General features: G+C 62.9%; 108 protein-coding genes and 6 tRNA genes (2 of these 114 cut by a window edge). 78 read left to right on the plus strand and 36 right to left on the minus strand.

Translation table 11 applies throughout. The annotated features are described in order from the left end of the window. A protein-coding gene (locus MU856_RS05950) for an MFS transporter (RefSeq protein WP_062902386.1) crosses the window boundary here: on the minus strand, positions 1–1,035 show its 5' portion. The gene continues 255 nt to the left of window position 1, outside the view; 1,035 of the gene's 1,290 nt are visible here — the first part of the coding sequence; the start codon lies at positions 1,033–1,035; its stop codon lies off the left edge, out of view. A gap of 128 nt (positions 1,036–1,163) precedes the next feature. On the opposite strand from MU856_RS05950, the gene MU856_RS05955 reads away from it, so the two are divergent. Beyond that, on the plus strand, positions 1,164–2,882 hold the full coding sequence (locus tag MU856_RS05955) for a DUF885 domain-containing protein (protein WP_263588567.1): 1,719 nt from the start codon (positions 1,164–1,166) through the stop codon (positions 2,880–2,882). A 183-nt stretch (positions 2,883–3,065) separates the two neighbouring features. Then, a complete protein-coding gene (locus tag MU856_RS05960) occupies positions 3,066–4,061 on the plus strand; it encodes a glycosyltransferase family 2 protein (protein ID WP_062902387.1) in 996 nt (331 codons plus the stop codon). A 6-nt stretch (positions 4,062–4,067) separates the two neighbouring features. On the opposite strand, the gene MU856_RS05965 is transcribed toward MU856_RS05960, so the two are convergent. Then, a complete protein-coding gene (locus MU856_RS05965) occupies positions 4,068–5,363 on the minus strand; it encodes an RsmB/NOP family class I SAM-dependent RNA methyltransferase (protein WP_263588568.1) in 1,296 nt (431 codons plus the stop codon). 55 nt (positions 5,364–5,418) lie between these two features. Between MU856_RS05965 and MU856_RS05970 the strand changes: the two genes are divergently transcribed. Then, a complete protein-coding gene (locus tag MU856_RS05970; RefSeq protein ID WP_062903200.1) occupies positions 5,419–5,628 on the plus strand; it encodes a DUF1674 domain-containing protein in 210 nt (69 codons plus the stop codon). Positions 5,629–5,646: 18 nt separating this feature from the next. Here the strand turns inward: MU856_RS05970 and MU856_RS05975 are convergent, their stop codons facing one another. The 3 genes from MU856_RS05975 to MU856_RS05985 all read right to left on the minus strand — a co-directional run bounded on the left by MU856_RS05975 (position 5,647) and on the right by MU856_RS05985 (position 8,524). Next, a complete protein-coding gene (locus tag MU856_RS05975) occupies positions 5,647–6,201 on the minus strand; it encodes a cytochrome b (protein WP_217373413.1) in 555 nt (184 codons plus the stop codon). Between the two features lie 11 nt (positions 6,202–6,212). After that, the gene (locus MU856_RS05980) at positions 6,213–6,989 is read right to left on the minus strand and encodes a SapC family protein (RefSeq protein ID WP_003051455.1); all 777 of its coding nucleotides are present in this window, start codon (positions 6,987–6,989) and stop codon (positions 6,213–6,215) included. A 92-nt stretch (positions 6,990–7,081) separates the two neighbouring features. Further along, on the minus strand, positions 7,082–8,524 hold the full coding sequence (locus MU856_RS05985) for an FAD-binding oxidoreductase (protein ID WP_263588569.1): 1,443 nt from the start codon (positions 8,522–8,524) through the stop codon (positions 7,082–7,084). 177 nt (positions 8,525–8,701) lie between these two features. Between MU856_RS05985 and MU856_RS05990 the strand changes: the two genes are divergently transcribed. Then, a complete protein-coding gene (locus MU856_RS05990; protein WP_062902390.1) occupies positions 8,702–9,232 on the plus strand; it encodes a hypothetical protein in 531 nt (176 codons plus the stop codon). A 135-nt stretch (positions 9,233–9,367) separates the two neighbouring features. Beyond that, positions 9,368–10,729: a DEAD/DEAH box helicase gene (locus MU856_RS05995; RefSeq protein ID WP_263588570.1), complete on the plus strand. Its 1,362-nt coding sequence runs from the start codon at positions 9,368–9,370 to the stop codon at positions 10,727–10,729. 30 nt (positions 10,730–10,759) lie between these two features. Here MU856_RS05995 and MU856_RS06000 read toward each other — a convergent pair whose 3' ends face one another. Beyond that, positions 10,760–11,776 (minus strand): NADP-dependent oxidoreductase, encoded by a 1,017-nt coding sequence (locus MU856_RS06000; RefSeq protein ID WP_082819950.1) that lies wholly within the window; start codon positions 11,774–11,776, stop codon positions 10,760–10,762. A gap of 91 nt (positions 11,777–11,867) precedes the next feature. Between MU856_RS06000 and MU856_RS06005 the strand changes: the two genes are divergently transcribed. Continuing rightward, positions 11,868–11,943, plus strand: a tRNA-Ala gene (locus tag MU856_RS06005). Positions 11,944–11,966: 23 nt separating this feature from the next. Here MU856_RS06005 and MU856_RS06010 read toward each other — a convergent pair. The 5 genes from MU856_RS06010 to cpdR form a co-directional block, all read right to left on the minus strand. Then, positions 11,967–13,019, minus strand: a complete 1,053-nt coding sequence (locus tag MU856_RS06010) for an aspartyl/asparaginyl beta-hydroxylase domain-containing protein (protein WP_263588571.1) — start codon at positions 13,017–13,019, stop codon at positions 11,967–11,969. Continuing rightward, positions 13,016–15,325, minus strand: a complete 2,310-nt coding sequence (locus MU856_RS06015; RefSeq protein WP_263588572.1) for an ATP-dependent helicase — start codon at positions 15,323–15,325, stop codon at positions 13,016–13,018. The genes MU856_RS06010 and MU856_RS06015 overlap by 4 nt, the downstream gene beginning before the upstream one ends. Before the next feature lie 13 nt (positions 15,326–15,338). After that, a complete protein-coding gene (locus tag MU856_RS06020) occupies positions 15,339–16,229 on the minus strand; it encodes a Rossmann-like and DUF2520 domain-containing protein (RefSeq protein ID WP_263588573.1) in 891 nt (296 codons plus the stop codon). 75 nt (positions 16,230–16,304) lie between these two features. Next, a tRNA-Val gene (locus MU856_RS06025) sits at positions 16,305–16,379 on the minus strand. Between the two features lie 73 nt (positions 16,380–16,452). Then, positions 16,453–16,830, minus strand: a complete 378-nt coding sequence (gene cpdR, locus MU856_RS06030; RefSeq protein ID WP_062764864.1) for a cell cycle two-component system response regulator CpdR — start codon at positions 16,828–16,830, stop codon at positions 16,453–16,455. A gap of 151 nt (positions 16,831–16,981) precedes the next feature. Between cpdR and MU856_RS06035 the strand changes: the two genes are divergently transcribed. From MU856_RS06035 to MU856_RS06070, 8 genes are all read left to right on the plus strand, one after another. Continuing rightward, complete coding sequence (locus tag MU856_RS06035) at positions 16,982–17,857, plus strand: N-formylglutamate amidohydrolase (protein ID WP_234179024.1); 876 nt, start codon at positions 16,982–16,984, stop codon at positions 17,855–17,857. Positions 17,858–18,345: 488 nt separating this feature from the next. After that, complete coding sequence (locus MU856_RS06040; protein ID WP_263588574.1) at positions 18,346–20,130, plus strand: hypothetical protein; 1,785 nt, start codon at positions 18,346–18,348, stop codon at positions 20,128–20,130. After that, the gene (locus MU856_RS06045; protein ID WP_263588575.1) at positions 20,127–21,119 is read left to right on the plus strand and encodes a hypothetical protein; all 993 of its coding nucleotides are present in this window, start codon (positions 20,127–20,129) and stop codon (positions 21,117–21,119) included. The genes MU856_RS06040 and MU856_RS06045 overlap by 4 nt, the downstream gene beginning before the upstream one ends. Next, positions 21,112–21,264, plus strand: a complete 153-nt coding sequence (locus MU856_RS06050) for a hypothetical protein (protein WP_263588576.1) — start codon at positions 21,112–21,114, stop codon at positions 21,262–21,264. The genes MU856_RS06045 and MU856_RS06050 overlap by 8 nt, the downstream gene beginning before the upstream one ends. Then, a complete protein-coding gene (locus MU856_RS06055; RefSeq protein WP_263588577.1) occupies positions 21,261–23,162 on the plus strand; it encodes a hypothetical protein in 1,902 nt (633 codons plus the stop codon). The genes MU856_RS06050 and MU856_RS06055 overlap by 4 nt, the downstream gene beginning before the upstream one ends. A 117-nt stretch (positions 23,163–23,279) precedes the next feature. Beyond that, a complete protein-coding gene (locus MU856_RS06060) occupies positions 23,280–24,158 on the plus strand; it encodes a 3'-5' exonuclease (protein ID WP_263588578.1) in 879 nt (292 codons plus the stop codon). A gap of 87 nt (positions 24,159–24,245) precedes the next feature. Then, positions 24,246–24,755: a hypothetical protein gene (locus tag MU856_RS06065; RefSeq protein ID WP_067106716.1), complete on the plus strand. Its 510-nt coding sequence runs from the start codon at positions 24,246–24,248 to the stop codon at positions 24,753–24,755. Positions 24,756–24,842: 87 nt separating this feature from the next. Next, positions 24,843–25,607 (plus strand): hypothetical protein, encoded by a 765-nt coding sequence (locus tag MU856_RS06070; protein ID WP_263588579.1) that lies wholly within the window; start codon positions 24,843–24,845, stop codon positions 25,605–25,607. Positions 25,608–25,636: 29 nt separating this feature from the next. Here MU856_RS06070 and MU856_RS06075 read toward each other — a convergent pair whose 3' ends face one another. Then, positions 25,637–25,930, minus strand: coding sequence for a hypothetical protein (locus MU856_RS06075; protein WP_263588580.1), 294 nt, complete (start codon positions 25,928–25,930; stop codon positions 25,637–25,639). A 69-nt stretch (positions 25,931–25,999) separates the two neighbouring features. Continuing rightward, a protein-coding gene (locus MU856_RS06080) for an IS3-like element ISSpma3 family transposase (RefSeq protein ID WP_263588581.1) occupies positions 26,000–27,171 on the minus strand; the annotation gives its coding sequence in 2 pieces (ribosomal slippage) (positions 26,000–26,919 and positions 26,919–27,171; 1,173 coding nt in all). 372 nt (positions 27,172–27,543) lie between these two features. Here MU856_RS06080 and MU856_RS06085 point away from each other — a divergent pair. The 14 genes from MU856_RS06085 (at position 27,544) to MU856_RS06150 (ending at position 42,978) form a co-directional block, all read left to right on the plus strand. Further along, positions 27,544–28,218, plus strand: coding sequence for a hypothetical protein (locus tag MU856_RS06085; RefSeq protein WP_263588582.1), 675 nt, complete (start codon positions 27,544–27,546; stop codon positions 28,216–28,218). 11 nt (positions 28,219–28,229) lie between these two features. Continuing rightward, positions 28,230–28,655, plus strand: a complete 426-nt coding sequence (locus tag MU856_RS06090; protein WP_263588583.1) for a hypothetical protein — start codon at positions 28,230–28,232, stop codon at positions 28,653–28,655. Positions 28,656–28,780: 125 nt separating this feature from the next. Next, positions 28,781–31,591 carry a class I SAM-dependent DNA methyltransferase gene (locus MU856_RS06095; RefSeq protein ID WP_263588584.1) on the plus strand — a complete coding sequence of 937 codons (2,811 nt, stop codon included), beginning with the start codon at positions 28,781–28,783 and terminating at the stop codon, positions 31,589–31,591. Then, positions 31,588–32,643, plus strand: coding sequence for an endonuclease NucS domain-containing protein (locus MU856_RS06100; RefSeq protein ID WP_263588585.1), 1,056 nt, complete (start codon positions 31,588–31,590; stop codon positions 32,641–32,643). Before MU856_RS06095 ends, MU856_RS06100 begins: the two co-directional genes overlap by 4 nt. Continuing rightward, the gene (locus MU856_RS06105; RefSeq protein ID WP_263588586.1) at positions 32,640–34,712 is read left to right on the plus strand and encodes a DEAD/DEAH box helicase; all 2,073 of its coding nucleotides are present in this window, start codon (positions 32,640–32,642) and stop codon (positions 34,710–34,712) included. Before MU856_RS06100 ends, MU856_RS06105 begins: the two co-directional genes overlap by 4 nt. Next, complete coding sequence (locus tag MU856_RS06110; RefSeq protein WP_263588587.1) at positions 34,705–35,904, plus strand: GIY-YIG nuclease family protein; 1,200 nt, start codon at positions 34,705–34,707, stop codon at positions 35,902–35,904. The genes MU856_RS06105 and MU856_RS06110 overlap by 8 nt, the downstream gene beginning before the upstream one ends. Before the next feature lie 61 nt (positions 35,905–35,965). Further along, positions 35,966–36,256, plus strand: coding sequence for a hypothetical protein (locus MU856_RS06115; protein ID WP_263588588.1), 291 nt, complete (start codon positions 35,966–35,968; stop codon positions 36,254–36,256). Beyond that, on the plus strand, positions 36,249–38,753 hold the full coding sequence (locus tag MU856_RS06120; protein ID WP_263588589.1) for an AAA family ATPase: 2,505 nt from the start codon (positions 36,249–36,251) through the stop codon (positions 38,751–38,753). The genes MU856_RS06115 and MU856_RS06120 overlap by 8 nt, the downstream gene beginning before the upstream one ends. 123 nt (positions 38,754–38,876) lie before the next feature. After that, positions 38,877–39,128, plus strand: coding sequence for a hypothetical protein (locus MU856_RS06125; protein ID WP_263588590.1), 252 nt, complete (start codon positions 38,877–38,879; stop codon positions 39,126–39,128). Between the two features lie 38 nt (positions 39,129–39,166). Further along, positions 39,167–39,706, plus strand: coding sequence for a hypothetical protein (locus MU856_RS06130; RefSeq protein ID WP_263588591.1), 540 nt, complete (start codon positions 39,167–39,169; stop codon positions 39,704–39,706). Next, a complete protein-coding gene (locus tag MU856_RS06135; RefSeq protein WP_263588592.1) occupies positions 39,703–40,119 on the plus strand; it encodes a hypothetical protein in 417 nt (138 codons plus the stop codon). The genes MU856_RS06130 and MU856_RS06135 overlap by 4 nt, the downstream gene beginning before the upstream one ends. 321 nt (positions 40,120–40,440) lie before the next feature. Continuing rightward, complete coding sequence (locus tag MU856_RS06140; RefSeq protein WP_263588593.1) at positions 40,441–41,067, plus strand: hypothetical protein; 627 nt, start codon at positions 40,441–40,443, stop codon at positions 41,065–41,067. 164 nt (positions 41,068–41,231) lie between these two features. Beyond that, complete coding sequence (locus tag MU856_RS06145; protein ID WP_263588594.1) at positions 41,232–42,377, plus strand: hypothetical protein; 1,146 nt, start codon at positions 41,232–41,234, stop codon at positions 42,375–42,377. Further along, complete coding sequence (locus MU856_RS06150) at positions 42,358–42,978, plus strand: thermonuclease family protein (RefSeq protein WP_263588595.1); 621 nt, start codon at positions 42,358–42,360, stop codon at positions 42,976–42,978. The genes MU856_RS06145 and MU856_RS06150 overlap by 20 nt, the downstream gene beginning before the upstream one ends. 145 nt (positions 42,979–43,123) lie before the next feature. Here the strand turns inward: MU856_RS06150 and MU856_RS06155 are convergent. Both MU856_RS06155 and MU856_RS06160 read right to left on the minus strand, forming a co-directional pair. After that, positions 43,124–43,200: transfer RNA gene (locus MU856_RS06155), tRNA-Pro, on the minus strand. A gap of 106 nt (positions 43,201–43,306) precedes the next feature. Next, positions 43,307–43,735, minus strand: coding sequence for a JAB domain-containing protein (locus tag MU856_RS06160; RefSeq protein WP_062764867.1), 429 nt, complete (start codon positions 43,733–43,735; stop codon positions 43,307–43,309). Between the two features lie 131 nt (positions 43,736–43,866). On the opposite strand from MU856_RS06160, the gene thyA reads away from it, so the two are divergent. The 4 genes from thyA (at position 43,867) to MU856_RS06180 (ending at position 48,539) form a co-directional block, all read left to right on the plus strand. After that, on the plus strand, positions 43,867–44,802 hold the full coding sequence (thyA, locus tag MU856_RS06165; protein WP_003051489.1) for a thymidylate synthase: 936 nt from the start codon (positions 43,867–43,869) through the stop codon (positions 44,800–44,802). Between the two features lie 94 nt (positions 44,803–44,896). Further along, positions 44,897–46,192, plus strand: a complete 1,296-nt coding sequence (locus tag MU856_RS06170) for a 3-methyl-2-oxobutanoate dehydrogenase (2-methylpropanoyl-transferring) subunit alpha (RefSeq protein WP_263588596.1) — start codon at positions 44,897–44,899, stop codon at positions 46,190–46,192. Positions 46,193–46,218: 26 nt separating this feature from the next. Further along, a complete protein-coding gene (locus tag MU856_RS06175; RefSeq protein ID WP_003051495.1) occupies positions 46,219–47,223 on the plus strand; it encodes an alpha-ketoacid dehydrogenase subunit beta in 1,005 nt (334 codons plus the stop codon). Between the two features lie 5 nt (positions 47,224–47,228). Then, positions 47,229–48,539, plus strand: coding sequence for a dihydrolipoamide acetyltransferase family protein (locus MU856_RS06180; protein ID WP_263588597.1), 1,311 nt, complete (start codon positions 47,229–47,231; stop codon positions 48,537–48,539). Between the two features lie 60 nt (positions 48,540–48,599). Here the strand turns inward: MU856_RS06180 and MU856_RS06185 are convergent, their stop codons facing one another. From MU856_RS06185 to MU856_RS06200, 4 genes are all read right to left on the minus strand, one after another. Then, entirely contained in the window at positions 48,600–53,729 is a 5,130-nt protein-coding gene (locus MU856_RS06185; protein ID WP_263588598.1) for a hypothetical protein, read from the minus strand. 61 nt (positions 53,730–53,790) lie between these two features. After that, a complete protein-coding gene (locus MU856_RS06190; RefSeq protein ID WP_263588599.1) occupies positions 53,791–54,855 on the minus strand; it encodes a hypothetical protein in 1,065 nt (354 codons plus the stop codon). A 73-nt stretch (positions 54,856–54,928) separates the two neighbouring features. After that, positions 54,929–55,393, minus strand: a complete 465-nt coding sequence (locus tag MU856_RS06195; protein ID WP_263588600.1) for a hypothetical protein — start codon at positions 55,391–55,393, stop codon at positions 54,929–54,931. Between the two features lie 11 nt (positions 55,394–55,404). Continuing rightward, a complete protein-coding gene (locus MU856_RS06200) occupies positions 55,405–56,406 on the minus strand; it encodes a hypothetical protein (RefSeq protein WP_263588601.1) in 1,002 nt (333 codons plus the stop codon). Between the two features lie 209 nt (positions 56,407–56,615). Between MU856_RS06200 and MU856_RS06205 the strand changes: the two genes are divergently transcribed. Together MU856_RS06205 and MU856_RS06210 are read left to right on the plus strand one after the other, a co-directional pair. Then, positions 56,616–57,812, plus strand: coding sequence for an AI-2E family transporter (locus tag MU856_RS06205; protein WP_058811659.1), 1,197 nt, complete (start codon positions 56,616–56,618; stop codon positions 57,810–57,812). 43 nt (positions 57,813–57,855) lie between these two features. Then, positions 57,856–57,932, plus strand: a tRNA-Asp gene (locus tag MU856_RS06210). Positions 57,933–57,964: 32 nt separating this feature from the next. Here MU856_RS06210 and MU856_RS06215 read toward each other — a convergent pair. From MU856_RS06215 to MU856_RS06240, 6 genes are all read right to left on the minus strand, one after another. Next, positions 57,965–58,984 carry a hypothetical protein gene (locus tag MU856_RS06215; RefSeq protein ID WP_062902400.1) on the minus strand — a complete coding sequence of 340 codons (1,020 nt, stop codon included), beginning with the start codon at positions 58,982–58,984 and terminating at the stop codon, positions 57,965–57,967. 58 nt (positions 58,985–59,042) lie between these two features. Continuing rightward, a complete protein-coding gene (locus MU856_RS06220) occupies positions 59,043–59,237 on the minus strand; it encodes a hypothetical protein (protein ID WP_202988280.1) in 195 nt (64 codons plus the stop codon). Between the two features lie 58 nt (positions 59,238–59,295). Further along, on the minus strand, positions 59,296–59,538 hold the full coding sequence (locus MU856_RS06225) for a DUF2842 domain-containing protein (protein ID WP_003051523.1): 243 nt from the start codon (positions 59,536–59,538) through the stop codon (positions 59,296–59,298). Then, positions 59,535–60,113, minus strand: coding sequence for a 5-formyltetrahydrofolate cyclo-ligase (locus MU856_RS06230; protein WP_263588602.1), 579 nt, complete (start codon positions 60,111–60,113; stop codon positions 59,535–59,537). The genes MU856_RS06225 and MU856_RS06230 overlap by 4 nt, the downstream gene beginning before the upstream one ends. 224 nt (positions 60,114–60,337) lie before the next feature. Continuing rightward, entirely contained in the window at positions 60,338–60,766 is a 429-nt protein-coding gene (locus tag MU856_RS06235) for a cell division protein ZapA (protein WP_003051532.1), read from the minus strand. Then, on the minus strand, positions 60,759–60,959 hold the full coding sequence (locus MU856_RS06240) for a hypothetical protein (protein WP_003051535.1): 201 nt from the start codon (positions 60,957–60,959) through the stop codon (positions 60,759–60,761). The genes MU856_RS06235 and MU856_RS06240 overlap by 8 nt, the downstream gene beginning before the upstream one ends. Positions 60,960–61,106: 147 nt before the next feature. Between MU856_RS06240 and tkt the strand changes: the two genes are divergently transcribed. The 5 genes from tkt (at position 61,107) to MU856_RS06265 (ending at position 67,077) form a co-directional block, all read left to right on the plus strand. Further along, positions 61,107–63,074: a transketolase gene (tkt, locus tag MU856_RS06245; protein WP_263588603.1), complete on the plus strand. Its 1,968-nt coding sequence runs from the start codon at positions 61,107–61,109 to the stop codon at positions 63,072–63,074. 37 nt (positions 63,075–63,111) lie between these two features. Beyond that, on the plus strand, positions 63,112–64,119 hold the full coding sequence (gene gap, locus MU856_RS06250; protein ID WP_003051541.1) for a type I glyceraldehyde-3-phosphate dehydrogenase: 1,008 nt from the start codon (positions 63,112–63,114) through the stop codon (positions 64,117–64,119). 137 nt (positions 64,120–64,256) lie between these two features. Next, the gene (locus tag MU856_RS06255) at positions 64,257–65,453 is read left to right on the plus strand and encodes a phosphoglycerate kinase (protein ID WP_062902404.1); all 1,197 of its coding nucleotides are present in this window, start codon (positions 64,257–64,259) and stop codon (positions 65,451–65,453) included. Between the two features lie 77 nt (positions 65,454–65,530). Beyond that, a complete protein-coding gene (locus tag MU856_RS06260; protein WP_062902405.1) occupies positions 65,531–66,421 on the plus strand; it encodes a fructose bisphosphate aldolase in 891 nt (296 codons plus the stop codon). Next, positions 66,421–67,077, plus strand: coding sequence for an O-methyltransferase (locus MU856_RS06265; RefSeq protein ID WP_062902406.1), 657 nt, complete (start codon positions 66,421–66,423; stop codon positions 67,075–67,077). The genes MU856_RS06260 and MU856_RS06265 overlap by 1 nt, the downstream gene beginning before the upstream one ends. Here the strand turns inward: MU856_RS06265 and MU856_RS06270 are convergent. Further along, complete coding sequence (locus tag MU856_RS06270; protein WP_234179002.1) at positions 67,074–67,475, minus strand: hypothetical protein; 402 nt, start codon at positions 67,473–67,475, stop codon at positions 67,074–67,076. The genes MU856_RS06265 and MU856_RS06270 overlap by 4 nt on opposite strands. A gap of 35 nt (positions 67,476–67,510) precedes the next feature. Here MU856_RS06270 and thiE point away from each other — a divergent pair, with 35 nt between their 5' ends. Continuing rightward, complete coding sequence (gene thiE, locus MU856_RS06275) at positions 67,511–68,140, plus strand: thiamine phosphate synthase (protein ID WP_234179000.1); 630 nt, start codon at positions 67,511–67,513, stop codon at positions 68,138–68,140. 10 nt (positions 68,141–68,150) lie between these two features. Here thiE and MU856_RS06280 read toward each other — a convergent pair whose 3' ends face one another. After that, the gene (locus MU856_RS06280) at positions 68,151–68,297 is read right to left on the minus strand and encodes a hypothetical protein (protein ID WP_202988281.1); all 147 of its coding nucleotides are present in this window, start codon (positions 68,295–68,297) and stop codon (positions 68,151–68,153) included. Positions 68,298–68,434: 137 nt separating this feature from the next. Between MU856_RS06280 and MU856_RS06285 the strand changes: the two genes are divergently transcribed. The 3 genes from MU856_RS06285 (at position 68,435) to MU856_RS06295 (ending at position 71,982) form a co-directional block, all read left to right on the plus strand. Continuing rightward, the gene (locus tag MU856_RS06285; RefSeq protein ID WP_263588604.1) at positions 68,435–70,396 is read left to right on the plus strand and encodes an OPT family oligopeptide transporter; all 1,962 of its coding nucleotides are present in this window, start codon (positions 68,435–68,437) and stop codon (positions 70,394–70,396) included. Between the two features lie 104 nt (positions 70,397–70,500). Beyond that, the gene (gene efp, locus MU856_RS06290; protein ID WP_003051563.1) at positions 70,501–71,064 is read left to right on the plus strand and encodes an elongation factor P; all 564 of its coding nucleotides are present in this window, start codon (positions 70,501–70,503) and stop codon (positions 71,062–71,064) included. 99 nt (positions 71,065–71,163) lie between these two features. After that, positions 71,164–71,982, plus strand: a complete 819-nt coding sequence (locus MU856_RS06295; protein WP_263588605.1) for an inositol monophosphatase family protein — start codon at positions 71,164–71,166, stop codon at positions 71,980–71,982. A gap of 75 nt (positions 71,983–72,057) precedes the next feature. Here MU856_RS06295 and MU856_RS06300 read toward each other — a convergent pair whose 3' ends face one another. Beyond that, positions 72,058–72,543: a YbjN domain-containing protein gene (locus tag MU856_RS06300; RefSeq protein ID WP_062902412.1), complete on the minus strand. Its 486-nt coding sequence runs from the start codon at positions 72,541–72,543 to the stop codon at positions 72,058–72,060. A 215-nt stretch (positions 72,544–72,758) separates the two neighbouring features. Between MU856_RS06300 and MU856_RS06305 the strand changes: the two genes are divergently transcribed. The 20 genes from MU856_RS06305 to MU856_RS06400 all read left to right on the plus strand — a co-directional run bounded on the left by MU856_RS06305 (position 72,759) and on the right by MU856_RS06400 (position 91,325). Further along, a complete protein-coding gene (locus MU856_RS06305; protein ID WP_003051572.1) occupies positions 72,759–73,133 on the plus strand; it encodes an NADH-quinone oxidoreductase subunit A in 375 nt (124 codons plus the stop codon). Then, positions 73,130–73,684 (plus strand): NuoB/complex I 20 kDa subunit family protein, encoded by a 555-nt coding sequence (locus tag MU856_RS06310; protein WP_086455609.1) that lies wholly within the window; start codon positions 73,130–73,132, stop codon positions 73,682–73,684. Before MU856_RS06305 ends, MU856_RS06310 begins: the two co-directional genes overlap by 4 nt. Then, a complete protein-coding gene (locus MU856_RS06315) occupies positions 73,684–74,601 on the plus strand; it encodes an NADH-quinone oxidoreductase subunit C (protein ID WP_234178996.1) in 918 nt (305 codons plus the stop codon). The genes MU856_RS06310 and MU856_RS06315 overlap by 1 nt, the downstream gene beginning before the upstream one ends. A 35-nt stretch (positions 74,602–74,636) precedes the next feature. Beyond that, a complete protein-coding gene (locus tag MU856_RS06320; protein ID WP_040590797.1) occupies positions 74,637–75,854 on the plus strand; it encodes an NADH-quinone oxidoreductase subunit D in 1,218 nt (405 codons plus the stop codon). Further along, on the plus strand, positions 75,854–76,522 hold the full coding sequence (locus MU856_RS06325; protein WP_062902414.1) for a complex I 24 kDa subunit family protein: 669 nt from the start codon (positions 75,854–75,856) through the stop codon (positions 76,520–76,522). The genes MU856_RS06320 and MU856_RS06325 overlap by 1 nt, the downstream gene beginning before the upstream one ends. Beyond that, positions 76,522–76,683, plus strand: coding sequence for a hypothetical protein (locus MU856_RS06330; protein ID WP_202988282.1), 162 nt, complete (start codon positions 76,522–76,524; stop codon positions 76,681–76,683). Before MU856_RS06325 ends, MU856_RS06330 begins: the two co-directional genes overlap by 1 nt. Then, entirely contained in the window at positions 76,683–77,972 is a 1,290-nt protein-coding gene (gene nuoF / locus MU856_RS06335; RefSeq protein ID WP_234178991.1) for an NADH-quinone oxidoreductase subunit NuoF, read from the plus strand. The genes MU856_RS06330 and nuoF overlap by 1 nt, the downstream gene beginning before the upstream one ends. Beyond that, positions 77,972–79,984 carry an NADH-quinone oxidoreductase subunit NuoG gene (nuoG, locus tag MU856_RS06340; protein ID WP_263588606.1) on the plus strand — a complete coding sequence of 671 codons (2,013 nt, stop codon included), beginning with the start codon at positions 77,972–77,974 and terminating at the stop codon, positions 79,982–79,984. The genes nuoF and nuoG overlap by 1 nt, the downstream gene beginning before the upstream one ends. Beyond that, positions 79,981–81,024 carry an NADH-quinone oxidoreductase subunit NuoH gene (nuoH, locus tag MU856_RS06345; RefSeq protein ID WP_062902417.1) on the plus strand — a complete coding sequence of 348 codons (1,044 nt, stop codon included), beginning with the start codon at positions 79,981–79,983 and terminating at the stop codon, positions 81,022–81,024. The genes nuoG and nuoH overlap by 4 nt, the downstream gene beginning before the upstream one ends. Next, positions 81,021–81,509 carry an NADH-quinone oxidoreductase subunit NuoI gene (gene nuoI / locus MU856_RS06350; protein WP_062902418.1) on the plus strand — a complete coding sequence of 163 codons (489 nt, stop codon included), beginning with the start codon at positions 81,021–81,023 and terminating at the stop codon, positions 81,507–81,509. The genes nuoH and nuoI overlap by 4 nt, the downstream gene beginning before the upstream one ends. A gap of 12 nt (positions 81,510–81,521) precedes the next feature. Further along, positions 81,522–82,133 (plus strand): NADH-quinone oxidoreductase subunit J, encoded by a 612-nt coding sequence (locus MU856_RS06355; protein WP_003051606.1) that lies wholly within the window; start codon positions 81,522–81,524, stop codon positions 82,131–82,133. Next, positions 82,130–82,435, plus strand: coding sequence for an NADH-quinone oxidoreductase subunit NuoK (nuoK, locus tag MU856_RS06360; protein WP_003051614.1), 306 nt, complete (start codon positions 82,130–82,132; stop codon positions 82,433–82,435). Before MU856_RS06355 ends, nuoK begins: the two co-directional genes overlap by 4 nt. Before the next feature lie 4 nt (positions 82,436–82,439). Further along, complete coding sequence (gene nuoL, locus MU856_RS06365) at positions 82,440–84,473, plus strand: NADH-quinone oxidoreductase subunit L (RefSeq protein ID WP_263588607.1); 2,034 nt, start codon at positions 82,440–82,442, stop codon at positions 84,471–84,473. Further along, positions 84,470–86,035, plus strand: coding sequence for an NADH-quinone oxidoreductase subunit M (locus MU856_RS06370; protein ID WP_263588608.1), 1,566 nt, complete (start codon positions 84,470–84,472; stop codon positions 86,033–86,035). Before nuoL ends, MU856_RS06370 begins: the two co-directional genes overlap by 4 nt. Beyond that, positions 86,032–87,462: an NADH-quinone oxidoreductase subunit NuoN gene (nuoN, locus tag MU856_RS06375; protein ID WP_263588609.1), complete on the plus strand. Its 1,431-nt coding sequence runs from the start codon at positions 86,032–86,034 to the stop codon at positions 87,460–87,462. Before MU856_RS06370 ends, nuoN begins: the two co-directional genes overlap by 4 nt. Next, positions 87,384–88,187: a biotin--[acetyl-CoA-carboxylase] ligase gene (locus MU856_RS06380; protein ID WP_082819952.1), complete on the plus strand. Its 804-nt coding sequence runs from the start codon at positions 87,384–87,386 to the stop codon at positions 88,185–88,187. The genes nuoN and MU856_RS06380 overlap by 79 nt, the downstream gene beginning before the upstream one ends. Before the next feature lie 2 nt (positions 88,188–88,189). Beyond that, positions 88,190–88,975, plus strand: a complete 786-nt coding sequence (locus MU856_RS06385; protein WP_003051630.1) for a type III pantothenate kinase — start codon at positions 88,190–88,192, stop codon at positions 88,973–88,975. After that, positions 88,972–90,606, plus strand: a complete 1,635-nt coding sequence (locus MU856_RS06390) for a ribonuclease J (protein WP_263588610.1) — start codon at positions 88,972–88,974, stop codon at positions 90,604–90,606. The genes MU856_RS06385 and MU856_RS06390 overlap by 4 nt, the downstream gene beginning before the upstream one ends. 3 nt (positions 90,607–90,609) lie before the next feature. Continuing rightward, positions 90,610–90,870, plus strand: coding sequence for a DUF1467 family protein (locus MU856_RS06395; RefSeq protein ID WP_003051636.1), 261 nt, complete (start codon positions 90,610–90,612; stop codon positions 90,868–90,870). 140 nt (positions 90,871–91,010) lie between these two features. Next, positions 91,011–91,325, plus strand: coding sequence for a hypothetical protein (locus MU856_RS06400; protein ID WP_062902423.1), 315 nt, complete (start codon positions 91,011–91,013; stop codon positions 91,323–91,325). Positions 91,326–91,415: 90 nt separating this feature from the next. Here the strand turns inward: MU856_RS06400 and MU856_RS06405 are convergent, their stop codons facing one another. Further along, a complete protein-coding gene (locus MU856_RS06405; RefSeq protein WP_263588611.1) occupies positions 91,416–93,773 on the minus strand; it encodes a hypothetical protein in 2,358 nt (785 codons plus the stop codon). 68 nt (positions 93,774–93,841) lie between these two features. Between MU856_RS06405 and MU856_RS06410 the strand changes: the two genes are divergently transcribed. Beyond that, on the plus strand, positions 93,842–94,138 hold the full coding sequence (locus MU856_RS06410) for a hypothetical protein (protein ID WP_062902425.1): 297 nt from the start codon (positions 93,842–93,844) through the stop codon (positions 94,136–94,138). 160 nt (positions 94,139–94,298) lie between these two features. Beyond that, a complete protein-coding gene (locus MU856_RS06415) occupies positions 94,299–95,591 on the plus strand; it encodes a tetratricopeptide repeat protein (protein WP_263588612.1) in 1,293 nt (430 codons plus the stop codon). Positions 95,592–95,652: 61 nt separating this feature from the next. Here MU856_RS06415 and MU856_RS06420 read toward each other — a convergent pair whose 3' ends face one another. After that, positions 95,653–96,126 carry an Lrp/AsnC family transcriptional regulator gene (locus tag MU856_RS06420; RefSeq protein ID WP_003051752.1) on the minus strand — a complete coding sequence of 158 codons (474 nt, stop codon included), beginning with the start codon at positions 96,124–96,126 and terminating at the stop codon, positions 95,653–95,655. 182 nt (positions 96,127–96,308) lie between these two features. Between MU856_RS06420 and MU856_RS06425 the strand changes: the two genes are divergently transcribed. The 6 genes from MU856_RS06425 (at position 96,309) to MU856_RS06450 (ending at position 102,674) form a co-directional block, all read left to right on the plus strand. Next, positions 96,309–97,913 carry a sensor histidine kinase gene (locus MU856_RS06425; protein ID WP_263588613.1) on the plus strand — a complete coding sequence of 535 codons (1,605 nt, stop codon included), beginning with the start codon at positions 96,309–96,311 and terminating at the stop codon, positions 97,911–97,913. A gap of 35 nt (positions 97,914–97,948) precedes the next feature. Next, positions 97,949–98,974 carry a polysaccharide deacetylase family protein gene (locus MU856_RS06430; RefSeq protein ID WP_263588614.1) on the plus strand — a complete coding sequence of 342 codons (1,026 nt, stop codon included), beginning with the start codon at positions 97,949–97,951 and terminating at the stop codon, positions 98,972–98,974. Between the two features lie 10 nt (positions 98,975–98,984). Next, a tRNA-Ile gene (locus tag MU856_RS06435) sits at positions 98,985–99,060 on the plus strand. Positions 99,061–99,120: 60 nt separating this feature from the next. Then, the gene (locus MU856_RS06440) at positions 99,121–100,596 is read left to right on the plus strand and encodes a M20 family peptidase (RefSeq protein ID WP_263588615.1); all 1,476 of its coding nucleotides are present in this window, start codon (positions 99,121–99,123) and stop codon (positions 100,594–100,596) included. Between the two features lie 38 nt (positions 100,597–100,634). Further along, positions 100,635–100,711 (plus strand) — tRNA-Pro (locus MU856_RS06445). A 103-nt stretch (positions 100,712–100,814) separates the two neighbouring features. Then, a complete protein-coding gene (locus tag MU856_RS06450) occupies positions 100,815–102,674 on the plus strand; it encodes a CshA/CshB family fibrillar adhesin-related protein (RefSeq protein ID WP_263588616.1) in 1,860 nt (619 codons plus the stop codon). A 114-nt stretch (positions 102,675–102,788) separates the two neighbouring features. Here MU856_RS06450 and MU856_RS06455 read toward each other — a convergent pair whose 3' ends face one another. Further along, positions 102,789–103,040, minus strand: a complete 252-nt coding sequence (locus MU856_RS06455) for a hypothetical protein (RefSeq protein ID WP_003051737.1) — start codon at positions 103,038–103,040, stop codon at positions 102,789–102,791. Between the two features lie 146 nt (positions 103,041–103,186). Further along, positions 103,187–104,548: a M28 family peptidase gene (locus MU856_RS06460; RefSeq protein ID WP_263588617.1), complete on the minus strand. Its 1,362-nt coding sequence runs from the start codon at positions 104,546–104,548 to the stop codon at positions 103,187–103,189. Between the two features lie 134 nt (positions 104,549–104,682). On the opposite strand from MU856_RS06460, the gene ettA reads away from it, so the two are divergent. The 3 genes from ettA (at position 104,683) to MU856_RS06475 (ending at position 107,384) form a co-directional block, all read left to right on the plus strand. Next, positions 104,683–106,362, plus strand: coding sequence for an energy-dependent translational throttle protein EttA (gene ettA, locus MU856_RS06465; RefSeq protein WP_003051732.1), 1,680 nt, complete (start codon positions 104,683–104,685; stop codon positions 106,360–106,362). 5 nt (positions 106,363–106,367) lie between these two features. Then, positions 106,368–106,811, plus strand: coding sequence for a PaaI family thioesterase (locus tag MU856_RS06470; protein ID WP_263588618.1), 444 nt, complete (start codon positions 106,368–106,370; stop codon positions 106,809–106,811). A 129-nt stretch (positions 106,812–106,940) separates the two neighbouring features. After that, positions 106,941–107,384 carry a hypothetical protein gene (locus tag MU856_RS06475; RefSeq protein ID WP_263588619.1) on the plus strand — a complete coding sequence of 148 codons (444 nt, stop codon included), beginning with the start codon at positions 106,941–106,943 and terminating at the stop codon, positions 107,382–107,384. 57 nt (positions 107,385–107,441) lie between these two features. On the opposite strand, the gene MU856_RS06480 is transcribed toward MU856_RS06475, so the two are convergent. Next, positions 107,442–108,785: a chloride channel protein gene (locus MU856_RS06480; RefSeq protein ID WP_003051722.1), complete on the minus strand. Its 1,344-nt coding sequence runs from the start codon at positions 108,783–108,785 to the stop codon at positions 107,442–107,444. Positions 108,786–108,833: 48 nt separating this feature from the next. Continuing rightward, entirely contained in the window at positions 108,834–109,472 is a 639-nt protein-coding gene (locus MU856_RS06485; protein ID WP_003051719.1) for a carbonic anhydrase, read from the minus strand. A 36-nt stretch (positions 109,473–109,508) separates the two neighbouring features. Here MU856_RS06485 and lipA point away from each other — a divergent pair, with 36 nt between their 5' ends. Together lipA and MU856_RS06495 are read left to right on the plus strand one after the other, a co-directional pair. Beyond that, the gene (gene lipA / locus MU856_RS06490; protein WP_003051716.1) at positions 109,509–110,462 is read left to right on the plus strand and encodes a lipoyl synthase; all 954 of its coding nucleotides are present in this window, start codon (positions 109,509–109,511) and stop codon (positions 110,460–110,462) included. Between the two features lie 7 nt (positions 110,463–110,469). Further along, positions 110,470–110,949 carry a type II toxin-antitoxin system RatA family toxin gene (locus MU856_RS06495; RefSeq protein ID WP_003051712.1) on the plus strand — a complete coding sequence of 160 codons (480 nt, stop codon included), beginning with the start codon at positions 110,470–110,472 and terminating at the stop codon, positions 110,947–110,949. On the opposite strand, the gene MU856_RS06500 is transcribed toward MU856_RS06495, so the two are convergent. After that, positions 110,892–111,449: a CinA family protein gene (locus MU856_RS06500; RefSeq protein WP_040590758.1), complete on the minus strand. Its 558-nt coding sequence runs from the start codon at positions 111,447–111,449 to the stop codon at positions 110,892–110,894. The two genes, MU856_RS06495 and MU856_RS06500, sit on opposite strands and share 58 nt — an antisense overlap. 3 nt (positions 111,450–111,452) lie before the next feature. After that, positions 111,453–112,637, minus strand: a complete 1,185-nt coding sequence (gene ispF, locus MU856_RS06505; protein ID WP_263588620.1) for a 2-C-methyl-D-erythritol 2,4-cyclodiphosphate synthase — start codon at positions 112,635–112,637, stop codon at positions 111,453–111,455. A 96-nt stretch (positions 112,638–112,733) separates the two neighbouring features. On the opposite strand from ispF, the gene dusB reads away from it, so the two are divergent. Then, the gene (gene dusB / locus MU856_RS06510) at positions 112,734–113,732 is read left to right on the plus strand and encodes a tRNA dihydrouridine synthase DusB (RefSeq protein WP_263588621.1); all 999 of its coding nucleotides are present in this window, start codon (positions 112,734–112,736) and stop codon (positions 113,730–113,732) included. Then, on the plus strand, positions 113,729–114,146 hold the 5' end (the start) of the coding sequence (locus MU856_RS06515) for a two-component system sensor histidine kinase NtrB (protein ID WP_003051703.1). Its footprint extends 686 nt past the window's final position; only the first 418 of its 1,104 coding nucleotides appear in the window; the start codon lies at positions 113,729–113,731; its stop codon lies off the right edge, out of view. Before dusB ends, MU856_RS06515 begins: the two co-directional genes overlap by 4 nt.

The following is a 114,146-nucleotide window of genomic DNA, read 5'->3' on the forward strand; positions in this document are numbered from 1 at the left end:
GCGCACGAAGACCGAGAACATGTCCGCGGCGCCCATGACCACGAGCAGCGCGAGCGACAGCAGGAAGTTGGTCGACAAGCCGAAAGCGACCGTCCCGGCGCCGAATGCCGCGACAGCCCACAGCATCTTGACCCCGACATTGCGCTCGATCGGCCGCCACGCGAGGCCCAATGCGATGATCGCGGCGCCGACCGCGGGGGCCGCGCGCAGAAAACCCAACCCTTCGGACCCCGTGTGCAATATGTCGCGGGCATAGACGGGCAGCATCGCCGTCGCGCCCGACAGGATCACCGCGAACAGGTCGAGCGTGATGGTGCCCAGCAGAAAGCGCTCGGTCCAGACGAACTGCAGCCCGTCGACCATCTCGCGCAGCGGGTGCCGGCGCACTTCAGCGGGCGGCGGTAGCACCGGGCGGACCCTGCTGACCGTGAAGGCCGAAAGGACGAGCAAGGCGGCTGCGAAGATATACACCGATGTGGGATGGACGGCATAGATCAGGCCGCCCGCCGCCGGTCCGACGACCGACGCCGATTGCCAGGCGATGCTGCTCATCGCGATCGCGCGCGGCAGCACTGCCGGCGGCACGATATTCGGCGCGATCGCGCTCATCGCCGGTCCCGAAAAAACGCGGGCGACGCCGTGCAGCGCCGCGAGGGTGAAAAGCAGCGGAAGCGTCAGCCCGTCGGTCCAGGTGAACCAGCCGAGCGACGCGGCGATCGTCAGGTCGATCATGTTGGAAAAGATCGCGACGCGGCGCCGTTCGAACCGGTCGGCGGCCCAACCTGCGACGGGGGTCAGCACGGCAAGCGGAATGAACTGGACGAGGCCGAGCAAGCCGAGCTGGAACGACGCTTCCTTGATCGACATGCCATAGCTGGAGCGCGCCGTATCATAGAGCTGATAGCCGATGACGACGACCATCGCGATCGTCGCCATGACCGCGGTGAAGCGCGCGAACCAGTAATAGCGATAATCGGCGAAGCTGAGCGGGGAGGGGGGCTTCGACGGGCCGTCGATGGAGGAGGAGGAGGCCATTGCGATTTGCCCTAACCGTCTTTTGGCGCCTGTCCAGCATGCTTTGTCGCCGCCGTTCGTCGATTATCGGGTGCAGCCCGTTGGACGCGGTGGCAGACAGTCGCCATAGATCAAGGGAGACGCATCGAATGACACGTAAATTTGCCCGCTTCGGCGGCGCGGCGATGGCCGGCGCGCTGCTCGTGCTTGCCGCATGCAGCGCCGAAAAGACGCCGCAGTCCGCCGGATCTGCCGCCAATTGGACCGAATTTCGCGACCAGTTTCTTGCTGGCTATTTCCCGTTGAATCCCAATTTCGCGGTCTATCAGGGCAAGCATGAGTTCGACGGTCAGCTTCCCGACTGGTCGGCAGCGGGATTGCAGAAGCAGATCGCTTTCCTCGAAAAGACGATTGCCGATGCCCAGGCATTCGATGGCAAGATGAGCGATGCCGAGAAATTCGAGCGCGACTATCTCGTCCATGTTGCCCAGGGGCAGCTCTTCTTTTTGAAGGACGCCGATTTCCCGCATAAAAACCCGGCCTTCTACGTCGGGCAGCTCGACCCCAACGTCTATATCTCGCGCCCCTATGCCGATCCGGCGACGCGCATGAAGGCGTTCATTTCCTACGCCGAAAAGGTTCCGGCCGCCGCTGCCCAAATCAAGGCCAATCTAAAACTGCCGATGCCCGCAACCTTCGTCAAATATGGCAGCGCCGGCTTCGGTGGCTTTGCCGACTATTACACCGGGGATGCCAAGGCCGCCTTTGCCGATGTGAAGGACCCGGCGCTGCAAAAGCAGTTCGACGAAGTTGCGGCCAAGGCGGCCGCGGCGATGAAGGATCTTGCCGCCTATGTGGCGTCGCAGCCGGGCAGCGCCGACGGCTGGGCGCTCGGCGCCGACAAATTTTCGAAGATGCTGCTCACGAACGAAGCGGTGGACACGCCGCTCGACGAACTCGAGCGGATCGGCCAGGCCGACCTCAAGCGCAATCAGGATGCGTTGAAGGCCGCGTGCGCGACCTATGCCGCGGGCATGACGATCGCCGATTGCATGAAGAAGATGGGGTCCGACAAGCCCGCCGATGGTCCGGTGGCCGAGGCGCGGCGCCAGCTTCCGATGCTGCGCGCCTTCCTCGTCGAAAAGGATCTGGTATCGATCCCGGGCACCGAACAGGCGCAGGTGGAGGAATCGCCGCCCTACAACCGGCAGAACAGCGCCTATATCGACATCCCCGGACCCTATGAGAAGGGCCTGCCGTCGGTCTATTACATCTCGCCGCCCGACCCGAGCTGGGACAAGCAGACGCAGCTCGACTTCGTGCCGGGCAAGAAGGATCTGCTCTTCACCTCAGTCCATGAAGTCTGGCCGGGTCACTTCCTCAATTTCCTGCACTCGAACCGCGCGGAGAGCATCTTCGGCAAGCTGTTCGTCGGCTATGCCTTCGCCGAGGGCTGGGCGCATTATACCGAGGAAATGATGTGGGACGCAGGGCTCGGCGATGGCGACCCCGAAACGCACATCGGCCAGCTGTCGAACGCGCTTTTGCGTAACTGCCGCTACCTGTCGGCGATCGGTCTCCACACCAAGGGGATGACGGTCGCGGATTCGGAAAAGCTGTTCAAGGAGCAATGCTATCAGGACGAGGGCAACGCGCGGCAGCAAGCGGCGCGCGGTACTTATGATCCGCTCTATCTCAACTACACGATGGGCAAGCTCATGATCCGCAAGCTGCGCGAGGATTGGACCAAGGGGGACAAGGCGAAGTGGAAGGCCTTCCACGACGAATTTCTTTCCTACGGCGGTCCGCCGATCCCGATGGTGCGCGCAGCGATGATGAAGGAAGCAAGCCCGAAGGCGGTTTTCTGATCGCATTCAGCGCGCAAGGTGCCGGCCGACCGTTGGTTGGCCGGCACCGACCTGCCCCAATTTGGGGCTGCCGGGACATGGTTAAGCCAAATTGACGGCCCTGCCGGGCGCGGATAATGGCGAATCGATATCGTCCCAGCAGTTGCCCCAATCAGCTGACTGGCTTTTTGAAAGTCGGTCCACATGTCTGCATCGCGGCTCAGCGTCGTCATGCCCATGTATAATGCGGCACGCTTCGTCGAAGCGGCGATCGACAGCATTTTGGCCCAGACGATGGGCGATTTTATCTTTTACATCGTCGATGACGGTTCGACCGACGCGTCGGGGGACATCGCCGCGCGCAAGGCGGCGACCGATCGGCGGATCAGACTGATTCGCCAGTCCAATCAGGGCATCGTTGCGAGCATGAACCGGATGCTTGGGCTGGTCGAAACGCCCTTCGTCGCGCGTATGGATGCCGACGACATCTCGCTGCCCGACCGTTTCGCGCTGCAGCTGGCGCATTTCGATCGCACGCCGACACTCGGTGCGCTCGGTGGGCAATATGTCGAGATCGACAATGGCGGGCGCCGACGGAGCGGTCATTTCCGGCAACCGGTGGGCTGCGATGACGTGCGCGCCGAACTCGAACTGCGGCCTGCGGTCGCCAATCCGACCGTGATGTTCCGCACCGATGCGCTGCGAAAGGCCGGGCTCTATCGCCCGGCGTTCGGCTATTGCGAGGATTACGACCTCTTTCTGCGGCTCTCCGAGATCGCTGATATCGACAATCTGCCGGACACGCTGCTGCTCTATCGCCGGTCGCCCGAACAGATGAGCGTCGCCAACAACGCGCAGCAGACCGAACAGGCCGCCTATGCCCGGCTCGCGCATCTGGTGCGCAAGACGGGCGCCCCCGATCCCTTCCGCGACATGGCGCGGCTGCCGGCGCTCGCCGATCTCGATGCGCTGCTCAAAAAGCCCGGCATCGGACGGATGGTGGAGACCGATATCATCGCCGCGCGCCGCTATGCTGTCGCCAGCATGGCCGACAGTGAGTTCGTCGACTATTGCAAGCGGCTGGCGAGCGGCGTGCGGCTGGAGGCCGCGACGCGTACGGTGGTGCGCTGCCTCGTCAATCGGCGCGTCGATCGGGCGTTCCGGCTGGCGAGTTCGCTCGTCGCCGGGGTTTTCGTCTGACGCGCGTCAAGCCTGCGGAGCGCGCAGCCGCGCCACGAAAAAGCCGTCGAGCCCGCCCACATCGGCCAGCATCCCCGGCAAGGTTCTGACGCAGCCCATTGCATCCGGCGTTACGCCCTGCGGCAGTTCGTCAGGCCGTACGGGGTCGATCTGCCATTGCGAATTGTTGCCCAGAAACGCCTTGATCTGCTCCTCCCCCTCGGCGCGCTCCAGCGAGCAGGTCGCATAGACGAGCGACCCGCCCGGCTTGACCCAACCGGCGGCGCGGGCGAGCAACTCGCCTTGCAGCGCCGCAAGCTCGTCGATCTGCCGGTCTTCGACGCGGTGCAGCACATCGGGATGGCGCCGGAAAATGCCGGTTGCCGAACAGGGGGCGTCGAGCAGCACGGCATCGGCCTGTGCGTCCGGCTCCCAGCGCCGGATGTCAGCCTGAATGATCTCCGCGGTCTGCTGCGTCCGGCGCAAATTGTCGGTCAGTCGTTCGAGCCGGCGCGCGCTGGTGTCGACAGCCGTCACCGCCCAGCCCGCCGCCGCGAGCTGCATCGTCTTTCCGCCCGGCGCGGCGCACAGGTCGAACACCGATCGGCCATTGCCCTGACCAAGCAGGCGGGCCGGGATGCTGGCGGCAAGATCCTGCACCCACCAGCCGCCATCGCGGAAGCCGGGCAGGTCTTCGACCGCGCTGCCCCGCGGCAGGCGATAGTGCCGCGGTGCGAGCGATCGGGCTTCGGCCCATCCCGCGGCGTCGGGCTCGGCTGCAAAGCTCAGGTCGATCGGCGGCGGTGCGCTCCAGCCATGTTCGGCCGCGGCAACCGTCTCGGCGCCCCAGGCATCGTGCCAGCGCGCCGCCGTCGCGGGCGGCAGGCTCGCGCGCTCGGGTAGTTTCCACGCGTCTTGTTGTGCGCGCGACAGAAGCGCGTGAACCAGTCGCCGCGGCCCACCCGCTACGAGCGGCAGCGCGGTGGCAACCACCGCATGCGGCGGACTGCCGAGCGCGAGCAATTGGGCGAGCGCGAGCCGCAGCACGGCGCGCGACTTCACGTCCTCGGGTAGCGGCTGGGGCGTTGCGCTATCGATCAGCGCATCGAGGTCGACCATCCAGCGCAGCGTTTCCGACGCGATGGCAATGGCAAAGGCCCGATCGGACGGCGGGAGGCCCTGCGTGGCGGCATGCGCCGCAACGTCGAGCGCCTCGCCGCGGCGCAGCACTGCGTCGAGCAGGCGGAGGGCGGCGCGGCGCGGCGCGGTGCCGGCGGGCTCACTTTCGCCGCCTCGTGGCCGGCGTCCGCGGCGCTCGGGCATTTTCGGTCGGCTATCATTGGCGTTCTTCATCATAACGTCCTATATCGGATCCATCATGGCGCACGATCCTCAATCCGACCACATCGGCGGCACACCCCGAGCGACCAAGCGTCCCGGCGATGTCAGACCGCCCGCAAACTGGACCAACGAACCGCTGCCCAAGCCGCAGCCGATTATCGAAGACGCCGCGGAGGCGCAGCCCGGCGGCCGCAACCCGGTACGCTATGGCGACTGGGAATTGAAGGGTCTGGCGATCGACTTCTGATCGGCCGCCGTGCGCAGGTCAGAAGGGGGTCATCCGGCCCATCAGGCGCGTACGGTCGACATATTGATGCTTCAGCACCGCCAATATGTGGATGACGACGAGCACGAGCATGGTGATGCCCAAAAGTTCGTGCCGTTCGTGCAGCGTGTCGGCGAGCGCTTTTGACGGCGCGGCGATCGACGGCACGGTGAACAATCCGAAGAAGTCGATCGGCCGATCGGCGGCGGACATCCAGACCCAGCCCGACAGCGGCAGCAGGATCAGCAGCAGATAGAACAGGAAATGCAGGATCTTGCTGACCGGACGCTGCCATGCGGGCGTTCCGGCGGGCAGCGGCGGGGGCTTGTGGCCGAGGCGCCACAATATGCGCAGCGCGGTCAGCACGAGGATCGTTATCCCCAGCGCCTTGTGGACGTTCATCGCTTCGCGGTGCGCTTCGCGCGGCAGACCTTCGGTCAGCATCGCAAGGCCGATATTGACGATGACCGAAAGGCCGATCAGCCAATGCAGCCATATGGCCACCTTCGTATAGCGCGGGTCGGCGGTCGATCCGGCATCGGCGAGGGTGGCCATATCGGTTCTCCTTAGGCGACGGGGGCGTCCGTCATTGCCGGCACCTTGCCAGCTTTTACCTGTTCGGCAAAGATGTCGCGCATCAGCTGGAGCGAAAGCAGGTGCGCATAGATGAGCGGCAACGTGCCGTTCTGCATCAGCTTGCGCAGCACATCGCCCCGCAGTTCGCGCAGCTTGTTTTCGTCGACCATTTGGAAACCGCGATAGACGAAGGGCTTGTCCGAACCGTCGGGCTGGATGGCGACTTCGCCGTCCATCAGCAGGTCGGCCTTCTTGAGTTCGTCGACCAACATGCCGGTGCGCTGCCCGGCTTCTTCGAAGTTGCGGCAGAAATCGAGCACGGCTTTGGTCTGCTCGCTCGGCTGGCCGTCAACGAACAGGGCGTCGCCCTCGTCGAACTTGCCGACCGCGCCAGAGGTCGGGTCGAAGCAGAGCGACAATTCTTCGCTGCCCGGGTTGAGGCGCGCGAGAAGGAAGGGGTAGCGGCGAATATAGGCCGGAACATAAACCGGATTCTTCAGCTTGCCTTCGTCGTCAACGAAGACGTTGACGCCTTCGTTGAGGCCCATGAGCGCCAGCGGAACCGGATTGTCGCCAGCCGAAAAGATGATCGGAAAGAAGCGGCAAGCCGAGGTGAATTCGTCGGCGGTCAGCGGAATCGCATGCTGGCCGACGAGAAACTTCGCTTCGGCGAGCGGACGGGCGTGGAAATCGACGTGATCGACGCTCGAAAGCGGAACGAGGTCGCCATAGAAAAGCGGGAGGTTGTTGGCGGGCGCTGTGGCCATGATGAAACTCCGGATTGGCGCCCCCAAAGGGATCGAGGGCGAAAGGAATAATCGCGCGCCTTATTGGCAGGCGCGGCGCGGCGCAAGGGGCGTTAGGCCAAGGGCGCCTTCTGGGCGACCAACTTGCCGGGATTGAATAGCCCCCGCGGATCGAGTCCGTCTTTCACCGCACGCAGCGCGGCGAGGCGGGCGGGGCTGTCGAGTTCGGCGAGCATGTCGCGCTTCATCTGCCCGATACCATGTTCGGCCGAGATCGAGCCGCCGAGTTCGAGTACGTGGGTGTAGACGATCCGGCTTGCGTCCTCACCATGCGCCGCGAGCCATGCACGACCGTCGACGCCCATTGGTGGCTGGACATGATGGTGGACGTTTCCGTCGCCAAGATGGCCGAAGGACAGCGCCCGGGTACCCGGAAATGCGGCATCGAGGCGCGCGGGGTTTTCCTCAATGAACTGCGGCATCCGGTCGACTGGAACGCTGACGTCATGCTGGAGGGCCGGACCTTCGGCGCGCTCGGCCTCCGAGATCGAATCGCGCAGGCGCCAGAATTGCTCGCTTTCGCTTTCGCTCTTGGCAATCGCGACGTCACGGATCAGCCCGTCCTCGAGTGCCTTTGCCAGCGATGATTCCAGCGCTTCGGTCAACGCATCACCATCGTCACCGGCCAGCTCGACGAGCGCATACCAGGGATCGGAGGCAGCGAGCGGCGCGCGGGTCTGCGGAATATGGCGCAGCACGGCCTGCAGGCAGGCGTCGGGGATGAGTTCGAAGCCTTCGAGCGTGCGACCGAGCGCGGCGTCGAGCCGGCGCAGGAGGCGCAGCGCATCGTCGGGCGAAGCAAGGCCGATCCACGCCGTGCAGCGCGCGGCGGCAGCGAGGACGAGGCGCAGCGTCGCGGCGGTGACGACGCCGATCGTGCCCTCGGCGCCGCAGAACAAATGCCGCAGGTCATAGCCGCGATTATCCTTCTTGAGCGGGGCCATCGCGTCGAGAATCTCGCCGTCGGGCAGAACCGCCTCAACGCCTTCGACCAGCGCCCGCATCGTTCCGAACCGTAACACCTGCGTTCCGCCGGCATTGGTCGAAACCAGCCCGCCGACCGTCGCTGACCCCTTGCCACCGAGGGTCAAGGGAAAGCGCAGTCCGTGCGCAAGGGCTGCACCATGCAGATGTTCGAGCACGACCCCCGCTTCGACTATCGCCAATCCGGCGGCGACGTCGATATCACGGATCCGGTTCATGCGCCGCAGGCTGAGCAGAAGCTGGTTGCCCGTCGCGTCGGGTGTTGCGCCGCCGACCATGCCGCTGTTTCCGCCTTGCGGGACGATGGCAACCTGCTCCGCGGCGCAGAGCCTGACGACTGCGGCGACTTCGTCACGATTGACCGGGGAAAGCATGGCGGCCGCTTGGCCTCGATAACGGCCGCGCCAATCCGTGAGCCAGGGTGCCATATCATCGGGATCGCGGGTGAACCCCTTGGGGCCCAGCAGATCGACGAGGTGGTTGAGCAGGTCGGCGGAGGGCGGTTGGGTCATGCAGTGCGTCTCGTTGGGGCGCGGGCGCGCAATAGGGGTCGACATCAATTCATTTGCTGTTCAATCATGGTCGTTAGAGGGTTGGCAGATGAATTGCCACCTTGTGGGGCTTTGCAGCGAACGGGAGTATCGGGTGAACGCCATGGCCTGGCACAGTGATGCGGAGCGGGCGCATCCATGGTGACGGCGCTGGCCCTACTGGTCGCGGCGGCTGCGCCCGCGTCGGACGTGCCCATTGCGGCAACGCTGCCGCCGGTGGAGGCGTCCATGCCCGCCATTGTTCCCCCTGATGTCGGCTTTTTCCAGGTCGTGATCGAGCAGCAGATCATCATCCGTGTTCCGGCACAGCGTAGTCCGATCAATAATTTCTCAGCCCCCGCGCCGCCGCCACCGCCCGTTCGTCCGCGCGAAGCGCAGGTGGTCTGGAAGGAAAAGAAGGGGCCGCGCTGCGTCGCGATGAAGAACATCGTGCGGATGGAGGCGGTGCAGCGCGACAGCATCGACCTCATCACCCGCCAGAAGCAGTTGCTGCGTGCCCAGTTGAACCGTGGCTGCCGGGCGCTCGACTTCTATGCCGGCTTCTACATGAAGGGAAACAAGGACGGGCAGCTGTGCAAAGGCCGTGACGAAATTCATGCGCGGACCGGCGCAAAGTGCGAGGTAGACGAGTTTCGCTTGCTCGTCCCGGTGGCGCGCGACGACGACTGAGCGGGGCGGCGCGCGATTTTTCGGCCAGATCGGTCGGCTTTTCTTGACTTTTCACCGCCACTTCCCCTAGGGGCGCGGCAGCAACGGCTGGCGTGGGAAGCCGTGCTACAACATTTTTCCGGACATGATGACCTTATGAAATTTGCCGACATCGGCCTTTCCGACGAACTTTTGCGCGCTGTGACCGAAGCGGGCTATGACGAACCGACACCGATCCAAGCGGGCGCCATCCCTTCGGTTCTGATGATGCGCGACATTATCGGCATCGCGCAAACGGGCACCGGCAAGACAGCATCCTTTGTGCTGCCGATGATCGACATTCTGGCGCATGGCCGCGCCCGCGCGCTGATGCCGCGCTCGCTGATCCTCGAACCGACGCGCGAACTTGCGGCGCAGGTGGCCGAGAATTTCGAAAAATACGGCAAATATCACAAGCTTTCGATGGCGTTGCTCATCGGCGGCGTCCAGATGGGCGATCAGATCAAGGCGCTCGAAAGGGGCGTCGATGTGCTGATCGCGACGCCCGGCCGCCTGATGGACCTGTTCGAGCGCGGCAAAATATTGCTCACCGGCTGCGAACTCCTCGTCATCGACGAGGCGGACCGGATGCTCGACATGGGGTTCATTCCGGACATCGAGAATATCTGCACCAAGCTGCCGGCGAATCGCCAGACCTTGCTCTTTTCGGCGACGATGCCGCCGCCGATCAAGAAGCTCGCCGACAAATTCCTGTCGAATCCCAAGACGATCGAAGTCGCGCGGCCAGCGAGCACCAACGTCAATATTACCGAGTTCCTGGTCAAGACCAGCGAGCGCGGCAAGCGCGAAACGCTGCGCGGGCTGCTCGAGGAAGAGGATATCAGCACCGCGATCATCTTCTGCAATCGCAAGACGACCGTGCGTGAGCTCGCCAAATCGCTCCAACGCTACCGCTATCGCGCGGGCGAGATCCATGGCGACATGGATCAGTCGAGCCGCATTGCCGAACTCGATCGCTTCAAAAAGGGCGATATCAACATCCTCGTCGCGTCCGACGTCGCGGCCCGGGGTCTCGATGTGAAGGGCGTCAGCCACGTCTTCAACTTCGACGCGCCTTGGCATCCCGACGACTATGTCCACCGCATCGGACGTACCGGGCGGGCAGGGGCGAAGGGCCGGGCCTTCACGCTCGTCAGCCCGTCCGATGCGGAGGCGGTTGACAACATCCAGAAGCTGACCGGCCACAAGATCGATATCTTTGCGGGCGGCGAGCGTCAGGAACCCACCGAAGAGATTGAGGAAAAGCAACCGCCGCAAGCGAAGAAGAGCCGGCGCGGCGGTGCGAAACCGAAATCGAAGGACGATGCACCCCGCGCGGAATCCAAAAGCAGCGTATCCAGGCGCCCCGAACGCAAGACACCTGATGCGCCGCGCCAGAAGCCGGTTCGCGACGACGAACCCGACGACGGCTGGAACGGCCCGATGCCGGGCTTCCTTTCGGTCGGTTTCGGTAGCTAAAACCGGGCCCGGATCGGCGGTGCGTTCGCGTCAGACGCGGACGAGCATCTTTCCGATATTCGCGCCGGAAAACAAACCAAGGAACGCGTCGGGCGCCGCTTCGACCCCGTCGCGCACGGTTTCACGCATCGTCACCGCACCGCTCGCGATCAGCCCTGCCATGTCGGCGTAGAATTCTTCCATGCAGTCGAAGAACTGGTCGGTATAGATAAAGCCCTCCATGCGGATACGCGCCGGGATCGTCCGGATCAGGTTGCGCATTTCCTGGGGCTTTCCGTCATTATAGACGTCGATCATGCCGCAGATGGCAAAGCGGGCGAAATCATTGGCGAGTGCGAAGGCCGCGTCGAGATGATCTCCCCCGACATTGTCGAAATAGACGTCGATGCCACTTTTGCCGAGGCCGTCCAGCGCTTCGGTGAGCGCGGGGACCAGCGGGCCCGCCTTGTAATCCACAACGGCATCGGCTCCCAGATCCTTGACCCAGCCGCATTTTTCTGCGCCGCCGGCGGAGCCGATAACCGTCATCTCGCGCGCTTTGGCGATCTGGACCACCGCCGAGCCAACGGCGCCTGCGGCGGCGGACACGAAAACCGTGTCGCCGGGCTTTGCCGCTGCAATGCGGAGAAGGCCGATCCACGCGGTGCCCCCGGTCAGCCCCATATTGTGGAGAAAGGTCTGGGGCGGCATGCCAGCGGCGAGCAGATCGGCAGGCAGCTTGGTGGGCGTCATCTCCAGCCCGATGGTTCCGCCGTCGCGCCAGCCGCCCATGTGCAGGATGATGTCGCCCGGCGCAAAGCCGTCCATTGCGCTTTCGACGACTTCGCCGATCGCTCCGCCGGTCATCGGCTGGTCTAGCTGGAAGGAGGCGGCGTAGCTTTTGGCATCGTTCATCCGGCCGCGCATATAGGGGTCGACCGACAGCCAGTGATTGCGCACGCGAAGCTGATCGGTTTCGAGCGGCAGATCGGGAAGCGCGTGCAGCGCAAAATCGTCGATCGTCGGCAATCCTTGCGGACGACGCACCAGATGCCATGCCTTCGCCATCGATCGTTCCCCCCAATTATCCGAAGATATTTCCTATCGTCAGAAAAGCCGTTGCCAGTGTCAACCAGTCCCGTTAAGAGCGCCCCGTCGCGGGGCCGTAGCTCAGATGGGAGAGCGCTGCAATCGCACTGCAGAGGTCAGGGGTTCGATTCCCCTCGGCTCCACCAGCGACATTCCTCGAATTTTTTGATCAGTGACCGTCATCATAGGCGTCGATGGCAGAAAACAGCATCGTGAGCTGCTCGCGTTCGTCGGTGTCGATGTCGGGACGCCATATCTCGAATAACAGCACTGTGCGGTCGCTGGTGCCGCGATTCCACGCTTCATGTTCAAAGCTGTCGTCGAAGATCATCAATTCACCTTCGCGCCATGCGCGCGTTTCGGCGCCGACGCGGATGCCGCAGCCATCGGGCACTACGAGTGGCAGATGGCAAATAAGCCGAGTATTAAGCAGCCCGTGATGTGGCGCAATGTGGGTTCCGGGTTTGAGACGGGAAAACAACGCTATGGGTGCACGTCCCGGGATCACTGGCTGCGGGGCGAGCGCCAGCGTTGCGAGAGTTTGCGGGCACAAGCGATCCATGCCGCTTGCAATCTCGCCACTTTGCCACAGCCAAGCCGCTCCCCAGTCCGGCTTGTCCAGCAATGGATTGTTGGGCGGAGGTCGATCGGGGTTGGCCGCGACATAGGGCGAAAAATGTTCGCCCGGATCGTTCAACAAGGCTTGCAGTTCGTCGCGGATGGCGGCGGTGGACGCCTCCACTTCGGGAACCCAATCAAATTCCGACCGATCAAAAAATGCCCGCTGCGCAAGGCCGGGGAAGTAGAACATGTTGGGCTGCTGTTGATACAGCGGTTGTTCGCCCGATAATAGCCGCAGAGCCTCGGCTACACGCGGGGTCGCGGTGCGTTGGTCGAGTCCGGCTGCGTGAAGGCGGTTGAACAGGTGGTCGGCCAGAACATTGTCGACATCGGACAAATATTGCTCCGCTCTTTGCAACGAAGGGTGCAGCGCAGGATGCACGTCCCGAGCCTGGGCCGCGGTTGCCAGCGCCAAGCGGTAGAAGCTGCTGGCGGCACGCTCGTCATTGAGCCGACGCTTGAGTTCCGCCATCGCGATCAGCGCCGCGATGTTGCTCCGATCCGCTCGAATGAGCGCGTCGAGCGCCGCTGCTTCGGCGGCTGAATCGCCCCTGCCATGGGCTTCGTGTGCTTTGCGCAGCCATTCATCCTTGGTTGTCATGCCGCCCTCACAAAGCCGTCGAGCACCCGCTTTGCGCCCGCCTGCTCGAATTCGACCTCCAGCTTGTTGCCGTCGATGTCGATGATTTCGCCATAGCCGAATTTTTCGTGGAACACGCGCATACCGATGGCGAGGTCGGCGCGCGGCTTGGCTCCCACCGATGCGGCGGGCGCTCGCTCGGATGGCGCGGGCGCGCGGGTGACGGTCGATGATTGGGCGACCGCGCGCTGCCATGCCGGGCCGCGCGTCATGGTGCGGGCGGGCTGGCGTTCGGCAACATGCGCAAAAGGATCGCCCTGCGCCGCCCAGTTGGCCCGCCAAAGGCTCTGGCCACCGCCGAAGCTGTTCTCGCTCGCCACATGCTCGGGCGGGATTTCGCCGATGAAGCGGCTCGGGATGCTGCTCATCCACTGGCCGTAGATACGCCGGTTCGCGGCATGATAGATGCTGGCGCGCCGACGAGCGCGGGTGATCGCGACATAGGCCAGCCGGCGTTCCTCTTCCAGGCTCGCCGTCCCGCCCTCATCCATCGCGCGTTGCGACGGAAAGACCCCGTCTTCCCAGCCGGCGAGGAAGACATGATCGAACTCGAGGCCCTTGGCGGCGTGGATCGTCATGATCGTCACCGTTTCGGTCTGGTCGTCATTGTCGCGGTCCATCACCAGGCTGACATGCTCGAGAAAGGCTTCGAGCGAGTCATACTCTTCCATCGCGCGAACGAGTTCGGAGAGGTTTTCAAGCCGGCCCGCCGCCTCGGCGCTGCGATCGGCCTGCAGCATTGCGGTATAGCCCGATTCGTCGAGGATGAGCTGCGTCAGCTCGGGGTGCGATAGCTGGCCCGCCTTCGATTGCCAGCCGCGCATCATCGCAACGAAATTGGCGAGCTGGCGCCGCGCCTGCGGAGTCAGCTCGTCGGTTTCGGTAATCCGTGACGCCGCATGGAACAGCGGGGTCCGGTCGATCCGTGCGAACTGGTGGATACGCGCCACCGCCTTGTCGCCCAGCCCGCGCTTCGGGACATTGACGATCCGCTCGAACGCCAGATCGTCGGCTGGCGACTGGACGAGGCGCAAATAGGCGAGCGCATCGCGAATTTCGGCGCGCTCATAGAAGCGGAAGCCGCCCACGATGCGATAGGGCATGCCGATCGCGATGAAGCGATCCTCGAATTCGCGGGTCTGGAACTGCGCGCGGACGAGGATGGCGGCACGGTCAAGTGAAACCCGCCGGCGTTGCAAATCTTCCAGTTCCTCGCCGATCCGCCGCGCTTCCTCGGGGCCGTCCCACACGCCGACGACGCGCACCTTGTCGCCCGCATCGAGTTCGGTCCACAGCGTCTTGCCGAGGCGGTCGCTGTTCTGCGCAATCAGCGCCGACGCGGCCGCCAATATCTGCGGGGTCGATCGGTAATTCTGCTCGAGCCGGATTACCGTCGCGCCGGGAAAGTCCTTTTCGAAGCGCAGGATGTTCGCGACCTCGGCGCCGCGCCACGAATAGATCGACTGGTCGTCGTCGCCGACGCAGCAGATATTCTTGCGCGCCTGCGCCAGCAGCCGCAGCCAGAGATACTGGCTGGCGTTGGTATCCTGATATTCATCGACGAGGATATATTTGAAGCGCTGCTGATAATGTTCGAGCACATCGCGGTGATTTTTCAGGATCACCAGCATGTGCAGCAGTAGGTCGCCGAAATCGCAGGCGTTGAGCGTCTTCAGCCGCGCCTGATACAGCGCATAGAAATGGCCGCCCTTGCCGTCGGCATAGGCTTCCTTGTCACCCGCATCGAGGTCGGGCGGCGTCAGGCCGCGGTTCTTCCACTTGTCGATCAGCGCCGCGAGCTGGCGCGCCGGCCAGCGCTTTTCATCGAGTCCCTCGGTCTGGATGATCTGCTTGAGCACGCGAAGCTGGTCGTCGGTGTCGAGGATGGTGAAATTGCTTTGCAGGCCGACGAGTTCGGCGTGACGGCGCAGCATTTTTGCGCAGATGCTGTGAAAAGTGCCCAGCCAGGGCATGCCCTCGACCGCGTCGCCGATCATCCGTCCGATGCGTTCGCGCATCTCGCGCGCTGCCCTGTTGGTGAAGGTGACGGCCAGGATTTCCGACGGCCAGGCGCGCCGCGTCGCGATGATATGCGCCAGCCGTGCCGTCAGTGCGGCGGTCTTGCCCGTGCCGGCCCCGGCGAGCATCAGCACTGGACCTTCGGTGGTGAGAACGGCCTGCCGCTGCGGGCCGTTCAGGCCCTGCAGATAGGGCGGATCTGACGGCGAGGGCGGCGGCAATTCGGGGAGGGATGAGGGGGTATCCATTATGCGCGAACGATTAGGGAACAGCGCCGCTGCTGTCCAGTGCGCGGCGCAGCGCTGCGTCGGGCCGGGCGCCCTCGTGTTCGAGCCGGTCTATCGTGGCAACCGCCATCGCCCGATATGCGGCGACAAGGTCGGGATCATGCGCGGCAAGCGCCGCAACATGATCACGGATCGTCTGAACGTCGCCACGCAGCAACGGTCCCGAAAGGGCACCGAACCCGCGGTCGAGGCTGTTGTCCAGAGCAGCCTGCACCAGCGGCGCGAGCAGCGCGCGCGGCGCGGCGACTCCCGCGCGTTCAAGAGCCTGCGCGGCATCGGCAATCAGCGTCACGAGATGGTTCGACGCGTGGCAGAGCGCCGCGTGATAAAGCGCGCGGCGCTCTTCGGGAATTTCGACCGCAACACCGCCAAGCAGGCCGACGACCCGCCTGGCTTGCACGGCTGCGTCGACGCTTGAGCCGGTGATCGCAAAGCGCGCGCCCGCCATCCGCGCGACTTCACCCGGCGGGTTGCCCGTGAAGGTCATCGCCGGATGGATAGCGGCCGTCAGCCAGCCCGCATCGCGCAGCGGCGCCAGAGGCGCGGCTCCGCTACGGCCGCTGACGTGGAAAACGAAAGGCGAGGACGGCGTCTTGGATGCTTCGGCCGCCAACGTGGCCACGATGCCGGAAAGGGCGTCATCGGCAAAGGCGATCGCAATCGCATCGCATGTTTGGACGAGTGCCCCAAGGTTGGGGGTGGTTTCGATGCCATCGACTTGCCGCTCCGCTTCGGCCAGTTGTTCGGGCGAACGTCCCCATAGCAAGGGCGGTTTGTGCGACGCGGGCTTCAGTCCGAGCGCCAAGGCGCGCGCTACGCGGCCCGATCCTACGATTCCGATCCGCCGAAATATGTCGATGTTCATGATGTCTGCGATACGGCAGATCATGGTCTGCCGCCACCCGGCGACGGGATCAGGGCCAATCGAAAGGGAGGAAAATGGTGGGCGTGGCAAGGATTGAACTTGCGACCCCTGCGATGTCAACACAGTGCTCTACCACTGAGCTACACGCCCACACGTTTTGGGGTGACGCGCCCCTTAAAGGCCTCGGCGCAGGCTGGCAAGCCCTTCGCGCGCAAAGTTGAAATTATTGTTGGTTGCTGCGATCGGCGCGGCCGAAAAGCATATCGACCTCGCGCACCAGATCCTTGAGGTGAAAGGGCTTGGACAGCAGCTTGGCTTGCGGGACATTCTCTTCGGCGCGCAGCGATACCGCCGCGAATCCGGTGATGAACATCACCTGCGTTTGCGGCGCCGCCTTTGCGGTGTGCTGCGCCAGCTCGATACCATCCATTTCGGGCATCACGATGTCGGAGAGGAGCAGGTCGAATGTGCCCGAATCGATATAGGGGACCGCTTCGGTCCCGCGGTCGACCGCGGTCACATGATAACCCGCGCTGGTCAGCGCCCGCGCCAGATATTCGCGCATCACATCATCATCTTCGGCGAGCAAGATGCGGATCATCGTAAAATTCTGCCTCTGTCTTCCGGCTGCGCCCGACCGTGTAATCGCGCGTACCGCACCCCTCGAATGAAACTGTGTCATAGCGGGAGAGATTTAACAAATTCCCGCGCCGCTGGATTCGTCGGCGCTTTTTTGCCACCCTCTTATATCGATGCCCCACCGCACCCTTCCGCCCGCCGCAATCGCGGTCCAACGTCCCGACGCGCCAGGCTCCGTCGTCGTGTCGATCCCGCATGCCGGGCGCCTCTATCCGCCTGAAATACTTGCAGCGGCGCGCGTGCCGATCGCCGATCTCGAGCGGCTGGAGGATCGCTGGTGCGATGTCATCGCGGCGGGTGCGGTCGAGGCCGGCGCGACAGTGGTGCAGGCGCTGTGGGCGCGCGCTGTCGCCGATTGCAATCGCGGCGAGGGGCAGATGGCGCCCGCCGAGGTCGCAGTGCCGCTTCGCGCACAATTTTCGGCGCCGGGCCGCAAGGAGCGCGCCGGGCTGGGCGTCGTGCCGACGCGGCTCGCCGACTGCGGTACATTGTGGAAACGTCCGATCGACCGGGCCGCGCTGCACTGGCGTCTCGAATCGCTGCATCGGCCCTATCATGCAGCAATTGCCGAAGAACTCGCTGCGGCGCGTGATCGCTTCGGCCACGCCATTCTGATCGACCTGCACAGCATGCCTTCGATTCCGTCCGGACAGCCAGGTCATGGGGCGCGCATCGTGATCGGCGATCGCTTCGGCACGTCCGCGGGCGAGTGGCTGTCCGACCTGCTTCTCGACAGTGCCGCACGGCTCGGCGTCGCCGTGACGCGCAACCAGCCCTATGCGGGTGGGCATATCGTGCGGACGCACGGGCGACCGCTGGCGGGCGTCCACGCGGTTCAGATCGAAATCGACCGGAGCCTCTATCTGCACCCCGACAAGAGCGTCGATGCGGCCCGTTCGGGCGCGCTTGCACGCTGGTTCGCCGGCCTGATCGATGCGGCGGGGCAGATGCGTCCCGATGGCGACATGCTGCCGCTGGCCGCCGAATAAAAAACCACCTCGTACCGGAGTACGAGGTGGCCAGGGTCCAGGGAGGACGCACCCACGTCCGCTAGGACGAGGCGCTCGCCGCGATGGAAAGGGGGAAAACCATGGCGGCGTAGGATCAATTTAGGATGGGTCGCGACACGTTACAAGACGCGTCTGTGCAAAATCTGCAGCAATGCGAAACTGGTCGGGGAGAGAGGATTCTCGCCGCCTTTAGAGATAAGTGTCTGTAAAAGCTAAAATCTTTCTGCGCCCTCGTCGAGGCATGCCACGGGGGTATCGCACAGGCGAGTCGCACGAGAAGATTTTTTCAAATGGGAGCCATTCCTTACACCTATCGACGGCGCAGCGGAATTTATGCGCTCCGGCGAAAAATCCGCTTCTTGAGCGATAAACCTCATCCCATAACCTTATCGCTTTGGACGAAAGAATTGTCCGAGGCCCGCTTTCGGGCTGCCGCGGCTTGCGCAGCCCTCGATAGGGTTGTGGCTATGATCAGACACGATATCATCTTAAACGGCGGCGCGCGCTCCGCATCCGTGCTTGCCGAAATCGCTCGCAAGGCAACCGATGCACAACTCGGGTTGGCCATTCAGGAACAGTTGCACGGTCCAAATCCGGAAGCCGAAGAAGCAGCACGCGTGTTCGGCGACTATTATCTTCTTGCCGCGCGACACAACGGCGCCGCGGTTCTTGACGATCCGACGCGCGAAAGCCTGCGCGCACAGGGGCGGTCAGAGCGGCATATGCACAAGCTTGAATTGCTGGTGCGGCATAATGCCGGCACCAATGCATTGTCCGACGTGCAACTGTCGTTGCAGTGCGAGCAATTGGGGCTGTCCTTCGACAAGCGCTATGCCGATGATGACCGTCGCACCATGCTCACCGCCTGGGCCGACGCCCAGTTTCGGGCCGCGACATTCAATACGCCCCTTGTGCAGAGCCAACCTGAGCCAATCGCGTTCCTGCTGAACGCTCCGCGCGAAGCAATTGCACGGGCGCGTTCTGAGCCACCGAAAGCCGAACGGCAGGATGCCGGCGTATCGCAACAGCCGGCGCGATCGGTCGCCGCCGATCATCCCGATCCGGCACCGAAAAAGCTAACGCCAATATTGAGCGAGGTAATTGATGATGTCGTGGCGGGCATTGTTAGCCAGGGCCATTGGAAAGATGGCCCGGGCAGCACGGCCGAAGATGGCAAGCGCCTCGTCAAACAATTTGTCTGGATGGTCGGCGACTTGCCCGCCGAGGACTATGGCCAACAGCATCTCTCGCATTTTTGCCGTGAAATGATGAGCATGCCGAAGACGGTGCGCGTGCAGACATTTTGGCACGAGCCATATGAGGAGGCGAAGAAGAAATTTCCCCCGCTCACGACACAGAACAGCCGTAAGGCGGTCACGTTCAACAAGGATCTGGCCTATCTTGCCCGCTTTGGTCATCGGATGGTGACCGAAGGGTATTGGCGGGAAGGCCAAATCAGTCCGCTTAAATTTTCCCGGAAGGTGACGGTCGGCCAGAAGTCGAAAGCGAAGTCGCCCTGGCAACCGGCGCATATCGAGGAAATGCTGGCATCTCCGATATATGTCGGAAATGGTGGCTCGAAGAGGCGCCTGAAAGGCGGGCGGTATATCCATCAGGATGCGGCCTATTGGGTCCTTCTGCTCGCGGTCTATACCGCCGCGACGCAAGGAGAAATCTGCGGGCTTCTCGTCGAGGAGGTGGTGAGCGAAGAGGCTTTTCTTCCACATTTGCTCTTCCAGAAGAATCGACTTCGCTCGCTCAAGCGCGAGGCTCGCGAGCGCGAGGTTCCAATCCATCCGCGCCTGATCGCGCTCGGATTTCTGGACTATGTCGCTTGCGTCAAGGCTGAGGGCACGAGCGAGCTCTTCCCGGAACTCTGGCTCAACGACGTCAAACGCGGCGGCGATCAATATCGTGCAACGGTGTGGGACAAGGTAATCGACTGGTTCCGACCGCGCGGGCTGGCCATCCCGGTTGGCGATACAGGTAAAGAGGCCGATTTCCATTCACTGCGCAACTTGGTGCTGTCGCAACTTGACCGAGCATGGATCAATCAGAACATCGTCAAGGATATTGCGGGCCACGCCCGCAAGGGGGTCACCGCGCAGACCTACCAGAATCTCAAAGCGAGCGGGGGTCTCAACGATGTGCTGACGGAACGGCTCAGGGTTTTGCAGTGTCTGCCTGACTTTGCGGCGGGTGTTGTGCGGCAGGCGCCCCGTCTTCTTCCCATCAATCTCAGGAGCCGATGATGAAAGTTTTCCATCCCAACTTGCCACCGATCGATTACGACGAAGACGCCTTATATCGTGACGCCATTTACTATGGTCGCCAGCTGGTGCTGGACGATCTGGCACAGAACCCGGAACGGGAAATGAAGCATTATGCCCGGGCAGCAATCTGCCACGCCCATGCTTCCGCGTTCGGCAGTCAAGCGGCTAGACTGCTTTCTGCGCTAAGCGAAACGCCGACGGTAGCTGCGCTCGCGGCGTTACCTCGGTCGTTCTTGCTGGACCACAAGCGCAAGGTTACCGAGCGCTTCGATGCTTTGGGCTTCAAATCCTGCGTTCAATATGGGTGGATGCAGGGCATTGCACTCGGCGTGGCGCAAGCCGCGGATGCCATCTGTCACGCCGACGACCAAGGGCGCGGACATCCGTCGTTGTCGCTCGAAGCCTTCTTGCGGCAGGGCGGCCATGTCCTGCCTCCATTTGAGAGCGATAACGTGGACGATATGCCGGGGGTGGCGCGTCCTCGCATGCGTCCCGAACGAGCTGGTTCCAGTGAAGAATCCTTTGTCAGCGCAGCAATGCCGTCCGCAAACCCTCACGACGAGCTCGAGATGCCGGCTGAAATCCGGGATCAGCCACGCGGCGGAGACGCTGAGCCGGGCGAAGGACCCGGTGTCATCGCCGGCAAGACGTGCGGAGATCTCATCATCGAATGGCTGCAAAGCAAGGGCCAGCTGAGCCGAGCCGAGCAATCGCGTCAGGGAACTTCGGCACGGCACCTCGTAACCGCATTGGGCCTGACCGATTTGCCGGCCGAGAGCCTCGCATCGCTTCGGCCAAATTCGTTGTCGAAGTTCGCCAAATATATCGAGGCCTATCCGCTGACACACCGCGGCGAGCGCGCGAGAATTGCGCACATCAAGGCGTTTCTCCAATATGCGCGCGAGGTACCCATCGAGGTTCGGCGGCTCGATTGGGATAGTCTCGTCAAGGGAGGCACCCATGGCTAATCCTGAAGCTGGTGCGTCTGAATATTTTAATGTTCAATACCTGTTTTCTTCTGCGCAGCAGATGAAAACCCGTGGTGCGCGCAGCGCTGAACGGCGTGTCGCCCACATTGTGCGCGCAGAATGGGGAGATGTCCCATGCCAGTGAGCCGCTCCAAATATCGGGGCACACATCTGGAGAATGCTGCGCAATGGTTGCTCGAGATCGAGGAGATGGCGAGCGGCGGTTGGACGGAAGGTCTCGGGGGTCCGCGCCGGACAAATGGCTATCTTGTCGCACAGAAGAGGAAGCCCGCTCCGTCCGGCGGCAAGTCATCGACCGCGCCAGCAAGCGCGTCGCGGGCTCCCGTCAGCGTGCCGCGGATGGTTCGGGTGTCCGAGCCCCGTTGGGCGCCGAGACCGCAGAGCAACGTTCGTGCCCATCATTTCGAGCACAAGACGATCCTCGCCTCGAAAAAGGGGTCGGTCTCCGTCGCGGAAGCGCGCGGGGCCTACACCCTCGCTTTCAATGCCGCCGATGGCGTGATTGAAGCCAAGGTCCGCGCGACGGTCGCAGCCGAATATATTGAGGGAACTACGAGTTCCGAGGCGGAACGCGTCGCTTATATCGCCGGCACCAACGGGGATACCAACGAGGAGCGGGTGCGCTTCTGGGCGCTCGCCAACGAGAACGCCCATTTTGTGGGCGAGCACAAGGTCCGCGTTTGCGTGACCGGTGCCGAGGCGGCTTGGGCCAAAGCTGCCCATGATCCGTCGATGCCGACTGAACTGCGCGCGACGCTCGCTGATGCTCTCAAAGACGAAGGGTTAGCGGAGCGGGTGGTCAATGACGCCGGCATCATCGTGCGATGGCTCAAGGGCAACAGGCGCTTTCCGGCAGAATTGCGCGACCGGGTCGAATTGGAAAGGCCAAAAAATGGCCGTGTGGCCTATTCCATCATCGGACAATTTCCGCACACCATGTCCGAGGCTGGCATGCGCAGCTGCCTTGATGACTTCGGTGAAGAATTTTCGCGGCGGAAGATTCCATGGCAGGCGGTGATCCACGAGCCGACAGCCAAGAATTCCGCAAAGAACTGGCATTTTCACCTGATCTATTATGCGGGTCCGGCCGAAAAGCTGGAAGGCGGTCGCTGGAGCTTCGAGCGGGAATGGCGGCGCAACAAATATCGGACCAACGAATGGGTGCCGCTCAAACGGCTGGGACGCAGCGAGGAAATCGCATCAGCAGATTGGGTGCCGAATCTGAAAGCCCGCTGGCGCGACATCGTAAATAAGCGATCGCAAGATGAGGGCCTGGAAATCTCCTTTACTAATGAGACGAACCGCGCCCGCGGGTTGCCGAAAGCCCAGACGCGCTACAGTCCCGGCCGGCAGGCGCTCCATAAGAAAGGCTATTTTACGGCCAGCGACGTCGAGCAAATATTGGACAGCTGGGCGGACTATAAGAAGCGCGCACGCCGGGCCGCTGCCGAGCGGGTCCGCAAATTGAGGGGCCGCTATGATCGACTGAGCCGTGATAAGCGACTCGAAACGCTTCCTCCTGCTCAAGTTGACTCCGTTCTCGACACGCTCGACGCATGCCAAGGGAGGCTGGAAGAAATCGAACGCCTGCTTCAGGTTGGTTCCGACGCGGCCGTCCTGCGGGAAATGTTGGTGAGCGGCCCCCACGCAGCGGAAGCCTATTATTCGGGGATCTTGACTGACCTTGAACGGAAAAAGCCGACGCCAGCTCGGTCTGACAAGGCTGCGTTCGCCAATGAAGTCTGCGCGGAAGCGGCCGAGTGCCTCCGCGACCTTCAACCCACAATGTCGAAGCTGTCCGCCATTCGGGCGGATAGCGAGGCGGAAATATCTGCCCTCGGGAAAATATTGTCGACTGAGCTCACAGGCGCCGAGCGAGAAGTCGAGACGCTGGTCGCGCGCACGACTGCGCAATCCGCGCTTGCCGACGAGCGGCTGCGCCAAGATAGCATGACAGATCGCACACGCCCCGTGATGGCCGCTGCCAGAGCGGCGTTTCTATCTTCGCATCCGCAGATGTAGCCAGCGCGGCAGCACAAAGACCCGCAATGTGCAGAGCATCAGGCCTGAACGGCCATTGGTAGGCCAGGTGGAAGCAAGGAAAAGCTGCCTGGCACACAGGCCAATGGAGTATGACTAATGGAATATCAGAACGGGACCGCCTCGCTCGAGGCGGCGCTTTCGCTGTGTGCGCAGCAACCGGATGTCCGTGTGCTACGCCGGGTCGGCCCTATCGACCGGCTGGTATCGGAGCGGGCACCGCGGGGACGTGTGCGTCGGATCGGTATTGTCGACACTGAGGCGACATCGACGAATGCCAGAAGCGCCGAGCTGCTCGACATCGCTGTCGCGGTGCTGCTTGTCGACGCCGCGGGCGAACTCATCGGCGTCGAGAAAACGTTGCAATCACTTCGCGATCCTGGTGGCCCTATACCCGCCGAAGTCACCAAACTGACCGGCATAACCAATGAAATGGTGACCGGCCGTATTCTGAGCCAGGAAAAATGGGCGCGCCTCTTGAGCGGGTGCGATCTTCTGGTCGCCCATAACGCTGCCTACGACGTCCCTATCGTCGAGCGGTTCCTGCCGGAAATTGCGGACCAAGCATGGGCCTGCTCGATGCGTCAGATCGGTTGGCTGGACCACGGATTCGACGGCGCGAAACTCGGGCATCTTCTGATACAGATCGGCCGCTTCGCCACCGGACACCGCGCGGCCGTCGACGTGATCAGCCTCTGCCATATCCTCGCGCACCGCGATGCGAACGGGCGAACACTGATGAGCGAGCTTCTGGAAAAGGCTGCGTGCGACACGGTTCGTATCGATGCGAAGGGCACGGACTTTTCGATCAAGGACCGCTTGCGCGAGCGCCGCTACCGCTGGGATCCGGTCGGAAAAGCCTGGTGGATCGAAGTCCGCGCAGATGAAGTCGACGAAGAACGCCGGTGGCTCGAATTCGAGATCGGATGTCGCAACCCCGTGATGACCGTGATGACCGCGCGCACGCGGTTTCGGTGAAAACGCAGCAGGAGAGCGGGAAGATTGAGCACCGCAATGGAGCGGAAAAAAGCTCTGGCGCCTCGCCATCGTTGAAGGAAATTGTGAATGGACACCGAAGAATTTCTGCGCCGTCTCCACTGTTGGGCTGCGGCGCTCAAACGCCTTATGAGCCCTCCAGGCATTGAAAATGCCGAGAAATCGACCTGTTTCGCGTCTGGGGAAGAGTTGAACGAAGTGCAAATCGCCAGCTTGGCATTTTTTGCCGCCAAAGTGTCAAAGCCCTTGGTCTATCTGACCTGGGATCGCTCTTTCGGCTATCTGCCATTACGGACCGATGCCTTCCTGCCCAAGACGGGGGCGGTCGAATTGACGAGGGGACTGATCCCGTGGACTGCAGGGCAGGGGCGCCCTGTCATCCTGGTCGAAGCAGCTGGCGACAACGCCTATGCGATGAAGCCGAACGGGCGCCTGCGCAAATGCCTACGGCCGACTGACGATCTGGACGCCGGCATGTCCCTCGCGCTGGACCTTATTCGCGCTGCCGCAGCCGAAATCGATGGGGTCGTTCTACAGGCTCGTTCGGAAATGTCGAAAGCGGGGAAGGGGAGGTTTTAACGAGACCCCGTTCCGCTCAGCCACAAATCACAAGCATCGCCAAGGGCCGCTAAAGTGCGGCCCTTGGCGCATCTGGAGCATCTGACAATGACGAAATTTACCTTCTACGATACCGAAGCTACGTGGGATGAGACACTCCACGAGGCCTATCAATCGATTGATCCGCGCCAGCGATCGCATCGGATCGGTTCCAAGCGCATCATTGCGGCAGCCGCATTCGATGTCGAAATTTCGGCCGAGGGCCACATCGCGTGTGAGGCGATCAAGAGCTGGACCGAATATGACGTCGGCGACGAGCCAGCGATCGTGGGCGGCCTGTTCGATCACCTGCGCGCGCGGCCGGACAGGATCGCGGTCGGATTTGGCAGCGTCGCCGACGATCTGCCCATCCTTACGCTCGCGGCGATGGAAGCTGGTCTGATGCTTCCGTCCCAGTTTCTGCCGCCCCAGCCCGGCACTATTCGCAGCGGACGGCGAATGCACCTTGATCTCGGCCTCGCTTTGAAGGGTAGCGGTAAGACGTGGCACCATCTTTCCGAGGTCTGCCTGCGCATTGGCATCCCGGTTGATCTCCTCAAAGGGAAGATTACCGGGTCGGCTCCGGTGACGGCAGAGAGCTGGAGAAACTTGCGGGCTCATGTCGAGCTCGACACCGCGTTGCTGGCGATCGCCACCCTAGCTTGGCAGCGCACACAGGGCCAAGCCTGCCTTGACCCAACCATCGCGGCACTTGCCGTTTTGGACTGGCTGCGCCGCAATGGAAATTTGACCGAGGCCAAGCTGGCGATAATCGCGGACACCTGCCGCGCGCTCGAGCTGGACATTTTGCACACAGACAAGCTGGCGGCTTGAGAGAAATAGGGGGCGCGGCCGGTCGTCGGCTAAGCTCGCGACAACGGTTCGCGTCCCTTACGTTCCGCCAGTTTGTCCATGTCGGCGGAGTCCGGATACCAGGTTCGATGCTGAACTGAGGAAAGCAAGATGAGGATCGCTGCGGCGTTTTCTCGGTCGAGTTCGGTAATCGACTGTGGCGCCCACCCACCCCAAGCCCTCACATTATACCAGGCGAAGAGAAAATCCTCGCAGACCTTGGCGCCGCCGGTCCAGTCGTTGGCGAGGGAATAGACTCGGTCGTAGGCATTGCGAATGTTTTCGGGCATTTCCGAGTAGGGCATCTGATCATTCCTTGCTGTGGAGACCGCCCATTGCGGTTGACGTGACCCCCTAGTTTCCACCAGCCGGGATTAGAGCCCAGCAGCTTTGTTGCGCATGAGCGCGGTGTAAGCAATGGCCTGCGCAGCGGAGCCCGTAGGGCGTAGCTGCGCAGGCCATTGCTTATGCAGTTCGGCGGCGAACGCCGCCGGTGTCTCATATCCAAGGGCCGAGTGTGGCCGCGACTGGTTGTAATCCTCGGCCCAGGCCGCGATCACCGTGCGGGCATGATCGAGGTCGAGGAACAGCGTCTCGTTCAGAAGCTCATCACGCATCCGGCCATTGAAGCTCTCGACATAGCCGTTCTGCATCGGCTTGCCGGGTGCGATATAGTGCCACTCGACGCCGACTTCACCGCACCATGCGAGCACCGCGTTCGATGTCAGCTCGGTCCCATTGTCGCTGACGATCATCCCCGGCCTGCCGCGTTCCTCGATCAGATCGCTGAGCTCGCGCACGACCCGGCGCCCGGAGATCGACGTATCCGGCACCGCGCGCAGGCACTCCCGCGTCACGTCGTCGACGATGTTGAGCACCCGGAACCGCCGGCCTGACGCCATCTGATCATGCACGAAGTCGAGGCTCCAGCGCTGGTTCGGCAGCGCGAGCACCGGTGCGGGCGCCCGCGCACCGATCGCCCGGCGCCGGTTGCGTCGTCGTCGGACCATCAACCCTTCTTCCCGATACAGGCGCTGGGTCTTCTTCCTGTTGATCATTACGCCCTCCCGGCGCAGCAGGATATGCAGGCGTCGATAACCGAACCGGCGACGCTGCTGCGCCAGCTCGCGCAGCTTCTCCCGAACCTCGGTATCGTCACCCCGCTGCGACCGGTAGCGCATGCTCTTCCGATCGGCCCCTGTGACACGGCACGCCCGCCGCTCGCTCATCCCATGGCAAGCCTGGAGATGCGCGACCGCTTCCCGCTGAACGGCGGGCGTCACCATTTTTTTGTGAGAAGATCCTTCAACGCCGCATTGTCGAGCATCGAGTCCGCAAGCAGCCGCTTCAGCTTCGCGTTCTCATCCTCGAGCGAGCGTAGCCGCTTCGCCTCCGACACCTCCAGGCCGCCATACTTGGCCTTCCAGTTGTAAATCGTCGCTTCCGACACCCCGTGCCGCCGCGCCAGCTCGCCGGTCTTCGCGCCTGCCTCCGCTTCCTTCAGCACACCAATGATCTGCTCTTCCGAAAACCTCAAACGCTTCATCTGTCCGTCCTTCCTTCAAGGCCGGACTCTAATCACTGTTGGAGGAAAATCAGGGGGTCACGTCACGGTCATGCAAGTCGTCATTTGCGCCGGTCGCTTGAAATTCGGACAGCCCTGCGGACATTTACCTCTGGGATATTCCGACCAACCTATGCCGTTTACGAAATTTTAACGGTTCTGGCTTAAGCGCAGCCAAATCTGCGGACACGTGGCAGGGCAAGCAGCCTAAGCCGGTGAATTGTATTGTGACCCGCGCCAACTCTCGGACCTGCACGTTGTGCCGGCCCGATCGGCGTCCGAGGTCACGAATGCACGTTCGCGATTTTTACCTCACCACGGTTAGTGGCCTCGCGCGTCAGCGAGGTATTCGCCGTGCGCAAAGCAAATCCCAGTTCAAAAGATTCATCGAATTGCCGTTCTGAATGTCCGAATTCCGTCATTGCGGCGCAACCAGATATGGGGCGCCCATCCGCGACGACCGGCGATCAGCGGCGGCGAACCGAAATTGAGCAGTGCTATCGCGATCCACGCCTGCGCCGCGTTGTGAAGCGCCTTGCCGCCCGGAGGTGCGCAGACGCTGACGACGCCTTTCACGCAGCGATCGTTCGGGTTCTGAAATACGGCAGCGGGGGGCAGAATCCTGCCGATCGGTTGGTGGCATGCGTGTCCAGTATCACATCGACTGCGGCAAGGTCGCAGGCGCGTGCTGCGGCCAACGGCTTCGCCGGCTTTACCGATCCGGACGATCAGTGTGACCATCTTTGGGGGCGCGCATTTCTTCCTCCGGACGAGGAGATGGAACGCAGGCTACGCCAGCAGGCCGTTGCATACATCCTTGCTGAAGCTGCCGACGGTGATCCCGTTCAGGCCACGCTGCTTGATGCTGCACTCGACGGACTACGCGGAGCAGAGTTGATGCGCTTGCTTGGCCTTTCAGAGCGCGAGCTCGCCACTCGTCGGCGGCGACTTAAACGCACGATTCTGTCGCTTTGCCGACCCTTCATCTTCAACGGCCAGCTTGATTTCAGCGCGACGTCATTAACGTGAAAGGCAGCATTATGAAAATTTCTGAAGTTTCTGTTAGATTCCTCAGCGTTAGAGGTGTGGATTTAAATAGGTTCGTCGAGAGCTTGGCATTTATCAATGCTCAAGGAATGAATTCCAGCATATCGATATACGACAATGTTGGAAAACTTGAGGCTGAATTTAAATCAGAGAATGGATGCATTTATATCAATATAGAGCGAGCAGATTTCTCCTATTATGATAACGTGCTTGGAGATTCCATTTTCTGGCTGCCAAATGTTTCCATTCCGGAGGTGGCATGCTCTAATATCGCCGGAGCAGGAAAAACGTTGAGCGATCTGATTGAATTTGGCGAGAAAAATGACTTTCTTAAAGGTTGCGGCACCATCCTCGAGGTGGAGAATGATTACATTGGATTAATCGTGACACTGTTGCCAAACTGGATTGAAATTGCGTGATAAATCTCGATCTAATTCTGCTGCCGCCAATGGCAGCGTCACCGCGTGACGAGGCCTTTCCTACAGGGTAGTCCTAGCCCGTCCACTCCGCGCTGGGCGTTTTCTGATTCGTCGATTGAGCCCCTATGAACGCTGTAGAAATTGAAGAAGCCGTATCCGAGCTGGTGCTACAACCGTTTGACGCGGCCGAGTTCCCGTTCCAGTTCATTACGGCTTTCGGCGCCAAGAAGGCGACCGTCGACCGCCTGCGCAAGGGCGATACCAATCAGTCTGACGTCGGCGGCGTGCTCCAGCGCAACAACATCCATATCGGCATCGCGCCCGCGGGCGAGGTAACCGAAACGCTCGCACGGCTTCGCGCCAGCCCCAAGACGGCGAGTGCGAAGGCGAAGTTCCTCATCGCCACTGATGGCGAAACGGTCGAGGCCGAGGATCTGATCGGCGGCGACGTCATCGCATGCGCCTATGCCGATCTGCCGCGGCATTTCGCGATGTTCCTGCCGCTCGCCGGCATCTCTACGGTCAAGGAGATCAAGAACAACCCCATTGACGTCAAGGCCACGGGGCGGCTCAACAAGCTCTACGTCGAGTTGCTGAAGGACAATCCGGACTGGGCAACCGAGGGTCGGCGGCACGAGCTCAACCAGTTCATGGCACGGCTGATCTTCTGTTTCTTCGCTGAAGACACTGGCATTTTCCGCGAGCATCAGTTCACCGAGACCATCACCCAGATGAGCCACGCTGGCCACGGCAGCGGCGAAGAACAGTGGGGCAACACGCATGAGGTGCTGACCGAGCTATTCCGTGCAATGGATACGCCCGTCACGCATGAGGGTAATCTAGACCCCCGTTATCGCGAAGCGGCGAGCATTCGCCCTTATGCCGATGTCTTTCCCTATGTGAACGGCGGGCTGTTCACCGGCGCAGTGGACGCACCGCGCTTCAGCCGAACAGCCCGCGCCTATCTGCTGCGCGCGGGCGAGCTCGACTGGAAAGAGATCAACCCGGATATTTTTGGATCGATGATCCAGGCGGTGGCCGAAGATGACGAGCGCGGCGAGCTGGGGATGCACTACACCAGCGTGCCCAACATCCTGAAGGTGCTGAACCCGCTGTTCCTCGATGATCTTCGCGAGCAGCTGGAGGCGGCGGGCGACAGCAAGCAGAAGCTGCGCAACCTGCGCAAGCGGCTGGGCAACATCCGCGTATTCGATCCGGCCTGCGGATCGGGCAACTTCCTCGTCATCGCCTACAAGGAGATGCGCGCGATAGAGGCGCAAATCGTCGAGCGGCTGGGCGGTGAAGCGAACCTGAAGCTGGCCGAGCGTCGCAGCGTCATTCCCTTGAGCAACTTCTACGGCATCGAGATCAAGGGCTTCGCCGCCGAGATCGCCCGCCTCGCGCTGCTGATCGCCGAATTCCAGGCGGATTGTCTGTATCTCAGCCAGCAGGAGGCGCGCGCGATGGTGCTGCCGCTGCACAAGACGGGGCAGATTACGGTCGGAAATGCGCTCAGGTCAGACTGGCTAAAGGTGTGCCCATCTGTCGCGGCGCAAGTCATTCCAGAGCTCGATCTTGCGGGGCCGACCGGGGGTCGAGCGATCGAAGAGACCGGTCTCAATCACGACGCAGACGTTCAGACTTATCTCTGCGGGAATCCGCCATACCTAGGGGCCAAGAAGAAATCTCCTGAGCAAAAAGAAGATATGGACATAGTCGGAGTTCCACAGTCTGTGGATTATGTAGTTGCGTTTCTCGCCAAGGCGGCAGAATATGGACGGCAGACGAGAACAGATGTTGCACTCGTTTCGACTAGTTCCATATGCCAAGGCGAGCAAGTAGCGTCTGTATGGAAGCCGCTTCTATCCGATTATGAGATTAACTTTGCCTATACCCCCTTCAAGTGGTCTAATTCGGCCGCGAACAATGCTGGTGTGTATTGCACGATTGTGGGGTTAAGTCGCGAACCGTCGAGGGTTCGCCGGCTGATATCAAGCGATGCCGAGAAGGGCTGTTCAAGTATATCACCTTACCTAATTGAGGGTGAGCCAATCATATGTGAACCACGGAAGGATCAAATTTCTCGCCTGCAACCGATGGTCATGGGCAGTAACCCTGTAGACGGCCGCCGCTTGGTGATGGATCTCGAAGATGGTGTTCATTTTGTCGCAGAAAATCCAAATGCCGCGCCCTTCGTGCGCGATTATTTTGGGACGCAGGAACTTACTAACGGACTGAAGAGGCTGTGCCTTTGGATCGAGGAAGATTGCAAAGACGAGGCACTCTCGATAGCGGCTATTGCAAGTAAGGTAGAGGATTGCCGCATATACAGGCTATCGGCCGGACGAGACGCTAAGCGCTCCGCCAATCGCCCATATGCATTCTGCTACTCCACTTTCCAGAATCGCGAACACCTTATCGTTGGTAAGGTGATTGGTGAGAAATTCGGTTACGTCCCGTTTGATTTCCACCGCGCTGGCTCAATCACCAGCGTGGACGCACTCACCGTTTATGGACAGGCGATGGTCGAAGCTGCGATCATCGCCTCAACTCTGCATCGTGTCTGGGCAGAGGCAGTGTCGGGTCGCATGGGCAACGGCATCAGATACGGTAATACTGTTGTCTATAACACTTTCCCCGTTCCCAAGCTGACCGAGCAGGAAAAGGCCGACCTCGCCCACACCGCGGAGAATATTTTGCTCGCACGCGAGGCGCATTTTCCCGCGACCATCGCCGATCTCTATGATCCGAAGGCGATGCCGGACGACTTGCGTCGCGCTCACGAGGACAATGATGAGGTGCTGGAACGCATCTATATCGGCCGCCGCTTCCGCAACGATACCGAGCGGCTGGAAAAGCTGTTCGACCTCTACACCAAAATGACCGCCAACACTGCGCCCAAGGGCAAGGGCGCGAAGAAGGGCAAGGCCGCATGACCCGTCTATTCCGTATCTCCGACAGCGGGCTGGTCGAAAGCCGCCGCAAGCCGCTCGATCTGGAAAGTCGGATCGAAGATTGGGTCGCGCGTGACCTGAGCCTGGTCGGGGTCGACGGCATCGTCATCGGCCGCCAGATCGCGACCGATCATGGCAAGCGCATCGACTTGCTGGCGATGGATGAAGACGGCAACCTCATCATCATCGAGCTGAAGCGGGATCGCAGCCCTCGCGACATCGTGGGGCAGGTGCTCGACTATGCATCTTGGGTGCGCCATCTGACGACCAAAGACGTGCACGAACTGACCCGCGCGGCTATCGGCCGATCGCTGCCGGACCTTTATCGCGAACGGTATGGCAAGGCGTTGCCCGAAACGCTCAACGCCTCGCACCAGATGATCGTGGTCGCCAGCGAAGTCGACGAAGCGACGAAGCGGATCATCGAATATCTGTCCGAAGAGCATGACGTCGGCATCAACGCCAGCTTCTTCAACATCTTCGGGGCCGAGGGCCATGAATGGCTCACCACGGACAGTTTGCTTGACCAGGAAGAGGTGAAGGACCGCGCCGTGAAAAAGGCGCGGGCGCCGTGGTCCGGCCTCTATTACGTCACCGGCGGCGCGGAAGAGGATCGTCCGTGGGACGAGCTCCGCAAATATGGCATCTTCACTGCCGATGGTGGGCCACATTACACGAACCAGCTCGACAGGCTCGAGGTTGGTGCGCCGATCTTCTACTATCAGAAAAAGACAGGCTATCTCGGGTATGGCCGGGTTCAGACGCCGAAAATGCTGGCGAGCGACTATGTGCTGGAAGATGGTCGGAAGCTGACCGAGGCGCTGCCCGCCCGATACCTCACCCAGTTCGAGGATGACGCCGATCGTGCCGCATATGTTGTCGGCGTGGAATGGCTGCGCACCTTCGATCGCGCCGACGCCAAGACCTATCAGGGCATCTTCGCCAACCAGGCAATCGCTTGCAAAATCTATGATCAGCAGACCGCCGACTTCCTGCGCCAGGAGTTCGGCGTGTCGGCAGAGGACAACGCATGACCGAAAACCGCCCCATCCCGGCCGTCCGTCTCGTCACCGCACATTCTGGTGCCTCGACAAGTGCCAACGAACTCGGCATGCGGCCGATGCAGGCGCGAGCCTATGCACATCGCGGCGAGCAGTATTTGCTGATCAAATCACCCCCGGCATCGGGCAAGTCTCGAGCGCTGATGTTCATCGCGCTCGACAAGCTGACGAATCAGGACGTGAAGCAAGCGATCATCGTCGTTCCGGAACGGTCCATCGGCGCCAGCTTCGCCGACGAGCCGCTGAGCAAATTCGGCTTCTGGGCGGACTGGAAGGTGAAGCCGCACTGGAACCTGTGCAACGTCCCCGGCGCCGACGACTTCAAGGTCGCCAAGTCCAAGGTAAAGGCGGTTGGCGAGTTCTTGGCGAGTGACGACAAGGTGCTAGTGTGCACCCATGCCACCTTCCGCTTTGCCATCGAAGAACTCGGCATTGAGGCATTCGACGGCCGGCTGATCGCGGTGGACGAATTCCACCACGTCTCCGCCAATCCGGACAACAGGTTGGGAGCGCAGCTCGGCCAGCTGATCGCACGAGACAAGGTGCATCTAGTCGCGATGACTGGCAGCTATTTTCGCGGCGATTCCGTGGCGGTGCTGACGCCCGAGGACGAGGCGAAGTTCACCACCGTCACCTACACTTATTATGAGCAGCTCAACGGCTATCAGTGGCTGAAGACGCTCGACATCGCCTACAGCTTCTACACCGGCCGCTATATCGACAAGATCAACGATCTGCTCGATCCGGCGGTCAAGACGATCGTTCATATTCCCAGCGTGAACAGCCGGGAGAGCACCAAGGACAAGCACCGCGAGGTCGAGGAGATAATGGATCATCTCGGCACTTGGAAAGGCACGGATGATGCGACCGGCTTCCACCTGATCGAAACTGCGGAAGGCAAGATCATCCGCGTCGCCGATCTAGTCGACGACGAGCCGTCGAAACGCGACCGCGTATCGACGGCATTGAAAAGCCCGGAGGCGCGCAAGAGTCGTGATTATGTCGACGTGATCATCGCGCTGGGCATGGCGAAGGAAGGCTTTGACTGGATATGGTGTGAGCATGCGCTAACCGTTGGCTATCGATCGAGCCTGACTGAGGTCATTCAGATCATCGGCCGTGCCACGCGTGATGCACCCGGCAAGTCCGTCGCACGCTTCACCAACCTCATCGCCGAACCGGCTGCCGCCGATGACGTGGTCGCCGAGGCTGTTAACGATACGCTGAAGGCCATCGCCGCCAGCCTGCTGATGGAGCAGGTGTTGGCGCCGCGCTTTGAGTTCACGCCGAAGGATGTCGGGCCGAAGGATGGATACGACTATGGCCCGGGCGGCTATCAGGAAGGCAAAACCAACGTAGGTTTCAACGACGAGCGTGGGCAGTTCCACTTTGAACTCAAGGATCTGGTTGAGCCCAGCTCGGTTGAGGCTAAGCGCATTTGCGCCGAGGACATCAACGAGGTGATCACCAGCTTCATCCAAGATAAGCAAGCGATCGAGCGCGGCCTGTTCGATCCAGAGGTCGTGCCAGAGGAACTGACTCAGGTTCGGATGGGCAAGATTGTGCGCGAACGCTATCCTGAGCTCAGCGAAACCGATCAGGAAGCCATTCGCCAGCACGCGATCGCCGCGCTGAACATCACGCAACAAGCGGCAAAAATCGTCACCGAAAGCGTGACCGAGGGCGATGATGGCGAGCTGAAGGTGAACACCTCGTTCGTCGATGGCGTTCGCAAATTTATGAATGTGCGCGAGCTCGACATCGACCTGATCGATCGGATCAACCCCTTCGATGCAGCATACGCCATTCTCGCTAGGGCTATGAATGAGGGAACGTTGCGGCAAGTGCAGGCAGCGATCTCCGCTCGTAAAAGCACGCTGACTGAAGAGGAGGCGAGGGCTTTCGCGGTTCGCGCGGTCCAGTGGAAGCGCGAGCGCGGGCGCTCGCCCGAGATCACGTCGCAGGATCCGTGGGAGCGTCAGTTGGCGGAGGGTGTCGCTGCGTTTGCGCGCTTCAAGGCGAAGGCGGCTACCAATGGCTGAGATGTCCGACGATGATATTCTTGCTGAACTCGGCGTCGATCTTGCGCCCAAGAAGGTTCGTGCGCGCACACCGCGTGAAGAGCGCGTGATCGCTGGTTTCGAGGATATCGTGAAGTTTCGCGAGGAGCACGGTCGTGTGCCCCAGCACGGCGAAGATCGCGATATATTCGAACGGCTTTATGCCGTGCGGCTCGATCGCTTGCGCGCCCAACCGGAATTCCACGTTCTCCTAGCCGACATTGATGCGCACGGTTTGCTGGAGGGCGTGGATGACAACGCAACTCCGGTTGAGGCGCTGGACGACAGCGACCTCCTTGCCGAGCTGGGCGTTGAGGCGGAGCCGGAAGCCAACATCACACAGTTGCGCAATGTCCGGTCGAATGCCGAACGTAAGGCGGCCGAGGAAATTGCCACTGCAAAGCGATGCGAGGATTTCGAGACTTTCAGGCCCCTGTTCGAAAAGGTTCAAGCGGATTTGGAGGACGGCATCCGTGCGTCGCGCCGGTTTGGTCGCGATGCGAGCATTGATGTCAGGGATTTCTTCATCTTGCGCGGCCAACTCGCATATGTGGCCGAAATTATCGGCGAACCGATCAAGGCGGCTAACGGACAGAATGATGCCCGATTGCGGGTAATATATTCGAACGGAACCGAGAGCGACCTGCTGCGCTGGTCGTTACAGCGCGCGCTTTACAAGGACGAAGGCGGCAGACGGATTTCCGAACCTACCGCCGGGCCACTTTTTGCTACGGTTTCGGACGTGGCGGAAGAGCCTGATTATCTTACTACAGGCACTCTCTACGTCTTGCGTAGCCGATCCACCCATCCGACCATCGCCGCGCATCGAGACCTGATCCACAAGATCGGCATCACCGGCGGTTCGGTTGAAGCACGCGTCGCAGGTGCCGCTGACGACGCAACATTCTTGCTTGCGGACGTCGATATCATAGCAACCTACCAGCTGTTCGACGTGAATCGGACCGGGCTCGAGCGCCTCATCCATCGAGTGCTCGACAGCGTTCGCTTTGATGTCGAAATTCCGGATCGCTTCGGCAAAATGATACGCCCGCGCGAGTGGTTCCTTGTGCCGCTGTCCATCGTGGATGAGATTGTAGACCGCATCGGGAACGGTAGTTTGGCGGGCATGACGTATGATCGCAATGCTGCGAAGCTCATGCGGGAGAGGCATTGATTGCCGATACTGGCGAAAAATCGGCCCCAGAGTTGTTGGAAGAGGGGCGACAATAGGGGGAATGATGGGACTGGATGAGTCTGGGGCAGCGGACAAAGCGGCGATTCTCGATATCTTGGCGGCGCTGGCGCCGCCGCAGGTGGAAAATGTAGATACGCCGGGAGATTTTCTCGCGGCCTTGGCTGCATCCCTCAACGCGTTGGAAGGCGTTGACGTCGATGTCGCAGGCATCCTGGCTGATCACCTGCTGACTGTCGTGCCGCATGCCAATGCAGTCTCCAATGCCACCGTCGCGATTGCCGCGATCGCTGCAAAGCGCGCCGCGCTGGACCAGGAGGAGGTCGATGGCTGAGCCGACGCTTCTTCACTCGCTGACGCTCGAAGGCTTCCGCGCCTACCTTCAGCCCAAGACCTTCGACCTCAGCAAAAAGCCGAGCTTGGCGATTTTCGCCCCCAATGGCCTCGGCAAGTCAAGCGTCATCGACGCGCTCGAATTTCTGTTCTCCGAACATGGCACACTCGAGCGCCTCGGACAGCGCACGTTGAACAATCAGGCCGGGCCGCCCGCCCTCGCGCACAATGAGGCGCACGCTGCGGGTATCGCGCCTATGGTGAAATTCACAACGATCACCGGCAAAACGAAGTTTGAGGGCAGCCGAGCCGCCACCGGCAATCCTCGCCCAATTCATCCGGCCGCAACTGAAATGAAAGCCGGGTTCGTCGTCTCGCCGCTCATCCGCGGTTATACGCTGCGCACCTTTGTTGAAACTCATAGTCCGGAGAATCGCTATAGCGATGTGGCCGGTTGGCTGCAGCTCTCACCGCTGGTTGAAGTACAGAAGAGCCTTCGTCTTCTGCGTCGCGATGTGAAGGCTGCTGCCGAGAGCACCACCGAACAGGTTCGCCTAGCTGGTTTGTTGCGCATGGAGACCGCCCAAGCACTTGGCGCGTGGGACGATGCTGCCGTGCTCGACTTCATCAATGCCAGCGTCATCGCGCCGCTCGATCCCAACTTAGCTCTAGCCGCCCTCGCCGCCGAGGATGACAGCTATGTCGAAATCGGCAAGCGTGTCGAGGAAGAAGAAAGGCGGCTCGGTCTTGCAAACCTCAAACAGATTCGTAATTCAATTGTCGCGCTGTGGCACAATGTGGTGCCGGGGGACGGCGGTGACGCCAAATGTTCGGGAGCCATTGCAGCGTTCCACGAGGCACTCTCTGAGCTTGCCGAAGCAAAGGTCGCTGAAGCCGTTGAGCGCGACAAGGCGGCGAGCGCGGCCTTTCGGTCGCTGTGGAAGGAGGCCGAGAAGCTGTTTGCCGACGACGCGACTGCGCCCGATGCGTGCCCGGTCTGCGCCACTTCAATCGGAGACACTGCTGCGGGAAGCGTGCCTGCCATCCGCAACCTATTGATGATTCATCTTAAGGATCTACAGAGCTACAACGACGCGAAGACCGCGCTGGACAATGCCGAGATCGCGGCAAACCAAGCCCACAATCAGCTCGTGGCGCGCCTTCCCGCGATGATCGAGCATCTGCCGGGTCACGATGGAGACGGATTTCGAATTGCGCTCATCGCCTACCAGGCCGGGATTTTCGGATGGCCGATCGGCGAGGCGCCCGACCCCGCCGCAATCGTCGCCGAGCTGGAAGCGCGCCTTATCGGCCTTGATCATGAGATCGCAGAGATCGAGGCGAATCAGGGCGAGCATACCTGGGTCAAAGTAAAGACCAGCATTGATCGGCTGCTTATTCTCCAGAAGGATGTTGCACTGGCATCCCGCATCACCGCGCACCTGACTACGTTACACGAAGCGCTCGTCGCACAGGCCACGTTCGTATCGGGCAAGATCCGCGACAAGATGCAGTCGCTCCTCGACACGCTTCAAGAGCCGCTGAATACCATCTACAAGGAGATCCAAGGTGCCAACGCGAGGCCGATCCGCCTAGAGCTGCCTGACGAGGACGACATCAACCAGCAGCGCATGCAACTGGTGATTGATTTTGCAGACAATCGTCAAAGCGTTGCGCCGGGTGGCTATCTCAGCGACTCCCAGATTCATTCCGTCGCGCTCGCGCTGCGACTCGCGGCGATCAAAAAGTTTAATAAGGCGGCACCGGTAATTGCGCTGGATGATGTCGTTACATCCTATGACGCCGATCATCGACGCGCGATCGGCGCGCTGCTCGCGAAAATGTTTACCGACTGCCAGATCATTCTCGTCACCCATGACGAACGTTTCTTCAATTATTTGAAGGATCAGCTCGCAGAAAAGGATTGGCAATACACCCGCATCATCGGCCTTGATCCAGCGTTCGGACCACGGTTCGCCGATCATAAGGTCACCGATGAGATGATTGCTGATCGCTGGGTCAAGGGGGAATCTGCCGCCAACGAGATGCGTCAGGCGGAAGAGGAATGGTTACTGGGGATCGCCCGCGGTTTTGGCGTCAATGTCCGCATCCGACAACTCGAAAAGGCATATTCCTACGAGCGCGCCGAGCTGGCCTCTGCGATTGGCGGCTTCTTGAACGACCTGAAGCTTATGCCCGCTGATGTGCCAGGCGTGAACAACCGCTTCATCGCCAGCCTTATTAAGGGCGATATTGAAAACTTCGGAAGCCACTTTCAAGAGGCGCCCTATGGCGACGGCTCGATCGGAGACGAAAGGAGGCGGTGGGATGAGTTCAAGGCGTTCCGCCAGCAGTTCCAATGCGTGTGTGGTCGCGCCAAGTATAAACGGCCACCCGGCCTTAAAAATCCGGTGTGTGCTCATGATAAATGCGAGACAAAATTCGCGTTTAAGCCACCTGCGGCAGACGGGCCTGCGCCCGAAGTAGCGATTATTTAAATGCAGACTGCGCGGTTCAGACCGAATTTGTCGACATAGATACGGTGGAACGTTGAGAATGTCACCAGAGGAGCGGCGCCAGTTTGATGTGTTCGTGGCGAAGTAGGATAGAGGAGAGCCAGTGTGAATACAGGCACGGGAATCGCGGTCGCGGGGGCATTGGTCGCTGCAGCGATCTTCTCTTCGTCAACTATGCAACCAAAATTGCGCTACGAAATTGTCGCCTCTGAGTCAGCGGGCGCATTTCGTCTGGATCGCACGACGGGAGATGTCCAGCTTTGTTACCAGTTCGGTTGTGATGAACTGGGACCAGTCGAGAAGGGCGACGGTAAATCATGGTCTGAGCGCTATACCGAGCAGCATAAGCATCAGTGAGTCGAATTTGCGCCAAAGTGCGTGCGGAAGGGAAAAGAATGTTCGGCAAAGGTAGGAAGACAATCCCAAAGGCTGAAACATACTACGGGTGGACCGATGATCAGCTGAAGCGGCTTGCAAAGACCCTGAAGTCCAGTCGGCCTTCGTTCTTCATTCCGTTGGTCGGCTTCGCGCAACAGTTGGGCAGGAACGTCAACAAGCCGTCGCCGCTATTGTCAGAGAGCGAGTTGTTCGGCGTCTTGGAGACGTTTGAGGCGGCGGTCGAAGGTCGGATCGATATCGAGCCGATCGGGACTATTGGAAGCATTTCGTTCAATTCGAGTGGCACCGACGAAGAAGGCTATAAACCACGGGTTAACTTCCAACTGGCGGTTTTGAACAGTGCTGAAGAAGCGAGGTTCCAGGATCATCTGCACGCAGCCTTCGCTGCTAATATCAGGCCCTCTCTTGCCATCTTCCTAGATCCTTGTGCCGAAGCGGAGGATCGCATTAGCGAGATAAGGGAAGATGGTGGTTGCGATGCTATTCTCCTGCGCAGTTTCCGACTAATTGCGGAATTCGGGAAGGTCGATATTTGACCAAGACGCTTGTCAGCAATAGCGACTGGTCGGCATATCAGAAGCGTCCACTAATCGTCACCCGCTTTATGAAAATCAGCGGTATAGCGCGAGCCAGCGTAACCATTGAAGGGCAGGACGTTCCAGCAGGGACCACCGGCATGATCTTCCACAAAGCGGATGCCAATCACTTGGCAAGCGCGTTTGCAGAGAAAGCGAAGGGCGATGATAGGTTGGTTGTCATAGAATGGAGCACCGATCACCTGAGAGGTATCAAGAAGCTACTGGCGCCGTTTCTGCCGAGGCTGACCGTGGGTGTCTTCACGGTCGAATCATTCGAGTTGGTGACGCGGCCAGAGTTTCGTCCCGAGCTAAAGGGCGTAGCGAGATTCAATGCGGAAAGGCCTATCGCGATATGGTCGCCAGAGGTATAAGGGCGAGACACGATTAGGTCGAAGACTCAGTCACTTGTCAGTCCCGTGTAGATCCTCGCTTCCGACACTCCAGACCGCTGCGCCGGCTCGCCGGTCTTCACACGCTTCCGCTATTCTTCAGCACACTAATGATCTGGCCTCCTGAAAACTTGGTCCGCTTCATCTGTTTGCCCTTCCTTCGAGACCGGAATCAAATCCCAGTTGAAGGAAAATCAGCGGGTCATGCCACATTTATCAGCAGTAACGAAATGAACGCACATCGCATCGTTGTGGGCTCCGACTGCGCCACCGTTGAGTCTTTCGCTCTTGTTTGGCAGGAAGTTGAAGTTGCTCGGTTTGGGGGAAATTCGTGTGAAAGAATCTCATATTCTCGCCGTTTTGCTTTTTTGTTCTGCGCTTGGCGCATGCAACGATATCGGTCGCTCACGCGGCGAAGAGAAGTCGCAGACCAGCGTCGATTTCGATTATGCGCGAGATGACGCGACAGATGAATTTTCGTCTACTGTCAAATCGGTGGCGTCCGCCTCGTTTCCACGTAAAGGCCTCGCGATCGACGTGAAGTTTTCCTGTGAGAATAATCAAAAAAACCCTGAAAAGAGCCGCCTTAACCTGACGGCCGTCATGGTCGGAAACAAGGATGGTAACATCGTCCAAGGAACAGGCGCGATCCTGTATAAGATCGATGATCGCAAACCAGAAGTTTACAGGGATGATTTTTTTGACGGCATTTTGCCTAACGGATCAATCGATATGAATTTGAATCGGTTAGGTCTTTTTTCACGTAATCTTCCGGAGTATTTGAATATTAGATTTGTCTTGGGAGCGAGTCCTGCGGAGAGAATGATGGGTGACATTGATCACCTATCGAGTCTTCCGAAGATCGATCTGAAAATTCCGGTTAGAACGTCGAAGGTTGGAAAAGTCGTCTCTGATTGTCTTCCAAGTTAGAGCTTATGACTCGCGCTCTATTTTTTCGGCTTCCACCACGACCCAACGACGTGCTGGTCTTGAAACGTTAAGAGATGCAATACGCCAAGGTGCTACAAGCAAGACGCACTATACCGGAGTAAGGATTTTTTCTTCGCGCCTGACCACGAACGCAAAATTTGACGATGACACGAACTCTTCACGCCGCTTTGGCGAAACGCTATTTCCTGGAGGACCTCCCCGGCGCGGCTCAATTGGGCGCCCGGTTGAATGGGATTCTTCTGAAAATTGATGCTGGCGAGCAGGTGACTGCCTTGCAGCGAGAATATCTCGCCGCGACCGGCTTGCATGCACTCGTCAACTGGGCCGAAGGTAAGGCAACCTTGGCAGAATTTCGGGCCCAAGCCGGAGCGGAACAGGCAGCGCGCATTGAGGAGGCTTCGGCCAAGGCCGTGAAGGATGCGGCAGAATTGGCGGAACGCACTGAGGCCAGGGCGGCAGCAGTTAAGGCGACCTTTGCCGCCATGGCGAACGATCCGGCACTCCGTCGAAAGCGAGAGGCCAAGGAGCTGCGACAGCGCTTCGGCGTGGGATATATCGAAAGCGACGATTATCCGCGCGCAATGGCTCTTCTAAGGCAAGTCGCCAATGGCCAACGCCTCGAAGCCAAGGACCTCGCATGGCTCAAGGCAAAGGCCGATTACTGCTGGACCGACGAGCTGCAGAGAGCTTGGCATGCATTGGAAGCCGCAGCCCTGACCAAAGCTTGGGAAGACAGTGGTGATACGTGGAATGCCGTGAATGCGAGCGGGCATTGGCGTAAGGCTGGCGAACCGGAGCGAGCCTTACGCCTGACCGATGCGGCATTGGCAAAGGTCGGGTCAAATCCTAAAATCAGGTCGGCCTTGGCAACGACGCGCGGCGGAGCAATGCGTGACCTACGCCGCCTCGACGAGGCGAAGGCGCTCGCCAGCGAAGCGCATCGACTGACCTCAAGCAACTATAGACCGTGCACTTTGCTGGGCGCGGTCCACATCGAGCTTGGAGACCTCGCTGCAGGGCACGAATGGTATGCAAAGGCTGAGAGCCTCGGAGCGTCGCGCCATGCGATCGATGGTGAATTGCGAGGGTTGCTGATGCACGCTTCCATTCCGGAACAGCAGCGTATTCGTGAATTCCTGCTTCGACAGGATCCCGAACGCTTTGCTTGGCTGCGGCGTTGGCCTGTAAAATCTCCATCCGCGACGCGCTCGAAGCCCGCGCAAACGCCGCAGAATAAGGGTCGCGCCGCAATGGCCCGGGAAGGCCGGCATGATCATCGTTCCCGATGATCCAGGCCCTGCAGGTCCAGATGAGGTGCTGAAGGCAGCCGTCCGAGAGGTATTCGACGGCGACGGCTTCTTGGCAAACGTCTGGCATCCCTATCGGCAGGCTTGGGTGGAACGCGTTTCCTTCCGCTTTGCGTTTATCGACGCCCCCGAAATGGGGCAACCGTTCGGACCGGAAGCCCGAGATTTTTTGCTAGGCCTTATCGCAAATAAGGAGCTTCGCTTGGACCCAGTTGGCAAAGAGTCGACTGGCTACCGGCCCATCGATCCTTACAAGCGGATTTTGTGCATGGCATTTCTGACCGAGCAAATGGATGTCGGCACGGTCGACTATTATCACGCAGGCAAGCGGGGCGGTGGTTCAGTCAAGCGCGCGCGCCCTGTCACGCGCAATATCGAGCTCGAGATGATCGTGAACGGGTGGGCTTGGGTGACCGAGCAATATGCGTTTGATCGCGAGGCCGAATATTTCGCGGCGCAAGACGATGCCCGGCGTGACCGGCGAGGGTTGTGGGCAATGGACAATCCGGAGCCGCCTTGGGTCTTCAAGCACCGTCAAAAACGGGGACGCAAAGATTCGGAAGGGCAGCCCCGACTTATCTAAGTCATCTCCTGCGCCGGGAACGAAAATTGGGCGGTAAAGGCGCGCGATTCGTCTAACACTGGACTATCACACAACTGTATGGCACAAACGGCCCCAGGCCGCAGAAAATCTTGGTTTTTCTGGACTTTGCAATCTCTAAAGAAACTGGTCGGGGAGAGAGGATTCGAACCTCCGGCCCCTGCCTCCCGAAGACAGTGCTCTACCAGGCTGAGCTACTCCCCGACCGATCTCTGGCGCCGGCGGACCGGCGCGAGGGCAGGGCGGTCCTCTAGACGCGCCTTTTCGGAACTTCAAGCGTCAATCGGCAGCTTTGGCGATATTCGCCGATTTAGAGCAATTGCGCGCGGCGAAAGCTGAAATGACCATGATCGACGAAGATCAGATGATCGGTCAAATCGACGGCGATTCGGCGGAGAAAATCCATCGCCTCGCCGGTCGCCGCCAGATCGGCTTCGCTCGGGTAGGCGCAGCCCGATGGATGATTATGCGCCATCAACACGGTCGCGGCGCCCCGGCCGATCAGCCGGTGCCAGCAGGCAGGGGCGATCGTGCAACGGCCGTCGATACCGCCTTCGCAGCATTCGATCCGCATCAGGCGTCCGAAACCATCGAATCCGGCCAGGATCAGCCGCTCGCGGTCAGCGGGGAACTCGGCGCGCAGCAGATCCCGGGCCACCGCGTCCTCCGCGTCGCGATCGACGAAGCCGCTCAGCGTCGTGCCATCGAAGGGGCGGGCAGGTGGGAAAGCGAGCGCCATAGCCGAAATCTGCGCTCCAGGGCGGTCCGCGCCAAGCCGGGACTGGGCCGAAACGGTGCAAGGTCGGGCGGGGCGCTTGCGAGGCGCGCCGCTGCCGCCTAGCAAAGAGGCCGCAATGCCGGGAGCGAGTCTTGTCCGAATCCATCCATTATGAACTTCAATATCTCGACTTGATGCGTCGGATATGGACCGAAGGCGACGAACGCGTCGACCGCACCGGGGTCGGGACGCGCTCGCTGTTCGGCGAAACGATGCGCTTTTCGCTGCGCGACGATGCCATTCCCTTGCTCACAACCAAGCGCGTGTACTGGAAAACGGCGCTGCGCGAGCTGTTGTGGTTCCTGACCGGCGACACCAATATCCGACCGCTCGTTGCGCAGGGCGTCCGCATATGGACCGACTGGCCGCTCGAGAAATATCGCCGCGCGACGGGCGAGCAGATCGACGCCGAAGCGTTCGAGGCGCGGATCGTCGCCGATCCTGATTTCGCGGCGGCGTGGGGCGATCTGGGGCCGGTCTATGGTCATCAGTGGGTCAATTGGCCGCGCTATGAGCCGGCGGGCGAGGGGCTGTTCCGCCGCGCGGAACAGGGGCACAACCAGATCGCCGCGCTGATCGACTCGCTCCGCAACAACCCCGGATCGCGCCGGCATATCTTCACAGGCTGGAATGTCGCCGATCTCGACCGCATGGCGCTGCCGCCCTGTCACATGACCTATCAGTTTCATGTGCGGAGCGACGGCGGACTGTCGTGCCTTCTGTTCCAGCGGTCGTGCGACCTGGGCCTGGGTTTTGCCTTCAACATATTCGAAGCCGCGCTGCTGACGCGGATGGTTGCGGCGCAATGCGGTCTTCATGCCCATGAACTGGTGTGGACCGGCGGCGACGTCCATCTTTACCTCAATCACGCAGAGCTCGTGGAGCAGCAGCTTCGGCGCGTTCCATCGGGCGCACCGCGATTGCGCATCCTTCGGCAGGCTTCGAGCATTTTCGATTATGCGTTCGACGATTTCGCGGTCGAGAATTACGCCCCGCAGGCGCACATTTCCGCGCCCGTCGCGGTCTGAGAGGCCGCCATTGCATTGCTATGCAGGAAGTAATAATATGTCGTCCAATTGAAATATAACGGCGCGGCGATTCGCGCCCTGAAGGGACGAAGATATGCCCGAAACGCATCGGCGCCTGGCGAGCAATCTGCCGCCGCTGTCGCTCCATATTCCCGAACCCCGCTATCGCCCCGGCGACACGCCCGACTTTGGCGATATCGATGTTCCGGCGGTCGAGGCGACCCCGCGTCCGGGCGAAGCGACCAAGCCCGATGCGATGCGCGATATGTGCTACGGCCTTGTCCGCGTGCTCGATTTTGACGGGCATGCGAAGGGCGCGTGGGATCCGAAGCTCAGCGCCGAACGGTTGCGGGCGATGCTGCGTTACATGATGCTCGTCCGCGCCTTCGATGACCGCATGTTCCGCGCCCAGCGCCAGGGCAAGACCAGCTTTTACATGAAATGCACCGGCGAGGAGGCGACCTCGGTCGCCTCGACGATGGCGATCGACCGCGCCGATATGTGCTTTCCCAGCTACCGCCAGCAAGGCATCTTGATCGCGCGCGATTATCCGCTGATCCAGATGATGAACCAGATCTATTCGAACCGCGGCGACCATCTGCTCGGGCGGCAATTGCCGATCATGTATTCGGCGCCCGAGCACGGGTTTTTCAGCGTTTCGGGCAATCTCGCGACGCAATATCCCCAAGCAGTCGGCTGGGCGATGGCATCGGCCTCGAAGGGCGACAGCCGCATCGCGACCGTGTGGTGCGGCGAAGGGTCGTCGGCCGAAGGCGATTTCCATTCGGCGCTAACCTTTGCGACCGTCTATAACGCGCCGGTCATCTTCAACGTCGTCAACAACCAGTGGGCGATTTCCAGCTTTTCGGGTTTTGCCGGGGGTGAGCGGACGACTTTTGCGGCGCGCGCCGTCGGCTATGGCATCGCCGGCCTGCGCGTCGACGGCAATGACCCGCTTGCCGTCTATGCCGCGACGCAATGGGCGGCTGACCGGGCGCGGACGAATAACGGTCCGACGCTGATCGAACATTTCACCTATCGCGCCGAAGGGCACAGCACCTCGGACGACCCGAGTGCCTATCGCGCAGCGCAGGAAGCGAGCGCCTGGCCGTTCGGCGATCCGATCGCGCGCCTGAAGCAGCATCTGATCGCGCTAGGCGAATGGGACGATGCCCAGCATGATGCGCTGCGCGCCGAGCTCGACGATCTGGTAAAGACGACGCAGAAGCAGTCGGAAAAGCTCGGGATTCTGGGTCACGGCATGCACCAGCCTTTCGAAACGATGTTTGAGGATGTCTTCGAGCAAATGCCTTGGCATCTCAAGGAGCAGTGCGATCAAATGCTGGCCGAACAGGAAAAGAAGTTCGGCCCCAATTGGAAGCCCGAATGATGGCCGGCGAAACCCAGACCAAGACGATGAACATGATCGAGGCGATCAACAGCGCCATGGACATCATGCTCGAACGCGATCCTAACACCGTCGTGATGGGTGAGGACGTCGGCTTTTTCGGCGGCGTCTTTCGCGCCACCGCGGGCCTGCAGAAAAAGCACGGCAAGACGCGTGTTTTCGATACCCCCATCAACGAATGCGGCATCATCGGCGTCGCCGTCGGCATGGGCGCTTATGGCCTGCGTCCGGTCCCCGAAATCCAGTTTGCCGACTATATCTACCCCGGGCTCGACCAACTCGTGAGCGAGGCGGCGCGGCTGCGCTATCGTTCAGCGAACGATTTTATCTGCCCGATGACGGTACGCACGCCGTTCGGTGGCGGCATTTTTGGCGGCCAGACGCACAGCCAGTCGCCCGAAAGCATCATGACGCATATCTGCGGCGTGAAGACGGTCATTCCGTCGAACCCCTATGATGCCAAGGGCCTGTTGATCGCAGCGATCGAGGATAACGACCCCGTCGTCTTCCTCGAACCCAAACGTATCTACAATGGCCCGTTCAGCGGCTATTACGACCGCCCGGTCGAACCCTGGTCGAAGCATGATGCGAGCGCGGTCCCCGAAGATTATTATCGCATCGAACTCGGCAAGGCGGCGACGGTACGCGCCGGCGAGGCGGTGACGGTGCTCGCCTATGGCACGATGGTCCACGTCGCCAAGACGGTGATCGAGGAGATGGGCGTCGACGCCGAAATCCTCGACCTGCGGACGCTGCTGCCGCTCGACATCGATGCGATCGAAACCTCGGTAAAGAAGACCGGGCGCTGCCTCATCATCCATGAAGCGACGCGCACCTCAGGCTTTGGCGCCGAACTGGCGGCGCTCGTTCAGGAACGCTGCTTCTATCATCTCGAGGCGCCGGTTGAGCGCGTGACGGGTTTCGACACGCCTTACCCCCACAGCCTCGAATGGGCTTATTTCCCCGGGCCGGTGCGCATCGCGACCGCGCTCGAAAAGATCATGAAGGATTGACCGCCATGGCTCGCTATTCATTTCGCCTGCCCGACATTGGCGAGGGCATCGCCGAGGCCGAGATTGTCGCCTGGCACGTCAAGATCGGCGAGCGCGTCGAGGAGGACGCCCAACTGGCCGACATGATGACCGACAAGGCGACGGTCGAAATGGAATCGCCCGTGTCGGGGGTCGTTGTCGAACTCGCCGGTGACGTCGGCGACATGGTTTCGATCGGCTCGACGCTGGCGGTGATCGAAACCGACGGCGAAGCCGCGGTCGAAGACATGATCGCCGAAGAGGAATTCGAAGAGGACATCGCGGCCGAAACGCCGGGCGTCGAAGAGGCTGCGGTGGCGGAAGCGCCGCCGTCCCTCCAAGCCGCCCGCCCGGAGCCTGTCGAAGCGCCGCCCTTGTCTTCCACCGTTGAAAAGAAGGACAGGGCTTCGACAAGCCCAGCCCGAACGGAACAGGGTAGAGCCATCCTCGCGTCGCCGGCCGTTCGCGCTCGGGCGAAGGATTTGGGCATCGATCTGGGGCAGGTCCATTCCGATGGCGAGCGGATTCGCCATGCCGATCTCGACGCATTCCTCCGCTACAGCGGCGGGCAGGGCTATCACGCCCCGGGCGCCAGCCGCGCCCGCGCCGACGAACCGGTCAAGGTCATCGGCATGCGCCGCAAGATCGCCGAGAATATGGCGGCGTCGAAGCGCGCGATCCCGCACTTCACCTATGTCGAGGAAATGGACGTCACCGCGCTCGAAGCGATGCGCGCCGACCTCAATGCCAATCGCGGCGGTCGGCCTAAGCTGACGATGCTGCCGTTCCTGATCGTCGCGATCTGCCGCACGATTCCCGAATTTCCCATGATCAACGCACGTTACGACGACGAAGCGGGTGTTGTGACGCGGCATGGTGCCGTCCATCTCGGCATGGCGACGCAGACCGACGCCGGACTGATGGTCCCGGTGATCCGCGACGCACAGGACAAGAATGTGTGGCAGCTCGCGAGCGAAATCGGCCGGTTGGCGGAGGCCGCACGCACGGGCAAGGCGAAGGTAGAGGAGCTGACGGGGGGCACGCTGACCGTCACCTCGCTCGGCCCGCTCGGCGGTATCGCAACGACGCCGGTGATCAACCGGCCTGAAGTCGCGATCATCGGCCCGAACAAGATCGTCGAACGCCCGGTTTTTGACGGCGACGACATCCGCCGCGCCAAGCTGATGAACCTGTCGATCAGTTGCGACCACCGCGTAGTCGACGGCTGGGACGCCGCAAGCTATGTGCAGGCGCTCAAGAAGCTGATCGAGACGCCGGTTCTGCTGTTCGCGGACTGAGTCTATGTCGTCATTGCGAGGAGCTTAGCTGCGATCGCAATGACGGCTATCCAAGCTGCGTTACAATCCCAGCCCGGCAAAGCTCGTCTGGTCGAACTTCAGCTTGAAGGTCACATAGGCGCCCGAGCGGGCGAAGCGCGCGTCCTCGAAATCGCGGTCGTGGAAGCCCGCGAAATTATAGCCGAAGGTGACATTCGCATTGGCCATCGGCGCGAGAGCCAGCGTCGGGCCGGCGGCCCAGGTGACGGTATCGCCGCCGGTTCCGACGCGGACGCTGCCCGAGGCGCCGACGTCGACATGCTCACCCAGATTGAAGCGGAAGTCGGCGCCGAACATGTTCGACCAGCCTTTGACGTCATCGGCGCCGAAACGGTCGAAATTATAGCGCGTGCCCCAGAAGAAACTGAGTTCGCCGCGTTCATACCATAGCCGGTCGCCTTCACGACGGTCGCCGCGATCACCGAGCGGCGACCAGTTGACCGACAGACTGTTGATGACGCGGCGGCTGGTTGCGTCGCCGTCGATTGTTAGCGCCGCGCCGCCGATCGGCCCGGCCTGACCCGCGACCGCGTCGCGCACCTTGTCCGAGCGGACTTCGGTCTTGTTGAGCCAGGACAGCCGCGAATCGGCGGGACGATGCGCCCAGCTGAGTTCGAACTGGATCACTTCGGTCGACGGCATGGTGCCGGCGCCGCTGGCCTTCGCATAGGTGAAGAGCGCGCCGAGCGCCCGGCCTTCGCCAAGCTGGCGCAGCCCGCCGAGCGTGAGGCCATAGCGATTGGCAAGCTCGCCATCGCGATATTCGGCGCGACCCGTGATCGTCCAGCGGTCGGCGCGGTAGGTGGCGCCGGTGCTGACCGCCACGAAATCCTCGGTCAGTGTCCCGTTGCCCGCAAGGAAACCACCCGACGCCGCAGGCTTTCCCGCGTTCAGCACATCGCTCGCGCGGATACCGCCCAAGGTGCGGTTGCCATCGACCGACAGATCGACCGACCAGCGCTCGCCGAGCCGCAGCGATTGCGACAGGCCATAGGCCGCAAAGCTGCGCGGGCCATATTCGCTGATGTCCTGCTGGTTGGCGGTCGCGAGCAGGCGTGCCCCGGCCCACGGCGCGAGGTCGAAGCCCAGCCGCGCGGTACGGGCCTTGACACTGCTGCCGTCGGCGATTTCGTAGCTGCCGACCAGATTGACGTCGCGCGTGATCGCAAAGCGCGCGCCGAGCCGCTGGCGGGTCGGGAAATCGACGCTTGCATCCTGTCCGCCCAAGGCAAATTCGCTCTGCGCATCGAGTTCGAGGCGCTTGTCGAACAGCCGCTGCGTCGCACCGAGCTGGACGATGTCCGATTTTTTGGTGCTGCCGTCACTGAGCCGGTCGTCGGCGTGGGTCAGTCCGGCGCGGAGCAGCGTGGTGCCATTGTCATATTCGACCAGCGCGCGCGCCGCCCGGCGGCGGGCATCGGTGTCAAGATAATCTTCCTGCCACGCGCTGCCCGTCACCGAAAGCTGGCGTCCAACGCGCAGCCGTCCGTCGAAGCCGAACTTGCGCGTGCCGTTTTCGCTGCTGCTGATCTGACCGGTGCCGAATCCGCTTTCCTGTTCGCGAACATAGGCCAGGAAGTCGGCGCTGCTGCTGTGATGCTCGGCCTCGATCAGCCACGCCTTCGCGGTTCCGGTGGGGCTGCTGTTGCTGCTGCCCGCCTTGCTGCTTGCGTCGCTGACCGCGATTTCGGCGCGAACCTCGGTATCGGTATCGGGCCGGAAGCGCGCATCGATGCCGCCGAGGTTCGTTTTGCGATCATTATCCTCGTCGTGGATCAGCGTCGCGCCGACGCGCAGCCGGTCGTCGTCGCTGCGATAGCTTACGCGGCCGCCGGCATTGAGCACGCGTTCGCCGACGCCATCGACTTCATATTCGGCGACGATAAACTGCGGATCTAGCGCCGAGGACCGGCTGCGTATCGGCTCGCGAAAGCGCAGCGTGCCAGCGGCGTAATCGATGTCATAGTCGATGTTGCGCGTCAGCGTCTTGCTGTCGACGATGCGTTCGCTGTGCAGCCGGTCGCGCGTTTCGATCGTGATGCGGTCGCTGTTCGGCAGAATGTCCCGCGCAGCGAGCTGATAGGGACCGGTCAGGCCATTGCCCTGAATCTCGTCGCGGCGGAAGCGGTAGGGCGTATCGGCGGCGAAGGCCGTCGCGGCGAGGTTGCGCCCGCGATACTCCGCCTTGGCACCGTTGAGCGCGCGCTGATAGCGGGCGAGCTGCGGCTCCGAAATGCCCGTCTCGAAATCGCCGAACATCGCATAGAATTGCGGCCGTTCGAGCCGCAGATAGAGCTTGCGAACCGACGCGGCATCATAGCGCGTCTCGTTGCGGTCGGCGTAAATAGTGTAATAGGCGCGCGGATCGATCACGCCGCCAAAGCGGGCGTCGTCCTGTTCCTTGTCGCTGTCATAGGCCAGCGTCATCAGCCATTTGCCCTGGATGCGGCCCTTGGCATAGAGCGCGAGTCGGGCGTCGGCGTTGAGGTCGTCGAGCTTCTCCGCGACCGCTTCCATACGGTCGTCCAGCGTATTGTAGCCGAGCGTTCCAGCCGCAAAGCCTACCACCGTCCACGGGCGATTGCCCGGATCGAGCCAGGTTTCGATCGTCTGCTGGCGCTCGACCTTGGTATCGCGAAAGCGGAAATCGATCGTCAGCGTCCCCGATGCGGTCGTCGGTTCGAGCTCGATGAAGGCAAGACCGTCGTCGCCTTCGGTCTTCCAGACCGGCTGCGCGCGTTCGAGCCCGGCAAGCTGGCGCGCCTGCTGCGCTTCGGCCTCGACCGCCGGGTAATAGGGTGCGGGGACGCTGAAATCGCCCGTCAGTCCCGCGCGGATCGGCTTGCCGTCTCGATCGGTCAGACGCACCGCGATCACCGGGCGCGTGACACCGTCCGCCACAAGCACCGATTTGTCGCGCACCAGCGTCGCGCGCATCGGCGTGATCGAATAATGGACATTGCGCTCGATCGTCTGCACTGGCGCGCCGTTCGCATCCTCGACCTTTGCTTCGAGGCGATTCTCACCCTCGGCAATCTCGATCCCGCGCCAGACGCTGACGGCGACGCTCCCGTCGGCCGACTTGCTGACGCCCTCGAAATTGAGCGCATTGACCGGCTTGCCATTGATGCAGAGCGTCACGCGCTGCCCCGGCAGATGCTTGACAGCGGCGCGGATCGACTTGGCGCGCGGATTATGATCGGGTTCGGGAAACAACCAGCCGATGCCGGGTGCCTGGCCGGCAAGCCAGTCGCGATTGGCACCTGCGGCTTCGGGATCGCTGAGGGTTTTGCGGGTTTCGGCAGGATTGGTTGCCGGGGCGGCGCGCGGCGCGCTTATCGCGGCGCGGAAATCGGCGCGCTTCAGCGAACCGCCGCGACCTTCGACGAAGCGCGAGATCGCACTGCCGGCATCGACGGTCGAGCGAGCGCAATCGACCGGCGCGCGATCGAGCGGCAGGGTCGAAGGATCGATCTGGACGACGTGCAGGCCGGGGCGAACGCCTTCGAAATGATAGCGCCCATCCTCGTCGGTGACGGTGTAGCTGCCGTCCTGGAGCATCACGCGGACGCCGCCGATTCCGCGCGCCTTGCCCGGGTCGACGGCGCAGCCGCCGTCGGTGATACGGCCGATGATCGTCATACGGTCGCCAAGCTGGTCGCGTTTGATCGCGATCGTCGCTTCGGCGACATTGCTGACGGTCCCGCGGTTGTCCTGCGCCGTCGCGCGATTGAGCGCGCTGCCCGGCTGCGCCGAAACCGTGACTTCAGCGACATAGGTTAGCAGGACCGACGCCGAGGGTGCGATGGAGGGAAGGGCGACGCTGAAGCTGCGTCCGTCGGCTGCCACGGTCGGGTCGACGCGGGTGCCGTCGATGCGAACCGTATCGGCGCGAAGGCGCATCCCAGCGGGCAACTGGTCGCCGACCGTCACCGCACCGGTCGTCCGCCGCGCATCGCGGTTCGAAACCGTAATGCGATATTGGACGAGATCGCCGGGCACCGCGACCTGCGTCGAAGTCGTCTTGGCGATCACCAACGGCTGGCCGGGCTGATCGACGGGAATATCGACCCGCACCGGGGCAGGGCTGGAAAGCGTGAAGGCGCGGCTGTAGCTCGCGTCGGTGATGGTGAAGGGCTGACCGTCATCGGGACGGCGCAAGCTCGCAAGATCCGTGGGGCTGGAAGCCGACGGCGCGGTGTAAGGCGCGGGCGGTTCGACGAGCAGTCGATAGGTGCCGGGCGCCACGAACGGAAAGCGATAGTCGCCCGCGGGGAAGGTATAGACCGTGCCACCGCTGTCGGTGACATTCTGCCCGGTGACGACCGTGGACGGGTAGGAGGAGGTTCCGTCGTCGCCGAACACCTGCGCTGGCTGGCCGGTTGCTGCGTCGATCAGCGTGACGCGGCTGCCCGCGACGGGCGAACCATCGCCGCTGTCGAAGACGATGCCGAAGGGATCGACCAGAAAGTCGATCGTCGCGATGGCGACGAGGCTCGCATTGGCGCGATCGGTGACGCGGACCTGAATTGGCGCGCCCGGCGTGACCGACAGGCGGCAATCGCCGGCAACCACGGCGGGCGGAACGCCGATCGTGTTGATAATACCGACAAATTCGCCGCTGTTTGGTGCGGTTTCGGTCAGCGTGATCTGTTCATGATCGCCATTCTGCAAGTCGATGCTGACGGGCAGCAGATCGCGCTGCGCCGGATCGGTATTTGCGGAGGCGAGGGTGACGCCGACGACAAGCATTTCGCCCGCGCGGAAGCTGGCGGTGCTCTGCAGCGACGCCGGGTTGGTCGGAAGGCCGGCATAGGGTCCGGCAAGCTGGATGAGTTGGCCCGCGCTCGCCGCACTCAGGCTTTGCGCAGCGATGATCGATCCGCCGCAGGGGGTCGGAACGACCGGCGCCGATTTGTTGCCGCCGCTGTCGACCAGGCGGTAGGTGCTGACGACCGGCTGCTCGGGCGGCCTTGCGACCACCGTCACATCGACGCGATTGGAAAGCACTTGCGTCGCGCCGCCGCTGCCCGTCCACTGCGCCGATGCGGTATTCGAAATCACCTGCGCATGCGCCGCGGGTGCCGCAGGCAGCAAGGCTGCCGCGACCAGGGCGGTCACATAGGAGAGGGTTTTCGAGCCGAAGGTCATTGCCGGTCCTGAAGGGGACGGTGCCGCGCCATGCGCTCCGCCGCCCCCTTCACTGGTCCTGTCAGTTGACGGTCGCGCGGAACAACAGGGTGCGCGTGTCGCCCGCGGCCACCGTCGCAACGGTGCCCGACACGACCGGCGCGGCATAGTTGGTCCCTGCCGCGACGCCGTCGGTGTTGCAGGTGCCTGCCGTAACCGTGCCGTTGACCCGCGCCGAACCGGCGACATAGGTCAACTGCGTCGGGACGCTGTCGTTGATTGCGACCGACGTGGCGCTGGCACCGCCCGCGGCGTTGGCGACGAGGATGCAATATTCTACCGTCGCACCCGGGATCAGCTTCGGATTCGTCGTTCCGTTGAACGGATCGTCGACCACGCGGCTGGTCTTGGTTACAGTGAGTGTCGCGGTCTTGACCGTATAATCGTCGGCGGCGCTATGCGACGCGTCGCGATTGGCGTCATTCACCCCGGCGACGTCCGCAAAGACAGTGTCCTTGGCGGCCGTATTGGCCCCGGCAGTCTGCGTAATCGCGGCGCCCTGCGTGCCCGAAGCCCCACCTTCACGTGCCGTCGCGCGCAGCTGGACGCCCGCAACAGCACTGGTGGAAAGACCGGCCGGGACGTCAGCGACGACGAACAGCCGGATCGGCGTATCGGTTGCAAGCTCGTCGACATAGGTGACGAGCGTATCGGCCGCATCGAAGCTGCCGACCGTACCCGACGATATATTGTCGCGGTAGATGCGGACGTTGCTCACATCGAAGCTGTCGGTGCCGCCATGCGCAGCCGTCCCGCCAGCGATCTGGCTGGCCGTCAGTGCGAAATCGAGCACTTCGTTCGACGTATTCGTCAACTGGAACGTCGTGACGGCATTGCTTTGCCCCGGCACGACTTCGGTCGTGACGCTGCCCACTTCTTCGACAAGCAGATTGATCTTGCGGTCGACGACGAAGCTGTTCGACGCGGTCTGCTGGCCCTGTGCGACGCCGCCGACCTGATAGTCGACGGTGACGTTATTCGTAATAGTGGTGCCCGCGGTCGTGCCGGCCGCATAGGCCGGGCTGGCAGCGATCAACGCGATCGCTGTCATTCCGATGGCGCCCACATAAGTCAGCTTGCTGGTCATAGCTGAACTCCAGGCTTGTTCGGTCCCCTATTGCCCCACCGCCGGTGACCTTTAAGCGGTTATGATCAGGGGGTTATTTTACGACCCCCCTGAAGATGAGCTTGCCGGTCGCTCCCGCCGGGATCGGCTTCTGGAACGCCCAGCGAACGTGCGTGACGTCGGCAGGCTGCGCCGGGCGGCGCGTTCCATCGGCCATCGGCACGGTCAGATCGACGAGTTGTCCCCACATCTTGCCGCCATCGACGGAGACGAGCGGCGGCGTATCGCCGGCGCCCGCAAAACGGACCGCAGAGGGCATCGGATTGGTGATGACGAACTTGTCGGCAGGCTGCGCGCCCGCGTTGCGATAGTTGAGCACGAAGACCAGCCGGTCGCCGGGAACGACGACCTTCGGTTCCTCGAGCAGGACGCGCTGCTTGCCGGCCGCGTCGGTCGTCACCCGCTCGACGAAGACATTATTGTCGAGCGCGACCTGGTTGGCGGCGAACGCCTGTGCCGGTGCGAGGGCGGCGATCAGAAGGAAAAGAGCCTTGCGCATGCGAATCTCCATCAGTCGATCTTGGTCTTGAAGGTAACGGTGCGGGTCTGGCCGCCCGCGACGGTGCCGAGTTGCACGCGGATCCGTGTGCCGTTGTAGTCGCCGGCATCGGCGTCGCTCGCATCGCTCAGCGGCGCACCGCCAAGAGTGATCGAGCCGGTGACATAGGATGTGTCGGCCGGAATATTGTCGGTGATCGCAAGACCGCCGACCGACCCCGTGCCGGCGACCGTCGCGGTGATCGTGTAGGTGATCGTCGCGCCCGGAACGGGCTCGCTGCCGCCGAACGGATCGGCGACGACCGCCGATTTGACGAGCGTGACGGTGGCCGCCGACACCTTGTAGGCGCCATTGTCCTGCCCGTCGGCGCCGGTTGAACCGACGACCGCATCGCCGCCGCCCTGGCCCTGGCCCGCGAAGGTGGTGCCCGGGGCGCCGGAGCCGGTCTTGGCCGCCGCGACCAGCGTCACGATGCCGCGATCATTGTCGGCGACCGTCCCCGGCGTCGTCGCAACGACGAAAATGCGCGCGCTCTGGTCGGGGTTGAGCACCGGATCGTTCGACCCGGCGGTATAGAGCGTGTCGGTGGCGGGATCGAAGATGCCGTCGCCATTGTCGATATAGATGCCGGTGATGGTCGGGTCGTAATTGTCGCCGCCGACATTGGCGATCGTGCTGAGCCCGAAGGCTTCCTGCCCGTTGCCGGTGTTGGTCACGGTGAACGTAAGCAGCTGGTTGGTCCCGCCGGGCGTGGTTGCGACATCCGACGGGTTGTTCGAGGCAACCGTCACGTCGAGCAGTTCGTCGACGCGCAGGTTGACCGTGTTCGAATCGATCGTCTGCGTCCCCGCTCCGTTGTCGAAGCTGGCGCTGGCGGTGTTGCTGATGGTCGATCCGGCTACCGTACCGGCGGCATGCGCCTGCATCGGCAGGGCGAGCGCGCAAAGCAATAGGGCGGAATAAGAGGGTCGAAGAAGCTGATGCTTCGCGCCCCCCACAGGCGCTTTCATCATCGAATTGGCTCCATAATTGCTGGTCCTTGGGAGCCGTCCTCGCGGAAAAAGGGTAATTTCTGGTTAAAATGGTGAAAATACTCGGCCTTTTGTCCTAAATGGGGACAGGGGAATAATGGCGCACCATTGGGCCAATCCCTTCGGGCGCCACTGGCGCCGACGCCAAAGTGCGCCTAAGAGGATCGGGTTCAACGGGAGCGATCGACGCAATGGAGGACAGCGAGCACCCGAAGGTGCCACCCTTGCTCAAAGACGCAGCGCAACGCGTTGAGATCGATGATTTTCGTCGGGACCGGTTGCTCGCGGCGCTGACGCTTATCATTGGTGCGGCCTTCTGCCTGGGGCTGCCCTTCGCGCTGCAGGCCGGCGCCGAATTCTTCCTGCCGCTCACAGCGGCGATCGTCGTTTCCATTGCCCTCGTTCCGCTGCTCGAATGGCTCGAACGGCGCCGCGTTCCGTCGGCGCTGGCGGCCTTTTTGGCGCTCTCGAGCTTTCTGATGCTGGTCAACGCGGCGCTGGCGATCATCGTCGTTCCCGCGACGGGCTGGTTCGCGCGCATCCCCGAATCGATCCCGCGCATCCAGACCAATCTGGCGCCGGTGATCGATTTCTATTCGACCTTGCAGAAATTCGTCGACCGCACGTTGACCTCGGTCGCGAGCGGGTCCGAAGCGACCGCGCAGGCCATGGCCGCCACCGCGCCAACCTCGGTCGTCGACTATTTCATCTCGGCCGCGCCCGCGGCGGCAGTGCAGCTTCTCTTCGCGGTACTCGTGATCTTCTTCTTCCTCGCCGGATGGACGCGGCTGCGGCGCAGCACGATCCGCCGGCGCGGCAGCTTCGATGGCGCGATGCAGACCGCGCGCGTGATCCAGAATGTCGTGGATGCGACTGCCGACTATCTCGCGACGATCACGATGATCAATGCGCTGCTGGGACTGATCGTCTCGCTGTTGCTGTGGGCGCTTGGCATGCCGTCGCCCTTCATGTGGGGCGGCATCGTCTCGCTGTGCAATTTCGTGCCCTATCTCGGGCCGATCGTCGCCGCGATGCTCCTGGGTCTGGGCGGGCTGATGACCTTCGACGCGGTCGGGGTCGCGCTGTTGCCGGCCGTCATCTTCATCGGGGTGCATCTGGTCGAGGCGAATTTGATCACGCCGCTGGTGTTGGGGCGGCGGCTGACCGTCAATCCACTGCTGATTCTCGTCTCGCTCAGCTTTTGGGGATGGGTGTGGGGGACGCCGGGGGCGCTGCTTGCGGTGCCGCTGCTCCTGATCGTGCAGACCGTCCTTGCCTCGACCGGCACGCCTGATCTTGCCGGTTTTCTATTCGAACATGGGACGCTCACCGCGACAGAAGAGATGCGCGAGCGATTAAATCGAAAAGAGTTTGATCGGGACGGTTGACAGGTCGGGACGAGGGCAATATTGGCGCGGCTCCCAAGCGCAAGCGGGTGTAGCTCAGTTGGTTAGAGCGCCGGCCTGTCACGCCGGAGGTCGCGGGTTCGAGCCCCGTCACTCGCGCCACTTGCCCTGAATTTCGGCAGGTGGCGCCTCCTTCAATCCTTGGCTTGGGTCGCTTCCGTCTCTCGCGAATATATCGGATATTCGATCGCACCGGCCTTCTGCCGGGCAAGCTCCACCGGCGCCATATCGAACCCGTCGGGGATGGCGAACTGCTCCGGCGCATCGCAGATTTGCGCAATGCCGAAACGCCGCTGCATGACGTCCTGAAATTCGGTGAGATTGCCGATCGGGGCATCGCAGCGCAGCCGGCCTCGCTGATAATCGGCCGCTGCGCCTGCGATGGCGAGCAGCGTGATTGCGCCGTCCGTATCGCCGGTCTTGTCGCGTAGCCACGCGAGTTCGGGCATCAGCAACCAACGCAGCGGATAGGCGGACGTCTCGCTTGCCAACGGCTCGAGCAAGCGCCGCGCCCCGGCATAATCGCGTCCGGCAACGGCAGCATAAGCGCGGGTGATCACCGCATCGGTCGCGGCGTCGCCAGTCCGCTCGGCGCGCCGGAAATATTCGGCGACAAGGACATAGCGGACGCAATCGGCGCACGCTGTCCTGTCCCAGTCGGGCATGGGGACATCGGCCTGCGGATAAAAGAGAATGTCGGCGATCTTCGCGCTCGGCAATTCGCGCCGGCAATCGGTCGAAATCAGCCAGCTTCGCGCATCGCGCGTCACCTCGATCGTCGACCCGGCATAGTCGAAGGGGCAGGGCGGAACCTCGCTTTTGCTGCGGTGCGCCGTCAGCCCCATCTGTTCGAGTTGCAGACAGGGATCGGCAAGCAGGCGATCGAGTTCCGCCGCCGCCGCCGGAAGCAGGCGGCCGCGCTGGACGCGGCGGCTCTTGTCGGGGGCGGGCTTGACCTGCTCGGTCATGAAACCATAGGCCGCATCGGGCTCTTCGAACAATTCGGGGGGCGGCGGGGGCGGTGGCACGGGCGGCAGCGTCCCATGATCGACGCGCAAGACTTGCCATGCCCCGGCCGCGTCGCGCCACAGGGTGCTGACGGTCGAAAAGCGGATATCCTGCGTGATGCTTGAACCGATCACGCCGCGCAGCATGATCGTTGCGCCGCCGCTACCCGGTTGCGTATCGGGATCGGGCGCCCCGGCCCATTCTTCAAAACCTTGCCCGATAGTCCGGCGTGGCCAGGCCGTCGGGCGTCAAGGCGGCAAGATCATAGCCTTTGGCAGCGGCGGGGCACGCCTTGACGAGCGCCTTCACCTGCTTGCGCAGGCCGTCATCACGCGCCGCCGCCGGGGTGCTCGCCAAAATCAGCGACAGGACAGCCGCCGTTCCCATAGATACCCGCATCGCGCCTGCCTCCCCAATGGTGCGCGCAGGCTATCGAATAATCGGGCGGTGCCAATCCCTATTGTGGGGCGCGCCAGCGCCCGGTTTCCATCCAGCACAGCAGTGGCCGCAGCGGCAGCACCCATACCCAGGCGATCCCCGCGACGAGATAGAAAATCGCCTGCACCAGCACCGGCCAGCCGCCGACCCACGGCGAGAGGCTGACGACGGCCGCCGCCCACGCCGTGATCAGCGCCAAGATCAGAAGGATGCCGGTCGGCTTACGCCAGCTTGGCTGCGGATCGGCGGGGGGCTCGCTCACAATCGGTCTCCGATGATGATATATTCCTGCTCGGTCAGGACCGCATCGAGAAAAATATCGGTTTGTTCAATGGGAACAGTGTCAACTTCCTGCACCGACCAGCCGATTCCGATGCGCGGAACCGCCGGATTTTCAGCAAAGAACCGGTCATAATGCCCGCCTCCCTGGCCGAGACGGCCGCCGTGGCGGTCGAAACCGACGAGCGGGCAGAGGACGATGTCGGGATGCGCGATTTCGGCGCTATCGGGCGGCTGGGGCGATCCCCACGGACCCTTGCGAAGCGCATCGCCATCGTCCGATATCCGAAAGGTCATGGCGGCCGTGCGGTCTGCGTGATGCGGCAGCGCGATGCGCCGGCCATCCAGCAGCAGCAGCGGGCGGATATCGGGTTCGTCGCCCCACGGTGCATAGGCGCCGACGACAGGGCTGGCATCGAGCAGCTTGCGGAGCGTGTCGGGAACGGCGCGAAAGGCAGCGAGCCGCCCCATCGGGTCGAGATTGGCGACGAAATGGCGGCGGCGAAAACGCAATCGTTCGCGCAGCGCCTGTTTCTGCGAAGCGAGGTCGGGCGTCATGCGGGCCGGGCCTCCTTCAAAGCCTGTCGGGTTGGCGGGACCACCATGGGTCGGTTTCCGGAAGATCCTCTGACGCCAGTAACGTCAGGTGGGGGCCATGTACGTCGGACCAGGGTCCGGGCAGGGACAGCTCCCTTGGATGATGTATCGCCTCAGGGATTTTCGCAACGGCTCGTGCCGGGCAGTACCCGCCGATGCCTATTTAGGGACGCGGGGCCCCATCCTCAAGCGCTTTGCTCAACCTTTGCGGCGAGCGCTTCGATCCGGTCGGCGATCTGGAGCAGTGCGCGGTCGTGCGTTGTGCGCGGCGCGGCTGCTACAGCGGGCGGCGGCGCGGCCTTAAGTGCCTCGATTTCCCTGCGGGCCGCAGCGAGTTCGTCACGCGCCTGCGTTTCGCGGCTTTCCGCTAGCGCAACCGCGGCGCGCAGCGAATCGGATTGGGGCTCGGACCTGTCGACCTTGGCCTTTGCTTCCTGCGCCTCGTCGGCGAGCATGAGCGCCGCGAAGAGAAGCTGGCGTACCTCGGTGCTGCCGGGGATGGCGCGGACCTTTTCGTCGATCAGCCCGGCGAGCTTCTGAAGCTGCGGCTCCTCGCCGTCGGCGCAGGTCAGGTCATAGGTGCGCCCGGCGATGTTCAGTCGGACATCAGCCACGATTCGCCTCCGCAATCAGTCGGTCCAGTTCGCCGATAACAGCGTTAACTTCGGCCTTCAGGGCCGATTGATCGCTTGTCGGTTGATCGGATGCGCCGCGTTCTGCGCGCTCGGCCAGGCTCTTTTCGATGCGGCTCAGCGCGCGCTCGATGCGGCCGATGGCGAGGCTGGATTCGTCGAGATCGAGTTCCATGCCACAGGGGTAGCAGCGCCGGGGGAGGGGTGCAATCGCCTGTCGGCGCCGAAATGCGCGCGAATTCTTGCCGCGGGCGGTTGACTCTCGGCGGCGCCGCCGCAAAGGGCAGTCGCGCACGCCAGCCCAGACATAAGCGGGGAAAAGATGACACTGCCCGAACGCCAGCTCGCCAACGCGATCCGCGCGCTTGCGATGGACGCCGTACAGGCCGCGAACAGCGGTCACCCCGGGATGCCGATGGGCATGGCCGACGTCGCGACCGTCCTCTATTCGGATTATCTGAAGTTCGATCCGAGCGAACCCAAATGGGCCGATCGCGACCGATTCGTCCTGTCGGCGGGCCATGGCTCGATGCTCGCTTATGCGACGCTCCATCTCGCGGGCTATGCGCATCCGACGATGGAGGAAATCCGCAATTTTCGCCAGCTGAACAGTCCTTGCGCCGGGCATCCCGAAAATTTCGAGCTTGCCGGGGTTGAAACGACGACGGGGCCGCTGGGGCAGGGGCTTGCGACTGCGGTCGGCATGGCGATCGCCGAGCGCCATCTCAATGCCATTTACGGCGACGACCTCGTCGACCATCGCACCTGGGTCATCGCCGGCGACGGCTGCCTGATGGAAGGCATCAATCACGAAGCGATCGGCGTGGCCGGCCATCTGGGCCTTGGCCGCCTGATCGTGCTGTGGGACGACAACAAGATCACGATCGACGGGTCGACCGACCTTTCGACCAGCGAGGACGTGAAAGCGCGTTATGCGGCGACCGGTTGGCATGTCGACAGCTGCGACGGCCATGATGCTGCCGATATTCGCCGCGCGATCGACGCGGCGCTGGCGGACGGTCGCCCGTCGCTGATTGCGTGCAAGACGCTGATCGGCTTCGGCGCGCCGAACAAGCAGGGCACGTCGGCGACGCATGGCTCGCCGCTCGGCGCCGACGAGGTGGCGGCGGCGCGCGCCAATATGGGCTGGACCGCCGAACCGTTCGTCATTCCCGCCGACATTGCCGACGCATGGCGCGGCTTTGGCCAGCGCGGCCAGTCACTTCATGCTGCGTGGAATTATCGCCTTGCAAGTAGCGATAAGAAAACGGATTTTGAGGATCGCCTGAGCGGCAAGGTCGCGCCGGGTGATGCTTTCAAGGCCTATCTCGACGGGCTGGTTGCCGAACCGCCGAAGGTCGCGACGCGCAAGGCGTCGGAAAATGCGCTGACCGCGCTCACCGCCGACATCGCCTCGCTTGTTGGTGGCAGCGCCGACCTTACCGGCTCGAACAATACCAAGACATCGTCGACCAAGCCGCTGAACCGGAACGATTATTCGGGTCGCTACATCTATTATGGCATCCGCGAATTCGGCATGTCGGCGGCGATGAACGGGATGGCGCTGCACGGCGGCGTGATCCCCTATGGCGGCACTTTCCTGGTCTTTTCGGACTATTGCCGCGGCGCGATCCGGCTGTCGGCGCTCCAGCGTCAGCGCGTCGTTTACGTGATGACGCACGACAGCATCGGGCTCGGCGAGGATGGACCGACGCACCAGCCGATCGAGCATCTGCAGTCGCTGCGCGCCATGCCCAATCTGCTCGTGATGCGCCCCGCCGACGCGGTTGAGACGGCCGAATGCTGGGCGATCGCGATCGCGCAGGACAGCCGTCCGACGCTCCTCGCACTCACGCGCCAGAATCTGCCGCCGCTGCGTCATGACGTCACGGAAAATCTTTGCTTGAAAGGCGGTTATCGCCTTCGCAGCGCCGCCGCGGCGCGCAAGGTCGTGCTGGTCGCGACGGGCTCCGAAGTGTCGCTGGCGCTCGATGTCGCCGAAAAGCTCGAAGCGGCGGGGCAGGGTGCCGATGTCGTTTCGATGGTGTCGACCGAATTGTTCGACGAACAGGATGCGGCCTATCAGGCCGACCTGCTGCCCGACGATGCCCTGATCGTCTCGATCGAGGCCGGGACGACCTTCGGCTGGGAACGCTACACCGGCCGCCATGGCCTGCGCTTCGGCATCGACAGCTTCGGCGCGTCGGCGCCGATCGATGATCTCTACCGGCATTTCGGCCTGACGGTCGACGCCATCACCCCCAAGATTCTGGCGCGGCTCGGCGCATAAGACCGGCCGCCACCTTCCGCAGAAAGGACTAACCGACATGGCAGTGAAAGTCGCAATCAACGGTTTCGGACGCATCGGCCGCAATGTGGCGCGCGCCCTTCTCGAGCGCACCGATCACGACCTTGAACTGGTGTCGATCAACGATCTGGGCGATGCCAAGGCCAATGCCCGCCTGCTTCGCCATGACTCGGTTCATGGCGCCTTCAACGGCACCGTCGAAGTCGATGGCAACGACCTGATCATCAACGGCAAGCGCATCCAGGTCACCGCCGAGCGCGATCCCGCCGCCCTGCCGCACGCCGCCAACGGCGTGGACATCGTGATGGAATGCACCGGCTTCTTCACCAACAAGGCCGGCGGCCAGAAGCATCTCGACGCCGGCGCGAAGCGCGTACTCATTTCGGCGCCCGCCAAGGAAGTCGACCTGACCGTCGTTTACGGCGTCAATGACAGCCAGATCACCGCCGATCACCGGATCATCTCGAACGCGTCCTGCACCACCAACTGCCTCGCGCCCTTTGCCAAGGTGCTGCACGAAGCGATCGGTATCGAACGCGGCCTGATGACGACGATCCATGCTTATACCAACGACCAGAAAATCCTCGATCAGATCCACGACGATCCGCGCCGCGCCCGCGCCGCCGCAATGTCGATGATCCCGACCTCGACCGGTGCGGCGGTCGCCGTCGGCCTCGTCCTGCCCGAATTGAAGGGCAAGCTCGACGGGTCATCGATCCGCGTTCCGACGCCGAATGTGTCGGTGGTCGACCTCACTTTCACCCCGTCGCGCGAAACGACCAAGGAAGAAGTGAACGCGGTGCTCAAGGCCGCGGCCGAAGGCGCGCTGAAGGGCGTCCTTGGTTATACCGAGGAACCGCTGGTTTCGATCGACTTCAACCATAACGCCGCCAGCTCGACCATCGACAGCCTTGAAACCGCGGTTATCGACGGCAAGCTGGTGCGAGTGCTGAGCTGGTACGACAATGAATGGGGCTTCTCCAACCGCATGATCGACACGGCGGGCGTGATCGCGAAGTTCCTTTAACAATATCCTTGTGCCCCCGCGAAGGCGGGGGCCCATCTCCGACCGCATCGGAATGAAACCGGCGGTGATCAGGGGATAAGAGCGCAGGAGATGGACCCCCGCCTTCGCGGGGGAACACTCCGGGATCGGAGTGAAAGATGGCAGATTTCAAGACGCTCGACGACATCGGTGACGTCACCGGCAAGAAGGTGCTGGTGCGCGTCGATCTCAACGTGCCGATGTCCGATGGCGCCGTGGCCGATGACACGCGAATTCGCGCAGCGATGCCGACGATCCGCGAACTGTCGGACAAGGGTGCCATCGTTCTGCTGCTCGCCCATTTCGGCCGTCCGAAAGGGGCGAAGAACCCGACGCAGTCGCTCAGCCTCGTCATCGACGGCGTCGCCGACGTCCTCGGCCATTCGGTGATGTTCATTCCCGATTGCACCGGCGAAGGCGCCAAGGCGGGCGTTGCCGTCCTCGCGCCCGGCGACGTCGCCGTGCTCGAAAATGCGCGCTTTCATGCGGGTGAGGAAAAGAACGACCCCGCGTTCGCCGATGCGCTTGCCGAAATCGGCGACATCTATGTCAACGATGCCTTTTCGGCGGCGCACCGCGCGCATGGCTCGACCGAGGGCATTGCCCATCGGCTGCCCGCCTATGCCGGCCGCGCGATGGAGGCCGAGCTCAAGGCGCTCGACGCGGCGCTCGGCAACCCCGCGCATCCGGTTGCGGCGGTTGTCGGCGGCGCGAAAGTGTCGAGCAAGATCGACGTGCTGCGCAACCTTGTCGGCAAGGTCGATCATCTGATCATCGGCGGCGGGATGGCGAACACTTTCCTCGCGGCGCGCGGCGTCGATGTCGGCAAGTCGCTGTGCGAGCACGACCTCGTCGATACCGCCAACGCGATTTTCGACGCGGCGGATGCCGCAGGCTGCACCGTCCATCTGCCCTATGACGTGGTCGTCGCGAAAGAATTCGCCGCGAACCCGCCGACGCGCACCGTGAACATCCACGAAGTTGCGGCGGACGAGATGATCCTCGATGTCGGGCCTGCGGCGGTCGAGGCGCTCGGTGACGTGCTGAAAAGCTGCCGCACGTTGGTGTGGAACGGTCCGCTCGGCGCTTTCGAGATTGCGCCGTTCGACGCCGCAACCGTCGCGCTCGCCCGGACGGCGGCGGCGTTGACGCGCGAAGGGTCGCTGATTTCGGTTGCCGGCGGCGGCGATACCGTCGCCGCGCTCAACCATGCCGGCGTTGCGGACGAGTTCACCTTTGTTTCGACCGCAGGCGGCGCCTTCCTCGAATGGATGGAAGGAAAGCCTTTGCCGGGGGTAGACGCGCTTAAGGCCTGAGTTCCCATCGCATTGCGTCCCAAGCAACGGGCCGCTATGCGCGCCGCACCATACGTATGCAAATCCACGGAGACGTTATGACGACCGCCAATGCCGAGATGCTGGATAAGATCAAATCGGGCCAGGGCTTTATCGCCGCGCTCGACCAGAGTGGCGGTTCGACGCCCAAGGCGCTCAAGGGCTATGGCATCGAAGAAGACGAATATTCGGGCGACGAGGAAATGTTCGCGCTGATCCATGCAATGCGCAGCCGGATCGTGACCGCACCCTGCTTCAACGGCGATAAGGTGATCGGCGCGATCCTGTTCGAACGCACCATGGACGGCGAAGCCGATGGCAAGCCGATCCCGGCTCTGCTGTGGGAGCGCGGCGTGGTCCCGTTCCTCAAGGTCGACAAAGGCCTCGAAGCCGAAGCTGACGGCGTTCAGTTGATGAAGCCCAACGCCGATCTCGACGCGCTGTGCGAGCGGGCGGTTGCGAAGGGCGTGTTCGGGACCAAGATGCGCAGCGTCGTCAACCTCGCCAACCCGGTGGGCGTCAAGGCAATCGTCGCGCAGCAATTTGCCGAAGCCGCGCGCATCGCCGCGCACGGCCTGATGCCGATCATCGAACCCGAAGTGAATATCAAGAGCCCCGAGCGCGATGCGGCGGACCGACTGTTGCTGGCGGAAACGCTCGCGGCGCTCGACGCATGGACCGGCGCGCCGGTCATGCTCAAGCTGTCGCTGCCCACCGAAGCAGGCCTGTTCCAGCCGCTCGTCGATCATCCCAAGGTGCTGCGCGTCGTCGCGCTGTCGGGCGGCTTCGCGCGCCCCGAAGCGTGTATCGAACTGGCCAAGAATCCCGGTATCATCGCCAGCTTCAGCCGCGCGCTCCTGGAAGATTTGCGCGCGTCGATGAGCGACGCGGAATTCAACGGCTCGCTCGGCGGCGCGATCGACGAAATTCACGCCGCATCGGTCGCCTGATGACCGATAGCTGGGACCGCGTCGACACCTATATCGGCGAGAAGCTGATTGGCGACGACGCGATCCTGGCGGCCGCACTCGCCCACAATGCCGAAAACGGCTTGCCACCGATCGACGTCTCGGCGGCGCAGGGCAAGATGCTCTATCTGCTCGCACAAATGGCGGGCGCGCGGCGCATCCTCGAAATCGGGACGCTCGGCGGCTATTCGACGATCTGGCTCGCGCGGGCGCTACCGGACGATGGCGCGCTGGTGACGCTGGAAGTCGACCACATGCATGCCCGCGTCGCGCAGGCGAATCTCGATCGCGCCGGCCTCTCTGATCGGGCCGAGATCCGGGTCGGCCCGGCGATGGACAGCCTTGCCGCGATGACCGACGTCGCGCCTTTCGACATGGTCTTCATCGACGCCGACAAGCAGAGGAATGTCGATTATGTCGCCGAAGCGATCCGCCTCGGCCGCAGCGGCACGACGATCATCGTCGACAATGTCGTGCGCGAAGGCGGCGTCCTCGATCCCGCCAGCCACGATCCCGGCATCTTGGGCGCACGCGCGCTGTTCGATTTTCTGCAATCCGACCCGCGCATCGACGCCACCGCCGTGCAGACGGTCGGCGCGAAGGGATGGGACGGCTTCGTGTTGGCGCGGGTCGCCTAAAGACCGCCCATGAATCGGAAGGCGAAGCGGTAATCGCCGGCCTTGATAGGTCGGTCGGGGCGCTTGTCGGGATGCATCGATTCGAGCGTGATCGTGCCGTCGGCCAGCGGTGTCGGTTCGCCTAGCACCGCTTCGAAAGGCTGTGCCTCGCCATTGGGACGAAGCCAGAGCATCTTCACGCGGACGCGGCCTGCCCACACACAGGCGACTCCGACGGGGCAGCGACTGTCCTCGATCACCGCGACCGGCTGGATCAACGGGCCGTCGGCATAGGCGCGCTGGCCGATGGCGACATTGGCGGCGTCGCGCAATGCGGTAACGTCGCGAGTCGCTGCACAGGCCGAAACGGTCGCAGCAGTGACGAGGGACAGGGTGGTGGCGCGAAACATCTTCTGCATTTGCGGCATGCTGGCGGCGTAGCTATGAACCCGCCATGACCGAACCGACCTGCCAGCTTTACCTCATCTCGCCACCTGATGTCGGCGGCGACTTTCCGGCGCAACTCGAAGCGGCGCTGGCCGCCGGCCCGGTTGCCGCGTTCCAGTTCCGCGTTAAGGGTTTGACCCAGCACGAAGCGGCGCGCCTTGCCGAACCGCTACAGGCGATTTGCGCCGCGCACGATGTCGCCTTCATCGTCAACGACGACATGGCGCTGGCGAAGCGGCTCAAGGCCGATGGCGTCCATCTGGGGCAGGGGGACGGCGATCCGCAGGAGGCGCGGCGGCTGCTCGGCCCCGGCGCGCAGATCGGCGTAACCTGTCACAACAGCCGCCACCTTGCGATGGATGCCGGCGAAGCGGGGGCGGATTATGTCGCCTTCGGCGCCTTCTTCCCCACGACGACAAAGGCGGTCGAACATCGCGCCGAGCCCGAAATCCTCAGCTGGTGGCAGGGACTGTTCGAGCTGCCTTGCGTTGCGATCGGCGGGATCACGGTCGAGAATGCGGAGCTGTTGATCGATGCTGGCGCCGATTTCCTTGCGGTATCGGGCGGCGTCTGGAACCATCCGGACGGCCCGGCCGCGGCGGTGCAGGCTTTCGCCGCGCTGATGGCAGCGGATTAGGCCGCGCGCGTCAGTTCCGCGTGCGCGGGCGCTCGTCGCGCGGTGCGTCGTCGCACTTGCGCCACCCGAACAGACCCGCGCACGGCGCCGGGCGCTTGACCGAAGCGGCCGCTTCGGGGCCGGGATGCGGCTTGGGATCGGGAAGGGCCGTTGTCATGCCCGGCTCTATGCGCCGCGCCGCGGAGCGATGATTGGATCGAAGCGTCAATTCGGTTTCGCTTCGTCGCGTTTCCACGCCTGTTTTGACTTGCCTAATTCCCCGCCGCCCGCAACACAGCGCGCGGGGAGAAATTTATGTCCGATACCGACCAGCGCAGCGTTTCGATGCGCGAACTCACCGTCCGCGGGATCGTCCTTGGCGGACTGATCACGCTGCTGTTCACGGCGGCAAACGTCTATCTGGGGTTGAAGGTCGGGTTGACCTTTGCGACCTCGATTCCCGCCGCGGTCATTTCGATGGCGATCCTGCGCTTCCTGTCGGGGGCGACGATTTTGGAGAATAATATCGTCCAGACGATCGCCAGTGCGGCGGGGACGCTTGCGGCCATCATCTTCGTCCTGCCCGGTCTGGTCATCGTCGGCTGGTGGCAGGGTTTCCCCTATTGGACGACCGCCGCCGTCTGTTTCATCGGCGGAACGCTGGGCGTGATGTTTTCGGTCCCGCTGCGCCGCGCACTCGTCGCCGGGTCGGACCTTCCCTATCCCGAAGGCGTCGCCGCGGCCGAAGTGCTCAAGGTCGGGTCGCGCGCGGGCGAGGGGGCCGAGGAGAATCAGCGCGGCCTGCGTACGATCCTGCTCGGATCGCTGATCAGCGCCGGTTTCTCGCTGCTTGGCGCGATGAAGCTCGCGGCGCTCGAAGTGTCGAAGAATTTCAAGCTCGGCGTCGGCGCCACCGGCGTCAGCGGCAGCCTGTCCTTCGCGCTGATCGGCGTGGGGCATCTTGTCGGCCTGTCGGTCGGCGTGGCGATGTTCATCGGCATGGTCATCGCATGGGCGGGTCTGATGCCCGCGCTGACGGCAGCGCAGGGACTGACCGGACCGGTCGATGATGTGGTCGGCATGGTGTTTTCGCAGCAGGTGCGCTTCATCGGCGCCGGGACGATCGGGGTCGCGGCGCTGTGGACGCTGCTCAAGATCGTCGGCCCGATCGTCAAGGGCATCAAGGGTTCGATCGCGTCGTCGCGGGCGCGCGGCGCGGGCGAGGTGGTCGAACTGGGCGAGCGTGATCTGTCCTTCGGCATCGTCGCGGGGACGATCCTGGGCTCGCTGATTCCGATCGCGGGATTGCTGTGGTTCTTTGCGCAGGGCGGCCCGATCGCGGCCAATCCGGTCGGCGTCATTTTCGCGACGCTGCTGTTCGTGCTGTTCGTCGGCGCGATCATCGCCGCGGTTACCGGCTATATGGCCGGCCTGATCGGTGCGTCGAACAGCCCGGTGTCGGGCGTCGGTATCCTCGCCATCATTGCCGCTTCGCTGATGCTGCTCCTCTTCTTCGGGCGCAATCACAGTGAAGCCGATACTGCCGCGCTTGTCGCCTATGCGCTGTTCACCACTGCGATCGTCTTTTCGGTCGCGACGATTTCCAACGACAATCTCCAGGATCTGAAGACCGGCCAGCTCGTCGGTGCGACGCCGTGGAAGCAGCAGCTCGCGCTGGTTATCGGTGTCGGCTTCGGTTCGCTCATCATTCCGCCGGTGCTCGACCTGTTGAACCAGGCATTTGGCTTTGCCGGTGCCGCGGGGGCGGGCGCCAATGCGCTGCCGGCGCCGCAAGCGGCCCTGATCAGCGCACTGGCCAAGGGCGTGCTCGGCGGCGATCTGCGTTGGGATCTGATCGGCTATGGTGCATTGATCGGCATCGCCATCATCGCCGCCGACGAGATATTGGGGCGTATGGGCAAGCTGCGCCTGCCGCCGCTCGGTGTCGGTATGGGCATCTATCTGCCGATGTCGCTGACCTTGCTCATTCCGATCGGCGCGGTGATCGGCCATTTATGGGAAAAACGTGCCGAACGCAGCACCCGCCCCGAATTTTACAGCCGAATGGGCGTCCTGCTCGCGACGGGCTTCATCGTCGGCGAGAGCATTTTCGGGGTATTGTTCGCGGGCGTCGTCGCGGGTTCGGGAAGCGATGCGCCGCTGGCGCTCGTCGGGGAGAGCTTCGAGCCGACGGCGATTGTCGTCGGCCTTTCGCTCTTCGTCGCGCTGATCGCATACAGCTATCGGCGCACGCGCCGCGCCACCGAAAGCGTCTAACGCGCTTGCCCTTGGCCGCGCAGGCGGCTAAGGGCGCGCTCCTGTGACCGGCGCACCCGCTGCGCCGGCGGCTCTTTCCATCCTTGAACTAGCGAGTGTGCGCGATGAAAATCACCGGCGTTGAAATCCGTCCCGGCAATATTATCGAATATGAGGGCGGCATCTGGAAGGTCACCAAGATCCAGCACACCCAGCCGGGCAAGGGCGGCGCCTATATGCAGGTCGAAGCCAAGAATCTGATCGACGGGCGCAAGCTCAACAACCGTTTCCGCAGCGCCGATACGGTCGAGAAGGTCCGCCTCGACACCAAGGATTTCCAGTTCCTCTATGCCGAGGGCGACGACCTCGTGTTCATGGACAAGGACAGCTACGAACAGATCACCATCTCGAAGGATGTCGTCGGCGAAGCCCACGAATTCCTGCAGGACGGCATGGAAGTCGTGCTCGAACTGTGGGAAGAGCGCCCGATCTCGGTCGAACTGCCCGAACAGATCGAAGCGACGATTGTCGAGGCCGACGCGGTGGTTAAGGGCCAGACGGCCTCCTCGTCGTACAAGCCGGCGATCCTCGACAATGGCGTGCGGGTCATGGTGCCGCCGCACATCACCAGTGGCACGCGTATCGTGGTCAACGTCTATGACCGCGAATATGTCCGCCGTGCTGACTAAGTAACGTCGCCCCCGCGAAGGCGGGGGCCGCGAGCAATCTGGCGCAACGCAGCCAGCGGCCCCCACCTCCGCGGGGCCGACGCGTTGAAGGAAACGAAAATGGCCGTATCCGGCATCATCACCGTCATGGAACGTGCCGCGCGCAAGGCGGGTACGAAGCTGCGCCGCGACTTTGGCGAGATCGAGCATCTGCAGGTTTCGCAAAAAGGACCGGCGGATTTCGTGTCCAAGGCCGACCAGGCCGCCGAGCGCACGCTGTATGACGAACTCACCCATGCCCGTCCGGGTTGGGGTTTCCTGATGGAAGAGGCTGGCGATATCGAAGGCGAGCCCGGCAAGCCCCGCTTCATCATCGACCCGCTGGACGGCACCTCGAACTTTCTGCACGCGATCCCGCAATTCGCGATTTCGATCGCGGTGCAGGAACCGAAGCTCGGCGGCGGCTGGGGCGATGTCACCGCGGGGCTGATCTATCAGCCGGTTACCGACGAAAGCTATTGGGCGGAACGCGGTCGCGGCGCATGGTTGCATGACCGGCGCCTGCGCGTCTCGTCGCGCCGCAATCTCAATGAATGCCTGATCGCGACCGGCATCCCCTATATGGGCCATGGCGACTTCGGCCAGTGGAGCCGCATTTTCGGTGCGGTTGCGCCCGAAGTTGCCGGCATCCGCCGCTTCGGCGCCGCCAGCCTCGACCTCGCATGGGTCGCCGCGGGGCGGTTCGACGGATTCTGGGAAGCCGATCTGTCGATTTGGGACGTTGCGGCGGGCATGTTGCTCGTGCGCGAAGCCGGCGGCTTCGTCAGCGATTTCCGCGGCGGCGATCGGGCGATCGAGCGCAGCGAGTTCATCGCGGGCAGCGGCGCGGTGCATTCCAAGCTGCAAAAACTGGTCGCGGGCGCGCTGCGCAACGCCTGACCCGTTATGCAAGCGCAAAAAAGGCCATCCGCGGGATAACCGGGATGGCCTTTTTGCTGTCCGCGTTTCGCCCTATCAATCGTCGTAGATGAACTCGCGATAGGCATCCATCAGCGACGCCCAGGTGTTGAAGCTCTCGCCCAGATTTTCGCGCGGCAATCCGGCAAAATCGACATCGACGTCCATTTCCAGCACCGGATCGCCTTCATTGTCGCGATAGGCGCGCGCAAAGCGTTTTTCCTTGTTCCAGCTGTTGAATTTTTCGAACGACAGATTCTTCGCGTCGTTGAAGCCCATATAATATTGCAGCGTCTTGCACTCCTTGTGCGCGTCGTTGCAGTTCATGAACAGAACGAGGAATTTCAGACCGTTGCGGCTGCTCTCGATATAGGGATCGGCATCGCTGGCGGTCACCAGCTTGGCGGGCCAGCCCTGCGATTCGACGATCGCGACGATTGCTGCGGGATTCTTGGGCGTAACCAGTTCGGCATGGGCCGGCGTCGCGCCGAGCGCGGTGGCGGCAAGTGTGGCAAGAGCAGTGGCAAATGGCAGTTGGCGCATAAAGTCCCCCAGTTGGATGGCGGCAAATCGTGCCGCAACACGCGTCCCGTTCAGCCGCCTAACATAGCTTCGCCCGTCCTTGCCAGCGTTCCCCGCGCTTTTGGCGTTCGCAAGGCGATTTTCCTGTCCGCAGCGCTTGCGGGCAGCGCCATGCTGGCCTAAAGCGCCCGCAGAAACGGGGTGGCAAACGCCCGAAATCATGACTGCGAGCTCCCATGGTCGATCTGACTCAATATTTGCCGATCCTGATATTCCTGGGCATCGCCGTTGCGCTGTCGGCGGCTTTCGTGTTCCTGCCGATGGGCGTGGCGCGGTTGACCGGGGCGCATCAGCCCGATCCGGCGAAGCTGACCGAATATGAGTGCGGCTTTCCCGCTTTCGAGGATGCGCGCAGCCAGTTCGACGTGCGCTTCTATCTCGTCGCGATTCTGTTCATCATCTTCGATCTTGAAGCGGCCTTCCTCTTTCCCTGGGCGGTCAGCCTGAAGGAAATCGGCTGGGCCGGCTGGGCGACGATGATGGTTTTCCTGGCCGAGCTCGCGATCGGTCTTGTCTATGCGTGGAAGAAAGGGGCGTTGGATTGGGAATGAGCAATTCGACCATCCTGACCCCCGGCACGATGCCGGTCGCTCCGGGGACCGCCCCGGACCAGAGCTTTTTCGACGATCTTAATGCAGAGGTCGGCGACAAGGGGTTTCTCGTCACCTCGACCGAGGATCTGTTCAACTGGGCGCGCACCGGCTCGCTGTGGTGGATGACCTTCGGCCTCGCTTGCTGCGCGGTCGAGATGATCCACGTCAACATGCCGCGGTATGACATGGAACGCTTCGGCGTTGCGCCGCGCGCCAGCCCGCGCCAGTCCGACGTGATGATCGTCGCGGGCACGCTGTGCAACAAGATGGCCCCGGCGCTGCGCCGCGTCTACGACCAGATGTCGAACCCCAAATATGTGATTTCGATGGGTAGCTGCGCCAATGGCGGCGGCTATTACCACTATAGCTATTCGGTGGTGCGCGGCTGCGATCGTATCGTGCCCGTGGACATCTATGTCCCCGGCTGCCCCCCGACCGCCGAAGCGCTGCTCTACGGCGTCATGCAGTTGCAGCGGAAAATCCGCCGCACCGGAACGATCGAACGCTGATGGCCAGTCCCGCTCCCCTGATCGCGCCGCGCGACGGCATTGTCGAGGCGCTGAAGAAAGTCGTCGGCGGCGATCTGATCGCGCATGTCTTCGCCGTGGGCGAGGACAGCATCACCGTGCGCCGCGAAGCGGTTGCCGGGGTGATGGTCGGCCTGCGCGACGAACTTGCCTATCAGCAGCTCATGGAGATCGCCGGGGTCGATTATCCCGACCGGCCAGAGCGGTTCGAAGTCGTCTATCATCTGCTCAGCGTGACCCAGAACCATCGTCTGCGCGTCCGGGTGCTGACCGACGAAGCAACGCCGGTGCCGAGCATCGTTGCCGTGTGGCCCAACGCTGGCTGGCTCGAACGCGAGGTGTTCGACATGTACGGGGTGCTGTTCAGCGGCAATCCCGACCTGCGCCGCATCCTGACCGACTATGGTTTCCAGGGGCATCCGCAGCGCAAGGACTTCCCGCTGACCGGCTATACCGAACTGCGCTATTCCGAAGAGGACAAGCGCGTCGTCTATGAACCCGTCAAGCTGGCGCAGGATTTCCGCAGCTTCGACTTCCTCAGCCCGTGGGAAGGCGCCGACTATATCCTTCCCGGCGACGAAAAGGCGGGCGGCACCGGTGAGGCGCCGGGCAAGGGCGCGCCGACGCCGATGACCGCAGAGGCCGTCAAGAAGGCCGACGAGGCCAAGAAGGCGCCGCCGCCGACGCCCAAGACGACCGACAATGCCAAACAGACCGGTGCGGGCGACAAGGCGAATAAGGAAGCCGCGAAGCCGAGCAAGGACAGTGCCAAGGCCAAGCCTGCGGCAAAGGCGAAGACGCCCGCGACCAAGAAGGCCGAAAAGGCTCCGGCAAAGCCCAAGGCGGCTGCCAAGGCTCCGGCCAAGCCGCGCAAGCCCAAAGCAGGAGGTGACGCATGACCGATAATGCGACGGTCCGGCACCACGGAAGCGACATGTTCGAAGGCTATCCGGTCGATACCGCCGATACGGCGGGCGATCAGGTCGTCACCAATTACACCATCAACTTCGGTCCGCAGCACCCCGCGGCACACGGCGTGCTGCGCATGGTGATGGAACTCGACGGCGAGATCATCGAGCGCGTCGACCCGCACGTCGGGCTGCTCCACCGCGGCACCGAAAAGCTGATCGAATATAAGACCTATCTGCAGGCTTTGCCCTATTTCGACCGGCTCGACTATTGCTCGCCGCTCGGCATGGAGCATAGCTATGTGCTGGCGATCGAGAAATTGCTCGATCTCGAAGTGCCCGAACGCGCGCAATATCTGCGCGTCCTGTTCGCCGAGCTGACGCGCATCTGCAACCATATGCTCAACATCGGGTCGCACGTCATGGACGTCGGCGCGATGACGCCGAACCTGTGGGTGTTCGAACTGCGCGAGGATTGCCTCAACTTCTTCGAACGTGCTTCGGGCGCGCGGATGCACTCGGCCTGGTTCCGTCCCGGCGGCGTCCATCAGGACGTTCCCGAAAAGCTGCTCGTCGACATCGGCGAATGGGTCGACAAGCGTCTGCCCGAACTGTTCGGCGACGCGATGAGCCTCGTCATCGACAACCGCATCTTCAAACAGCGCAACGTCGATATCGCCGTGGTCAGCAAGGAAGACGCGCTGGCCTGGGGCTTCTCGGGCCCGATGATCCGCGGCAGCGGCATCGCGTGGGATTTGCGCAAGTCGCAGCCCTATGACGCCTATGCCAAAATGGAATTCGACATTCCCGTCGGCACGCGCGGCGACTGCTACGACCGCTTCATGGTCCGCGTGCAGGAAGTCTATCAGTCGGCGCGCATCATCAAGCAGTGCCTGCGCGATATGCCCAGCGGCCCGGTTGCCAGTCTCGACCGCAAGGTTTCGCCGCCCAAGCGCGGCGAGATGAAGCAGTCGATGGAATCGCTGATCCACCACTTCAAGCTCTATACCGAGGGTTTCCACGTCCCGGCGGGCGAGGTTTACGTGGCGACCGAAAGCCCCAAGGGCGAATTCGGCGTCTATCTGGTCAGCGACGGCACCAACAAGCCGTACCGCTGCAAGATCCGCCCGACGGCGTTTTCGCACCTTCAGGCGATGGATTTCATGTGCAAGGGCCACATGCTCGCCGACACCACTGCAATTATCGGCGCCATTGACGTCGTTTTCGGAGAGTGTGACCGCTGATGGCCGACGCACCGCAAATTCCCGATGAAGCCGAAGTCCGCGCGCGCTGGGGCGCTTTTGCGTGGACGAAGGAAAATGCCGAGAAGGCCAAGGCCGTTATCGCGCGCTATCCCGCGGGGCGTCAGCGCTCGGCGGTGATGCCGCTGCTTGATCTCGCGCAGCGCCAGGTCGGTGCCGAGACGCAGACGCAGGGCTGGCTGCCCGTGCCGGTGATCGAATATGTCGCGGCCGAGCTCGATATGCCGTTCATGCGCGCCTACGAAGTCGCGACCTTCTACACCATGTACAATCTCGCGCCGGTCGGCCGCTATCATGTGCAGGTTTGCGGCACGACGCCGTGCCTGCTGCGCGGGTCGGACGATGTCATGGCGGCGTGCAAGAACCGCGGGATGACCAAAGGCAAGACCACGCCCGACGGGCTGTTCACGCTGACCGAGGTCGAGTGCATGGGCACCTGCACCAACGCGCCGATGGTCCAGATCAACGACGATAATTACGAAGATCTCGACTATGACAGCATGACCCGCATCCTCGAGGATCTGGCGGCGGGCAAACAGCCCAAGACCGGCACCCAGAATGCGCAGCGTCATACGAGCGACCCCGAAGGCGGCCCGACGACCCTGAAGGACATGGTCAAGGCCAATCACGACTATCGGAAGGAATGGTGATGACCCAGAAGGACATCATCACGATCCTCGCGATCATCGGCGCGCTTGTCGTACTCGGTTTCGTGCTGCGCGTGACCTTTGTGCTGATCGGTCCGCTGCTGATCCTCGCGCTCGGTTACGTCATTTACACGATGATGAAAAACAAGGGTGGGACCAACTGATGCTCGCCGACAAGGACCGCATCTTTACCAATCTCTATGGCTATCAGCCGTGGAACCTGAAAGCCGCGCAGGCGCGCGGCGATTGGGACAAGACCAAGGATCTGATGACTCGCGGCCAGGACGCGATCATCGAGGAGATCAAGGCGTCTGGCCTGCGCGGCCGTGGCGGCGCGGGCTTCCCGACCGGCCTGAAATGGTCGTTCATGCCGAAGGAACCGCGCGCCGACCGCCCGAGCTTCCTCGTCATCAACGCCGACGAATCCGAACCCGGCTCGTGCAAGGACCGTGAGATCATCCGCCACGATCCGCACAAGCTGATCGAGGGCGCGCTGATCGCGGGCTATGCGATGCGTGCGCGCGCTGCGTACATCTACATTCGCGGCGAGTTCATCCGTGAGGCCGAGACACTCTTCGCGGCGGTGCAGGAGGCCTATGACGCCGGCCTGCTCGGCAAGAATGCGGCGAAGTCGGGCTATGATTTCGACGTCTTCGTCCATCGCGGCGCCGGCGCGTACATCTGCGGCGAAGAAACCGCGATGATCGAAAGCCTGGAAGGCAAGAAGGGCCAGCCGCGCCTGAAGCCTCCGTTTCCGGCGGGGGCGGGCCTCTACGGCTGCCCGACGACGGTCAACAATGTCGAAAGCATCGCGGTCGTCCCGACGATCCTGCGCCGCGGCGCGGCGTGGTTCTCCAGTTTCGGGCGCGAGAATAACAAGGGCACCAAGCTCTTCCAGATCTCGGGCCATGTCGAACGCCCGTGCGTCGTCGAGGAAGAGATGGGCATCCCGTTCCGCGACCTCATCGAAAAGCATTGCGGCGGCATAAGAGGCGGCTGGGACAATCTGCTCGCGGTGATCCCCGGCGGTTCATCGGTGCCGCTCGTCCCGGCGGCGCAGATCATGGACGCGCCGATGGATTTCGACGGCCTCAAGGAACTCGGCTCGGGCCTCGGCACCGCCGCCGCGATCGTGATGGACAAGTCGACCGACGTCGTTCAGGCGATCAGCCGTATCAGCTATTTCTACAAGCATGAAAGCTGCGGCCAGTGCACGCCGTGCCGCGAAGGCACCGGCTGGATGTGGCGCGTGATGGAGCGGCTGCGCACCGGCGACGCCGACATTAGCGAGATCGATACGTTATTCGACGTGACCAAGCAGGTCGAAGGCCACACCATCTGCGCGCTCGGCGATGCGGCGGCGTGGCCGATCCAGGGCCTGATCCGCCACTTCCGCCCCGAACTCGAACGCCGCATTCGCGAAAATGGCGGCGCGCTGGAGGCAGCCGAATAATGCCTAAAGTTACCGTAGATGGCGTAGAAATCGACGTGCCGCAGGGCGCCACCGTTCTGCAGGCGTGCGAGATGGCGGGGAAGGAAATTCCGCGCTTCTGCTACCATGAACGCCTGTCGATCGCCGGCAATTGCCGCATGTGCCTCGTCGAAGTGTCGCCCGGCCCGCCGAAGCCGCAGGCGTCGTGCGCGCTGCCGACCGCCGAAGGGCAGGTGATCAAGACCGACAGCCCGATGGTGAAAAAGGCGCGCGAAGGGGTGATGGAGTTTCTGCTCATCAACCACCCGCTCGACTGCCCGATCTGCGATCAGGGCGGCGAATGCGACCTGCAGGACCAGTCGGTCGCCTATGGCCGCGGTGCGTCGCGCTATGACGAGAACAAGCGCGCGGTGACCGAGAAATATATGGGGCCGATCGTCAAGACGGTGATGACGCGCTGCATCCAGTGCACGCGCTGCGTCCGCTTTGCCGAGGAAGTCGCCGGGGTCGAGGATATCGGCGCGATCTATCGCGGCGAGAATATGCAGATCACCAGCTATCTCGAGCGTGCCGTCGCGAGCGAGCTGTCCGGCAATGTCGTCGACCTCTGTCCGGTCGGCGCGCTGACCAGCAAGCCCTATGCGTTCGAGGCGCGTCCGTGGGAGCTGACCAAGACGCTGGGCATCGACATGATGGACGCGGTCGGCACCAATGTCCGTATCGACAGCCGCGGCCGCCAGGTGCTGCGCGTGCTGCCGCGCGTCAACGACGATGTGAACGAGGAATGGGCGAGCGACAAGACGCGCCACCATGTCGATGGCCTGATGCGCCGCCGCCTCGACCGCCCCTATGTGCGCAAGGATGGCAGGCTCGTCGAGGCGAGCTGGGCCGAAGCCTTTGCCGCGATCAAGGCGGTGAACGCCGGCAAGTCGGTCGCGGCGATCGCCGGCGACATGGCCGATTGCGAGACGATGTTCGCCGCGAAGGCGCTGGTGAATGCGCTCGGCTCCGACCTGCTCGAAGGGCGCCAGACGGGCCTCGCCTATGACGTCACCAGCCTGTCGGCGGTTAATTTCAATACCACGATTGCGCAGGCCGAAAATGCCGACGTGATCCTGCTCGTCGGCACCAATCTGCGCTGGGAAGCGCCGCTCATCAACACGCGCGTCCGCAAGGCGGTGTGGAAGAAGGGCGCAAAGGTTTTCGGCATCGGGCCCGAAGTCGATCTCACCTACAAGACCGAATGGCTCGGCGACGATGCCTCGCTGGTCGCGAAACTGCCCAAGGCGGCGATGGATGCGCTCAAGGGCGCCGAGCGGCCGATGCTGGTATTCGGCGGCGGCGCGCTGTCGGTGCCGGGCGTCCATGGCGCCGCGCTGGCGCTCGCCAAGAGCGTCGATGCGGTCAAGGACGGCTGGAACGGCTTCAACGTCGTCCATTTCTCGGCCGCGCGCATGGGGGCCTTGATGCTAGGCTACGCACAGCCGGGCGGGATCAAGGACATCATCGCCGCCAAGCCCAAGCTGACCTTCTTCCTGGGCGCTGACGAGGTCGATTTCGCGGCCTTCGACAAGAGCTTCAAAGTCTATGTCGGCCATCATGGCGACAAGGGCGCGCATGCCGCCGACGTCATCCTGCCGGCCGCGGCCTGGACCGAAAAGGACTTCACGACGGTCAACACCGAAGGCCGCGTCCAGCGCAGCGAGAAAGCAGTGTTCGCGCCGGGTGACGCGCGCGAGGACTGGAGCATCTTCCGCGCGCTCGCCGATGCGCTCGGCGTCAGCGTCGGCTTCGACAGCTTCGACGAATGTCGCGCGGCGATGATCGCGGCGGTTCCGGCGCTGGGCGTCGAGGGTCTGGCAGATTACGGCTGGTCGGTGCCCAAGCTCGACGCGAAGCCCGAGGCGCGTGCGATCCCGTCGCCGATCAAGGATTTCTACCTCACCAACGCCATCTGCCGCGCATCGCCGACGATGGAGCGCTGCTCGGCCGAACTGCTGCATGGCGCGGATTATGCGGAGGCCGCGGAATGACCGAGTTTTTCCAAAGCCTGGGCATGTCCTATGAATGGGCGTGGGGCATCGCCACGATCTGCGGTATTCTGCTCATCGCGCTGCCGTTGATGCTCGCGGTGGCTATGATCATCTATGCCGACCGCAAGATCTGGGCCGCGATCGCGCTGCGCCGCGGTCCCAACGTCGTCGGTCCCTTCGGACTGTTGCAGAGCTTCGCCGACGGCCTGAAAGTTTTCCTGCAGGAAACGATCATCCCGTCGAGCGCGAACCGCGGCCTGTTCCTGATCGCGCCGATCATCACCTTCACCGTGGCGTTGATGGCGTGGGCGGTTATCCCGTTCAATTCGGGCGCGGTGCTCGCCGACATCAATGTCGGGCTGCTCTACATCCTCGCGATTTCGTCGCTCGGCGTTTACGGCGTCATCCTGTCGGGCTGGTCGTCGAACTCGAAATATCCCTTCTTTTCCGCGCTGCGCGCCTCGGCGCAGATGATCTCCTATGAAGTGTCGATCGGCTTCATCCTGATCGGCGTCGTCCTGTGGGCCGACAGCTTCAACCTCAATGAGATCGTCAAGGCGCAGCAGGGGCACGGGCTGGGCTTCGTCAACGCCTTCGGCTTCAACTTGCTGCTCTTCCCGCTCGCGGTGATGTTCTTGATCTCCGCGCTCGCCGAAACCGCGCGCGCGCCGTTCGACCTGACCGAAGCGGAAAGCGAACTCGTCGCGGGCTATCAGACCGAATATTCGTCGATGAGCTTCGCGCTCTTCTGGCTCGGCGAATATGCGAACGTCCTGCTGATGTGCACGCTCAACGCGGTGCTCTTCTGGGGCGGCTGGCTGCCACCGGTCGACTGGGCGCCGCTCTATGCCGTCCCCGGCATCATCTGGCTGTTCGCGAAAATCCTGTTCTTCTTCTTCGTCTTCAGCTGGGTGAAGGCGACCGTCCCGCGCTACCGCTATGACCAGCTGATGCGGCTGGGCTGGAAAATCTTCCTGCCGATTTCGCTGATCTGGGTGTTCCTGATCTCCGGCTATCTGATGCTGACGAGGTATTCATGAGTTACGTTGCCCATCTCGTCAAAAGCTTCACCTTGTGGGAATTCGTGAAGGCGCACGCCCTCACGCTGAAATATTTCTTCAAGCCGAAGGCGACGATCAACTATCCGTTTGAGAAGAACCCGCTCAGCCCGCGTTTCCGCGGCGAGCATGCGCTGCGCCGTTATCCGAACGGCGAGGAACGCTGCATCGCGTGCAAGCTGTGCGAGGCGATCTGTCCGGCGCAGGCGATCACGATCGAGGCCGTGCCGCGCGACGACGGTTCGCGCCGCACGACGCGCTACGACATCGACATGACCAAGTGCATCTATTGCGGCTTCTGTCAGGAAGCCTGCCCGGTTGATGCCATCGTCGAGGGGCCGAACTTCGAATTCGCGACCGAAACGCGCGAGGAACTGCTCTATGACAAGGCCAAGCTGCTCGCCAATGGCGACAAATGGGAACGCGCGATTGCGGCCAATCTTGCCGCCGACGCGCCCTATCGGTAAGGGCGCGCGGACATGATTCAACTGATCGCCTTTTACCTGTTCGCGACCATCGTGATCGCGTCGGCCGCGATGGTGATTTTCGCTCGCAATCCCGTGCATAGCGTGATGTGGCTGATCCTCGCCTTCTTCAACGCGGCGGGGCTGATGCTGCTCGCGGGCGCCGAATTCATCGCGATGCTGCTCGTCATCGTCTATGTCGGCGCGGTCGCGGTGCTGTTCCTGTTCGTCGTGATGATGCTCGACATCGATTTCGCCGAATTGCGCGCCGGTTTCGTGCGCTATCTCCCGCTGGGCGCGCTCGTCGCGATCATCCTTGCCGCCGAACTGGTGTTCGCGGTCGGCGCCTGGAGCGCCGGGGGGATCGATCTTGCGGCGCGCGCCGCGCCCGTGGTCAGCGACAAGAGCAATATCCAGCAGATCGGCGAACTGCTCTACACGCGCTACATCTTCCTGTTCGAGGCGGCGGGCATCGTCCTCCTCGTCGCGATGATCGGTGCGATCGTGCTCACCCACCGCCAGCGCGGCGGCGTGCGTGGACAGAATATCAGCCAGCAGGTGCGCCGCCGTCCCGAAGATGCGACGCGCCTCGTCGATCCGGGCGTCGGGCAGGGGATGGAACTGTGATTTCGGTCGGCCATTATCTCGCCGTTTCGGCGGTGCTGTTCACGCTCGGCGTGCTCGGTATCTTTATCAACCGCAAGAATATCATCGTCATCCTGATGGCGATCGAGCTCATTCTGCTTGCCGTGAATATCAACCTCGTGGCGTTCAGCGCCGCGCTGGGTGATCTGGTGGGCCAGGTCTTTTCGATGTTCGTGCTGACCGTTGCCGCGGGCGAAGCCGCGATCGGTCTCGCTATCCTTGTCATTTATTTCCGCGGCCGCGGCACCATCGCCGTCGACGATGCCAACCGGATGAAGGGGTAAGCCGGTGATTCAGGCGATCGTTTTCCTGCCGCTGCTCGCGGCGCTTGTCGCAGGTCTGGGCCAGCGCACCATCGGCACCACCGCAGCAAAGCTCGTGACCACCGGTGCGCTGTTCGCAAGCTGCGCGCTGAGCTGGTCGATTTTCCTGTCCTTCGTCGCGGGAACGGGCGAAGCGGGTGTCACGCCGGTGCTGCACTGGGTTTCGTCGGGCGCGCTCCAGTTCAACTGGGAATTGCGCGTCGACACGCTGACCGCGGTGATGCTGGTCGTCATCACGACCGTTTCGGCGCTCGTCCACCTCTATAGCTGGGGCTATATGAGCGAGGACCCGGATCAGCCGCGTTTCTTCGCCTATCTGTCGCTCTTCACCTTCGCGATGCTGATGCTCGTGACCGCGAACAATCTCGTCCAGATGTTCTTCGGCTGGGAAGGCGTTGGTTTGGCGTCCTATCTGCTGATCGGTTTCTGGTACAAGAAGCCGAGCGCCAATGCTGCAGCGATCAAGGCGTTCGTCGTCAATCGCGTCGGCGACCTCGGCTTCATGCTCGGCATCTTCGGCACCTTCCTGGTGTTCGGCACCGTCTCGATCCCCGAGATTCTGGCCGCCGCGCCGGGCATGGCCGGATCGACGATCGGCTTCCTCGGCCACCGCTTCGACACGATGACCGTGCTCTGCCTGCTGCTGTTCATCGGCGCGATGGGCAAGTCGGCACAGCTTGGCTTGCACACCTGGCTTCCCGACGCGATGGAAGGTCCGACCCCCGTGTCGGCGCTGATCCACGCCGCAACGATGGTCACCGCGGGCGTGTTCATGGTCTGCCGCCTGTCGCCGATGTTCGAAGCCGCGCCGGTCGCGGCGGGCGTCGTCACCTTCGTCGGCGCCGCCACCTGCTTCTTCGCCGCGACCGTCGGCACGACCCAGTGGGACATCAAGCGCGTCATCGCCTATTCGACCTGTTCGCAGCTCGGCTACATGTTCTTTGCGGCGGGCGTCGGCGCTTATGGCGCGGCGATGTTCCACCTGTTCACGCACGCCTTCTTCAAGGCGCTGCTTTTCCTGGGCGCGGGGTCGGTCATCCATGCGATGCACCACGAACAGGACATGCGCTATTATGGCGGCCTTCGGAAGCATATCCCGCTGACCTATTGGGCGATGATGATGGGGACGCTGGCAATCACCGGCGTCGGCATTGCGGGCGTGGCGGGTTTCGCCGGTTTCTATTCGAAGGACGGGATCCTCGAGGCAGCGTTCGCTGCTGGCGGTGGCGGCCAGATCGCCTTCTGGGTCGGTATTTTCGCCGCGTTGCTGACGAGCTTCTACTCATGGCGTCTCGTCTTCCTGACCTTCTATGGCAAGCCGCGGTGGGAGCAGAGCGAGCATATCCAGCATGCGGTGCACGACGATCATGGCCACGGCCATGACGATCACGCCCATGCGCCTCACCAAGACGCGCACGGCGATGGCACGGCGGGCTATCATCCGCACGAAAGCCCGATCAACATGCTGATCCCGCTGGGCGTGCTGTCGCTCGGCGCGGTGTTTGCGGGGATGCTCTTCAACCACCAGTTCATCTACCCGGAAGAGGGCGCGGCTTTCTGGAAGGGCAGCTTGGCGTTCAACGAACATTTGATGCACGCGGCGCACGAAGTGCCGCTGTGGGTCAAGTGGATGCCGTTCACGGTGATGGCGATCGGCCTGTTCCTTGCCTGGAACAGCTATATTCGCAACACGACGCTGCCTGCGCGGTTCGTGGCGCAGTTCTCGCTGCTGCACAAATTCCTGTTCCACAAATGGTATTTCGACGAGCTCTACAACTTCCTCTTCGTCAAGCCGGCGTTCGCGATCGGCCGCTTCTTCTGGAAGCGCGGGGATGAAGGCACCATCGACCGTTTCGGTCCCAATGGTGTGGCGGCACTCATCCAGGGGGGCACCCGGCTCGCGGTCCGGCTGCAATCGGGTTATGTTTATGGATATGCGTTCGTGATGCTGCTCGGTCTTGTCGGCCTCGCCAGCTGGGCCATGGTGAAGTTCCAGTGAGCGGTCTTCCGATCCTTTCGCTGATGCTGGCGGTCCCTGCGGTCGCCGCCATCGCCTGTGTCTTCGCCGGCGATCGCAACGCGCGCCTGATCGCGCTCGCGGCGACGCTGATCGACTTCGCGCTCGGCGTCATGCTGTGGGCGAATTTCGATATCGGCGGCGCGCAGTGGCAGTTTCAGGAGATGCATCGCGGCATCTTCGGCCCGTTCAACTATGCGCTCGGCATTGACGGCATCGCGCTGGTGCTGATCATGCTCAGCGTCTTCCTGATGCCGTTGTGCATCCTGGCGAGCTGGCAATCCGTGACGAAGCGCGTCGGCCTCTACATGGCGATGTTCCTCGTCATGGAAGTGGTGATGATCGGCGTCTTTGCGGCGCAGGATCTGCTGCTCTTCTATATCTTCTTCGAAGCCGGCCTGATCCCGATGTATTTCATCATCGGCATCTGGGGCGGCGCGAACCGCATCTATGCGGCGTTCAAATTCTTCCTCTACACGCTGCTCGGCTCGGTGCTGATGCTGATTGCGATGATCGCGATGATCCGTGAAGCGGGGACCACCGACATCCCGACGCTGCTCGTCTATAATTTCCCGCCGGAAATGCAGACGTGGCTGTGGCTCGCCTTTTTCGCCAGCCTCGCGGTGAAGATGCCGATGTGGCCGGTCCATACCTGGCTTCCCGACGCGCACGTCCAGGCGCCGACGGCGGGTTCGATGATCCTGGCGGGCGTGCTGCTCAAGATGGGCAGCTATGGGTTCATCCGGTTCATGATGCCGATGTTCCCCGATGCCTCGGCGCAGCTGATGTGGATCGTCTTTGCGCTGTCAATGATCGCGGTGGTCTACACCAGCCTCGTCGCGCTGGTGCAGAGCGACATGAAGAAGCTGATCGCCTATTCGTCGGTCGCCCACATGGCGATCGTGACCGCGGGCCTCTTCGCCTTCAACCAGCAGGGCATCGAAGGCGCGATGATCATCATGCTCAGCCATGGGGTCGTTTCGGCCGCGCTCTTCTTCTGCGTCGGCGTGATCTATGACCGGCTGCACACGCGCGAGATCGACCGCTACGGCGGCCTCGCGGTGAACATGCCGGCCTATGCGCTGTTCTTCATGCTCTTCACCATGGCGTCGATCGGCCTTCCGGGGACCAGCGGCTTCGTCGGCGAATTCCTGAGCCTCGCCGGTATCTACGAAGCGTCGAGCTGGGTCGCGCTGGTTTGCACGACCGGGATCATCCTGGGCGCCGCCTATATGCTTTACCTCTATCGCCGCATCGTGTTCGGCGAACTGACCAAGGACGATGTGAAGGCCATGCCCGACATCAATCCCCGCGAATGGGCGATTTTCGTGCCGCTGGCCGCGGTGGCGCTGTGGATGGGCGTCTATCCCGAAAGCTTCCTCGCCCCGATCCGCGGCGACGTGACCACGGTGGTCGCGCGCCTTGCGCCCGCCAAGCCCGCCGGCGATGCCCACGTCACCGCCGGCAAGCCCAAGGCGGCGCACGACGCGCATGGAGAGGCCGCCGCCGCCGGCGAAGCGCATCATGCGGGAGGCGTCCAATGACCGCCGATCTCGCCCTCATCTGGCCCGAACTGATCCTGACGATCGGCGGGCTCGTTACGCTGCTGCTCGGCACCTTTGGTGGTGACCGTCAGGTTGGCCTTTATCAGCTCGCGGCGCTCATCACGCTCGCTGCCGCGGCGGCGGCGGTCGTCGCGATGTTCGGGACGCAGGCTTCGGTCTTTTCGAATACGCTGGAAGTCGACGCCTTCGGCGGCTTTGCCAAGCTGCTCATCTATGCCGCAAGCTTCATCTGCATCCTGATCGCGCCGCCCTTCTTCAAGGACGCGATGCGCGCCGAATATCCGGTGCTGATCCTGTTCGCGGCGCTCGGCATGGGTATCATGGCGTCGGCGCGCGACCTGATGACGCTCTACGTCGGGCTCGAGCTCAACAGCCTTGCCGCCTATGTGCTTGCCAGCTTCATGCGGTCGGACGACCGGTCGAGCGAGGCGGGGCTCAAATATTTCGTCCTTGGCGCGCTGGCTTCGGGGATGCTGCTTTACGGCATTTCGCTGCTCTACGGCTTTTCGGGAACGACGCAGTTCGCCGGCATCGCGCAGGCGATGGGCGGCGGCATGAACAACGGTCTGCTGTTCGGCCTCGTCTTCGTGATCGCCGGTCTGGCGTTCAAGATCAGCGCGGTGCCCTTCCACATGTGGACGCCCGACGTCTATGAAGGCGCGCCGACCCCGGTGACGACCTTCTTCGCCAGCGCCCCGAAGGTCGCGGCGATGGCGCTCATGACGCGCGTCGTCATCGAAGCCATGGGTCCGGCGACCGCGGCGTGGCAGCAGATCGTGATCTTCCTCGCGCTCGCGTCGATCATCCTCGGCGCTGTCGGGGCGATCGGGCAGAAGAATATCAAGCGCCTGCTTGCCTATTCGTCGATCAACAATGTCGGCTTCATGCTCGTCGGCCTGGCCGCCGGCACCCAGCAGGGCGTCGAGTCGGTGCTGACCTATCTGCTCGTCTATGTCGTGACGACGATCGGCAGCTTCCTCGTCGTGCTCCAGCTGCGCGATACCGACGGCAATCCGATCGAAAGCATCCCGGCGCTCGCAGGCTTTTCGCAGCGCCGCCCGGGGCTTGCCGCGGCGATGGCGGTGTTCCTGTTCAGCCTCGCCGGCATTCCGCCGCTCTTTGGCTTCTGGCCGAAATATCTGGTGTTCCAGGCCGCGGTCGATGCCAATCTGCTGCCGTTGGCGATTGCCGGGATCGTCGCGTCGGTGATCGGGGCCTTCTATTACATCGCGGTCATCAAGACGATGTACTTCGACGACAAGTCGGAGGTTGAATTCGGTACCGGCGGCGTCGTGGTCGAGGATGCGGTCATTACCGCCAGCGCCCTGTGGCTGTCGGTCGTCGGCTATTTCTTCATTCCGGTGCTGGCGGTCGTCTCCGCCACCGCGGCTGCGGTGCTGTTCTGATCCCGCCGATCGAGCGGGTCGCGCAGACAGGTTCGACCAACGCCGACCTGCTGGCGCGGCTGGCGGCGGGCGAGCATGTCGGCGAGGGGCATTGGCTCGTCGCCGACCGCCAGACCGCCGGACGCGGGCGGCTGGGCCGCGCATGGGGCGATGGCCTCGGCAATTTCATGGGATCGACGGTGGTGCAGTTGCGCGCCGGCGACCCGCTCGCCGCGACGCTGGCGCTGGTCGCCGGGGTCGCGCTGGCGAAGACGATCCGCGCGCTCGCGCCGGCGATCGACTTCCAGCTCAAATGGCCGAATGATGTCCTGGCCGACGGTGCCAAATGCTCGGGCATCCTGCTCGAACGCAGCGGCGACAGCGTAGTGATCGGGATTGGCGTCAATCTGGTTTCCGCGCCCGATCTGCCCGACCGTGCCACCGCATCGCTCGCCGAAAAGGGCGCGGCGATCGACCGCGACCGCTTTGCCGATGCGCTGGCGGTCGCCATGGCCGATGCGCTCTGGACCTGGCGCCAGGAAGGCGTCGAAAGCATCGTGCGCGCCTGGTTGCCGCTGGGGCATCCCGTGAGCACGCCGCTACATGTGTCCGAACAGGTACTCGACGGATATTTCGACGGCCTCGCGCCCGACGGAGCGCTGCGCTTGCGCGGCGCCGACGGGGAGGTCATGCTGGTGCATGCGGGTGACGTCGAATTGCGGCGACCCGTAGAGGAGGGGACATAACCGTGCTGCTCGCGATCGATGTCGGCAACACCAACGCGAAATTCGCTGTTTTCCGCGACTCGATGGCGGTCGCGCGCTGGCGCATCGCGACCGACGACCGGCGCACCGCCGACGAATATATGGTGTGGCTCGATCAATTGCTGCGGCTCGAAGGGCTCGACCGCGCTGAAATCGACGCCGTGATTATCTCGACCGTCGTGCCGCGTGCGCTCCACAATCTGCAACTTCTCGCCGACAAATATTTCGGTGTCGAGGCACTCGTCGCCGGGCGCGAACCGGTAAGCTGGGGCATCGCGCTCAAGGTCGACGAGCCGCAGGCGGTGGGCGCCGACCGCGCCTGCAACGCCATTTCGGCGCAAGCGATCGAGCCGGGCAGGGACAAGCTGGTCATCAGCTTCGGCACTGCGACGACCTTCGATCATATCGGGCCCGACGGTGCCTATCTCGGCGGCATCATCGCGCCCGGGGTCAATCTGTCGCTCGAAGCGCTCGTCAATGCCGCTGCCAAGCTGCCACGCATCGCGATCGAGGCACCGGCGTCGAACAGCGTCATCGGCCGCACCACCGAAAGCCAGATGCTGATCGGCGTCTATTGGGGCTATGTCGGGATGATCGAGGGGCTTATGCACCGCATGAAGGCGGAAATCGGCAAGCCTGTCACCGTCATCGCGACGGGCGGGCTCGCGATATTGTTTCAGGAACAGGCGCATCTGTTCGACCGGGTCGAACCCGATCTGACGCTCAACGGGTTGATGCACCTCTATAATCAGAGAGGCATTTCGGCATGACCGTTCCCGGCAAGGAACTGCTTTTCCTCGCGCTCGGCGGCTCGGGAGAGATCGGCATGAACGCCAATCTCTATGGCTGCGACGGCAAGTGGATCATGCTCGATCTCGGCGTCAGCTTCGGGTCGCAGGATTATCCCGGCATCGACATCGTCATGCCCGACCTTGAGTTTATCGAGGATCGCAAGGCCGACCTGCTCGGCATCATCCTGACCCACGGGCATGAGGATCATATCGGCGCGATTCCCTATCTCGCCGCCGACCTTGGCGTGCCGCTCTATGCCAATCGTTTCACCGCCGGCCTGATCGCGCACAAGCTCGCCGAGAAAGGGCTGGAGAAAGAGGTCGAGCTGAAGGTTGTCGATATCGATGCGCAGTTCCGCATCGGCCCGTTCGGTATCCGATTGATGCCGCTCGCCCACTCGATCCTCGAGATGAGCGCGGCGGTGATCGATACGCCCTATGGCCGCGTCTTCCACACCGGCGACTGGAAGCTCGACGACGATCCGGTCATCGGCACACCGTCGAGCGCCGCGGCGCTGACCGCGGTGGGCTATGAAGGCGTCGATGTGCTTGTCTGCGATTCGACCAATGCTTTCAATGCGCAGGCATCGGGTACCGAGGGCGGCGTGCGCGATGGTCTGCTCGCCGCCGTCGGCGCGGCGAAGGGGAGGGTGGTCGTCACCACGTTCGCCTCCAACGCGGCGCGCCTCGACACGCTGGGGCAGGTCGCCAAGGCCACCGGGCGCACCCTGTGCGTCGCGGGGCGGTCGCTCGATCGCATTTTGGGCGTTGCACGCACCGCGGGGTATCTCAAGGATTTCCCGCCGACGGTCGACTTCGACGAAGCGATGCGGCTGCCGCGCGACAAGGTGATGATCGTCGCGACGGGCGGGCAGGGCGAACCACGCGCCGCGCTCGCGCGCATCGCCGAAGGGATTCACCAGATCAAGCTTGAGGCAGGCGATACGGTCGTCTTTTCGTCGAAGCAGATCCCGGGCAACGAGATTGCGATCGGGCGGATCATGAACCAGCTCGCGGCGCGCGACATTCTGACCGTGACCGAAAAGCAGGCGCATATTCACGTCAGCGGCCATCCGGGGCAGCCCGAACTTGCGGCGCTTTATGGCTGGCTGCGTCCCAGGCTGATCGTGCCGGTGCATGGCGAGATCCGCCATATGCACGAACAGGCGCGTTTCGCTCTCGAACAAGGCGTCCCCGACGCGCTGGTGCAGGAAAATGGCGATCTGGTGCGCTTGGCCCCCGGTTCCGCTCATATCCTCGAGCGCGTGCGCTCGGGCCGACTGATCCTCGACGGCGACGTGATCCTGCCCGCCGATGGCGAAACGATCAATGAGCGGCGCAAATTGTCCTTCTACGGCCAGATTTCGGTCGCGGTCGTGCTGTCCAAGGGCAAATTCGCGGACAGTGCGATCCAGTATCGCGGCGTACCGGTCGAGGACGAGCGCGAGGTCTTTCTCGACGAAATGAACGCCGCTGCAGAAAAGGCAGCCAAATCCCCGGCGCGCGACCGCGACGCCCTCAAGGAAGCGATCCGTCTTGGCGTCCGGCGCATCGCAACCGACTGGACCGGCAAAAAGCCGATCGTCGATGTGCTGATTCTGGATATCTGACCGATGAAATGGACCTCGGCGCTCGCCATCTACCTGCTTATCTGGGCGTTCAGCACCTTCTTCGTACTGCCCTTCCACGGCCGCCGTGCCGAAGATGATGCCGTGCCCTTGATCGATGGCCAGGAACCGGGCGCACCCGCGCGCTTCCACCCGCTGCGCATTCTGATCCAGATCACGATCGTCGCCACGATCGCCTTCGGCCTCTTCTATGTCGCCTATATCAACGGCTGGACAAACCCTGACGTCCTGAGCGGCCGCGCCTGACGCGACGCGGGCAGCAGCTTCGGGTCGAAGGGCCGGTTTGGGGTGGAGAGCAGAAAGGCGGCTTTCGGCCTTAGATCGGTGCAAAGGGGACGTTAAGACTGATTGCCTATGCCCCTACCGAGCCGCTTCGGAGCCAGACCGTGTTTGACGTTCATCTAGACATATCACTGTTCACCACGAACGCCGCGTTTGGCATGATCTCAGGCAGCATGCGCTTACCCCTGATTCCTCAGGTCGGCGATGTATTGTCATTCCGGATTACAAGGTCGGTCGAAGCCTTCTGCGACACCCACCCATTCACCGGAGTTTTGCGAGTCACTAATCGGATCATCAGCCCAGATGGGGTCAGTGTCGCTCTGGAGGATTTGACCGCCGCGACACCCGGAGATGCTCAGTCGATAATTGAAATTTTCGAAGAAAATCACGGGCTAAAGGGAGATGTTTGGGAAAACTAACGACGGCTATTAGGATCGTTGGTACCTTGGAATGACGACCAAAATTGGTCGTAGCAGGCCCATCCACTGCCGCGCGCCCCGGTTCCGCAATCAGCTCCGCAGGCGGTCGATCGCCTGTGCCAGTGCCACGTAAAGCTTGCCGATGTCCGACGACAGCAGCGTCACGCTGATCGCGGATCCGTCGCGCGCGCCGATCAGCAGGCGCAGCATCGCTTCGAAGTCATGGATGAACTGATTGACTGCTGCGTGGAAACCATCGTCATTCTGGTAGAGGCGCAGAATTTCCTTGGTTTCGCTGTTGTCGAGCAGCTTCACCGCGCGCCGCGCGAAGATGCCGCGGTCTCCCTTCAGATAGGCGTCCCACGCGGCGTCGCTGACCTCACTCGACATCACCTTGGTAATATCGATCGCGCTAGATTTGAGCGCTTCGGTGAGGATACCGACCTGCTTTGCGAGCGAATCCCGGTCCGATGCGGCGATGGCCTGCTCGGCTTCGGCGACGCGCTGTTCGACGCTGGCGCTGGTGTCCATGATCGTAATGAGCTGGCGCATGAGCCGATCGGCGGCGCCATTCGCCGCTTCCACCGCGCGCTGCGAGGCATCCTCGACCGCCTTGAGCTGCGCCGTCACTTCGGTCTTGAACGCCGCGTCGATGGCCTCGGTCGCGGTCGCCTGCATCGCATCGCGGGCATTCCCGACCAGTCGCTCGAGCGTCTGCCGCGCTTCGTCGGCCGCGGATTCGGCGGTGGACTTAACTTCGGCGAGGGTAGCGATCATGCGCGCGCCGCCCTGATCGGCAAAATCGTCCGCCCCCGCACGCAGCCGGGCCAAGGCCGCATCGGCGTCGGCAAGCGCTGCGTTGACCCGGTCGGTCAGCGCCTGTTGGCTTTCGCCATGCTCGGCCATCTTGGCTTCATTCGCCTGCAACGTCGATTTGACTGCGTTGACGTGTGACAAGGTCGATTGCGCAACGAGTTCGGAGGCTTCAAGCAGCGGCTTGATCTGCCCGAGCGCACCTTGGGTCGCCTTGCCGTGCGAGGCCATGCGGTCGAGCGCATGCGGCAGCGTTTCGTCGAGTTCGCGCGTCACCGCATCGAGCGCGAGCAACAGCGACTCGGCGTGAGTGATAAGCTGATGCGCCGAATTATTGCCGGTCTGCACATCGGCGATGAAGGCGCCCAGTTGGGCCTTGGTATCGTCGATCGCGCGACCGATGACACCGGTGCTGGCCGATACGCTGACATCGAGCACCTCGAGCTGCTGCCGCGTTTCGGTGACATGCGCCGTAATCCGCGCCGCCAGTTCCTCGCTCGCCGTGCCATGCGCCGCGAGCTGGTCGCCAAGCGCCGCGCCGGCTGCTTCTGCCGACGCAAGACGTGCATCCATCTGGTCTGCGGCGGCATCGACCCGGTCGCGATATTGCTGCCAGGTGGTATCGAGGCGCGCGCCCAGATTATCGACCGTCGTCTGTAGCGTATCGCGGATCGAGGCCGAGGATTGGGTGATTTGGGCCAGCGCGACGCCATGCGCGTCGGTGACTTGCGACGCCGCGGCAATCAGCCCCGATTCGGTTTCCTGCGTCTGCTGTTGCAGCGCGCCGAGCGCTTCGTGGAGGCCCGCTGCGGCGGCTTCGCCGGTCCGCGCGGCCTTGGCCGCCTCTTCGCCGAGTTCGGCGAGCTTGGCTTCAAGATTCGCGCCCTGCTGATGTGCGACGAGCCCCGCTTCGCGGAAATTGACCGCGAGCCGCTGCGCCACATCGTCGATGCGCGGCAGCCCGGCGAGCAGGCCGTCCATGCGCTGCATCGCGACGTCGCCCGATCGCGCGAGCTGATCGTGGGCATTGGCGATGACCGACGCATTGGTTGCGAGCTTGTCGCTGCTGTCGTTGAGCCGGAGCACGGCATCGACGCCCAGCTGCCGAACATTGCGCGCCTGTTCGGAAAGCTGACGCTGAGCCTCGCCGAGTTTCTCGCCAAGCACCGCCATCGATTGCGCAAGCGCATCATTTTCATGGCGCAGCGCCGCGGCGAGGCGAGCAAAGCGAGCCTGTTCGGACCGGCTCGACCGCAGCAACGCCATCCAGAGCAGAGTCAGCAAAACGAGCGGCATCGACAGGGTCGCGACAAGCGCCGGCCATTGATCGAGCGCGACCGGACGCGCAAAACCCTTCGTCGCGGTAAACAGGGCGAACAGGCACCAGCCGAGGCCGATGATTACCAACAGCGTCGGCATCAGCCGGTCGCGCCACGCGCCGCTCTGCGGATCGGGCATATCGTCGTCATCGGTCGCGACCGGCGTCATATCGAGCCATTCGCGCTCGACCGGAACCTCGGCTTCGAGGGCGGACGCGGCTTCACTCGCCGGTGCATCGGTCTGCGCCGGCTGCTCATTCTCCCGGTTTGCCGCGGACTCCCGCCACAGACCGACGATTTTCTTTTCCCCCGTCATCAGGCCATCTTAGCATCAAATGCCCGCCATGAAACGGAAACTTAACCATGGGCTGTCAAGGCTGTGGAATGTCGTTCGACAGCGGCCCTCTCGATCGCTTTCTCTCTTCGGCCATCGGCGACGATGCGGCGATGGCGATGGATCTGCGCGCCGTTTTTGCCGACAGCGCCCACGAGCTAGCCGACCTGATGCGCCGGTCGCGCTGCGATGCCAATTGGCATATGGCGGCGCTGCGGCTCAAGAGCCTCGCCGCGACCTTCGGCGTCATCTCGCTGATTGAGCTAGCGGAAGGCGCGATGGCCGGGGTCCCGGGCGATCCGGCAGTGCTGCGCGATATCAACGCCGCCATCGACGCCATCGGCTGACCCGGTTTCGGGTTCAAACGCCGTTCAGGCGGCAATCCCCATTGGAAATATCGACTGTGGTCGTCTTGCCATGGCAACGCGACGGGGCTAGCCGCGTTGCTGAACGTGGCCGGACCTGTTCGTGCGGGAAACCGGCGGCCGATACAAAGGAGAGATTTCGATGTTCAAGCGTTTCCGCCAGACGTCCGCAACCGCCGTTGCCGCCGTCCTCGGCTGCGCCCTGATTGTCGCCGCGCCCGCCGCCGCGAAGGAAAAGCCGAAAAAGGAAGAAGAGCAGAAGGGCGCGCAGCTCAAGCCCAGCAAGGAATTCAGCCCTGCGCTCAAGAAGCTGACCGAGGCGGCGAAGGCCAAGGACATGGCGGCCCTCGAAGCCGCACTCGCCGAAGGGCAGGCGAGCGCGACGAGCCCCGACGACAAATATCTCGTATCTTTCTACGAACTCCAGCTCGGAATCGGCAAGACCGACAAGGCGATCCAGGGCAAGGCGCTCGACGGCATGCTCGAATCGGGCCTGACGCCGCCGGAAAGCCTGGCCGCCTATAATTTCTTCTCGGGCAATTTCGCCTATGGCGACAAGGATTATGCGAAGGCCGTCAAGCGTCTGGAAGCAGCAAAGGCCGCCGGTTCGACCGAGCAGGGCCTGTCGGTTCTTCTGATGGACAGCTATCTCAAGCTGAACCAGGTCGATCAGGGGCTTGCTGTTGCGAAGGAAGCAATCGCTGCTGCGCGTGCCGCGGGCCGTGTGCCGTCGGAAGAACTTTATGTTCGTCCGGCAGGCGCCTTGCAGGCGGCGAAGCGCAATGGCGAACTGCTCGATATGCTGGCGATGCGCCTGCAGGACTATCCGCAGCCGGTGATTTGGCGGAACACGCTTTTCATCCTGCTGCAGCAGGAAGCGAGCGACAAGGTCATGAACCTCGACACGTTCCGCCTAATGCGTGCAACCAAGTCGATGACGCAGCGTCCCGAATATCTTGAATATGCCGCGCTGGCGACCGAGGCGGGCTATCCGAGTGAAGCGGTTGCCGTGATCAAGGAAGGCCAGGCTGCGAACGTCATCCAGACGTCCGACGAGCGTTTCAACACGATCCTCGAATCGCAGGAACCGCGGGCCAAGGCCGACGCCGTCGCGCTCAAGGCCGACGCGGCCAAACCCGCAACCGCGGCGAACCCCAAGCTGGCGCGCCAGACCGCCGACGGCCTTGTCGGCATCGGCGACTATGCGACCGCGATCTCGCTGTATGAAAAGGCGGCTGCCGGCGGCGACCCGCTTGCGCAATATCGCCTCGGCGTGGCGCAGGCTCTCGCGGGACAGAAGGATGCGGCGATCGCCAGCTTCGCAAAGGTGCAGGGTGACCGGGCACGTCTGGCGAAACTGTGGACCATCCACCTCTCGGCAACAGCGCCCGCTGCAGCCGCAGCAGCGGCTCCCGCAGCCGCACCGGCGAACTGATCGGACATAAAAAAGGGCGCCCTCCCGCTGGGGAGGGCGCCCTTTTTCGTGCGCGCCGCGATTATGGCTCGACCGGGATGCCGGCGAGTTGTTTGGCGGTGCGAATCGTAAGCGACGTCTTCACGCTCGTGACATTCGGTGCCGAGGTGAGATGCGCCGTCAGGAACGACTGAAAGCTCTGCAAGTCGCGCGCGACGACCTTCAGCAGGAAGTCGATTTCGCCGTTGAGCATGTAACATTCGCGCACTTCGGCCAGCCCGCCGACATAATCCTCGAACGCCTTGAGGTCGGATTCGGCCTGACTGCGCAGGCTGACCATCGCGAAGACGGTGATCCCGTAACCCAGCTTCGCGGCATCGAGATCGGCGTGATAGGATCGTATCACGCCCGACTCCTCCAGTGCGCGGACGCGGCGCAGGCACGGGGGAGCCGTCAGCCCCACCTGCTGTGCCAATTCCACATTGGTTATCCGCCCATTTTTCTGCAGCTCGTTGAGGATCTGCAAATCAATTTGATCGAACTTCTGGCTTGCCATCATTGAAACATCCGCTTTCCCCGATTGCCCTCACCATAATATTATTTCAGGCGATTGCAATTGTCCCACAATGTGACGTGGCGCCCTTACCCTCTTTCGTGAGCGATTGATTCACGCTAGCCGCTAAGCTTCCGCTAACCAACAAAACGGGAATGGGCTGGCCTCGCGTGACCGCTGACTCGATGATCGCGACCATCTTGCGGCAAGCGCCGGCGGACCGCCGTGCGAGCATCGCCGCGTGGCGCCAGCTCACCGATATTCTGGCGCAGCGCGGCAATCAACTGGATACGACCGATATACGCCGCGCCTTCCACGCGCTCGCGGTGCTGCGCCGCGATGTGCCTGAAAAGGTGCGGCGCGATTGCGCCGTTGCGGTGGCCCGCCATGGGCGCTTTGCGCCGCTGGTCGCCTTTTATGCGAATGATGTGCCGGCGGTATCCGCGACGATGCTGCGCCGTGCCCGGCTGGCCGAAGCGGACTGGTTGGCGATGCTGCCGACGACCGCCGCCACCGCGCGCTCGATCCTCGCCGGGCGCAGCGATTTGCCCGTGAGCGTGCGCCGCGCACTGGACAGTTTGGGAGCGGGATCGGTCGCGCTGCCGCAACCCGCGATCGCGGCCGCCGACGCGTCGGCAGCGGACGTCGTCGACAACGCACCTGCGAGCCAGATCAGCGAACTGGTACGGCGAATTGACAAATATCAGTCGTCGCGCAGCAAGCCCGCTCCGGCAAGGCCGCGCACGAGCTTCCTGTTTGAAACCGGGCCTGACGGCGTGATCCGCTGGGTCGACGGAATAACCCGCGGCGCGGCGATCGGTCTGTCCATCGCCGAGAGTGCCTTGGGCGGCGAGCCAGGGACCGATGGCGCCGCAGTGGGCGCGTTTCGGCAGCGTGCCGAAATCGTCAACGCCCGTATGATCCTTGAAGGGTCGGCAGCCGACGCCGGCGAGTGGCGCTTTTCGGCGTTGCCCTGGTTCGATCCCGCGACCGGCCAGTTTTGCGGCTATCGCGGCACCGCTCGGCGGCCGCAGCACAACGAATTGCCTTATGGCCGCCCGGAATCGAGCGATTCGGGCGACTCTATCCGGCAGTTGATCCATGAACTGCGCAGCCCGCTCAATGCGATTTCGGGCTTTGCCCAGATTATTTCGGGACAGATGTTTGGTCCGGTCAGCGGCGCCTATCGCAAGATGGCCGATTCGATCATCGCCGACGCAGGCGCGGTTCAGGACATCATCGACGATCTTGAGGTCGCGGCACGTTCGACAGGGGTCGTCGAGACGAAGGCGAGCGACGAGGTCGCCGACCTTGCTACGGTGATGGCGCAGATCGAAGGCGACCTGGCGCCGCTGCTCGCCGACCAGCGGATCGACCTCAGCATTTCGCGCGTCGGCGGCCCCTTTCTGGCCCATGCCGACGATGCCAATTCGCGGCGGATGGTCGGTCGGCTGCTCACCGCACTCGTCGATATTTGCGAAGCCGGTACGACGCTTGTCGGGCAACTGGTTGCGGAGGCCGGTCCCGATGACATGCTGCAACTGCGCATCGTGCGTCCCGCGGCGATCCGCTTCGCATCGGCGGCCGATCTGCTTGATCCGGGCTTCAGTCCCGAGGGTGAGGCGCCCGGCGCTGCGATCCTCAGCCTCGGCTTTTCGTTGCGACTGGTCGACAGCCTGGCGCGCGGCGCCGGGGGACGACTCGATATCGGTCATAATGCCTTGACCTTGTATCTTCCCTCGGCCAACCCAAGGGCCGACACCGAACTAGGTGCCCAACACGGCGAATAGCCGAACCGCATAGGGGCGGGGTAAAGGGGAATAAGGTGGGTTCTGCGGCCAATATTCAGGCCTATCCTCCGGAATCCGGTCAAATTGCACTCAAGGACGGTGAGGCGCCGCGCTTTTGGGTGACGATCGATACCGAGGAAGATTTTGACTGGAACGGACCATTTTCGCGGACCGGTTTCCGGCTCGATTCGGTCCCCGCGCTGTCCGCCTGCCAATCCTATTTCGAACGGGCCGGGGTGCGTCCCATCTATCTCGTCGACTGGCCGATCGTGCAGGACGACCGGGCGGTCGCCATTCTAGCACCGGCGCTGGCGTCAGGCCGCTGCGACATCGGCGCGCAACTCCATCCCTGGGTCACGCCGCCGTTCGACGAGGCGGTGAATGACCGCAACAGCTACACCGGCAATCTCCCCGAAACACTGCAGCGCGCCAAGATGCAGACGCTCCGCGACGGCATCCGCGACCGGTTCGGCGCCGCGCCGCTCGCTTATCGTGCGGGGCGCTACGGGCTGGGACGCAGCAGCGCGACGATACTAGCGGACCTCGGCTTTCGGCTCGACACGTCGGTCCGGTCGGGCTTCGATTACCGCCCCGGCCATGGTCCCGACTATCGCTGTGCGCCGCTCCGGCCCTGGTGGGTGGGGCAGGGCAGCGATGCCATTCTGGAAGTCCCGGTCACAACCGTCTTCGGGGGGGCGCTCGGCCGCCTTGGTCCGCCCGTCTATCACCGCGTCGCGCGCGATGGGCTGCGCGCCGGCGCCGCACTCGCGCGTCTGGGGCTCGTCGAACGCATCGCGCTGACCCCCGAAGGTATTCCTGCCGACAAGGCGTGCCGCGCGATCGACATCGCGATCGAACAGCGCCTGCCCATTCTCAACTTTTCGTTTCACTCGCCCTCGCTGCAACCGGGCAACACGCCCTATGTGCGCAGCGACGCGGACCTCGATCTCTTCTATCGCTGGTGGGACGTGGTGCTCGACCATCTGGCGCGGCGCGGCATCGTCGCAATCGACACCGACGGCATATTGGCAATGGCGACGCGCTCGGCTATCGCCCGCTGATCCCTCTCGGGGGCCTGTAGCTCAATGGTTAGAGCTGGCCGCTCATAACGGCTAGGTTGCGGGTTCGAGTCCTGCCGGGCCCACCATTTCCCTTGCAAATTGCAACCGGTCGCTGTCCATTGGGCCGAGTTGAAAGGGAGAGGGACATGGCAAGCAAGAAGACGATCCTGCTCGGCGGGCTGGCGGTCATCGTGGCGATCGGGGCTGTCGTGGGCGTGCGAACCGCGACCTTTGCGCCCAAGGACATCGCCGACGGCAGCAACATGACGCTCGCGCCCGCGCCTACGTACGACCTGCAGGCCGCCGTCCGGCACCTCAGCGAAGCGGCCCAGATTCCGACCATCTCGCATCAGGATGCCGCCGACAACGACGGGGCGCAGTGGGACCGGCTGCACGGCTGGCTCGCGGCGAGCTATCCGGCGGCCCATGCGGCGATGACCCGCACCATCCTGCCGAACAAGACGTTGATCTACCAATGGCAGGGCAGCGATCCCGCCGCGGCGCCGATTATCGTCATGGCGCATCAGGATGTCGTGCCGGTGACCCCGGGGACCGAGAAGGACTGGAAATATCCGCCCTTCGCCGGGACGATTGCCGATAACGCGGTATGGGGCCGCGGCACCGTCGACGACAAGGGCTCGCTCGTCGGCCTGTTCGAGGCGATCGAGGCGCTGGCAGTGCAAGGTTTCAAGCCGAAGCGCAGCATCTACCTCGTCTCCGGCCACGACGAGGAAGCGGGTGGATCGGGTGCGATCGCCGCCGCGGCGCAGCTCAAGGCGAAGGGCGTCAAGGCGATCTTCACCATCGACGAAGGCAGCATCGTGCTCACCGACACGCCGGTCATCAACGGCCCGGCCATCCTGATCGGCGTCGGCGAAAAGGGCTATGGCACGCTTAAGGTCACGGCCAATGCGCCTGGCGGTCATAGCTCGATGCCGCCCGCGGAAACCGGGGTCGAGACGCTGGCCAAGGCGATCCTCGACATCACCGGCGATCCCTTTCCGATGGAATTGCGCGGCCCCGGTGCCTCGATGATCGAAGTGCTCGCCGCAAAGAAGGGCGGCGTCACCAAGATGGCGGTCGCCAACCAGTGGCTGTTCGGGCCGATACTCAAGCGCCAGCTTGACGGCTCGACCTCGACCGCGGCGGCGTTTCACACCACGATCGCGCCGACGATGCTCGAGGGCAGCCCCAAGGAGAATGTGCTGCCGCAATCGGCCAATGCGCTCATCAACTATCGCATCGCGCCTTGGAACCGGTCGTCCGACATCATGGCGCGGGCGAAGGCCGCGGTGGGCGATGCCAAGGTCGATCTCGCCTGGGTCAAGCCGCCGCGCGAACCGTCGCGCATCTCTTCGACGACGTCGCAGGGGTGGAAATGGATCGCCGCGGCAGCGCGCGCCGACGCGCCCGAGGCCGTGCTCAGCCCGATGCTTGTCGTTGGCGGCACCGACAGCCGCAGCATGGAGGGCGTGTCCGAGGACGTTTATCGCTTCATGCCGATGCACTTCACGCTGAAGGAATCGGCTATGATCCACGGCACCAACGAGCATATGGCCGTCGACAGCTTCAAACGTATGATCGATTTCTATGCGCGGTTGATCGCGACGTCAGCGGGATAGACTTGCGCCCCAAGCCTGTCTAAGGCGCCTTCCACGGTCGGGGAGTAGCGCAGCCCGGTAGCGCGCCTGCTTTGGGAGCAGGATGTCGCAGGTTCGAATCCTGTCTCCCCGACCAATGCTTCACCGCAGCGCCCCTCTGGCCGCGCGCGGCCATGCTTAACCCGCTGCTAAACAATCCGCTCTATGCTCGTGGGTCGAGATAGGGACCAGATATCGAGATGACCGGCGGCAGTCTGAAGAAACTGTTCGCGGCGCTGGCGGCGCTGTTTGCAGCACTATGCGCTGCGAGTCCCGCAATGGCGGCCAATTGCTATTACGCGACCGCTCAGGGATCGACCGGGCCCGCCGATTGGCAGACCTATTGCTGGCTCGACTTTACCGGTTACAGCGAAACGACGGCGCGATCGGCGTCCGGACAGAATTTTTCCTTCACCCTGTCCGACGGCACGGTGATGAGCTTCAACCTCAAGGTATCGGGGGCGGCGATGACCGCCGCTACATCGCCGTCCTGGTCGGGCAGTGCGGTCGGCAATACGGCTTTTCTTGGCATCGCCGGGCGTCCTATCATGTATCAGACCGCGGCCGGAACAACGACCATCGCAATCAGCAGCATCGCGCTGACGCCGCCCGCAGCCGGGACGATCAGCGCCTATATGTTTGTCGCCGCCGACGGCGAGTCGAGCAACGAAGGCGAATCGCTGCAGTTCCAGACCAATGGCGGCAACTGGCAGGAGCTCGATCGCGCCGGGCCGATCAGCGGCAGCACCTTTCCGACGACATCGGGGACGGGAACGAACAGCTTCACCGGAACGGGCGCCGCGGGAACCGTGGGTGCTTATATCATGGGGTCGACATCGCCGACGTCGGTGACCACGACTTTGGTAGGCGGGGGGCTGCAAGGCGCGATGTTCGCGGTGCGCTTCGCCTCGATCCGGCTGAACACGCAGATTTCGGGCGCACGCGCCAACCCGGCCGACCAGTTCACCTTTTCGGTCAACACGACGGGAACGGGATCGACGCTGGCAACGGGGACGTCGAGCGGCACCGGCCTTGGTCCCTTCACCTCGGCCGCGCTGTCGAGCTCGGCGGCGATCCCGCTGACGCTGAACCAGACGATGGCCGCCGGCAGCGTCAACAGCCTGTCGCATTATCGCTCGGTGCTGACCTGCACCAACACGGCAACCGGTTCGAGCACACCGCTGCCAACCAATGTCGTCACCACCGCCTATAATTTCGGATCGCTCCAGTTCGGCGATGCGGTGCAATGCACCTTTACCGAGACGCCTTATCCGCATCTGACATTGACCAAGGCTCTGGCAGCGTCCGGCCGTCAGTTCAGCGGCGACCAGTTCACGCTGACGATCGCGCAGGGTGCCACGGTGGTCGGCACCACGACCACGACGGGCAGCGGGGCGACCGTATCGAACGGCTCGACGCCGCAGGTACAGCTGAGCGCCGGCACGGCGTACAGCCTGTCGGAAGCGGCAGCCGGGACGACGACGTTGGGTCAGTATACGGCGACGATGAGCTGCACCAATGCGGCGACCTCTTCGACGGTCCTGCCGACAGCCGCGGGCGGCAGTGTGACGCCGCAAATGGGTGACGTGATCGCCTGCGTCATCACCAATACCAAGCGCGGATCGAACGCCACGCTGGCAATCGCCAAAAGTTCGATGCTGGTATCGGACCCGGTGAACGGCACGGCGAACCCGAAGGCGATACCGGGCGCGATCGTTCGCTACAGCTTAACCGTCCAGAACAGCGGCCCGACTGCGACCGACAGCAACAGCGTGCTTATCGTCGACAGCTTGCCGGCGCAGATCAGCGTCGGGACCGCCGCGTCGCCGGTTTTCACCCAGGGGTCGCCGACGAGCGCGCTGACCTTCAGCGCCGCGAGCGATATCCGCTATTCCAATGCCGCAACCGCGCCAGCGAGCTTTGCCGCCTGCACCTATTCGCCGGTGGCCGCCTATGATCCTGCGGTGCGCTATGTCTGTCTGCGGCCGCAGGGCAGCATGGCGGGATCGACCGGCACGCCCACCAGCTTCACGCTGAGCATCGAGGGCCGGATCAACTGAGCTGGAGCGCGCACCCAGGCTGACAGAGGCGAAAAAGCAGCGCGCAAAGAAAAAGGCGGCCTTCCCGAAGGAAGACCGCCCTTTGTTTCGGTCATTGCCCCGAAGGGCTGTGACTTACTTCTTTTCTTCTGCCGTGGCAGCGGTCGCAGCCGAGTCAGCAGCGGCAGCGGCGGTGTCAGCAGCCATAGCAGCCGTGTCGGCAGCAGCAGCAGCCGAGTCAGCAGCCATAGCGGCGGTGTCCGCACCAGCTTCAGCAGCGGTGTCAGCAGCCGGAGCTTCGGTGGTCGCTTCTTCAGCAGCCTTTTCACCGCAAGCGGCGAGGGCGAACATGCTGGCAGCAACAGCGATAGCAGCAAACTTCTTCATGATGTGTGGGCTCCCTAAAATGCCATTCCGCGCTGGGGAAACTTTCCCGTCCCGCGAGCGGCGGGATTTAGACGTTCCGTACCAATCGTCAACAAAAATAATTGAGATGGCAGGCGCGCCCTGTTCTGATTACCCCGCGCTGACCGTCATGGTAGCTCGGCATCGGCGCTATTTGCAAGCAGCCCGATCGTTACCGTCCAGGCGACCACATTTTGGCGGATTTGTGCGGGATCCACCTTGTCGAACGTGTCGTCGGGCGTGTGGTGGATATCGAAATAGCGTGTCCCATCTTGTTGCAGGTCGATGGTCGGCACCCCCGAATCGATCAGGGCGCCGACATCGGCGCCGCCACCCGCAGGCAGCTTTCCGCGGGTGATTCCATAAGGCGCGAGTGAGGCGGCGATGCGGTCGGCATGTCCGGCTGCGCTCTCGGGCAGCTTGAAATCGACGCGCCAGACGCGGTCGGCACCGAAATCCGACTCCATGGCAACGGCATGACGTTCCTTGCCATGGGCGTCGAAATAGGCCTTGCCCCCGAACACGCCGACTTCTTCGGCACCGGCCCACAGGATGCGGATCGTCCGCCGCGGCTGCCCCGCGGCCATGATATTCTTCGCCGCGGCCGTTATGATGCCGCAGCCCGCCGCATCGTCGATCGCGCCGGTGCCGAGATCCCAGCTGTCGAGATGGCAGGCGATGATGACCGGGCTCGCCTTGGGATCGCTGCCGGGGACTTCGGCGATGACATTGCCCGACGGCTGGTCGCCCAGAGTTTTCGGGGTCAGCAACAGCTTCAGGCGCAGCGGCTTGCCGTGCTGCCACTGCCGGACCAGCAGGTCGGCGTCGGGATTGGAGATGGCACCCGCGGGGATCGGCGTGACACCGGCTTCGAAATTGGTCACGCCGGTATGCGGATTGCGATGGCTGTCGGTGCCGATCGAGCGGATGACAATGGCGATGGCGCCCTTTTTGGCGGCTGCGTTTGGCCCGACGAAGCGCCCGCGCCCGAAATAGCCATAGCCGCTGCCGTCCTGTGCGGCCTTCATCTGGTTATCGATGAAGACGATCTTGCCTTTGACCGCGGCATCGGGCGCGGCCTTCAGCGCGTCGAAGCTCGGGAAATAGGCGATTTCGCCCTCGACGCCGCCGGCACCGGTCGAACCGCTATTGCCGAGCGCCGCGATCGCGAGCTTCTGGGGGTGGAACGGTCCGGTGAGTTCGGCCGCCTCGGCGCCGCGGACCCAGACCGGCATGGTATAGGCTTCTTCACGAACATTGGCGAAGCCCATTGAACGCAGCCGTTCGACCGCCCATTTACGGGCAGCGGCCTCGGCTTCGGTCCCCGCCATGCGCGGTCCGATCTCGGTCGTGAGGTCTTCGGTGATCTTGAGTGCCGGGTCTTCACCCGTTTGCGCCATCTCGACGGCGCTCGGCGCGGCAAGGGCGGCGGTGGACAAAAGACAAGCGGCGAGGCCGGTCAGGCGGGCGATGGTGCGGCGATGTGTCATGCCTCTGTCCTAACCAACCAATACGCCCTGCCGCAAGCGTCGATTGCCAAGCGCGCGCCCATTCGCTAACCGGCCCGCGACCTCATTCTCTTCCGGCCGCGCGCTGCGCGGCCCAGCCAGTTTCGGAGCATTTCATGGCCGCCCAATATAGTTTCGTGATGAAGGGTCTGACCAAGACCTATCCCGGCGCGCAAAAGCCGGTGCTCAACGGCATCAATTTGCAATTCTATTCGGATGCGAAGATCGGCATCGTCGGGCCCAACGGCACCGGCAAGTCGACGCTGATGAAAGTCATGGCGGGCATCGATACCGATTTCACCGGCGAAGCGTGGCCGGGCGAGGGGATTACCCTCGGCTATCTGGCGCAGGAACCCGAACTCGATCCGACGAAGACGGTGAAGGAAAATGTCATGGACGGCGTCCGCCCCGTCGCCGACATGCTCGACCGCTTCAACGAGATCAGCGCGCTGATGGCCGATCCGCCCGAGGATGCCGATTTCGACGCGCTGATGACCGAAATGGGCGAGTTGCAGGAAAAGATCGACGCGGTCGACGGCTGGACGCTCGACAACCAGCTTGAAATCGCGATGGAAGCGCTGCGTTGTCCGCCGGGCGACTGGGGCGTCGAAAGCCTGTCGGGCGGTGAAAAGCGCCGTATTGCGCTGACGCGCCTGCTGCTCGAAAAGCCATCGATCCTGCTGCTCGACGAACCGACCAACCACCTCGACGCCGAAAGCGTGGCCTGGCTCGAAAAGCATCTCGTTGATTATCCGGGCAACGTCATCCTCGTCACCCACGATCGCTACTTCCTCGACAATGTCGTGAACTGGATCCTCGAACTCGATCGCGGTCGCTATTTCCCCTATGAGGGCAATTATTCGACCTATCTGGAAAAGAAGGCGAAGCGCCTCGAACAGGAATCGCGCGAGGAAGCGGGCCGTCAGAAGGCGATCCGGGACGAACTCGAATGGATCCGGCAGTCGCCCAAGGCACGCCAGGCCAAGTCCAAGGCCCGTATCAAGAGCTTCGACCAGCTCGTTGAAGCGCAGGAGAACCGCACACCCGGCAAGGCGCAGATCGTCATTCAGGTGCCCGAACGTCTGGGCGGCAAGGTGATCGAGGTTCACAATGTCTCAAAGGCCTATGGCGACAAGCTATTGTTCGAAGATCTGTCCTTCACCCTGCCGCCGGGCGGCATCGTCGGCGTCATCGGGCCGAACGGCGCGGGTAAGTCGACGCTGTTCAAACTCATCACCGGTCAGGAAACCCCCGACAGCGGCGAGGTCGTGATCGGCGACACCGTGCGCCTCGGCTATGTCGACCAGAGCCGCGATGCGCTCGACCCCAACAAGAATGTCTGGGAAGAAATCTCGGGCGGGCACGAACTGATGACGATCGGCAAGCATCAGATGCAAACCCGCGCCTATGTCGGCGCCTTCAACTTCAAGGGCGGCGACCAGCAGAAGAAGGTCGGCATGCTGTCGGGCGGCGAACGCAACCGCGTTCATATGGCCAAAATGCTGAAGGAGGGTGGCAACGTCCTCCTGCTCGACGAACCGACCAACGACCTCGACACCGAAACGCTCGCGGCGCTTGAAGAAGCGCTCGAAAATTTCGCCGGCTGCGCCGTGGTCATCAGCCACGACCGCTTCTTCCTCGACCGTCTGGCGACCCACATCCTGGCGTTCGAGGGCAACAGCCACGTCGAATGGTTCGAAGGCAATTTCGAAGCCTATGAGGAGGACAAGATCCGCCGCCTCGGCGACGAAGCGACGCGCCCGCACGCGACCACTTACAAGAAGCTGTCGCGCTAAAAATCGTGGCGGGGAAGGCGCCCATCTCGGCGAGCGCGATCCGCATGGATGCGGACGCGCTCAACGCCTTCATGGCCGAAGCCTTCCCCCACTCCGAACCGGGGTCGCGTGGCCATGTCGTTGCGGCCGCGCCGGGCCATATCCAGGCGCGCATCGACCCCAACAACAAGGCGCTGCGCCCCGGCGGGCTGATTTCCGGCCCGACGCAGATGGGCTTTGCCGATATGGCCGCCTACGCCCTCGTCCTCGCCCATATCGGCCCCGTCGCGATGGCGGTGACGAGCGCGCTCAACTATCAGTTCCTGCGCCCGTGCCGACCGGGACCGGTCATGGCCGACGCCTATATGCTGCGCCTCGGCAAGCGGCTCGCGGTGATGGATGTCCGCGTGTGGACCGACGATCCCGACAAGCCGGTCGGACAGGCGAACGTGACCTACGCTATTCCCTAGGCGGGTGTATATCCAGGCGAATGGCCGGTTACGACCGCTTGCAGACATTCCCGAGGGCTCTACAGATCGTTTATGTTCCCGCGATAAGACGATTATCGATGGTTCCGGCATGAGGATGATACATTGTTAATGCACTTCATCGTGGCTATTTTGGCCCAGACGGCTTCCCCGCCGCCGCCACTAACCGCGATGGAGGATTGGTCATCCTACGCCCCAATCGCAAACAGCGACCGTGTTTCCGTCGTCTGTCCCGAGGCAGGCCGAGTAACGGCGGAGTTTGACCGACAGCGCTCTGTGGTTTCTGTCGTTACAATTGAAGGATTTTCGCGGCGTCTTTCGAAGGATGATCGGTCAGCAATCAACGCCGCCATCGCGCCCCTTCACGTTTTGGACCGGGTCGAGATCGGCTGCAACGGTCCGAACGAAGCACTAATTCACGTTTTTGGAGGATTCAAAGAAACCAACGGCAAGATGATGCGGCAACTGGTGCCGATAGTCTGGGGAAAGTCGGGCTTAAGAGGCGTCGGGGGAAGCATACTTCCTCGGATAGAGCTATCACCAAATCTCCGGTGAAAAACAGAAGCGGTCAGTCCGCTCCCCACCCCAAAGCCGCCACCCGGCGCCCGGAATTTAGCCCTCCGATGGCGTAGCCGACGCTTTCTGCTTCGTCGGCATCATCCTCTTCGACAACCCATGATAGAGGCGGGTGGGGCAGACCTGCGCGCTCGTCCAGTCGGCGATCAGCGCCGTCGCGAACAGCGACAGGATCACGCCGCGCGCGGCGGTCGCTTCAATCAGGATGATGACGGCGGTCAGCGGCGCGCGCACCACCCCGACGAAATAGGCGACCATGCCCATCATCACCACCGCGCCGGTCGGGCTATCCGGAAAGGCAGGCGTCAACAGGTTGCCGAACCCGGCGCCCACCGCGAGCGAAGGCGCGAAAATGCCGCCCGGCGCGCCGCTCAACGTCGAGGCGAGCGCGGTCACGAACTTGGCGGGAAAGAACCACAGCTTGCCGTGGTTGCCTTCGACCAGGAATTTGGTGACGTCGTAGCCGGTGCCCCACGTCGCGCCGCCGGTCGCGATGCTCACCCCCGCGACGACGAGGCCGCAAACGGCTGCGAAAAGGATCGGGCGCGCCGCCGCCTTGCGCGCCCAGTCGGCAGAACGGTCGCTCGCCGCCAGCACGATGCGCGCAAAGAGTCCGCCGGCCAAACCGCCGCCGATCCCGGCGATCGGCGCGATCAACAGCACGTCGGCAACAGGTAGCGTCTCGCGCATCGCGCCGAAATAGACATAGTCGCCCGCAACCGAGAGGCTGACGAGACCGGCGATCATCACCGCGCCCATCGTCAGCACCGCGACGCGCTGTTCATAGGCGGAGGCGAGTTCCTCGATCGCGAAAGCGATCCCGGCGAGCGGCGTGTTGAAGGCTGCGGCGACCCCCGCGGCACCGCCGGCGATGAACACCCCGGCGGAAATGCGGACCTTGAGCAGCCGGTGCATCGCGACCATGATCGCCGCGCTGACCTGAACCGTCGGTCCCTCACGCCCGACCGATCCGCCGGCGGCAAGCGTCGTCAGCGTCAGCGCAAGCTTGGCAAAGGCGGTTTTGAGTGACACCAGCGGGCCGTCGGCCGCCTGATCGGGATAGCGACCCGCCGCGATGATCTGCGGAATGCCCGATCCGCGCGCATCGGGGACATAGCGGTTGGTGAGCCAAACGATCAGCGCGAATACCGATGGCGTGATGAGCAGCGGCAACCACCAGGCGACCGCCGATATCTGAAAGATCAGCCGCTGAACCTTGTCGCCCGCCGCTGCAAAGACGAGGGCGACGAAGCCGAGCAGCAGCGCCCCGCCCACCATCGCGACGCGCCGCCGGATATCGACGACCTCGCTGCGCGCGCGCCGGCCTGCGCGCAACTGCCACAGACGCATCCAGCGCGGCAGGTTGGGCTTGGAGAGCATGGCGCGCCTGTTGGACCCCCGCGCGGGGGAGCGCAACCCCTGGCGGGGTCAGGCGGGCGAAAATTCTCCAGTTTTTTCATCGAGAATGTGGAGCACGCCGTCGCTGATCGCAAAAAAGGCGCCGCGCAGCCGCAACGTGCCGCGCTTTTCCTTCTCCTCGATGCACGGGAAGGTGCGCAGATTGTCGAGGCTGACCTTCACGCCCGCCATCTCCATCGCACGGCCCGCTACGCGATTGTCATAGTCGGGATGCGCCGCACGCACGTCGGCGCTCGCATCGTCGAGCAGCGCGATCCAGTCGGCGATGAAGCCGCCGCGGCCCGGTTCGGCACCCTCCATCGTCCGGTGCAGCGCCGCGTGGCAGCCGCCGCACATCCCGTGGCCCATCACGACGATTTCCTCGACCTTCAGAAACTGCACCGCAAATTCGAGCGCGGCCGATACGCCGTGACGGCCCGGCGTCGTTTCAAAGGGCGGGACGAGCGCGGCGACATTGCGCACGACGAATATCTCGCCCGGATTGGTGTCGAATATCTGCGACGGTTCGACGCGGCTGTCCGAACAGGCGATCACCATCACCTTCGGCGACTGGCCCTCGGCCAATTCATCCCACCGGTCGCGCTGTTGCTGCCAGCCGGTGGCGCGGAAACGGCGATAGCCGTCGATCAGTTCTGCAAAGCGAGTCATGACGCGCGCTTTAGCACAGGATGGACGGTTGAGAAGATGTGCGTGTGCGCCTATGTGGGCGCCATGAACGCTCCGTTGCAAAAACCGTCCGATCGCGCCCGCAAACCCGACTGGATTCGCGTCAAGGCGCCGACCAGCCCCGGCTATGCCGAAACGCGCAAGCTGATGCGCGACCTCAATCTGCATACGGTGTGCGAGGAAGCGGCGTGCCCGAACATCGGCGAGTGCTGGACCAAAAAGCACGCGACGGTGATGATCCTTGGAGATACCTGCACGCGCGCCTGCGCCTTCTGCAACGTCAAGACCGGCATGCCGCGCCCCGTCGACCTGCTCGAACCCGAACATACGGCGGCCGCGGCGGCGAAGATGGGGCTGACCCATATCGTCATCACCTCGGTCGACCGCGACGACTTGCCCGATGGCGGCGCCAGCCAGTTCGTCAAGGTGATCGAGGCGCTGCGCCGCGAAACGCCGCAGACGACGATCGAGATTCTGACCCCCGACTTTCGCAACAAGCCCGACGATGCCGTTGCCGCGATCGTCGATGCGCGGCCCGATGTCTATAATCACAACCTGGAGACGGTTCCGCGGCTCTATCCGACGATCCGCCCCGGTGCGCGCTATTATGCGTCGCTCCGCTTGCTCGAAAGCGTCAAGCGCCGCGATCCGTCGATCTTCACCAAATCGGGCATCATGCTCGGGCTCGGCGAAGAGCGGATGGAAGTGCATCAGGTGATGGACGACATGCGCAGCGCCGACATCGACTTCATGACGATGGGGCAATATCTCCAGCCGACCCCCAAGCATACGAAAGTGATCGACTTCGTGACGCCGCAGGCGTTCGATGCCTATGCGCAGATCGCCCGCGCCAAGGGCTTCCTGCAGGTCGCTTCTTCGCCGCTGACGCGGTCGAGCTATCATGCGGGCGACGATTTCGCGAAGATGCGCGCCGCACGTGAAGCCCAGCTCGCGCGCGCCAAGGCGGACTGACGCCGCATTGCCGAGGCATCACGAAACGCGCGAGCTGCCCTATAGCGCCGAACAGATGTTCGCGCTCGTGACCGATATCGCGCGCTATCCCGAATTTCTGCCGTGGGTGGTCGCGCTGCGCGTCCGCGCCGACAGCGATCGCGAGGCGGTGGCCGACATGATCGTCGGCTTCAAGGGATTGCGCGAGAGCTTTTCGTGCCGCGTCCACAAGCGCGCGCCCGACAAGGTGATCGTCGATTATATCGACGGCCCGATGCGCCACCTCAACAATGAATGGCATTTCACGCCGCTCGACGGCGGCGGGTGCAAGGTCGACTTCATGGTCGATTTCTCGTTCCGCAGCCGCGTCTTCGAGGCGCTGGCCGGGCAGATGTTCGACAAGGCGCTCCGCAAGATGATCGCGGCGTTCGAAACGCGCGCCGATGCGCTTTACGGTGCGGGAAGCGTGACATCCTCCGACGGACGCAGCGCGTCCTTGTCGGGCTGAAGCAGGTCGAGCGCGAACATCGTCGCGTGATGGCGGATCGTCGCGCGATCGGTCGAATCGAACTGCACCCGCTGGGTGAAATAATCATCGGGATCCTGGCCGCGCAGCGCGCGCGCAAACACGACGATGCCCACCGGCTTCTTGTCCGATCCGCCGCCGGGGCCGGCGATCCCGGTAATCGACACCGCGACATCGGCGTCGCTGTTCGCCAGCACGCCCGCGGCCATCGCCCAGGCGGTCGCCAGCGACACCTCACCGAAGGTTTCCAGAATTTCACTGCTGACGTCGAGCTGGCGCTTCTTGGCGTCGGCCGAATAGGTAATGAATCCGGCGCTGAAGACATCGGAACTACCGGGAATGTCAGTGAGCGCCACCGACACCATGCCGCCGGTGCAGCTTTCAGCGATGGCAACGCGGCGCCCCGCCGCACGATTGGCGGCAAGAACGGACGTGGCGGCTTCTTCGCGCGCGGTCTGGCGCGTTTCGACGGCGGACGGCAAGGTTCAATTCTCCGGAAGTTCTAAAGTCGCGATGGCCTGTGCGGCGATCCCTTCGCGGCGGCCCGTAAAGCCCAGCCGCTCGGTGGTTGTTGCCTTCACACTAATGGTTTCAATCGAAATCGCAAGAATTTCGGACAGGCGCGCGCGGATCGCGACGCGATGCGGGCCGATTTTCGGCGCTTCGGCGATGATCGTCAGATCGACATGGGCGATCCGTCCGCCCCGCGCCGCGACCCGTTCGGCTGCAAAGGCCAGGAAGCGCCATGACGCCGCCCCGCGCCATTGCGGATCGCTCGGCGGGAAATGGTCCCCGATATCGCCATCGGCCAGCGCGCCGAGGATCGCGTCGGTCAGCGCGTGGAGCGCGACATCGGCATCGCTATGCCCTTCAAGCCCATGACTATGCTCGATTTCAATCCCGCCGATCCACAGCGGCTTGTCGGGAACGAGGCGGTGAACGTCATAACCCATACCGACGGCGGTACGCATCGCGGCTTTGCCTCCTCCGAGCAGGGCGGACAGAATGATGAGATCGTCGGCATAGGTCAATTTGTGCAGCCGCGCGTCGCCTGGAACCGTTGCCACAGCATGACCGAGCCGGCGGACGAGTTGCGCATCGTCGGTCGCCGCCTCGTCGCCGGCACCCGCGTGAGCACGGCGCAGCGTACCGAGCCGGAAGGCCTGCGGCGTCTGGACGCGCGCGAGTCGGCTGCGGTCGGTGACGTCACCCGCCACCCCGTCAACCTCGGTTATCAGCGTATCGGGAACGGGCAGCGTCGGCGTCGCCGCGACAGCCCCCTCCGCCACGGCGGCGAGCAGCCGGTCGATTACCGCCGCCGAAACGCCGGGGCGCGCCGCATCATGGACGAGGAGGATCGCATCGTCGCTCCAGTCGGCCAGTGCGCCCAGCGCATTCGCGACCGACTGCTGGCGTTCGATGCCCGGCGCAGCGGTCGTCCAGCTGGCGGGCAGGGGGCCTGCCGCCGCCACGACGTCATCATCGCCGACGAGCACGCCCGCACCGATGGCCGGGTGCGCGGCGAACGCATCGAGGCTCCAGCGCAGCACGGATTTGCGGCCGATCGGGACAAGCTGCTTGGGAAGCGCAAAGCCAGCGCGCGCGCCGACGCCGCCGGCGAGCAGCACGACAGCGACGGAGCCGGACGGCAGGGGCGCGGAGTCGGTCATGACGCGCGCCGGTTAGCGCAGCCGCGGCTTGCGGAAAAGCGCCTTAGCGTGTAGTGGCTGCACAAAATTTAGGCAATTCAACGAAAGCTCCCCGTTATGGCGCCGCTCCGGCCCATCCAGATCGGCAATATTACCATCGCGGATCCCGTGGTCCTCGCGCCGATGACAGGCGTCACTGATCTGCCGTTCCGCAAGATCGTCCGCTATTACGGCTCGGGGCTCAACGTCACGGAGATGATCGCGAGCCAGGCCGCGATCCGTGAGACGCGGCAATCGATCCAGAAAGCTGCCTGGGATCCGGTCGAGGAACCCGTTTCGATGCAGCTTGTCGGGTGCACGCCTTATGAAATGGGCGAGGCCGCGAAGCTCAATGAAGAGCGCGGCGCGGCGATCATCGACATCAACATGGGCTGTCCGGTGCGCAAGGTCACCAACGGCGATGCTGGATCGGCGCTGATGCGCGATCTCAAGCTGGCTGCGGCGCTGATCGAAGCCTGCGTCAAGGCGGTCAGCGTGCCGGTGACGGTCAAGATGCGCATGGGCTGGGACCATGACAGCCTCAACGCCCCCGAACTCGCGCATATCGCAGAGGATCTAGGCGCGAAACTGGTGACCGTCCACGGCCGCACGCGCAATCAGATGTATCGCGGCAGCGCCGACTGGGCCTTCGTGCGCCGGGTCAAGGATGCAGTATCGATCCCGGTGATCGTCAATGGCGACATCTGTTCGGTCGACGATGCGCGCTCCGCGCTCGATCAGAGCGGCGCCGATGGCGTGATGATCGGCCGCGGCGCCTATGGCCGGCCGTGGTTGCTGGGGCAGGTGATGGCGGCGCTGCGCGGCGAGGGCGAGCGCCCCGACCCTGGCATCGATGAACAATATGACGTCATTACATCGCATTATCGGGCGATGATCGACCATTATGGCGAAATGACCGGCGTCAATATGGCGCGCAAGCATCTCGGCTGGTATGTAAAGGGGCTCCACGGTTCGGCGGAATTCCGCAACCGCGTCAACCAGATCCCCGACAGCAAGGGCGTACTCGATGCGCTCGAGGAATTTTACGCGCCCTATCTGAGCAAGGCGGCTGCGTGAGCGCGTTGACGTCGAGCATCCCGACGTTCGACCATGACGAAATCATCCAGTCGCATCCGGTCGCGACGCTGCTGATCGACCGCGGGGCCGTCGTCCTGTTCGTTAACGCGGCCGCCGAGCAGCTTTGCAATATCAGCCGCTCGGCGATGGTCGGGCGCGTCGTCTATGACGTCATCGGCATGGACCGCGGCTATCGTCAGCGCATGAACGATCCCGACACCTCGGCATTGTTCGCCCATCGCGCCGAAATCCGCATCGGCGGCGGCAAGTCGATCTTCGTCGATATGCAGATGGTGCCCTATGGCAGCAACGGACACCGCATCCTCGCGCTCGTTCCGTCGCAAAGCGAAGCCGAACTGATGGGCGGCGCGATCGGACGGTCGGGCCGTGCGGCGGGGGCCGCCGCTTCCATGC

It is taken from the genome of Sphingopyxis sp. GC21, from assembly GCF_025727575.1.
GTDB classification, from domain to species: Bacteria; Pseudomonadota; Alphaproteobacteria; order Sphingomonadales; family Sphingomonadaceae; genus Sphingopyxis; species Sphingopyxis terrae_A.

Bases quoted from the DNA above. Each gene is read 5' to 3' on its own strand.
- MU856_RS06105 (WP_263588586.1), top strand. From the start codon at position 32,640: ATGACCGAAAACCGCCCCATCCCGGCCGTCCGTCTCGTCACCGCACAT.
- MU856_RS06170 (WP_263588596.1), top strand. From the start codon at position 44,897: ATGCCCGAAACGCATCGGCGCCTGGCGAGCAATCTGCCGCCGCTGTCG.
- MU856_RS05985 (WP_263588569.1), bottom strand. From the start codon at position 8,524: ATGACCCAACCGCCCTCCGCCGACCTGCTCAACCACCTCGTCGATCTG.
- MU856_RS06295 (WP_263588605.1), top strand. From the start codon at position 71,164: ATGGCCGTATCCGGCATCATCACCGTCATGGAACGTGCCGCGCGCAAG.
- MU856_RS06090 (WP_263588583.1), top strand. From the start codon at position 28,230: ATGAAAATTTCTGAAGTTTCTGTTAGATTCCTCAGCGTTAGAGGTGTG.
- MU856_RS06190 (WP_263588599.1), bottom strand. From the start codon at position 54,855: ATGACCAGCAAGCTGACTTATGTGGGCGCCATCGGAATGACAGCGATC.
- MU856_RS05990 (WP_062902390.1), top strand. From the start codon at position 8,702: ATGGTGACGGCGCTGGCCCTACTGGTCGCGGCGGCTGCGCCCGCGTCG.
- MU856_RS06150 (WP_263588595.1), top strand. From the start codon at position 42,358: ATGATCATCGTTCCCGATGATCCAGGCCCTGCAGGTCCAGATGAGGTG.
- MU856_RS06050 (WP_263588576.1), top strand. From the start codon at position 21,112: ATGGCTAATCCTGAAGCTGGTGCGTCTGAATATTTTAATGTTCAATAC.
- MU856_RS05960 (WP_062902387.1), top strand. From the start codon at position 3,066: ATGTCTGCATCGCGGCTCAGCGTCGTCATGCCCATGTATAATGCGGCA.
- MU856_RS06220 (WP_202988280.1), bottom strand. From the start codon at position 59,237: ATGCGGGTATCTATGGGAACGGCGGCTGTCCTGTCGCTGATTTTGGCG.
- thiE (WP_234179000.1), top strand. From the start codon at position 67,511: ATGACCGAACCGACCTGCCAGCTTTACCTCATCTCGCCACCTGATGTC.
- MU856_RS06395 (WP_003051636.1), top strand. From the start codon at position 90,610: ATGAAATGGACCTCGGCGCTCGCCATCTACCTGCTTATCTGGGCGTTC.
- MU856_RS06270 (WP_234179002.1), bottom strand. From the start codon at position 67,475: ATGCAGAAGATGTTTCGCGCCACCACCCTGTCCCTCGTCACTGCTGCG.
- MU856_RS06160 (WP_062764867.1), bottom strand. From the start codon at position 43,735: ATGGCGCTCGCTTTCCCACCTGCCCGCCCCTTCGATGGCACGACGCTG.
- MU856_RS06070 (WP_263588579.1), top strand. From the start codon at position 24,843: ATGACGAAATTTACCTTCTACGATACCGAAGCTACGTGGGATGAGACA.
- nuoN (WP_263588609.1), top strand. From the start codon at position 86,032: ATGACCGCCGATCTCGCCCTCATCTGGCCCGAACTGATCCTGACGATC.
- MU856_RS06300 (WP_062902412.1), bottom strand. From the start codon at position 72,543: ATGCGCCAACTGCCATTTGCCACTGCTCTTGCCACACTTGCCGCCACC.
- MU856_RS06045 (WP_263588575.1), top strand. From the start codon at position 20,127: ATGATGAAAGTTTTCCATCCCAACTTGCCACCGATCGATTACGACGAA.
- MU856_RS06185 (WP_263588598.1), bottom strand. From the start codon at position 53,729: ATGACCTTCGGCTCGAAAACCCTCTCCTATGTGACCGCCCTGGTCGCG.
- ispF (WP_263588620.1), bottom strand. From the start codon at position 112,637: ATGACCGACTCCGCGCCCCTGCCGTCCGGCTCCGTCGCTGTCGTGCTG.
- MU856_RS06450 (WP_263588616.1), top strand. From the start codon at position 100,815: ATGACCGGCGGCAGTCTGAAGAAACTGTTCGCGGCGCTGGCGGCGCTG.
- MU856_RS06230 (WP_263588602.1), bottom strand. From the start codon at position 60,113: ATGACGCCCGACCTCGCTTCGCAGAAACAGGCGCTGCGCGAACGATTG.
- MU856_RS06060 (WP_263588578.1), top strand. From the start codon at position 23,280: ATGGAATATCAGAACGGGACCGCCTCGCTCGAGGCGGCGCTTTCGCTG.
- MU856_RS06405 (WP_263588611.1), bottom strand. From the start codon at position 93,773: ATGACGGGGGAAAAGAAAATCGTCGGTCTGTGGCGGGAGTCCGCGGCA.
- MU856_RS06015 (WP_263588572.1), bottom strand. From the start codon at position 15,325: ATGGATACCCCCTCATCCCTCCCCGAATTGCCGCCGCCCTCGCCGTCA.
- MU856_RS06260 (WP_062902405.1), top strand. From the start codon at position 65,531: ATGACGACCGCCAATGCCGAGATGCTGGATAAGATCAAATCGGGCCAG.
- MU856_RS06205 (WP_058811659.1), top strand. From the start codon at position 56,616: ATGGAGGACAGCGAGCACCCGAAGGTGCCACCCTTGCTCAAAGACGCA.
- MU856_RS06100 (WP_263588585.1), top strand. From the start codon at position 31,588: ATGACCCGTCTATTCCGTATCTCCGACAGCGGGCTGGTCGAAAGCCGC.
- MU856_RS06020 (WP_263588573.1), bottom strand. From the start codon at position 16,229: ATGAACATCGACATATTTCGGCGGATCGGAATCGTAGGATCGGGCCGC.
- nuoI (WP_062902418.1), top strand. From the start codon at position 81,021: ATGAGTTACGTTGCCCATCTCGTCAAAAGCTTCACCTTGTGGGAATTC.
- nuoF (WP_234178991.1), top strand. From the start codon at position 76,683: ATGCTCGCCGACAAGGACCGCATCTTTACCAATCTCTATGGCTATCAG.
- tkt (WP_263588603.1), top strand. From the start codon at position 61,107: ATGACACTGCCCGAACGCCAGCTCGCCAACGCGATCCGCGCGCTTGCG.
- MU856_RS06075 (WP_263588580.1), bottom strand. From the start codon at position 25,930: ATGCCCTACTCGGAAATGCCCGAAAACATTCGCAATGCCTACGACCGA.
- lipA (WP_003051716.1), top strand. From the start codon at position 109,509: ATGTGCGTGTGCGCCTATGTGGGCGCCATGAACGCTCCGTTGCAAAAA.
- MU856_RS05980 (WP_003051455.1), bottom strand. From the start codon at position 6,989: ATGGCCACAGCGCCCGCCAACAACCTCCCGCTTTTCTATGGCGACCTC.
- efp (WP_003051563.1), top strand. From the start codon at position 70,501: ATGAAAATCACCGGCGTTGAAATCCGTCCCGGCAATATTATCGAATAT.
- MU856_RS06320 (WP_040590797.1), top strand. From the start codon at position 74,637: ATGTTCGAAGGCTATCCGGTCGATACCGCCGATACGGCGGGCGATCAG.
- MU856_RS06110 (WP_263588587.1), top strand. From the start codon at position 34,705: ATGGCTGAGATGTCCGACGATGATATTCTTGCTGAACTCGGCGTCGAT.
- MU856_RS06410 (WP_062902425.1), top strand. From the start codon at position 93,842: ATGTCGTTCGACAGCGGCCCTCTCGATCGCTTTCTCTCTTCGGCCATC.
- MU856_RS06175 (WP_003051495.1), top strand. From the start codon at position 46,219: ATGAACATGATCGAGGCGATCAACAGCGCCATGGACATCATGCTCGAA.
- MU856_RS06115 (WP_263588588.1), top strand. From the start codon at position 35,966: ATGATGGGACTGGATGAGTCTGGGGCAGCGGACAAAGCGGCGATTCTC.
- MU856_RS06130 (WP_263588591.1), top strand. From the start codon at position 39,167: ATGTTCGGCAAAGGTAGGAAGACAATCCCAAAGGCTGAAACATACTAC.
- gap (WP_003051541.1), top strand. From the start codon at position 63,112: ATGGCAGTGAAAGTCGCAATCAACGGTTTCGGACGCATCGGCCGCAAT.
- MU856_RS06280 (WP_202988281.1), bottom strand. From the start codon at position 68,297: ATGACAACGGCCCTTCCCGATCCCAAGCCGCATCCCGGCCCCGAAGCG.
- MU856_RS05995 (WP_263588570.1), top strand. From the start codon at position 9,368: ATGAAATTTGCCGACATCGGCCTTTCCGACGAACTTTTGCGCGCTGTG.
- MU856_RS05975 (WP_217373413.1), bottom strand. From the start codon at position 6,201: ATGGCCACCCTCGCCGATGCCGGATCGACCGCCGACCCGCGCTATACG.
- MU856_RS06425 (WP_263588613.1), top strand. From the start codon at position 96,309: ATGATCGCGACCATCTTGCGGCAAGCGCCGGCGGACCGCCGTGCGAGC.
- MU856_RS06285 (WP_263588604.1), top strand. From the start codon at position 68,435: ATGTCCGATACCGACCAGCGCAGCGTTTCGATGCGCGAACTCACCGTC.
- MU856_RS06325 (WP_062902414.1), top strand. From the start codon at position 75,854: ATGGCCGACGCACCGCAAATTCCCGATGAAGCCGAAGTCCGCGCGCGC.
- MU856_RS06305 (WP_003051572.1), top strand. From the start codon at position 72,759: ATGGTCGATCTGACTCAATATTTGCCGATCCTGATATTCCTGGGCATC.
- nuoG (WP_263588606.1), top strand. From the start codon at position 77,972: ATGCCTAAAGTTACCGTAGATGGCGTAGAAATCGACGTGCCGCAGGGC.
- MU856_RS06415 (WP_263588612.1), top strand. From the start codon at position 94,299: ATGTTCAAGCGTTTCCGCCAGACGTCCGCAACCGCCGTTGCCGCCGTC.
- cpdR (WP_062764864.1), bottom strand. From the start codon at position 16,830: ATGATCCGCATCTTGCTCGCCGAAGATGATGATGTGATGCGCGAATAT.
- MU856_RS06475 (WP_263588619.1), top strand. From the start codon at position 106,941: ATGCACTTCATCGTGGCTATTTTGGCCCAGACGGCTTCCCCGCCGCCG.
- MU856_RS06010 (WP_263588571.1), bottom strand. From the start codon at position 13,019: ATGACAACCAAGGATGAATGGCTGCGCAAAGCACACGAAGCCCATGGC.
- MU856_RS06120 (WP_263588589.1), top strand. From the start codon at position 36,249: ATGGCTGAGCCGACGCTTCTTCACTCGCTGACGCTCGAAGGCTTCCGC.
- MU856_RS06420 (WP_003051752.1), bottom strand. From the start codon at position 96,126: ATGGCAAGCCAGAAGTTCGATCAAATTGATTTGCAGATCCTCAACGAG.
- MU856_RS06310 (WP_086455609.1), top strand. From the start codon at position 73,130: ATGAGCAATTCGACCATCCTGACCCCCGGCACGATGCCGGTCGCTCCG.
- MU856_RS06455 (WP_003051737.1), bottom strand. From the start codon at position 103,040: ATGAAGAAGTTTGCTGCTATCGCTGTTGCTGCCAGCATGTTCGCCCTC.
- MU856_RS06035 (WP_234179024.1), top strand. From the start codon at position 16,982: ATGCCCCACCGCACCCTTCCGCCCGCCGCAATCGCGGTCCAACGTCCC.
- MU856_RS06315 (WP_234178996.1), top strand. From the start codon at position 73,684: ATGGCCAGTCCCGCTCCCCTGATCGCGCCGCGCGACGGCATTGTCGAG.
- MU856_RS05970 (WP_062903200.1), top strand. From the start codon at position 5,419: ATGGCGCACGATCCTCAATCCGACCACATCGGCGGCACACCCCGAGCG.
- MU856_RS06200 (WP_263588601.1), bottom strand. From the start codon at position 56,406: ATGATGAAAGCGCCTGTGGGGGGCGCGAAGCATCAGCTTCTTCGACCC.
- MU856_RS06095 (WP_263588584.1), top strand. From the start codon at position 28,781: ATGAACGCTGTAGAAATTGAAGAAGCCGTATCCGAGCTGGTGCTACAA.
- MU856_RS06000 (WP_082819950.1), bottom strand. From the start codon at position 11,776: ATGGCGAAGGCATGGCATCTGGTGCGTCGTCCGCAAGGATTGCCGACG.
- ettA (WP_003051732.1), top strand. From the start codon at position 104,683: ATGGCCGCCCAATATAGTTTCGTGATGAAGGGTCTGACCAAGACCTAT.
- MU856_RS06255 (WP_062902404.1), top strand. From the start codon at position 64,257: ATGGCAGATTTCAAGACGCTCGACGACATCGGTGACGTCACCGGCAAG.
- MU856_RS06265 (WP_062902406.1), top strand. From the start codon at position 66,421: ATGACCGATAGCTGGGACCGCGTCGACACCTATATCGGCGAGAAGCTG.
- MU856_RS06040 (WP_263588574.1), top strand. From the start codon at position 18,346: ATGATCAGACACGATATCATCTTAAACGGCGGCGCGCGCTCCGCATCC.
- MU856_RS05955 (WP_263588567.1), top strand. From the start codon at position 1,164: ATGACACGTAAATTTGCCCGCTTCGGCGGCGCGGCGATGGCCGGCGCG.
- MU856_RS06480 (WP_003051722.1), bottom strand. From the start codon at position 108,785: ATGCTCTCCAAGCCCAACCTGCCGCGCTGGATGCGTCTGTGGCAGTTG.
- MU856_RS06065 (WP_067106716.1), top strand. From the start codon at position 24,246: ATGGACACCGAAGAATTTCTGCGCCGTCTCCACTGTTGGGCTGCGGCG.
- MU856_RS06440 (WP_263588615.1), top strand. From the start codon at position 99,121: ATGGCAAGCAAGAAGACGATCCTGCTCGGCGGGCTGGCGGTCATCGTG.
- MU856_RS05965 (WP_263588568.1), bottom strand. From the start codon at position 5,363: ATGCCCGAGCGCCGCGGACGCCGGCCACGAGGCGGCGAAAGTGAGCCC.
- MU856_RS06460 (WP_263588617.1), bottom strand. From the start codon at position 104,548: ATGACACATCGCCGCACCATCGCCCGCCTGACCGGCCTCGCCGCTTGT.
- MU856_RS06355 (WP_003051606.1), top strand. From the start codon at position 81,522: ATGATTCAACTGATCGCCTTTTACCTGTTCGCGACCATCGTGATCGCG.
- MU856_RS06215 (WP_062902400.1), bottom strand. From the start codon at position 58,984: ATGCTGCGCGGCGTGATCGGTTCAAGCATCACGCAGGATATCCGCTTT.
- nuoH (WP_062902417.1), top strand. From the start codon at position 79,981: ATGACCGAGTTTTTCCAAAGCCTGGGCATGTCCTATGAATGGGCGTGG.
- MU856_RS06485 (WP_003051719.1), bottom strand. From the start codon at position 109,472: ATGACTCGCTTTGCAGAACTGATCGACGGCTATCGCCGTTTCCGCGCC.
- MU856_RS06390 (WP_263588610.1), top strand. From the start codon at position 88,972: ATGACCGTTCCCGGCAAGGAACTGCTTTTCCTCGCGCTCGGCGGCTCG.
- MU856_RS06330 (WP_202988282.1), top strand. From the start codon at position 76,522: ATGACCCAGAAGGACATCATCACGATCCTCGCGATCATCGGCGCGCTT.
- MU856_RS06195 (WP_263588600.1), bottom strand. From the start codon at position 55,393: ATGCGCAAGGCTCTTTTCCTTCTGATCGCCGCCCTCGCACCGGCACAG.
- MU856_RS06180 (WP_263588597.1), top strand. From the start codon at position 47,229: ATGGCTCGCTATTCATTTCGCCTGCCCGACATTGGCGAGGGCATCGCC.
- MU856_RS06240 (WP_003051535.1), bottom strand. From the start codon at position 60,959: ATGGAACTCGATCTCGACGAATCCAGCCTCGCCATCGGCCGCATCGAG.
- dusB (WP_263588621.1), top strand. From the start codon at position 112,734: ATGGCGCCGCTCCGGCCCATCCAGATCGGCAATATTACCATCGCGGAT.
- MU856_RS06145 (WP_263588594.1), top strand. From the start codon at position 41,232: ATGACACGAACTCTTCACGCCGCTTTGGCGAAACGCTATTTCCTGGAG.